General features: G+C 59.0%; 107 protein-coding genes and 1 pseudogene (1 of these 108 only partly in view). 20 read left to right on the top strand and 88 right to left on the bottom strand.

Annotated elements, in window-relative coordinates:
• A protein-coding gene (locus HMPREF2878_RS10920) for a homoserine O-acetyltransferase MetX (RefSeq protein WP_048731552.1) crosses the window boundary here: on the top strand, positions 1-109 show its 3' end. The gene continues 1,028 nt to the left of window position 1, outside the view; 109 of the gene's 1,137 nt are visible here — the last part of the coding sequence; the start codon falls outside the window, past its left edge; the stop codon is at positions 107-109.
• 6 nt (positions 110-115) lie between these two features.
• Here HMPREF2878_RS10920 and HMPREF2878_RS10915 read toward each other — a convergent pair whose 3' ends face one another.
• The 5 genes from HMPREF2878_RS10915 to HMPREF2878_RS10895 form a co-directional block, all read right to left on the bottom strand.
• Positions 116-484, bottom strand: a complete 369-nt coding sequence (locus tag HMPREF2878_RS10915; protein WP_005510063.1) for a DUF3017 domain-containing protein — start codon at positions 482-484, stop codon at positions 116-118.
• 20 nt (positions 485-504) lie between these two features.
• Positions 505-1,362, bottom strand: coding sequence for a bifunctional methylenetetrahydrofolate dehydrogenase/methenyltetrahydrofolate cyclohydrolase (locus HMPREF2878_RS10910; protein WP_070429823.1), 858 nt, complete (start codon positions 1,360-1,362; stop codon positions 505-507).
• Positions 1,363-1,429: 67 nt separating this feature from the next.
• Complete coding sequence (locus HMPREF2878_RS10905) at positions 1,430-1,969, bottom strand: tRNA (cytidine(34)-2'-O)-methyltransferase (RefSeq protein ID WP_016422134.1); 540 nt, start codon at positions 1,967-1,969, stop codon at positions 1,430-1,432.
• Between the two features lie 31 nt (positions 1,970-2,000).
• The gene (locus HMPREF2878_RS10900; protein WP_070653472.1) at positions 2,001-3,965 is read right to left on the bottom strand and encodes an alpha/beta hydrolase family protein; all 1,965 of its coding nucleotides are present in this window, start codon (positions 3,963-3,965) and stop codon (positions 2,001-2,003) included.
• Positions 3,966-3,983: 18 nt separating this feature from the next.
• The gene (locus HMPREF2878_RS10895; RefSeq protein ID WP_070595979.1) at positions 3,984-7,223 is read right to left on the bottom strand and encodes an error-prone DNA polymerase; all 3,240 of its coding nucleotides are present in this window, start codon (positions 7,221-7,223) and stop codon (positions 3,984-3,986) included.
• 247 nt (positions 7,224-7,470) lie between these two features.
• Between HMPREF2878_RS10895 and HMPREF2878_RS10890 the strand changes: the two genes are divergently transcribed.
• The 3 genes from HMPREF2878_RS10890 (at position 7,471) to HMPREF2878_RS10880 (ending at position 10,149) form a co-directional block, all read left to right on the top strand.
• Complete coding sequence (locus HMPREF2878_RS10890; protein WP_016422131.1) at positions 7,471-8,337, top strand: MetQ/NlpA family ABC transporter substrate-binding protein; 867 nt, start codon at positions 7,471-7,473, stop codon at positions 8,335-8,337.
• 64 nt (positions 8,338-8,401) lie between these two features.
• A complete protein-coding gene (locus HMPREF2878_RS10885; protein ID WP_070595945.1) occupies positions 8,402-9,451 on the top strand; it encodes a methionine ABC transporter ATP-binding protein in 1,050 nt (349 codons plus the stop codon).
• A 65-nt stretch (positions 9,452-9,516) separates the two neighbouring features.
• Positions 9,517-10,149: a methionine ABC transporter permease gene (locus HMPREF2878_RS10880; protein WP_224433327.1), complete on the top strand. Its 633-nt coding sequence runs from the start codon at positions 9,517-9,519 to the stop codon at positions 10,147-10,149.
• Positions 10,150-10,173: 24 nt separating this feature from the next.
• Here HMPREF2878_RS10880 and HMPREF2878_RS10875 read toward each other — a convergent pair whose 3' ends face one another.
• Positions 10,174-11,085 (bottom strand): sucrase ferredoxin, encoded by a 912-nt coding sequence (locus HMPREF2878_RS10875; RefSeq protein WP_070595944.1) that lies wholly within the window; start codon positions 11,083-11,085, stop codon positions 10,174-10,176.
• Positions 11,086-11,248: 163 nt separating this feature from the next.
• Here HMPREF2878_RS10875 and HMPREF2878_RS10870 point away from each other — a divergent pair, with 163 nt between their 5' ends.
• Positions 11,249-11,929 (top strand): AMIN-like domain-containing (lipo)protein, encoded by a 681-nt coding sequence (locus HMPREF2878_RS10870; protein ID WP_049190345.1) that lies wholly within the window; start codon positions 11,249-11,251, stop codon positions 11,927-11,929.
• A 39-nt stretch (positions 11,930-11,968) separates the two neighbouring features.
• Here HMPREF2878_RS10870 and HMPREF2878_RS10865 read toward each other — a convergent pair whose 3' ends face one another.
• From HMPREF2878_RS10865 to HMPREF2878_RS10855, 3 genes are all read right to left on the bottom strand, one after another.
• Positions 11,969-13,633 (bottom strand): Y-family DNA polymerase, encoded by a 1,665-nt coding sequence (locus HMPREF2878_RS10865; RefSeq protein WP_070595943.1) that lies wholly within the window; start codon positions 13,631-13,633, stop codon positions 11,969-11,971.
• Positions 13,633-14,328 carry a hypothetical protein gene (locus tag HMPREF2878_RS10860; protein WP_070595978.1) on the bottom strand — a complete coding sequence of 232 codons (696 nt, stop codon included), beginning with the start codon at positions 14,326-14,328 and terminating at the stop codon, positions 13,633-13,635. Before HMPREF2878_RS10860 ends, HMPREF2878_RS10865 begins: the two co-directional genes overlap by 1 nt.
• A gap of 182 nt (positions 14,329-14,510) precedes the next feature.
• A complete protein-coding gene (locus HMPREF2878_RS10855; RefSeq protein ID WP_038629377.1) occupies positions 14,511-14,816 on the bottom strand; it encodes an antibiotic biosynthesis monooxygenase family protein in 306 nt (101 codons plus the stop codon).
• Positions 14,817-14,881: 65 nt separating this feature from the next.
• Between HMPREF2878_RS10855 and HMPREF2878_RS10850 the strand changes: the two genes are divergently transcribed.
• A complete protein-coding gene (locus HMPREF2878_RS10850; RefSeq protein ID WP_070595942.1) occupies positions 14,882-15,643 on the top strand; it encodes a hypothetical protein in 762 nt (253 codons plus the stop codon).
• A 4-nt stretch (positions 15,644-15,647) separates the two neighbouring features.
• On the opposite strand, the gene guaA is transcribed toward HMPREF2878_RS10850, so the two are convergent.
• The 4 genes from guaA to guaB all read right to left on the bottom strand — a co-directional run bounded on the left by guaA (position 15,648) and on the right by guaB (position 21,832).
• Positions 15,648-17,222: a glutamine-hydrolyzing GMP synthase gene (gene guaA / locus HMPREF2878_RS10845; protein WP_070595941.1), complete on the bottom strand. Its 1,575-nt coding sequence runs from the start codon at positions 17,220-17,222 to the stop codon at positions 15,648-15,650.
• Between the two features lie 13 nt (positions 17,223-17,235).
• Positions 17,236-18,984: an FAD-dependent oxidoreductase gene (locus HMPREF2878_RS10840; RefSeq protein WP_049169947.1), complete on the bottom strand. Its 1,749-nt coding sequence runs from the start codon at positions 18,982-18,984 to the stop codon at positions 17,236-17,238.
• Positions 18,985-19,103: 119 nt separating this feature from the next.
• Positions 19,104-20,252, bottom strand: coding sequence for a GuaB3 family IMP dehydrogenase-related protein (locus HMPREF2878_RS10835; RefSeq protein ID WP_016422120.1), 1,149 nt, complete (start codon positions 20,250-20,252; stop codon positions 19,104-19,106).
• A gap of 50 nt (positions 20,253-20,302) precedes the next feature.
• Positions 20,303-21,832, bottom strand: coding sequence for an IMP dehydrogenase (gene guaB / locus HMPREF2878_RS10830; protein ID WP_016422119.1), 1,530 nt, complete (start codon positions 21,830-21,832; stop codon positions 20,303-20,305).
• Between the two features lie 263 nt (positions 21,833-22,095).
• Here guaB and HMPREF2878_RS10825 point away from each other — a divergent pair, with 263 nt between their 5' ends.
• Together HMPREF2878_RS10825 and HMPREF2878_RS10820 are read left to right on the top strand one after the other, a co-directional pair.
• Entirely contained in the window at positions 22,096-22,464 is a 369-nt protein-coding gene (locus HMPREF2878_RS10825; protein WP_038629374.1) for a DUF5319 domain-containing protein, read from the top strand.
• A gap of 137 nt (positions 22,465-22,601) precedes the next feature.
• Positions 22,602-22,925, top strand: a complete 324-nt coding sequence (locus HMPREF2878_RS10820; RefSeq protein WP_016422117.1) for a WhiB family transcriptional regulator — start codon at positions 22,602-22,604, stop codon at positions 22,923-22,925.
• Positions 22,926-23,044: 119 nt separating this feature from the next.
• Here HMPREF2878_RS10820 and groL read toward each other — a convergent pair whose 3' ends face one another.
• The 10 genes from groL to HMPREF2878_RS10770 form a co-directional block, all read right to left on the bottom strand.
• Positions 23,045-24,649, bottom strand: coding sequence for a chaperonin GroEL (gene groL, locus HMPREF2878_RS10815; RefSeq protein WP_016422116.1), 1,605 nt, complete (start codon positions 24,647-24,649; stop codon positions 23,045-23,047).
• A 19-nt stretch (positions 24,650-24,668) separates the two neighbouring features.
• On the bottom strand, positions 24,669-24,968 hold the full coding sequence (gene groES / locus HMPREF2878_RS10810; RefSeq protein ID WP_005510054.1) for a co-chaperone GroES: 300 nt from the start codon (positions 24,966-24,968) through the stop codon (positions 24,669-24,671).
• Positions 24,969-25,124: 156 nt separating this feature from the next.
• A complete protein-coding gene (locus HMPREF2878_RS10805; RefSeq protein ID WP_049169953.1) occupies positions 25,125-25,766 on the bottom strand; it encodes a hypothetical protein in 642 nt (213 codons plus the stop codon).
• A gap of 103 nt (positions 25,767-25,869) precedes the next feature.
• The gene (tsaD, locus tag HMPREF2878_RS10800) at positions 25,870-26,949 is read right to left on the bottom strand and encodes a tRNA (adenosine(37)-N6)-threonylcarbamoyltransferase complex transferase subunit TsaD (RefSeq protein WP_049170057.1); all 1,080 of its coding nucleotides are present in this window, start codon (positions 26,947-26,949) and stop codon (positions 25,870-25,872) included.
• A 58-nt stretch (positions 26,950-27,007) separates the two neighbouring features.
• On the bottom strand, positions 27,008-27,436 hold the full coding sequence (locus HMPREF2878_RS10795; protein ID WP_042388422.1) for a hypothetical protein: 429 nt from the start codon (positions 27,434-27,436) through the stop codon (positions 27,008-27,010).
• A gap of 55 nt (positions 27,437-27,491) precedes the next feature.
• Positions 27,492-29,228: a pyruvate dehydrogenase gene (locus HMPREF2878_RS10790; RefSeq protein WP_016422112.1), complete on the bottom strand. Its 1,737-nt coding sequence runs from the start codon at positions 29,226-29,228 to the stop codon at positions 27,492-27,494.
• Positions 29,229-29,266: 38 nt separating this feature from the next.
• The gene (gene rimI / locus HMPREF2878_RS10785; RefSeq protein ID WP_016422111.1) at positions 29,267-29,746 is read right to left on the bottom strand and encodes a ribosomal protein S18-alanine N-acetyltransferase; all 480 of its coding nucleotides are present in this window, start codon (positions 29,744-29,746) and stop codon (positions 29,267-29,269) included.
• Positions 29,743-30,393, bottom strand: coding sequence for a tRNA (adenosine(37)-N6)-threonylcarbamoyltransferase complex dimerization subunit type 1 TsaB (tsaB, locus tag HMPREF2878_RS10780; RefSeq protein ID WP_070653471.1), 651 nt, complete (start codon positions 30,391-30,393; stop codon positions 29,743-29,745). Before tsaB ends, rimI begins: the two co-directional genes overlap by 4 nt.
• Before the next feature lie 30 nt (positions 30,394-30,423).
• Complete coding sequence (alr, locus tag HMPREF2878_RS10775) at positions 30,424-32,037, bottom strand: alanine racemase (protein WP_070653470.1); 1,614 nt, start codon at positions 32,035-32,037, stop codon at positions 30,424-30,426.
• Entirely contained in the window at positions 32,034-33,704 is a 1,671-nt protein-coding gene (locus tag HMPREF2878_RS10770) for an NAD(P)H-hydrate dehydratase (RefSeq protein WP_070653469.1), read from the bottom strand. Before HMPREF2878_RS10770 ends, alr begins: the two co-directional genes overlap by 4 nt.
• Before the next feature lie 24 nt (positions 33,705-33,728).
• Here HMPREF2878_RS10770 and HMPREF2878_RS10765 point away from each other — a divergent pair, with 24 nt between their 5' ends.
• Both HMPREF2878_RS10765 and HMPREF2878_RS10760 read left to right on the top strand, forming a co-directional pair.
• On the top strand, positions 33,729-34,790 hold the full coding sequence (locus HMPREF2878_RS10765; protein ID WP_070653468.1) for an esterase/lipase family protein: 1,062 nt from the start codon (positions 33,729-33,731) through the stop codon (positions 34,788-34,790).
• A 219-nt stretch (positions 34,791-35,009) separates the two neighbouring features.
• A complete protein-coding gene (locus HMPREF2878_RS10760) occupies positions 35,010-36,362 on the top strand; it encodes an HNH endonuclease signature motif containing protein (RefSeq protein ID WP_070653467.1) in 1,353 nt (450 codons plus the stop codon).
• Here the strand turns inward: HMPREF2878_RS10760 and glmS are convergent.
• Positions 36,345-38,219 carry a glutamine--fructose-6-phosphate transaminase (isomerizing) gene (glmS, locus tag HMPREF2878_RS10755; RefSeq protein ID WP_049190374.1) on the bottom strand — a complete coding sequence of 625 codons (1,875 nt, stop codon included), beginning with the start codon at positions 38,217-38,219 and terminating at the stop codon, positions 36,345-36,347. The genes HMPREF2878_RS10760 and glmS overlap by 18 nt on opposite strands.
• Before the next feature lie 84 nt (positions 38,220-38,303).
• Between glmS and HMPREF2878_RS10750 the strand changes: the two genes are divergently transcribed.
• The gene (locus HMPREF2878_RS10750) at positions 38,304-39,182 is read left to right on the top strand and encodes a dienelactone hydrolase family protein (RefSeq protein WP_070549713.1); all 879 of its coding nucleotides are present in this window, start codon (positions 38,304-38,306) and stop codon (positions 39,180-39,182) included.
• A gap of 15 nt (positions 39,183-39,197) precedes the next feature.
• Here the strand turns inward: HMPREF2878_RS10750 and HMPREF2878_RS10745 are convergent, their stop codons facing one another.
• The 18 genes from HMPREF2878_RS10745 to eccCa all read right to left on the bottom strand — a co-directional run bounded on the left by HMPREF2878_RS10745 (position 39,198) and on the right by eccCa (position 60,268).
• Positions 39,198-39,479 carry a hypothetical protein gene (locus tag HMPREF2878_RS10745; protein ID WP_049190377.1) on the bottom strand — a complete coding sequence of 94 codons (282 nt, stop codon included), beginning with the start codon at positions 39,477-39,479 and terminating at the stop codon, positions 39,198-39,200.
• Positions 39,479-40,741 (bottom strand): procyclic acidic repetitive family protein, encoded by a 1,263-nt coding sequence (locus tag HMPREF2878_RS10740; RefSeq protein WP_246821970.1) that lies wholly within the window; start codon positions 40,739-40,741, stop codon positions 39,479-39,481. Before HMPREF2878_RS10740 ends, HMPREF2878_RS10745 begins: the two co-directional genes overlap by 1 nt.
• Positions 40,742-40,773: 32 nt before the next feature.
• Entirely contained in the window at positions 40,774-41,109 is a 336-nt protein-coding gene (locus tag HMPREF2878_RS10735) for a hypothetical protein (RefSeq protein ID WP_049169972.1), read from the bottom strand.
• 100 nt (positions 41,110-41,209) lie between these two features.
• Positions 41,210-42,400 carry a hydroxymethylglutaryl-CoA synthase gene (locus tag HMPREF2878_RS10730; RefSeq protein ID WP_070429831.1) on the bottom strand — a complete coding sequence of 397 codons (1,191 nt, stop codon included), beginning with the start codon at positions 42,398-42,400 and terminating at the stop codon, positions 41,210-41,212.
• Positions 42,401-42,597: 197 nt separating this feature from the next.
• Complete coding sequence (locus HMPREF2878_RS10725; RefSeq protein ID WP_016422099.1) at positions 42,598-43,653, bottom strand: hydroxymethylglutaryl-CoA reductase (NADPH); 1,056 nt, start codon at positions 43,651-43,653, stop codon at positions 42,598-42,600.
• Positions 43,654-43,746: 93 nt separating this feature from the next.
• Entirely contained in the window at positions 43,747-44,832 is a 1,086-nt protein-coding gene (locus HMPREF2878_RS10720; protein ID WP_070653465.1) for a phosphomevalonate kinase, read from the bottom strand.
• Between the two features lie 12 nt (positions 44,833-44,844).
• Positions 44,845-45,822 carry a diphosphomevalonate decarboxylase gene (mvaD, locus tag HMPREF2878_RS10715; RefSeq protein ID WP_070429834.1) on the bottom strand — a complete coding sequence of 326 codons (978 nt, stop codon included), beginning with the start codon at positions 45,820-45,822 and terminating at the stop codon, positions 44,845-44,847.
• Positions 45,819-46,844: a mevalonate kinase gene (gene mvk, locus HMPREF2878_RS10710; RefSeq protein ID WP_101687816.1), complete on the bottom strand. Its 1,026-nt coding sequence runs from the start codon at positions 46,842-46,844 to the stop codon at positions 45,819-45,821. The genes mvaD and mvk overlap by 4 nt, the downstream gene beginning before the upstream one ends.
• A gap of 4 nt (positions 46,845-46,848) precedes the next feature.
• A complete protein-coding gene (gene idi / locus HMPREF2878_RS10705; RefSeq protein WP_016422095.1) occupies positions 46,849-47,505 on the bottom strand; it encodes an isopentenyl-diphosphate Delta-isomerase in 657 nt (218 codons plus the stop codon).
• 16 nt (positions 47,506-47,521) lie between these two features.
• On the bottom strand, positions 47,522-48,865 hold the full coding sequence (glmM, locus tag HMPREF2878_RS10700; RefSeq protein ID WP_016422094.1) for a phosphoglucosamine mutase: 1,344 nt from the start codon (positions 48,863-48,865) through the stop codon (positions 47,522-47,524).
• Between the two features lie 102 nt (positions 48,866-48,967).
• Entirely contained in the window at positions 48,968-50,656 is a 1,689-nt protein-coding gene (locus HMPREF2878_RS10695; RefSeq protein WP_049193322.1) for a VanW family protein, read from the bottom strand.
• 43 nt (positions 50,657-50,699) lie between these two features.
• Positions 50,700-52,622: an acyltransferase family protein gene (locus HMPREF2878_RS10690; protein ID WP_049169981.1), complete on the bottom strand. Its 1,923-nt coding sequence runs from the start codon at positions 52,620-52,622 to the stop codon at positions 50,700-50,702.
• A 219-nt stretch (positions 52,623-52,841) separates the two neighbouring features.
• On the bottom strand, positions 52,842-53,402 hold the full coding sequence (gene rpsI, locus HMPREF2878_RS10685) for a 30S ribosomal protein S9 (protein WP_016422091.1): 561 nt from the start codon (positions 53,400-53,402) through the stop codon (positions 52,842-52,844).
• Positions 53,399-53,842 carry a 50S ribosomal protein L13 gene (rplM, locus tag HMPREF2878_RS10680; protein ID WP_005509852.1) on the bottom strand — a complete coding sequence of 148 codons (444 nt, stop codon included), beginning with the start codon at positions 53,840-53,842 and terminating at the stop codon, positions 53,399-53,401. Before rplM ends, rpsI begins: the two co-directional genes overlap by 4 nt.
• A gap of 320 nt (positions 53,843-54,162) precedes the next feature.
• Positions 54,163-54,450 (bottom strand): WXG100 family type VII secretion target, encoded by a 288-nt coding sequence (locus tag HMPREF2878_RS10675; RefSeq protein WP_016422090.1) that lies wholly within the window; start codon positions 54,448-54,450, stop codon positions 54,163-54,165.
• Positions 54,451-54,523: 73 nt separating this feature from the next.
• On the bottom strand, positions 54,524-54,850 hold the full coding sequence (locus tag HMPREF2878_RS10670) for a WXG100 family type VII secretion target (protein ID WP_005510029.1): 327 nt from the start codon (positions 54,848-54,850) through the stop codon (positions 54,524-54,526).
• 202 nt (positions 54,851-55,052) lie between these two features.
• A complete protein-coding gene (locus tag HMPREF2878_RS10665) occupies positions 55,053-56,441 on the bottom strand; it encodes a type VII secretion-associated protein (RefSeq protein ID WP_070653464.1) in 1,389 nt (462 codons plus the stop codon).
• Complete coding sequence (gene eccCa, locus HMPREF2878_RS10660) at positions 56,441-60,268, bottom strand: type VII secretion protein EccCa (RefSeq protein WP_141753137.1); 3,828 nt, start codon at positions 60,266-60,268, stop codon at positions 56,441-56,443. The genes HMPREF2878_RS10665 and eccCa overlap by 1 nt, the downstream gene beginning before the upstream one ends.
• Positions 60,269-60,461: 193 nt before the next feature.
• Between eccCa and eccD the strand changes: the two genes are divergently transcribed.
• Together eccD and mycP are read left to right on the top strand one after the other, a co-directional pair.
• Entirely contained in the window at positions 60,462-61,877 is a 1,416-nt protein-coding gene (gene eccD / locus HMPREF2878_RS10655) for a type VII secretion integral membrane protein EccD (RefSeq protein WP_246821968.1), read from the top strand.
• Positions 61,878-61,891: 14 nt separating this feature from the next.
• Positions 61,892-63,130, top strand: coding sequence for a type VII secretion-associated serine protease mycosin (mycP, locus tag HMPREF2878_RS10650; protein ID WP_222867607.1), 1,239 nt, complete (start codon positions 61,892-61,894; stop codon positions 63,128-63,130).
• Here mycP and eccB read toward each other — a convergent pair.
• Complete coding sequence (gene eccB, locus HMPREF2878_RS10645) at positions 63,089-64,531, bottom strand: type VII secretion protein EccB (RefSeq protein ID WP_070653461.1); 1,443 nt, start codon at positions 64,529-64,531, stop codon at positions 63,089-63,091. The two genes, mycP and eccB, sit on opposite strands and share 42 nt — an antisense overlap.
• Before the next feature lie 114 nt (positions 64,532-64,645).
• Here eccB and HMPREF2878_RS11070 point away from each other — a divergent pair, with 114 nt between their 5' ends.
• Entirely contained in the window at positions 64,646-65,797 is a 1,152-nt protein-coding gene (locus HMPREF2878_RS11070; RefSeq protein WP_083310850.1) for a hypothetical protein, read from the top strand.
• Positions 65,798-66,386: 589 nt separating this feature from the next.
• Here HMPREF2878_RS11070 and HMPREF2878_RS10630 read toward each other — a convergent pair.
• From HMPREF2878_RS10630 to map, 9 genes are all read right to left on the bottom strand, one after another.
• Positions 66,387-68,528, bottom strand: a complete 2,142-nt coding sequence (locus HMPREF2878_RS10630) for a DUF6541 family protein (RefSeq protein WP_070566115.1) — start codon at positions 68,526-68,528, stop codon at positions 66,387-66,389.
• A 59-nt stretch (positions 68,529-68,587) separates the two neighbouring features.
• The gene (locus HMPREF2878_RS10625; RefSeq protein ID WP_048731480.1) at positions 68,588-69,478 is read right to left on the bottom strand and encodes a tRNA pseudouridine synthase A; all 891 of its coding nucleotides are present in this window, start codon (positions 69,476-69,478) and stop codon (positions 68,588-68,590) included.
• Positions 69,479-69,771: 293 nt separating this feature from the next.
• The gene (gene rplQ / locus HMPREF2878_RS10620; RefSeq protein WP_016422080.1) at positions 69,772-70,242 is read right to left on the bottom strand and encodes a 50S ribosomal protein L17; all 471 of its coding nucleotides are present in this window, start codon (positions 70,240-70,242) and stop codon (positions 69,772-69,774) included.
• Between the two features lie 37 nt (positions 70,243-70,279).
• Complete coding sequence (locus HMPREF2878_RS10615) at positions 70,280-71,305, bottom strand: DNA-directed RNA polymerase subunit alpha (protein WP_016422079.1); 1,026 nt, start codon at positions 71,303-71,305, stop codon at positions 70,280-70,282.
• 73 nt (positions 71,306-71,378) lie between these two features.
• On the bottom strand, positions 71,379-71,984 hold the full coding sequence (gene rpsD / locus HMPREF2878_RS10610; protein ID WP_005509964.1) for a 30S ribosomal protein S4: 606 nt from the start codon (positions 71,982-71,984) through the stop codon (positions 71,379-71,381).
• A 24-nt stretch (positions 71,985-72,008) separates the two neighbouring features.
• Positions 72,009-72,413 carry a 30S ribosomal protein S11 gene (gene rpsK, locus HMPREF2878_RS10605; RefSeq protein WP_016422078.1) on the bottom strand — a complete coding sequence of 135 codons (405 nt, stop codon included), beginning with the start codon at positions 72,411-72,413 and terminating at the stop codon, positions 72,009-72,011.
• A 3-nt stretch (positions 72,414-72,416) separates the two neighbouring features.
• Positions 72,417-72,785, bottom strand: coding sequence for a 30S ribosomal protein S13 (gene rpsM, locus HMPREF2878_RS10600; protein WP_005509836.1), 369 nt, complete (start codon positions 72,783-72,785; stop codon positions 72,417-72,419).
• A 296-nt stretch (positions 72,786-73,081) separates the two neighbouring features.
• Positions 73,082-73,303, bottom strand: coding sequence for a translation initiation factor IF-1 (gene infA / locus HMPREF2878_RS10595; RefSeq protein ID WP_016422077.1), 222 nt, complete (start codon positions 73,301-73,303; stop codon positions 73,082-73,084).
• Positions 73,304-73,589: 286 nt separating this feature from the next.
• Complete coding sequence (map, locus tag HMPREF2878_RS10590) at positions 73,590-74,387, bottom strand: type I methionyl aminopeptidase (protein WP_070653460.1); 798 nt, start codon at positions 74,385-74,387, stop codon at positions 73,590-73,592.
• Positions 74,388-74,613: 226 nt separating this feature from the next.
• Between map and HMPREF2878_RS10585 the strand changes: the two genes are divergently transcribed.
• A complete protein-coding gene (locus HMPREF2878_RS10585) occupies positions 74,614-75,195 on the top strand; it encodes a hypothetical protein (protein ID WP_070653459.1) in 582 nt (193 codons plus the stop codon).
• Between the two features lie 150 nt (positions 75,196-75,345).
• Here the strand turns inward: HMPREF2878_RS10585 and HMPREF2878_RS10580 are convergent, their stop codons facing one another.
• The 3 genes from HMPREF2878_RS10580 to secY form a co-directional block, all read right to left on the bottom strand.
• Entirely contained in the window at positions 75,346-76,770 is a 1,425-nt protein-coding gene (locus tag HMPREF2878_RS10580) for an HNH endonuclease signature motif containing protein (protein ID WP_246821832.1), read from the bottom strand.
• A 454-nt stretch (positions 76,771-77,224) separates the two neighbouring features.
• Positions 77,225-77,776, bottom strand: a complete 552-nt coding sequence (locus HMPREF2878_RS10575) for an adenylate kinase (RefSeq protein ID WP_005509947.1) — start codon at positions 77,774-77,776, stop codon at positions 77,225-77,227.
• Positions 77,776-79,113 (bottom strand): preprotein translocase subunit SecY, encoded by a 1,338-nt coding sequence (gene secY, locus HMPREF2878_RS10570; RefSeq protein WP_042388411.1) that lies wholly within the window; start codon positions 79,111-79,113, stop codon positions 77,776-77,778. Before secY ends, HMPREF2878_RS10575 begins: the two co-directional genes overlap by 1 nt.
• 347 nt (positions 79,114-79,460) lie before the next feature.
• On the opposite strand from secY, the pseudogene HMPREF2878_RS11650 reads away from it, so the two are divergent.
• A pseudogene (locus HMPREF2878_RS11650) lies at positions 79,461-80,123 on the top strand (6-carboxyhexanoate--CoA ligase); the annotation flags it as partial.
• A 9-nt stretch (positions 80,124-80,132) separates the two neighbouring features.
• The gene (locus HMPREF2878_RS11645) at positions 80,133-81,320 is read left to right on the top strand and encodes an aminotransferase class I/II-fold pyridoxal phosphate-dependent enzyme (protein WP_370551063.1); all 1,188 of its coding nucleotides are present in this window, start codon (positions 80,133-80,135) and stop codon (positions 81,318-81,320) included.
• Positions 81,321-81,423: 103 nt separating this feature from the next.
• Here HMPREF2878_RS11645 and rplO read toward each other — a convergent pair whose 3' ends face one another.
• From rplO to rplN, 10 genes are all read right to left on the bottom strand, one after another.
• A complete protein-coding gene (gene rplO / locus HMPREF2878_RS10560; RefSeq protein ID WP_005509936.1) occupies positions 81,424-81,870 on the bottom strand; it encodes a 50S ribosomal protein L15 in 447 nt (148 codons plus the stop codon).
• 7 nt (positions 81,871-81,877) lie between these two features.
• Positions 81,878-82,063: a 50S ribosomal protein L30 gene (gene rpmD, locus HMPREF2878_RS10555; RefSeq protein ID WP_005509843.1), complete on the bottom strand. Its 186-nt coding sequence runs from the start codon at positions 82,061-82,063 to the stop codon at positions 81,878-81,880.
• Between the two features lie 5 nt (positions 82,064-82,068).
• A complete protein-coding gene (gene rpsE, locus HMPREF2878_RS10550) occupies positions 82,069-82,686 on the bottom strand; it encodes a 30S ribosomal protein S5 (protein ID WP_005510059.1) in 618 nt (205 codons plus the stop codon).
• Positions 82,687-82,720: 34 nt separating this feature from the next.
• Entirely contained in the window at positions 82,721-83,119 is a 399-nt protein-coding gene (gene rplR, locus HMPREF2878_RS10545; protein ID WP_005510009.1) for a 50S ribosomal protein L18, read from the bottom strand.
• Entirely contained in the window at positions 83,119-83,655 is a 537-nt protein-coding gene (rplF, locus tag HMPREF2878_RS10540) for a 50S ribosomal protein L6 (RefSeq protein ID WP_005509895.1), read from the bottom strand. Before rplF ends, rplR begins: the two co-directional genes overlap by 1 nt.
• Before the next feature lie 15 nt (positions 83,656-83,670).
• Positions 83,671-84,069 (bottom strand): 30S ribosomal protein S8, encoded by a 399-nt coding sequence (rpsH, locus tag HMPREF2878_RS10535; RefSeq protein WP_005509822.1) that lies wholly within the window; start codon positions 84,067-84,069, stop codon positions 83,671-83,673.
• 403 nt (positions 84,070-84,472) lie between these two features.
• A complete protein-coding gene (locus HMPREF2878_RS10530) occupies positions 84,473-85,369 on the bottom strand; it encodes a GDSL-type esterase/lipase family protein (RefSeq protein ID WP_070653457.1) in 897 nt (298 codons plus the stop codon).
• A 382-nt stretch (positions 85,370-85,751) separates the two neighbouring features.
• A complete protein-coding gene (rplE, locus tag HMPREF2878_RS10525) occupies positions 85,752-86,306 on the bottom strand; it encodes a 50S ribosomal protein L5 (protein WP_005509901.1) in 555 nt (184 codons plus the stop codon).
• A 2-nt stretch (positions 86,307-86,308) separates the two neighbouring features.
• Positions 86,309-86,623 (bottom strand): 50S ribosomal protein L24, encoded by a 315-nt coding sequence (rplX, locus tag HMPREF2878_RS10520; protein ID WP_005509963.1) that lies wholly within the window; start codon positions 86,621-86,623, stop codon positions 86,309-86,311.
• Positions 86,624-86,992 carry a 50S ribosomal protein L14 gene (gene rplN / locus HMPREF2878_RS10515; RefSeq protein WP_070653456.1) on the bottom strand — a complete coding sequence of 123 codons (369 nt, stop codon included), beginning with the start codon at positions 86,990-86,992 and terminating at the stop codon, positions 86,624-86,626. It abuts the gene before it with no gap.
• A gap of 296 nt (positions 86,993-87,288) precedes the next feature.
• Here rplN and HMPREF2878_RS10510 point away from each other — a divergent pair, with 296 nt between their 5' ends.
• Positions 87,289-88,530, top strand: coding sequence for a multidrug effflux MFS transporter (locus HMPREF2878_RS10510; RefSeq protein ID WP_242458703.1), 1,242 nt, complete (start codon positions 87,289-87,291; stop codon positions 88,528-88,530).
• Positions 88,531-88,659: 129 nt separating this feature from the next.
• On the top strand, positions 88,660-89,376 hold the full coding sequence (locus tag HMPREF2878_RS10505; protein WP_070653455.1) for a VIT1/CCC1 transporter family protein: 717 nt from the start codon (positions 88,660-88,662) through the stop codon (positions 89,374-89,376).
• A 45-nt stretch (positions 89,377-89,421) separates the two neighbouring features.
• Here the strand turns inward: HMPREF2878_RS10505 and HMPREF2878_RS10500 are convergent, their stop codons facing one another.
• The 18 genes from HMPREF2878_RS10500 to rpsL all read right to left on the bottom strand — a co-directional run bounded on the left by HMPREF2878_RS10500 (position 89,422) and on the right by rpsL (position 103,361).
• Positions 89,422-90,204: a formate/nitrite transporter family protein gene (locus tag HMPREF2878_RS10500; protein ID WP_070653454.1), complete on the bottom strand. Its 783-nt coding sequence runs from the start codon at positions 90,202-90,204 to the stop codon at positions 89,422-89,424.
• A 103-nt stretch (positions 90,205-90,307) separates the two neighbouring features.
• On the bottom strand, positions 90,308-90,964 hold the full coding sequence (locus tag HMPREF2878_RS10495; protein WP_070653453.1) for a class I SAM-dependent methyltransferase: 657 nt from the start codon (positions 90,962-90,964) through the stop codon (positions 90,308-90,310).
• Between the two features lie 53 nt (positions 90,965-91,017).
• Complete coding sequence (mgtE, locus tag HMPREF2878_RS10490) at positions 91,018-92,367, bottom strand: magnesium transporter (protein WP_049170011.1); 1,350 nt, start codon at positions 92,365-92,367, stop codon at positions 91,018-91,020.
• Between the two features lie 200 nt (positions 92,368-92,567).
• Positions 92,568-92,846 carry a 30S ribosomal protein S17 gene (gene rpsQ, locus HMPREF2878_RS10485; RefSeq protein ID WP_048760623.1) on the bottom strand — a complete coding sequence of 93 codons (279 nt, stop codon included), beginning with the start codon at positions 92,844-92,846 and terminating at the stop codon, positions 92,568-92,570.
• Entirely contained in the window at positions 92,843-93,079 is a 237-nt protein-coding gene (gene rpmC / locus HMPREF2878_RS10480) for a 50S ribosomal protein L29 (protein ID WP_005509851.1), read from the bottom strand. Before rpmC ends, rpsQ begins: the two co-directional genes overlap by 4 nt.
• Positions 93,079-93,495 carry a 50S ribosomal protein L16 gene (gene rplP, locus HMPREF2878_RS10475; RefSeq protein ID WP_070653452.1) on the bottom strand — a complete coding sequence of 139 codons (417 nt, stop codon included), beginning with the start codon at positions 93,493-93,495 and terminating at the stop codon, positions 93,079-93,081. Before rplP ends, rpmC begins: the two co-directional genes overlap by 1 nt.
• A gap of 3 nt (positions 93,496-93,498) precedes the next feature.
• Positions 93,499-94,239 carry a 30S ribosomal protein S3 gene (gene rpsC / locus HMPREF2878_RS10470; protein ID WP_016422058.1) on the bottom strand — a complete coding sequence of 247 codons (741 nt, stop codon included), beginning with the start codon at positions 94,237-94,239 and terminating at the stop codon, positions 93,499-93,501.
• Complete coding sequence (gene rplV / locus HMPREF2878_RS10465) at positions 94,239-94,601, bottom strand: 50S ribosomal protein L22 (protein ID WP_005509775.1); 363 nt, start codon at positions 94,599-94,601, stop codon at positions 94,239-94,241. The genes rpsC and rplV overlap by 1 nt, the downstream gene beginning before the upstream one ends.
• Before the next feature lie 3 nt (positions 94,602-94,604).
• Complete coding sequence (gene rpsS, locus HMPREF2878_RS10460) at positions 94,605-94,883, bottom strand: 30S ribosomal protein S19 (protein ID WP_005509882.1); 279 nt, start codon at positions 94,881-94,883, stop codon at positions 94,605-94,607.
• A 14-nt stretch (positions 94,884-94,897) separates the two neighbouring features.
• The gene (rplB, locus tag HMPREF2878_RS10455) at positions 94,898-95,740 is read right to left on the bottom strand and encodes a 50S ribosomal protein L2 (protein ID WP_016422056.1); all 843 of its coding nucleotides are present in this window, start codon (positions 95,738-95,740) and stop codon (positions 94,898-94,900) included.
• 37 nt (positions 95,741-95,777) lie between these two features.
• Positions 95,778-96,083: a 50S ribosomal protein L23 gene (rplW, locus tag HMPREF2878_RS10450; RefSeq protein ID WP_005509869.1), complete on the bottom strand. Its 306-nt coding sequence runs from the start codon at positions 96,081-96,083 to the stop codon at positions 95,778-95,780.
• Positions 96,083-96,730 carry a 50S ribosomal protein L4 gene (rplD, locus tag HMPREF2878_RS10445; RefSeq protein ID WP_016422055.1) on the bottom strand — a complete coding sequence of 216 codons (648 nt, stop codon included), beginning with the start codon at positions 96,728-96,730 and terminating at the stop codon, positions 96,083-96,085. The genes rplW and rplD overlap by 1 nt, the downstream gene beginning before the upstream one ends.
• Entirely contained in the window at positions 96,727-97,383 is a 657-nt protein-coding gene (rplC, locus tag HMPREF2878_RS10440; protein ID WP_005509762.1) for a 50S ribosomal protein L3, read from the bottom strand. Before rplC ends, rplD begins: the two co-directional genes overlap by 4 nt.
• Before the next feature lie 31 nt (positions 97,384-97,414).
• The gene (rpsJ, locus tag HMPREF2878_RS10435) at positions 97,415-97,720 is read right to left on the bottom strand and encodes a 30S ribosomal protein S10 (RefSeq protein ID WP_003938093.1); all 306 of its coding nucleotides are present in this window, start codon (positions 97,718-97,720) and stop codon (positions 97,415-97,417) included.
• Positions 97,721-98,390: 670 nt separating this feature from the next.
• Positions 98,391-99,581, bottom strand: coding sequence for an elongation factor Tu (tuf, locus tag HMPREF2878_RS10430; RefSeq protein ID WP_049170037.1), 1,191 nt, complete (start codon positions 99,579-99,581; stop codon positions 98,391-98,393).
• Between the two features lie 502 nt (positions 99,582-100,083).
• Entirely contained in the window at positions 100,084-102,216 is a 2,133-nt protein-coding gene (gene fusA / locus HMPREF2878_RS10425; RefSeq protein WP_016422053.1) for an elongation factor G, read from the bottom strand.
• 299 nt (positions 102,217-102,515) lie between these two features.
• Positions 102,516-102,986 (bottom strand): 30S ribosomal protein S7, encoded by a 471-nt coding sequence (gene rpsG / locus HMPREF2878_RS10420; protein WP_016422052.1) that lies wholly within the window; start codon positions 102,984-102,986, stop codon positions 102,516-102,518.
• A 3-nt stretch (positions 102,987-102,989) separates the two neighbouring features.
• The gene (gene rpsL / locus HMPREF2878_RS10415; protein ID WP_005509887.1) at positions 102,990-103,361 is read right to left on the bottom strand and encodes a 30S ribosomal protein S12; all 372 of its coding nucleotides are present in this window, start codon (positions 103,359-103,361) and stop codon (positions 102,990-102,992) included.
• A gap of 540 nt (positions 103,362-103,901) precedes the next feature.
• On the opposite strand from rpsL, the gene HMPREF2878_RS10410 reads away from it, so the two are divergent.
• Positions 103,902-104,549: an SDR family oxidoreductase gene (locus HMPREF2878_RS10410; RefSeq protein ID WP_070653451.1), complete on the top strand. Its 648-nt coding sequence runs from the start codon at positions 103,902-103,904 to the stop codon at positions 104,547-104,549.
• A 305-nt stretch (positions 104,550-104,854) separates the two neighbouring features.
• Here HMPREF2878_RS10410 and HMPREF2878_RS10405 read toward each other — a convergent pair whose 3' ends face one another.
• The 5 genes from HMPREF2878_RS10405 to rplJ all read right to left on the bottom strand — a co-directional run bounded on the left by HMPREF2878_RS10405 (position 104,855) and on the right by rplJ (position 115,105).
• Positions 104,855-108,826: a DNA-directed RNA polymerase subunit beta' gene (locus HMPREF2878_RS10405; protein WP_016422050.1), complete on the bottom strand. Its 3,972-nt coding sequence runs from the start codon at positions 108,824-108,826 to the stop codon at positions 104,855-104,857.
• A 148-nt stretch (positions 108,827-108,974) separates the two neighbouring features.
• Entirely contained in the window at positions 108,975-112,463 is a 3,489-nt protein-coding gene (locus HMPREF2878_RS10400) for a DNA-directed RNA polymerase subunit beta (RefSeq protein ID WP_042388391.1), read from the bottom strand.
• A gap of 432 nt (positions 112,464-112,895) precedes the next feature.
• Positions 112,896-113,861, bottom strand: coding sequence for a cell envelope lipid trafficking protein PgfA (locus tag HMPREF2878_RS10395; protein ID WP_049170045.1), 966 nt, complete (start codon positions 113,859-113,861; stop codon positions 112,896-112,898).
• Between the two features lie 223 nt (positions 113,862-114,084).
• Entirely contained in the window at positions 114,085-114,468 is a 384-nt protein-coding gene (gene rplL, locus HMPREF2878_RS10390) for a 50S ribosomal protein L7/L12 (protein ID WP_016422047.1), read from the bottom strand.
• A 124-nt stretch (positions 114,469-114,592) separates the two neighbouring features.
• Entirely contained in the window at positions 114,593-115,105 is a 513-nt protein-coding gene (rplJ, locus tag HMPREF2878_RS10385) for a 50S ribosomal protein L10 (RefSeq protein ID WP_016422046.1), read from the bottom strand.
• Between the last annotated feature and the right edge of the window lie 238 nt (positions 115,106-115,343).

The raw sequence follows: 115,343 nt of genomic DNA, 5'->3' as shown, positions 1-115,343 counted from the left end.
CTTGGGGCTGGAAAAGATTGAATCCGCCGTGGGTCACGACGGATTCTTGACGGAGTTCGAGCGAGTGGATTCGATTGTGCGTAGTTTCCTCGCTCGCGATGTCAGTTAATGTCAGCTAGCTTCCCAGCGCATCCACGCTGACTGCGAGGAATACGATTCCCATCCCGATTATGGAGCAAAACCATAGGTCAAAGGCCCGGGATCGTACGGAGAACACACCTAAAATGCTGTCAGGCAGGTACTGCCTAGCCACGCCGAGCAGCATCATTGTGCTTCCCAGCATGAATGTGGCGCGTCGCCACCGCTCCAGCCCCAGGAACACAACGAAGGCGGACATGCCGAAAAAGAGCGCGCCGTAAATCGTATACTGCACCCACATTGGCCACGATGCCCCCGGCGGCGGGGTCTTTGGGCTGTGCGGGTTCAGCATTGGATCCGGCAGATCTTCCCGCCGGGCACGCTGCGCAATTTCCCTTTTCGACACGAGTTGTTCCTCCTGGCTGACTAGGCCAGGCCAGCGAGCTTTTCAGCGCGCTCGACGACATTGCGTACGAGGAAAGCGCGAGTCAGTGGGCCGACACCACCTGGGTTCGGGGATACGTAACCGGCAATGTCCCAGACGTCATCAGCAACGTCACCGGCCAGCTTGCCGTCGACACGCGAAACTCCCACGTCGAGCACAGCGGCGCCAGGCTTGACCATGTCTGCAGTAAGCATATGAGCGACACCAGCAGCGGCGATGATGACATCAGCCTGACGGGTTTCAGCGACCAAGTCCTTGGTGCCGGTGTGACATAGTGTCACGGTAGAGTTCTCGCTGCGGCGAGTGAGCATCAGGCCGATTGGACGACCAACGGTGACACCGCGGCCGATAACAACAACCTTGGCACCGTTGAGCTCGACGCCGAAGCGTCGCAGCAGGTGGATACAGCCGTTTGGGGTACACGGCAGTGGTGCTGGCTCGTTGAGGACCAGCTTGCCCAGGTTTACCGGGTGGAGGCCATCGGCGTCCTTCTCCGGGTCGATGAGCCCCAGAATACGGTTTTCATCCAAGTGCTTCGGCAGTGGCAACTGAACAATGTAGCCTGTGCACTCCGGGCTTTCGTTCAGCTCGTTAATTACTGCCTCGAGTTCTTCCTGCGTGGTATCAGCAGGAAGGTCACGGCGGATAGAGGCGATACCAATCTGCTCACAGTCACGATGCTTCATCTTGACGTAAGAGTGGCTGCCTGGATCATCACCAACCAACACGGTGGCCAGCCCCGGGGTGTAGCCGGCTTCCTTTAAACGCTCAACGCGCTTTTCCAGGTCTTCAAAGATTTCGTCTCGGTAGAGTTTGCCATCAAGCTTTGTCGCTGCCATGGCATTTATCTTAGGCACAGGAGCGAATAATGCCCAGAAACGCCTCGTAGCCGCTCTCGCCTTGCCCCTATTTACCGCCCATAAAGCCCTGCTGACGCCAGACTTCATAAGCAGCCACTGCTGCGGCGTTGGAAAGATTCATGCTGCGACGAGCTGGCAGCATCGGAATTCGGATTAATTGTGTAATTCGCGGATCATCGAGCACTGACTGTTCCAACCCGGTTGGCTCTGGACCAAAGAGCAGTACATCGGTGTTCGTGTACTCAATATCTGTGTGCCACGTGTCAGCGTGTGCGGTAAAGGCAAAGATGCGGCACCCTTGGCTGGCAAAGGCCTCCAACGCTTGATCGATGGAATCGTGAATACGCACATCGGCCAGGTCATGGTAATCCAGCCCGGCGCGACGCAGATTCTTGTCATCGAAGTTGAACCCCAATGGCTTGGCCAGATGCAGCATAGCTCCAGAGCCCGCACACATGCGGATAGCGTTTCCGGTGTTCGGCGGGATGACAGGCCGGTCAAAAAGCACGTGGCAGGTGTGGCTCGTAATCCAGTCTGTGGAGTTCGTTGGCTCGGAGTTCGTTGGCTCGGTCGTGGCGCTATTCATTTCTTCCGTCAGTTCTTTTCCGCTGTTTCTTTTACTGCTCGTTGTTGGTTTCTGCTGCCGCTGTCGTGGCAGGCGCCGCATCGCACACACCGTGCTCGGTGAAAAACGCGATGATGGTCTCACCGATTAGCGCTCGGCTCCTCGGCTTCGAGAACTTATGGCCCTCTCCCTCGACCACTAGAAAATCGGTGGCCACGCCGTATGCGTCCATGGCGTTGCGCATCTGACCGGACTCTCGCGGAGGCACGTTGGTATCCCACTCGCCGTGGATAAAGAGCGTTGGAACCTTCATTTCCTCCGCACGGTGCAGCGGCGAGATATCGCGCAGAAGCTCAGCATCCTGGTACGGGTAGCCGTATCGAGGGAACGCGGCCTGCGCCAACCAGGGCTCGGTGGATTGGTAGTAGGTTTCAAAACTTGTCATTCCGCAGGCATCGACGATGGCCGCAAACTGATCCGGGTACCATGCCGAGGCCAACAGCGACATGAAGCCACCGTAGGATCGCCCGCCCAGAGCAATGCGTTCTGGGTCCGCCAACCCGGCATCAACGAGGAAGGAACGCGCCGCTGCGATATCCGCAATAGCGGCAAAGCGCCCATAGCGGTCGCCCGCGTGCTCGAATGACCTACCGGACCCTGAGGAACCGCGCACATTAGGAGTGAACACCACGAAGCCCGCCTCCACAATGCTGGCTAGAACATCGTGGTGGATGGGTTTCGCCTGCAGTTCTGGTCCGCCGTGGATGTGGATGAAAGCCGGCGGTAGTGCGCTTCCGGAAACGTCATTAGAACTATTGCGCACCGACTCCGGAAGGTAGAGCCAACCAGACAGTTCCAACCCATCGCGGGAGACAAAGTAGACCAGCTCTGGAGCCGGCATGGTCTCCAGATTCTTCTCTTCCAGAGCCAAAATCCGTTCGGTGCGTTCCATATCCAATGGCTCAATGACACCACCGATATTGCGCAGAATCTCCACCGTTGGCGCAAGGCCTGGCCCTTCTACTGTCAGGGAGATCAGCTCACCGTCCCCGGAGATTGACAGCTCGCGCGCAACCATGCCCGGCAATTCCACATTGCGGCGCACCATCACCCGCATGTCGTCAGTCTGCGGGTGAAGGCCAAGGGTTAGCACCTCGAGCGTGCTGACCCCACCGCTATTCCACAGCACAGCCGCGGTGGAGGAATCCTCACTAATGACGAATTCTTCGACGTCTTGATCCGGATTGCCAATGAACTCCTCGACATCAACTTCGATGCCAATCTTCATATCCAAAATCTCCGCTGCGGTCGATTCCGCTGTACGCGGCTCCGTGGTGCTGATACCGCTGTCGGGAGTAATACCCAGGCGCAGGATGCGACGCTGTTCCGCGCCATGATCTGAGAGCACGAATGCGGTCAGCTTCTCCTGCCCCGGATGCGCCAATAAGACACCGACATCCGTGGTAGAGCCAGGATCGGATGGCAACAGCGGCTGCCACTGCTGCCCCGGCCCGACTAGTAGTAACTCCCGGTGGCCTCGCGGTCCCACCCGCACGAGGCCAAACCCACCTTCAGCCGCTACCAGCTGGCTGTCAGTGCGTTTATCAATGACCTCATACTTTGAGTCCGTCGGGTTGACCAAACGCGCATAGTTAATACCCTGGGCATCGACCGCGTTCATCGCTAGGAGATCGTTATCCCATTCCACCAGTGTGGCGCGCATATCCGCATCCATACGCAGGGGGCGGGCACCGTCGACCTCCGGATCGGTGGATACCAGCCAGGTCTGCAAACGCTCCGTACCGTACGGAGAGACCTCGCAGGCAATCCACTTTCCATCCGGAGAGTGCAGCACCCTGGTAACCGGGCCTTCCACCGGCAGTTTCACGGGGCGCTCCGCCCCTAGCCCCTCCGGAGTAATCTCCTGCTGTACCGCACGCGGGTAGCCGCTATCGCGGACAATAAAGGCGATTGCACTCCCATCCGGTGCTAACGAGGATTCATAGGTCTGGCGCATGACAATCCATTCTAGTAGTCAGCGAAAATCTCTACTTCGACCTGCCACCACCGGCTGCCCCAGAGCCTCGGACATATCCACCAGACGATCGGCCACGATTGTCACCGCACCAGAGGCTGTCTGCGCGATACCGCGCACCACCATCGCCCGCGAATTCACCGCTACCGGCCGAAAACGATTCCACAGCCCCGGTGTACACAGCACATTCACCAGCCCAGTTTCGTCCTCCATTCCCAAAAATGTCACTCCGCCAGCTGTCCCTGGACGTTGCCTATGTGTCACGACTCCCGCCACTTCTACTCGTGTTCCGTCGGGCACTGCTTTCAGTTCTGCCGCAGGCACCACTCCACGTTCCTGCAGGTCTGCCCGCAACGCGGCCACCGGGTACTGCCCCGGGGTCACTCCCGTTGCCATCAAATCGGCAGCTGCCAGCTCAAACTCCGTCATGCCGGGCAACGCCGGTGCGTCGGCAAGCGTGAGCCCCGGCAGCATGCCCTCACTTTCCGTCGCCGCCACGCCCGCCGCCCACAGTGCTTGACGACGGTCAATCCCCAGCGACCCAAGTGCTCCTGCGCGCGCCAGTGCTTCCATGTGCCCAACACCCAGCCGAGCTCTGCGGGCGACATCTGCTGCGTTGACAAATGGCCGCGCTGCGACGATACGTTCCGCCACGTCATTGCCCACACCGGCAATGGCACCGATCCCCAAACGAATACGACCATCGATGACGCTGGCTTCCACGCCTGAAACTGCGATATCCGGACCATCGCAGCCGATACCGTGCCGGCGGGCATCGGCAATCAACGACTGCGGAGAGTAAAACCCCATGGGCTGAGCACGGAGCAACGCTACACAGAACTCCGCCGGATAGTGGTACTTAAACCAGGCCGAGAAATACACCAAGGAGGCAAACGACTGCGCGTGTGATTCAGGGAAACCGTAGGCGGCAAAGGCCACTATCTTGTTCCACAGTTGTTCCCCAATATCCGCATCAATGCCACTGGTGCGCTCCAGCCCAGCCAGAAAACGGGCATGGAGCGCTTCCATTTTGGCCACTGAGCGCTTCGACCCCATAGCGCGGCGCAGCGAGTCCGCTTCCGCCCCGCTGAAATCCGCCGCATCGACGGCCATTTGCATCAGCTGCTCTTGAAATAGCGGAATGCCCAGTGTCTTCCCGAGAGACTTCTCCAACACCGGATGCTCATAGGTCACCGGTTCGAGTCCATTTCGGCGGCGAATGTAGGGGTGCACGCTACCGCCTTGAATGGGGCCTGGGCGAATGAGTGCCACCTCCACCACCAGATCAAAGAACTCCCTCGGCTTCAGTCGGGGCAAGGTGGCCAGCTGCGCGCGCGATTCCACCTGAAACACGCCCACCGCGTCCGCGCGTGCCAACATCTCGTAAACCTCCGGTTCAGCGACATCTATTTCCCACAGGTTCACTCGGCGCCCATGCTGTTCATAGACCAAGTCAATGCAATGGTGGATGGCCTCCAGCATTCCGAGGCCAAGCAGGTCGAACTTCACCAGTCCCGCTGCCGCACAGTCATCCTTATCCCACTGCACTACTGAGCGCCCCTCCATGCGTGCCCATTCCACTGGCACGACATCCGCAATCGGCCGATCACAAATCACCATTCCGCCAGAGTGAATGCCTAAATGACGAGGCTGCCCACGAAGCTGCTCCGCCAGTTTTCGCACCGGCTCCGGCGGACACGCTTCCCGGTCTCTGACCCACGCATCGATAACGCCCGGCGAGTATCCCAACACCCGCGCCGCATCGCGCAATGCGCCGCGCCGCCGGTAGGTAATGACATTGGCTACCTGCGCGGCATTGTCACGACCATACTTTTCATAGACGTATTGGATAACCTCTTCCCTACGACCAGACTCGATGTCTACATCAATATCCGGCGGACCATCCCGTTCTGGCGACAAAAACCTCTCGAACAACAGCCCGGCACTAATGGGGTCAACATTGGTGATCCCCAGCGCAAAACACACCACCGAGTTAGCGGCCGAACCGCGCCCCTGCGCCAGAATTCCCGCCCGGCGACAGAACTCACAGATGTCGTGCACGATGAGGAAGTAGCCCGGAAAGCCCAACTCTCGAATCACAGTCAGCTCATGTTCTAACTGCGCCCACGCCCGCGCTTGCACGGAGCCGTCCCCAGCTCCATCGACCGGACCATACCGCCGCCGTGCCCCCGCACGGGCAATTTCCCGCAGCCAGGAGTCCTCATCGTGGCCCTCTGGCACTTCCCAGCGAGGCAACTCAGGCGCAATGAGGTCAAGCGTAAAAGCACACTCACCTGCAATGTCCTGTGTTGACCGCAGCACCTGCACCCCCAGATACCGTGTTGCCGCCGCTAGCTCCTCCCACGAACGCAACCAAGCTCCGCCTGCCGGCTCCAGTCGTGACTCGAACCCGCCTAAGTCCTCTCTCACAGCAAGAGCCTGTTTAGCCCCAGCCAACCGGCTTGTCGCAGGCGAAGCTGACGTCGCAGCAGAGGAAACCACCTCCCGCAGGCCATACTTCACAGCTGCGGCTGAAATAGCTTCCGCGTCATCGGCCGCCTGCGCGGTGGGGCTCACGCGGTGTTCGAGTGCCACATTCTCCGCACCGAAGGCCGCAATGAGCTCTTCCAAGTCGCCGACCCAGCTGACGTCGGCAAGCACCTGCCAGAAACCACCTGCGGCCTCCCCTAACTCTGGCAGCGAGGGATAGCGGACGACGGACTTCTCCCCTGCCGACATATGCGCATCACACAGCGTGTGGCTCAGGCGCCGATAGCCCTCGGGCCCCCGCCCCAGCACTGTGAGGGGCCGCTGCGGAAGCCCCAGCTCCGCGCCGATGATTGTGGCGATACCAGCCTCCGCTGCAGCCTCGGCAAAACGAGCGATTCCATAGAAACCATCGCGATCTGCGAGCCCCAACACGTTTAACCCCAAACGCGCAGCCTCGGACACCAATTCTTCCGGATCCGATGCGCCATGCAGGAATGAATAGCTCGAACGACAGTGCAATTCCGCCTTAATATCCGCAGGCGAAAATGACACGCCACCTCCGCCACTAACACCGCTTTCCGGAGCTTCAAAAGCCCCAACGATGGAATCTGACAGCTGCCCCCGCCAGCCATTGAAGCTGCCATTAGGCTGTAGTTTTCCTGAAAATTTACCCGATAGAATACGCTCAATCCGCGACCAGCTCAGTGGCCGACCGGACTGCTCCGACTGTCCGTCCGAGATGTTTTCCATGCCATGAACATTAACCCACCCTACGGACTGCATTCAAACGTATTTTCGATTAGTATGTGCATTAAGCGCCACCCCCGGGACGCATCCGTAAGTCACACCTCAGCCACGTTCGACTGTTTAGGCTGAAGTTGAATTTTCAGCACTACCTGGGCAAGTGCTAGCCTTAACCCCAGAATTAAAGACAGCTTGGTCTAGTTCTGCCTTAAAACTTCAGCTAACAAATCCCATTAAATAAGGAGACCCCTCGATGAACCTCAAGCGTTTTTCCGCCGGTGTACTTACTGTCGCGTTCGCCGCAACCGGCCTTACCGCCTGTGGCAGCTCGGATGACGCCATTCGTATCGGCACCACGGATGCCGGCAAGAAGGCCTGGACCGTTTTCGAGCAGAAGGCTTCTGAACAGGGCATCGATCTGGATGTTCAGCCCTTCTCCGACTACCAGACCCCGAACCGTGCACTCGATGAGGGCCAGCTCGACGTCAATCTCTTCCAGCACATCAAGTTCTTGGCTGAGTACAACGTCGGCGCTAAGTCGGACCTGACTCCGATTGGCTCGAGCGAAATTGTCCCGCTGGCTCTGTTCTGGAAGGACCACAAGTCGGTTGATGAGCTGGAGAAGGGCACCGAGGTCGTCATCCCGAACGACCCGTCCAACCAGGGCCGCGCTATTAACGTGCTGGTTCAGGCTGGCCTGCTGAAGCTGAAGCAGGATGACCTGCTGACCCCGTCCCCTGCTGACATCGATAAGGAAGCTTCCAAGGTCACGGTTCTGCCGGTGGATGCCGCTCAGACTCCGGCCGCCTACGGTGAGGGCAAGCCTGCCATTATCAATAACTCCTTCCTGGACCGCGCTGGCATCGACCCGAACACCGCCATCTTCCAGGATGACCCGAACTCCACGGAGGCAGAGCCGTACATCAACGTCTTTGTCACCAAGGCTGAAAATGCTGACAACCCGAAGTACGCGGAGCTCTCCAAGATCTGGCACTCCAAGGAGGTCCAGGACGCAGTCGCTGAGGACTCCAAGGGCACCTCGGTTCCGGTTGACCGTTCGGCTAAGGAGCTGCAGGACATTCTGGATCGCGTCGAAGAGCAGCAGCGCGAGCAGAACTAACGCCACTGCCACCTAAGCACCGCCCAACACCAGGGAACACAGACCAAGGGGCACTGATTCACTCGTGACCAACAAGGGAACGAAGCTCGAATTCCGCGAGCTGAACAAGCAATTCGGCGACGTCACCGCGCTCGCCGACATCAACCTAACCGTTGAACCCGGCGAAATCCTCGGCGTCATCGGTTATTCCGGCGCTGGTAAATCAACGCTCATCCGTATGATTAACGGCCTGGAAAAGCCAACCTCCGGGCAGGTTTTGCTAGATGACACCGACATCGTCGGCATCTCCGAGCGCCAGCTACGGGGTCTGCGCCGCAATATCGGCATGATCTTCCAGCACTTCAACCTCTTCCATTCGCGCAACGCGATTCGCAACGTTGAATACCCGCTGGAACTGGCCGGGATGCCGAAGGCCAAGCGCCGCGCTCGCGCCCAGGAGCTGTTGGAGTTTGTCGGCCTCGGCGACAAAGCGGAGTCCTTCCCAGAGCAGCTCTCGGGTGGACAGAAGCAGCGTGTCGGCATCGCCCGTGCGCTCGCCACCGAACCGACGCTCCTGCTTGCCGACGAAGCCACCTCGGCACTCGACCCGGAAACTACTTCCGGTGTCCTGGATCTGCTGCGTCGCATCAATCGCGAAATGGGCGTCACTATCGTGCTGATTACCCATGACATGTCGGTTGTACGCGGTATCGCTGACCGCATGGCCATCATGGAAAATGGTCACATCGTCGAAACCGGTACGGTCCACGAGGTCTTCGCCAATCCCAAGACTGAGGTTGGCCGCCGCTTCGCCACCACCGCACTGCGCGATGTTCCAATTGGCCGTGAACGCGATTCGGTGAATCAGTCTGCCGAGAGCGCAGCGGCTCGCCTGATCACCATCACTATCAATGACGGTGTTGACCTCGGTGCTCTAGCACAGGCCACTAGTGCCCACGGTGTCGCCGCCTCGGTGGCACACGGTGCAGTCGCCAATGTGCAGGCGAAGTCCTACGGTCGCCTTACTTTGCGGTTGACTCCGCTGACAGGTGATTCCGCCTCGGATTCCTCTGATTTCGATGCCGCCATTGCTGCCATTTCCGAACTGACACAGGTAGAGGAGCTTGCATCATGATCGGTCTCTTAAACTCTCTGCCATCGGTGAGTGGCAAGGACACCAACTGGGAGAGCCTCGGCCCAATGCTGGGCGAGGCATTCGGCCAGACGCTCTACATGGTCTGTGTCGCCATGCTGATTGGTGGTGTTGCAGGTCTGGCAATCGGCGTGCTGCTCTACACCACCCGCGACGGTGGCGTGTTGCGCAACAAGTTTGTCTACCAGGTCCTCAATGTCCTGATTAACTTTGTTCGCCCAATCCCGTTCATCATCTTGGTTACGGCCATCGGCCCACTGACAAAGAACGTGGTCGGCACCACGATCGGCACCGAAGCCGCGGTGTTCGTCATGTCGATTGCCGCCACATTCGCCATCGCGCGACTGGTGGAGCAGAACTTGATGTCCATCGACCCCGGCGTGATTGAGGCCGCCCGTGCGATGGGCGCAAGTCCGTGGCGCATCATCCGTACGGTCGTCGTGCCGGAGGCACTGGGCCCACTGGTACTTGGCTACACCTTCGCATTCATCGCCGTGGTCGACATGTCGGCTATGGCCGGCTACATCGGCGGCGGCGGACTGGGCAACTTCGCAATCACCTACGGCTACCAGGCATTCGACTGGAACGTCACTCTGGTGACAACCCTGGTCATCATCTTCATCGTCCAGTTGGCGCAGATCTTCGGCAACTGGCTCTCCAAGAAGATTATGCGCAGGTAGCCGCACACATTAGCTAGCCATTAGCTAGCGGCGGGTTACTTCGACCGCAGCCCAGCCCTTCTTTGGCCCTGGAGCATCACCGCAGGAAGACACAACACCTTCTGTGGTGATTTTCTCCAGGGCCACTTCGTATTCCACGACCTTGTCGCGGTCGCTGGGGCCGTCGTAAAGCACGACGACCGCAGTCGTACCGTCGACGTCAACGCGTGCGACGTCGTCTACGCCCCACGTATCTGCTTGACGACGCACAGCCAACTCGGCTGCCTGCCCCTGCGGGGTGTAGATACCACGGCCGCGGCAGCCCTCTGCATGCACGATGCCCCGCTGAGCGTCTTCGATAACCCCCTTGGCGTCCACCGCACTCAGACGTCCAAAGCTGTAATTCCATGGCAGCAGTACGCTAGCCGGCGCAAAGCGGTGCCCCTTAGAGTGGGAAGTTTCCCACACGACCTCTGGGTAGAGGTTGTGCATCGCCGCAGCGAGCGGGCGACCTTTAATCGCACAGCAACGATCGCGCTTACCGTGCGTACAGATGAGAAACAGTGGATGGTCTAGACGAGTGGCCCCCTCGGTGGGCTGTCCAAGCCGGATATCCAGAGTCATCAGGCCTTTAACATCGGCAACCATGCGATGTTCGAGGAAAACCTCAGAGCCATCCGCTGACTCGCAATGCGCGATATAGACGTTAACGCCATCACACGGCTGCTGGCCGATTCGGCCTGGTTTGCGAATTAGCTGCAACGCGCCACCGCGCTCAGATAACCAGGCTTCTACCTGACCGATGATCTCTGCTCCCCATACCCCGCCGTCAAAAATATCGTGAGACCAACCGAGTTGGTGCTCCAACGCAATAAAGAGCTTTCCGGCTTTTGCAGTACCGGGAAGCGGCTCAGCCATCTGAGCGGAACAGGTGGTATCAAATTTGGCCTGGCTCATACACCTAAGCGTAATTGAGTGCCTCTGCGATTGGGTCTTAGGTCGCAGCGTTCACCCCTGTTTTATTACTATTGTGCAACACTTTGACAACAAATAACTTTGACCTCGACTTTTGCAGTTCAACTTGTTGAAATTCCGCAACTGCGCACATACCGTCGGACGTATGAATACGAAATCGCTGGATGCTTCGCGCACTCGTACCCGTATCGCGGCATCCCTGTGCCTCGCATTGGGTCTAGCTCTCGGTGCCTGCTCCTCTGACTCCTCCTCAGACTCGGCTGCTGCACTGTCTATGAAAACTGACTCAACCGCTGGCACCTCCGATTTGTCGAGCAGCTCTAGCAGCTCCACTAGCTCGTCTGCGGCGGCGCAGACCACCATGGATGACGATGCTGCTCCGGAGGGCGATTTCAATAGCTCTTCTGCAGAAGCTGCTCCTTCCGATGGCGCTTACTTGGGTATTCAAGATGTCCGCGTCGGTTCCCACGACGGTTATGACCGTATTGTCTTTGAACTCACCGGCGAGGGCACACCGGGATACTTCGTCCGTTACGAGGATGTCCCAACCCAGCAGGGCTCCGGCAAGCCGATTTCTGTCGACGGCACAGCCAAGCTGGTAATCGACTTGCGGGGCATGGGCTACCCCTTTGATTTCCAGATGGAGGACTTCCCCTCTGACTCGGTCAAGCCGACATCGACGTCCGTTATTAAGGAAGTCGTCGGTGCCGGAACCTTCGAGGGGCAGACTCAGTATGTCGTCGGGCTCAAGGGAGATAAGACCCCGTTCAAGGTTTTCTCGTTGAGCAATCCGAACCGCCTGGTTATTGACTTCCAATCGAAGTAATCGGTTTGCCCACCGACGCACTCCTCCTCCACTGCGTCTCTACGCGTAAGCACCCTCGATTCTCCATGCGCCGGCATGCCCTATGAGCAACCAGGCGGCGATGGTACCGTCATTCGCTACCGCACGGATTTGTATTCTTGCCGCTCGGCGAGCCTCATCGGGTACCCACCAGCGCTCATCAATCGGCCAGGGCCCAGCCCACGATGACACGCGATATGTTGTTACTCCATGTCGCACCAGGAACGGTTCCGCCGTCATGGTCGCTCGCCCAGTTACGCCCACGGTGTGCCCATCGGCGTCGAGCACTTCCACCTCTGCATTCGCAGTCGCAGGAATAATTGCCGGATTGGGAGCAAGAACAGCTCCCGGCCATGGCTGATTAATTTCCGCGGTTTTTGTGTTTTTGGGGTTTTCTCCGAAAGCGACAAATCCCACTCTTTCGCCTGGGCCACGCCCGCCTTGCATGACTGGTTGCTGTACTGCCTCTGGCCCCAGTAACCCCTGCACACGCTCTGCAGCCCGGCGCGCTTTAGCTCGCGCATCATCACTACCGTGCCACAAATCCTGCTTTACAGTCCCGGCGGCGACCACATCCAGTGGCTCTAACTGCAGCTCTACGATTCCGCGGCTATCATCTCCGTCATTTTCCTCAGCGCAGCCAACAACTCCAGCACCAGTGTCGCTGTTCCCTCGTGGCTGCTGCCGATTCCTGTTATTCAGCCAGCCATCGAGCTGCCACCGAACTCTGTCAGCCGTAGTCTGTTCTGCCAGTGGCTCAGTGCAGCGCCATACTCTGCGCACCTCTGAGCCGTCACTAAACTGCGCCACCACCGCTAAGCGGTAACACGAATACCCATGGTTAAAAAGCTGTTCATGCAGTTGCCCAGCTAGAAAACGCGCCACGAATGAGGCCTCGTCCACTCTCCGGAGTGGACTCTCCCAAGACTGGTAGCTCGCAGCCAATCCTGGTGGCAAAGATCGCGGCGCTACCAACCGCACTTCCCCCCGACAGGCCAAATCATGCCATCTAGCCCCCTGCGCCCCAAACCTGTTGGCTATATCCCGCTTCGGCAACGCAGCGACATCTCCCAATGTGCGCAGACCGAGTTCCTGCCACGACTTCGCAAGCTCTGCGGGCATCTCCAGTGCACTTTCCGCCCTCAGCTCCACCAGAGAGATTCCCTGCCGAAATCTTTGGCCTTCATCCTCCCCGGGAGCTACCAGCACTCCCCTGCGCGCTGCCAAAATAGCCGTCACAATATCGTCTGCGAGTCCCAAGCTGCAGTCCACGCCCGGTACCGCAGCGGCATCAAGCAGCTTTTCCAAGGCCACATCCTGTCCGCCGTAATAACGCATTACCCCTCGCGCTGCCACAACCGCCAAGCCTGGCCGTAGAGCTTCGACACCAGCTGCCACCGCCTCCAACCGTTGCAGCACGGATTCGAATTCCGCAGCGTCGCGCACCGCACTTTCCTCGACAACCTCCAGTTCCGGGCACAACGCTTCCGCATGGCGACGACTTTGCCCGCGCCGCACCCCTGCACGGCGCGCACTTGGAGAACAAGCAGCGACTCCGCTATCACCCACAATTGCAACTGGACTGAGCGGATTAGCCTGCGACGTCACAGATGCTAGATGCGCTGCCTGCACTGGCCAATCAGGAAGCCATAGCGCCACCACACGGCTCGATTCCGCCGCTGCCATTAGGACCTCCTCTGTGCGGGAAAGGCGACCACATTGTTCTGTTCCACCTGTTCCCCCACCCGCCAACGGCACTGCCTCCGCGGAAACCGCGTCCCCGACACACTGACGTGGTAATCCACTGCCCGAATCCGGCCATAACCAGTACCAATCCCGGAAACACCAGCAACAGAGCTGGAAATTTCCGACTCAGCGCCCGGCCACTGCTGCCCGACAAAAACCAGAGCACAACCACTCGTGCGCAGTCGTGCCTGCAGCGGACGTGCCTGCGACGGCGGCGGAGTGCGTGCCAACGAAGCCACCACCAAGTCAACGCCGTCCGCCAACAGCCCAATTACTTCAAGTGGCTGCATTCCAGGATCTGGCACACAGACAATGTTCGATAGCTTCCCGCCCAACTCCACCACGGAGAGCAACCCCTGCTCGGAGAGCCCAACTAGCGCAACATGACCTGTCTTCGTAACTTCCGCGATTAGGCCTGCCAATACCGCACCGGGCTGTTCAATGACACTGACAGCCCCTTTTCGCACTGCTCCCGCCAACGTATTTTCCAACGCCACCGGCACCGGCAGCGCCTCACCGAGCCCAAAGGTTGCACCAGTTGCAGTCCCACCAGACTGGGCTGCCATCGCCTGCCGCAATGCCGCAATAGTCTGCTCCCTAGACTGCCCCGCAGCAATATTGACCGCCGTTGTCACTTCTTGTTCCACCTCATCTCACTGCCATGCTCACCACGAACCCTGCTCGAATATTCTTTCCCAACAAGCGGATTAAACACTACCTTAAATAGCACGTACGTTCGATATTAATGTGCGAAGAAAAGCGCCGCACACCACCGCGCGACGCTCTAACCTCAGCCGAACACTACATTGCGTAATGCTTACGCCTTCACATCCAGGACTACATCGAATTCGAGCAAATCAGCCGACGACGACACCGGCTTGCGCTTTTCGCCCTCATGCGATGCCTTGAACGCACGGCCCTCACGCCACCCCTGGTAGGCCTCCTCGCTCTCCCACTCAGTGAAGACGAAGTAGCGGCTCTCCCCTGCGGTTGGACGCAGCAGCTGGAAACCAATAAAACCCGGGACATCGGTCATTTTCGAAGAGTTAGCGGAAAAGCGACGTTCGAGCTCTTCTCCCGCACCCTCAGGAACGGTAATAGCGTTAATTTTTACAATGCTCATGGTCATAACACTAGCCACACGACTCTCAACAATCTATAGTTCCACCGCTACTAAACTTAAGAAGTATGACTGAATGCAGCCGACGCCAACACTCTTCAGGGCCTTACCAAGACGCAACTCAACGCACGACAAAATTTATCAATAACCCCGTGCGGCTGGGGACGGCGATTGGCGTCATCACCGCAGTGATTACGCTGCTCGCGCTGCTTAACGCCCATATCATCGGCGCCATTGGCTGGTGGATCCTGATTGCGCTTCTACTCGCACTCATTGGCATCACCATTTTCCCGCGCCACGCAAAAACACCCACCAAAGAAACTCGGCCCTCCTACTTCGCAGAGCCAATGCGTGAGTCACCAAACGACATCTCGTGGAATAGCAGTATAAGCGTGCTGCTCATCTTCCCCGGAGCATGGATCATTGCCGCCGTCGCCGAACGAATCTCCTCTACACCGGTCGCTTGCATCGTGACCCTAGTTCTGGCCGTCATCACCGCTACCTGCGCAATCCTGCCGCGGCAATTCGGATTCCTCCCCCTCGCTGCACACCTTCCTGACAATTTCGCCCAGCGTTGCCCCTACCCTGCCGACTCACCAGAGGCCCGCATCCTCGCAGTCCTCTTCATCGCGCGTCTACGCGACGGCTACGTCTTCTTCACCGACCAGCTCCCCTATTTCGCCATGCTTGACGACGATGCCGTGAGCGCAGCCCTCCACACCCTAACCACCGATAAGCGCATCACCATCACCAAGAACAATTCGGCCCTGACGGAAAAGGGCCGTGCCCGCGAGTTTGCACAACTCACAGACACGGCCCTCGCCAACTAGTGGCTTACTCCCACTCAATGGTTCCCGGTGGTTTGGAGGTCACATCCAGGACCACTCGGTTGACCTCTGGCACCTCGTTGGTAATACGGGTGGAGATTTTCTCCAGCGTATCGTAGGGAACACGAGTCCAGTCAGCGGTCATCGCATCCTCAGAGGAAACCGGGCGCAGCACGATTGGGTGGCCATAAGTACGACCATCACCCTGGACACCAACCGAGCGGACGTCGGCAAGCAGGACGACCGGGCACTGCCAGACAACCTCGTCCATACCTGCGGCCGTCATTTCCTCGCGTGCAATGGCGTCGGCGCGACGGAGGGTATCCAGACGCTCCTCATCGACAGCGCCGATGATGCGGATACCAAGACCCGGGCCCGGGAACGGCTGGCGAGCGACGATTTCTTCCGGCAGCCCCAGTTCGCGGCCGACCGCACGGACCTCGTCCTTGAACAGCAGGCGCAGCGGCTCAACGAGGGTGAACTCAACGTCATCCGGCAGACCGCCGACGTTGTGGTGGCTCTTAATGTTGGCGGTACCAGAACCGCCACCGGACTCAACCACATCCGGGTACAGGGTGCCCTGGACCAGGAAGTCCACGGTCTCGCCCTCCGGAGCGCCCTCCAGCGCCTGTGCGACAGCGCGCTCGAAGGAGCGGATGAACTCACGGCCGATGGTCTTACGTTTGGTCTCCGGATCGGTGATATCAGCCAGAGCATCCAGGAAGACCCTGGAATCGTCGACGGTAATCAGCTTCGCACCAGTTGCGGCAACGAAATCCTTCTCAACCTGCTCGCGCTCGCCCTGGCGCAGCAGCCCATGGTCGACGAAGACACAGGTCAGACGGTCACCAATAGCGCGTTGCACAAGTGCGGCGGCAACTGCGGAGTCAACGCCGCCAGACAGACCGCAAATTGCGCGACCGGTCTCACCGACCTGATTACGGACCTGCTCAATCAGCTCTTCCGCGATGTTAGCGGCAGTCCAGTCCGGCTCCAGGCCAGCAATCTCATACAGGAACTTCTCCAGAACCTGCTGACCATACGGCGAGTGGTTGACCTCCGGGTGGTACTGCACACCGGCCATGCGCTTTTCCAAGCACTCGAAAGCCGCTACCGGAGCACCCTTGGTGGACGCCGTAACGGTGAAGCCCTCCGGTGCCTTAGACACCGCGTCACCGTGGCTCATCCACACCTCGTGTGTCTCCGGCACACAAGTGTGAGCGACACCGCCACCATCGACGACGTTCAGCTGCGTGCGGCCGTACTCACGGTCACCGGTAGCAGCAATCGTGCCGCCGAGCACCTCAGTCATCGCCTGGAAGCCGTAGCAAATACCAAACACCGGAATGCCCAGCTCAAGCCACTCTGGGTTGAGCTTCGGGGCACCTTCGGCGTAGGCACTGGACGGGCCGCCGGACAGCACCAGCGCGGCCGGGTTCTTGGCCTTAATTTCTTCGGTCGTCGCATCATGCGAGACCACTTCGGAATAAATTTTTGCCTCGCGCACACGTCGCGCGATGAGCTGCGCATACTGCGCACCGAAGTCCACGACGAGGACGGGCTTAGTCACCTGTTCAGACACGCCCTAAAGCTTATCAAGACTTACGGACTGCGGGCATACCCAGGTTCAGTGCAGCCGGAGCATCTTCCGGCACAGCCGGGTTCACCGGAGCAATCGGATCCAGGCGCACGTAGGACTCACCCTGCGCCGGACGCTGATCTTCCTCACCCTTATTCGGCCACAGCGACGTTGCACGCTCCGCATTCGCGGAAATCGACAGTGACGGGTTCACTCCCGGGTTGGCTGCCATCGCCGAACCGTCGTGAATCGAGAGCGTCGGGTAACCCCACACACGCAAGTACGGATCAACAACGCCGTTTTCGGGTGAATCCGAAATCGTTGCGCCGCCAATGAAGTGAGCTGTCAAAGGAATGTTTGCCAACTCACCGATAGTGCCCCCAGCCAGCACACGACCATTCCGACCACGTGCACTGAGCTTGTCCGCCGCACGTTGCGTAGCTTCGTTACCCGACGGAATCCACGTCGGATTCGGCTCCCCCTCGCCCTGCTTACTCATCAGGAAACGCACCGGCCCGATCTTTTGCAGGTACGTCGTAATCGAGTTGTCGCGATTCTGCATCACCAGAGAAATCACGGTGCGCTGCGACCACTTACGCAGATTCACGAGCTGCGTCAGGTAGTTAGGATGCTTTACGACGGTTCCCACAGCCTGCAACCATCGCGGAGTCCGACGACCTCCTTCGGTCATAATCATCTGCAGCATTGCGATGGCATTAGAGCCCTTACCGTAGCGCACTGGCTCGATATGGGTGTCCTCGTCTGGGAAGAATGACGAAGTGATGGCTACACCGTTAGAGAAGTCATTTTCCGGGTCCACCTTCGTACCCATCGCGCCCAAAATAGCCTCGGAGTTGGTGCGGGTCAGCTTGCCCAAAGACTTCGGCAGCAGCGGCAAGTGCCCATCGGCCTGCTGGCGGTGCAGCAAATTCTGGGTGCCCCAGGCACCGGCGGCGAGAATGACGCGCTTAGCGCTAAACTGCTGCTTGCCCTTAGCTACCCAACGGCCAGTGCGCTCAGTGTCAATAACCCAGGAGCCATCAGCCTGAGGATGCAGGCCAGTAACGGTAGTGCGGTCAAAGACCTGCGCACCGAACTTCTCCGCCAAGTAGAGGTAGTTTTTAACCAGGGTGTTCTTGGCATTGTGACGGCAACCAGTCATGCACTCACCACATTCCGTACAAGCAGTACGGTCCGGGCCAATCCCCCCGAAGTAAGGATCGGAAACTGTTTGCCCTGGCGCACCCTGTCCACCTGTCTTGGCTCCGAAGAACACACCCACCGGAGTCGAGCGGAAAGTATGGCCCACTCCCATATCTTCGGCTACCTCACGCATGACGACGTCGGCAGGCGTGTCGGATGGGTTGGTGACCACCCCGAGCATGCGAGATGCATTGTCATAGTGCGGAGTGAGTTCTGACTCCCAGTCGGTAATGTGCCCCCACTGACGGTGCTGGAAGTATTCAGTGCCCGGCTTATACAGAGTGTTTGCGTAGTTAAGAGAACCACCGCCGACGCCGGCACCAGCGAGAATCATGACATCTTTCAACATGTGCACGCGCTGGACGCCAAAGAGTCCCAGCTTGGGAGCCCACAGGTACTTGTGAAGCCGCCAGCTGGTCTTGGCAAAGTCTTTATCTTCGAACCGTCGACCAGCTTCGAGAACTGCCACTCGGTAGCCCTTTTCGGTCAACCGCAAAGCAGAAACAGAACCACCAAAACCGGAACCGACGATTACAACATCGAAATCACGTTGTTTACTCATGGGAAAAGCCACCTTCTCTAAGGGCGTAACGCTAATGCGCGGAACTCATGTTCCTAACCCTAAGCGGAGGTGGCTTTTCAGTAAGGTAGTTTTGCGAAAAAACTATCCGATTACTTTAATTAAAAACCCTTCGGACGTACCGACAGCTCAACGCGGTGGAAGGACTTCAAGTTGGTAAAGCCGCACTTTGCCATTGCGCGACGCAGGCCACCGGCGAGATTGCGGTCACCGAACGGCGAAGCGGAAGGGCCAAACAGAGCCTCTTCCAGGCTGACCAATTCCTTCTCATCGTCGACGACCGGCCACACCGCACCGCGCGGGTACTTCGGGTGTGCCGCAACAGACGGCCAGGCGTAGCCCTGCCCCGGAGCTTCGTGGACGGTTGCCAGCACACTGGACAGTGCCACAGCATCCGCACCGCAGGCGATTGCCTTGGCAATGTCACCGACGGTATCAATGCCGCCATCGGCAATGATGTGGACGTAGCGCCCCTCGGTCTCATCGAGGTAGTCCTTACGAGCAGCTGCAGCATCCGCAATAGCGGTAGCCATTGGCACATCGATACCGAGCGCATCCGGGGACGTCGTAAAGCCCGTACCGACAATCACACCAGCGGCACCTGAACGCATCAGATGCAGCGCAGTCTGGTAGTCGACAACGCCACCGGCGATAACTGGAACGTCCAGGCTGCCGATGAAGTCCTTGAGGTTTAACGGTTCACCCTGAGCCGTGACATGCTCTGCGGAAATCAGCGTGCCCTGGATAACCAACAAGTCGATGCCGGCCTTGATAGCCAGCGGAGCCAGCTCACGGGCATGCTGCGGGGAGACACGAACTGCAGTAATCGCGCCGGTTGCGCGAATCTCCTTGATGCGCTCAACCAACAGGTCAGTATCAATTGGAGCAGAGTGCAGTTCCTGCAGCTTGCGGTTCACTGCCTCGGATTCACGCTTGGTGGCGGCATTCTTTGCCAACTCCACCAGCTCGGCGATCTTGTCCTGCGCATCGGCGTGACGGGCCCAGATACCCTCGGCGTTCAGAACCGCCAAACCGCCCAGGCGAGCAAACTCAGCGACGGATTCCGGGCTGGCGATGGCATCTGTCGGATGCATCATCATCGGGAGTTCGAAATCGTAGGCGTCAATTCGCCAGGAGGTATCGACGTCCTTGGACGACCGGGTACGCCGAGTGGGAACGAGTGCAATATCGTCCAACTCGTAGGTCCGGCGTGCCTCGCGGCCAATACCGATTTCAACGATGTCGCGCATGAGCTTTCCTCACATGCCCTTTCCGTGGAATTTAACTCGACTAAGCCAGTTTAGCGCTGGTAGTAGTTCGGCGCTTCGACAGTCATCTGGATATCGTGCGGGTGCGACTCGCGCAGGCCTGCAGCGGTGATCTGGACGAACTGTGCGTCGTGCAGCTGCTCGACGGTAGCGGAACCGGTGTAGCCCATAGCTGCGCGCAGACCACCGACCAGCTGGTGAACGATGGAGTCGATACTGCCGCGGAACGGAACACGCCCCTCAATGCCTTCCGGAACCAGCTTCTCTTCGCTCTTGACATCAGCCTGGAAGTAGCGGTCCTTGGAGTAGGAGCGCTTCTCACCGGTCAGGCCGCGGCCCTGCATAGCACCCAGCGAGCCCATGCCACGGTACATCTTGTACTGCTTGCCGTTGACGAAGGTGACCTCACCCGGAGCCTCAGCGGTACCGGCCAGCATCGAACCGAGCATGACGGAGGATGCACCGGCTGCCAGAGCCTTGGCGATGTCGCCGGAGAACTGCATACCGCCATCGGCGATAATCGGAACGCCAGCCTTCTTAGCTGCGACAGAGGCTTCCATGATGGCGGTGATCTGCGGGGCGCCCACACCTGCGACAACGCGAGTGGTGCAAATCGAGCCTGGGCCGATACCGACCTTGATGGCATCTGCACCCGCGTCAATCATGGCCTGTGCAGCGCCACGGGTAGCCAGGTTGCCGCCGATAATCTGGATGTTCTCGCCGAATTCCTTCTTAACGCGGGAGACCATCTCAAGTACACCTGAGTTGTGGGCGTGAGCGGTATCAACAACGAGCACGTCTACGCCTGCGTCAGCCAATGCGTGCGCGCGCTTCCAGGAGTCCTCGCCGGTACCGATACCAGCACCGACCAGCAGACGGCCGGAACCATCCTTGGAAGCATTCGGGTACTGATCCTTCTTGACGAAGTCCTTGACGGTAATCAGACCAGTCAGGCGACCTTCGCCATCGACGATCGGCAGCTTCTCCACCTTGTGAGCGCGCAGCAGGTTCAGCGCCGCATCGCCAGACACACCCTGCTCAGCCACGACCAGCGGCATCGGGGTCATGATTTCGGAAACCTTGCGGTTCAGGTCTGCCTCAAAACGCATGTCGCGGTTGGTGCAGATACCGACCAGCTTGCCGTCCTTGTCGACGACCGGCAGGCCCGAGATGCGGTAACGAGCGCACTTGGCATCTACTTCGGCGATGGTGTCATCCGGGGAACAGGTCACCGGGTCGGACACCATGCCAGCCTCAGAGCGCTTCACAATCTCGACCTGCTGCGCCTGCTCCTCAATGGACAGGTTGCGGTGCAGGATACCCATACCGCCCTGGCGGGCCATAGCAACAGCCATGCGGGCCTCGGTGACGGTGTCCATAGCAGCGGACACAACCGGAATGTTCAGACGCAGCTCACGAGTGAGCTGCGTCGAAGTATCAACGCCGGAGGGGATAACGTCCGAAGCATCCGGCAGCAGCAGGACGTCATCGAATGTAAGGCCGACTAGTGGAATCTTGTTGGGATTGTCTCCGCCGAGGCTAATTCCCGTGGGGTTGGTCATGGACTCCTCCTGCTCCACCCTTGCCGACATCCGGCCAGGGGCGCTATCGCTTCGTGGTTGCCAAACGTTATATACAGGGTAGTCCTTCAGTGATGAAACGCGACAATTAGGCGGAGCGACAGGTGCCCGACAAGGGTTAGCCGAAAGCTAGCTGAGGGTTATTCCAAGGTGAACTAAACCCCAACTAAGTGCATCGCCAATCGACAGGATTGCCGTACAGAGCTGTTACGGTAGTGGTTGTGAACCACAACTTTTTCTCATCCATGCCGCGGGATCCGTTCGAAGGAGATCCCAATGACCCGGCAAGCTTTCTCGAGCCGGATGAGCCGTTTGCTCCACTGACAGACCAGGAACGTCGAGAGGTTCTTGAAGATCTGGCCGCAGTTCGCCTATTCCGCACCGCTTTGAGCCCAGAGGGATTACTGGGCGTCTGCATGTTGTGTGAGGACTGCGGTGACGAGCACTTTTATAACTGGGAGGTTTTGGAAAACCACTACCTGATGCTCCTGTCTGGACAGGCATCTCCGGTTCACGAGCCACAATTCGATCCAGACCCCTCCCGTTACGCCCCATGGGACTACTGCGCAGGCTTTGTCGACGGTCTGCGTTCTCGACGACCTGGCCGTTTCTAAAAATTTGGTAAGAGTTTGACGGAATTGTTTGCGTAGTATCCCGGCTGGCCTCCTTAGGTTTACCAACCGTTCATTGTTGGCCTCCACACTTGAGCTCACTGCTTCAAGAAAGCTCAATGAAGGAGACATCAATTCCGATGACGTACATCGACCACTTGCCCGGGCCCAATGCGGATTTGTGGGATTGGCAGCTGCACGGCTCTTGCCGCGGGCAGGACTCCGCGACCTTCTTCCACCCGGAAGGCGAGCGCGGACGCGCACGCAGCCTGCGTGAAGCCCGTGCGAAGGCTATCTGCCGTTCTTGCCCTGTTCTTATGCAGTGCCGTAGTCACGCACTCAAGGTTGGTGAGCCATACGGTGTCTGGGGCGGTCTCAGCGAATCTGAACGAAATGAAATCCTTCGAGCTAAGCCGGCCGCACGTGAACGCGAACTTGAACGCGTTCTAGTTACTGCCATGTAGTCCCTCTCCTCTCTCGGACTCCAGCCAGTTCACATAAAAACCAAAATGCTCCCCACCCTCAGATTGAAAGGTGGGGAGCATTTTACGTGCCAAAGGCCAGGGCACTAGCTCACTGGCAGTTAGTGAGCGTGGTCGTGCTGTGGCTCTTCTTCCGGCTTGTCCACAACAGAAGCCTCGGTGGTCAGCAGCATGCGAGCCACGGAGGTTGCGTTGACGACTGCGGAGTGAGTGACCTTGACCGGGTCAATGACGCCGGACTCAATCAGGTTCTCGTAAGTGTCAGTAGCAGCGTTGTAGCCGTTGCCGTTCTCCAGCTCACCAATGTGGTAGACAACGACAGCACCGTCCTTACCAGCATTCTCAGCAATCCAGAAAGCCGGACGGGTCAGAGCCTTGGCAACTGCACGGACACCGACTGCCTCGTCGCCCTCGAACTCGTCAGCGAATGCCTCGAGTTCACGGGAGATCTGCACCAGTACGGAACCGCCACCGGCGATGACGCCTTCCTGAGCTGCCGCACGAGCAGCGTTAATGGCATCCTCGACACGCAGCTTGCGCTCGTTGACCTCGGTCTCGGTAGCAGCGCCGACCTTAATGACAGCCACGCCGCCAGAGAGCTTCGCCAGACGCTCTTCCAGCTTCTCGCGATCCCAGTCAGAGTCAGTGCGCTCAATCTCGGCACGGATCTGGTTACGACGCTCTTCCACAGCCTCAGCGGTGCCAGCACCGTCAACTAGGACGGTCTCGTCCTTGGTAATGGTGATGCGGCGTGCGTTACCCAGCACCTCAAGTCCAACGTCCTTCAGCTGCATGCCAGTGTCAGCCGTAACGACGGTTGCACCGGTGACAACTGCCAGGTCATCCATGAACGCCTTACGACGGTCACCGAAGTACGGTGCCTTCACTGCGGCAACCTTCAAGGTCTTGCGCATAGCGTTGATGACCAGCGCGGACAGAGCCTCGCCCTCGATATCCTCAGCCATGATCAGAGTCGGCTTGCCGGACTCGGCAATCTTCTCCAGAATCGGCAGGAACTCCGGCAGGGAGGAAATCTTCTCGCGGACCAGCAGCACCTGTGCACCGTCGAGAATTGCCTGCTGAGCCTCAACGTCGGTAATGAAGTACGGCGAGAGGAAGCCCTTGTTGAAAGACACGCCCTCGGTCACGGACAGCTCGGTGGCAATCGACTGCGACTCCTCCACAGAGACGACGCCGTCCTTGCCAACCTTGTCCATGGCACCTGCAACCAGGTCACCAATTTCAGTGTCGCGCGAGGAAACGGTTGCCACCTGTGCGATGGCAGCAGAGCTGCTGACCGAGGTGGCGCGCTGCTTCAGCAGCTCAACCGCCTTGTCGGATGCAGCGTGAATACCACGGTTCAGCGAAATCGGGTTTGCGCCGGCTGCAACGTTGCGCAGCCCCTCGTGGACCAGCGCCTGTGCCAGCAGCGTTGCGGTAGTAGTACCGTCACCGGCAACGTCATTGGTCTTGACCGCAACGGACTTAACCAACTGCGCGCCGAGGTTCTCAAACGGATCCTCAACGTCGATGTCGCGGGCGATGGTCACACCATCATTGGTGACCAGCGGACCGCCGAAGGCCTTGTCCAGGACAACGTTGCGACCCTTCGGGCCAAGCGTGACCTTGACTGCGTCGGCAAGCGTGTCCACACCGCGCTTGAGGCCTTCGCGAGCCTCTTCGTTAAAAGCAATAAGCTTCGCCATGTGTGGGTACGTCCTCCCTTTAGTTCTCGATAACAGCCAGGATGTCGCGCTGCGACAGCAGCAGGTACTCTTCGCCCTGGTACTTCAGCTCAGTGCCGCCGTACTTGGAGAAGATGACGATGTCACCCTCCTTGACGTCCATAGGAATGCGGTCATCGTCATCGGCCCAACGACCCGGACCAACTGCGATAACGGTAGCTTCCTGCGGCTTCTCCTTAGCGGAGTCCGGGATAACCAGGCCAGAAGCCGTGGTGGTCTCTGCTTCGTTGATCTGGACGAGGACGCGGTCCTCCAGCGGCTTGATGTTGACGTTCGCCACGATGAATTCCTCCATACATGCGGTGATGTGATGTTCTTGTGCCGGTTGGTCTGCCGTGCACAGCCGTCGTCGCGGGTGAACAACTGTGTGTCAAACAACCTTCGTTAGCACTCTACCCCTGCAAGTGCTAACACTCAACAATAGTGAGCGCTAATGCTAATTGGTCAGCTTGTCGGGGTTACACGCCATACGACCGAACACAGTAACCGTCATTCCGTGTTCCTTGATGTACTCATCGCTAAAGCACGGGCCACCAGAACCGGTTGTGTAACGACTGTCTGGCTCCCTCCTTTGCCAGGCACCTTCGTCCCATTGGTAGACCGCCAGTCCACCACTGTTTGCGCGCCCACCCAGCGCCCACCATCCGTCACAGGCGACAATCGTAAAGTTTTCCTCCGTAGTCGGGAACGCCGATGCCTCGCAATCCCCACTAATCGGATAATCGGGCGTAGCCGTACTCGTAGTTTCCTTCTTGGCTTTCTCCGGCGACTTCACCTTCACGGTCTCCGTCGCAGTCGCAGTAACAGTGAGCTTCGGCGTTACTTCATCCTTGGCACCTGCACCAAACCATTGCTCACCTCGACCACTCACAACTAGGTAAAGCACCGCCGCTACAGCGACAATCACCACAAGCAGCAGCGCGATGACTGCCCATAGCACTCCCCGAGCACGACCGCGCTGATGTTCAACTTGCGGTGCTTGCGTTGTTTGCAGTTCACCCTGCGGCGCAAACAGCTCAGTCTGATTATGCGAATTATCGGATGGCTGAAGTTCCCACTCGCTGTAGTCTTTACTCATTTTTGGGCAAGCGCTTTCCTGTAATTGTCCTGCGATCCATGGCAGAGAAACAAGTCAAAGTCAGTTAACGAAATTTAACATGGATCCGAGGGGCAATCACTGCTTATTGCATTACAGGATCTTCCACAGGCATGGAGGGGTCGGTCGGGCAGGCGTAGCCAGAGGGCTTGACCCCCGCGGCAATGAGGTAGGCGGCAGCTGCGCCAATCATGACACCGTTGTCGGTGCACAGCTTAATCGGTGGCACGTGCAGCGTAATTCCTGCCGAGGTAGCTCGCGCCGCTGCGAGTTCACGCAACCTCGAGTTCGCAGCCACACCACCACCGAGCAGCAGCGTAGTGGCCCCCACATCCTGAGCTGCGCGAACGGCCTTCTTGGTCAATACATCGCAGACCGCCTCCTGGAAGGAAGCACAGACGTCCTCTACGGAGTATTCACGACCTTCCTTCTCTGCCGCTTCGACATAGCGGGCCACGGCGGTTTTCAAGCCGGAGAAGGAGAAGTCATGGCGCGCATCCTGCTGGCGCATCATGGCGCGAGGAAACGCGATGGCCTTGCGATTTCCCTGCTTAGCCAACTTATCGATAATCGGGCCGCCCGGGTAACCCAACCCAAGCAACCTCGAAACCTTGTCGTATGCCTCTCCGGCTGCGTCGTCAAGCGTCGATCCGAGCTCCTCCATCGGACGACCAACCCCCTGCACGCGCAGCAGCTGCGTGTGCCCGCCGGAAACCAAGAGCGCCACTGCGTTGGATAGATCCGCGCCGTCGAGAGCTCCGACAGCAACGTGGCCACCAAGGTGATTAATGCCGTAGAAAGGCACACCCCAGGCGGCGGCATAAGCCTTCGCGCCTGCCGAACCGACCAGCAGCGCACCGGCGAGACCGGGTCCCACGGTAGCGGCGACGGCATCTGGGATAAAAGTATCGATACCGAGCTTGGCAGCTGCTTGCGCGCGCGCCTCGGAGACTACTGGCTGCAGGGCTTCCAAATGAGCGCGGGAAGCAATCTCCGGGACCACACCACCGAAGCGGGCGTGCTGTTCCATGGAGGATGCGACGACGTCGGCAAGCACTTCCACCTCGGGAATGGCGGGGGCGCTGGTGTCGGTGTCGTCGTAGCGCACACGCATCACTGCAGCGCCAGTCTCATCGCAGGAACTCTCGATTGCCAGCAGGGTCAACTCGGTCATAGCAGTCATGGTACTAGCGCACCACCGGGTCACTTACCAGCGACCGAGTTTAAATTTCGAGGCGACCGAGGTTCCGCACAGCGGCACGCCAGAGAGCGTATTCCTCTGGGTAGTCATCGCGGTAGTGACGCACGGCGCGCATACCGTGCTTAATACGCTCGATTTCCTCGTCGCCGATATCCTTGCCCTCGGCGTCGACAAATACGACCGTTCCGCAAATTGCGGTGGTGGGGTCGGTAAAGAAAGCCGAGTTGCCCGTAGCAGCCTCATTGCGGCCGAGGGACGCGACCGGATTCGGTTCAGCGCCCTCAGCCTTGGCCGTCGGGTTGTAGAGAGCGGCGTAATCGGCGCCGTCTTCCTGAAACGCCACCGAAACACGGTCGGAGGAAACTCCGCCGAGGAATGTAGCAGCGGCCTCCAACTCAAATTCGACGATGCGATGCGTCAGGTCAGGGTTCACCAGAAAACCTTTAATCATGGAAACAGAGGTACCGCACCGCACCCGCTCCCGCATCTCGAGAGCGCTACCCCCACTATGGCCGCGGGATGTTGCGGAGGTTCGACCGTGCCATGTTGATCATCTGACCAACGCCGCCGCCGAAGACGGTGCGAGTAGCGGCCTTGGAGAATCCCATCAGCATGTCCCAGGTGATGTTTGCCGGGATGGACAGGGCATTCGGGTCGGTGATCATATCCACCAGCACCGGACCGTCGTATGCCAGCGCCTCTTGAATCAGGCGAGGCGCATCGGCCGGATCTTCAATTCGGATGGCCTTGATACCCAACGACTCTGCGACTCCGGCGTAGTCCACTGCGTCGTGGTCGGTCTCGTGCTCCGGCAGCCCCTGAACCAGCATTTCCAGCTTGACCATGCCGAGCGAGGAGTTGTTGAACACAAACATCTTGATGGGCAGCTGCTCCTGCTTCACGGTGATGAGCTCACCGAGCAGCATTGACAGGCCACCGTCACCGTTGAAGGTAATGACCTGACGGTCCCGGTCAGCAGCCTGCACACCAATGGCCTGCGACAGTGCATTGGCCATAGTGCCGTGACGGAAAGAACCAATCTGCTCTCGCTTGCCATTCGGCGTGACGTAGCGTGCAGCCCAGACATTGCCCATGCCGGTATCCACGGTGAAGACGGCATCGTCATCGGCGTACTTATCAATCAGGTCGGCCACATACTCCGGGTGAATCGGTCGCATGTTCTCAACGTCGTGGGTGTATGCCTCGATGACGTGGCTGAGCAGGCGCTCGTGGTTCCGCAGCTGCTTGTCCAGGAAGGAACGGTCAGTCTTTTCATCCAGGTGCGGCAGGATGGTTTCAATCGTGGCAGCCACATCGCCGACGACTGGGTACTTCACCGTGGTACGACGACCGATGGCACGACCATCGATATCGACCTGGGCGACGTTCTTGGTCGGCAGGAAGTCGTTGTACGGGAAGTCAGTACCGAGCAGAATCAACAGATCAGCATCGTTGGAGGCATCGTGGCAGGCGCCGTAGCCCAGCAGGCCGGACATGCCGACGTCATAGGGGTTGTCGTACTGGATGTACATCTTGCCACCCAGCGCATGTCCCACCGGCGACTTAATCTTCTCCGCAAGCTTGAGCACCTGTTCGCGGGCGTCCTTCACACCTGCGCCACAGAAAAGCGTGACGGTTTTAGCCTCGTTGATTGCGTCGGCAAGCGCGGCGGCCTGGCCGGCGTCAGGGAATACGACTGGGCGACCGCTGCTGATAGTGGAGGTGACGAACTCATCATTTTCCACTTCATGCGTTGTAATGTCGCCCGGCAGAACCAGCACGGAAACACCGTGGCCAGTCATGGTCGACTGGATAGCGTGATGCAAAACGACGCCACCCTGCTCAGCGGAGTTGACCATCTCGCAGTAACCGGAGCACTCGTTGAAGATGAACTCCGGATGGGTCTCCTGGAAGAAGTTCGAGCCAATCTGGCGGGAAGGAATGTGCGATGCCAGCGCCAGCACCTTTGCGCCGTTGCGGTGGGAGTCATACAGGCCCTGAATGAGGTGGGTATTACCCGGGCCACAGGAGGCCGCACACACTGCTAATTCGCCGGTGACCAGGGACTCCGCGCCGGCGGCGAAGGCGGCAGCCTCTTCGTTGCGAACGTGCACCCACTCAATGGAGGACTCGCGCACAGCGTCGACAATGGGGTTCAAACTATCTCCAACGAGTCCGAAGATTCGCTTGACACCCTGCTTCTCTAGGGTTTCTACGAGCTGTTTTGCAAAGGTTTTAGCCATGTGCCTGGTTTAACGCAGATTAGTCAATACGTCAACATCTAGCTGGCCAACTCAGGCCGACACATCGTGTACGCATCCGCCCCAGAGCCCGGATAATAGTTCTTTCGCAGCCCCATATTTTCGAAGCCATAGCGCCGATACATGGCGATTGCGGGTTCGTTATCTGTGCGAACTTCCAAAAACACCGGGCCCGAATCCTCCGCCACAGCTGCCATCAGCGCGTCCATCAGCTGCGTCCCAAAGCCCCGGCGCTGCCACTTCTTCCCCACCCCGATGGTGTGAATCTCGTACTCGGCGGCACCCGCAGGCCCCAGCTTGGTAATCCCCGCATAGCCGCACAGTTCTTCGTCCTCGTCTACATCTGCAATCAGCCCGACGTAGAAATTGTTCGGCGCGGCCAGCTCGGCCATAAAGGCCGATTCCGACCAGGGATCGTCGCCGGCAAATAGCTCCGCCTCAATCGCCGCACACGCCTTGGCCGCAGGAGGCCCGAGACGCACTAGCTTGACGACGCTCATCTCATAGCCTTCGGGACAACGGCATCCGGACGGCGCAAGTACAGCGGCACCAGTGGGCCCGGCGCGGAGTCAAAGTCGACCGCTTCAACCATGGCTGTCGGAGTGGGAAAGACTTGTTCGGCAGCAACCTCAAGCCCGGTAATTTGCTCGATGTGGCTGAGGCTGCCGCGGGCCTGGCTCGGCGCGAAGTCGGCGGCTTCTGCTGCAAGTTCTTCCTTGAGCAGCTCCATGACGTCGGCTGGCTTGGCCACTCCCGGGCCGAAAACTCGCTGGCCATCGCGGTAGGCGGCGAAGTACATCTCGCGGCGGCGGGCATCGGTGACGACCAGTTCATCGCCAACGCCACCCGCGAGCGCATCCAGGCTGCAGATGCCGTAGCAGGGAATTCCCAGAGCGTCGGCGAAGGAGGCTGCGGTGGCCATACCAACGCGCAAGCCCGTAAACGGCCCCGGCCCACAGCCGACAACCACGGCATCTAGCTCGGTTGCCGCCACCCCACTGTCAGTGAGGCACTGCTGAATCAGCGGCACCAGCACCTCGTTGTGCGCACGGGCATCCAGGTGCAGCTTTTCGGCCACGGTTTCACCATCGCGGACAATTCCCGCGGTGACCTGTGGAGTCGATGTGTCAACGGCCAAAATGTTCATACTCAGTAACCTACTTGAACCGACTTGGAGCTACTTGCTCCACTTCCAGGTGACGACGCGGGCATCGTCGTCACGCGAACGATCGATACTCACCTGTAGATAGCGCTCGGAGAGCACCTCGGCGAGCCCCATTCCCCACTCGGCGACCACGACGCTGTCCTCGAGGTCGGTATCCAAATCGAGCGAGTCCAGCGCATCGAAGGCCTCGCCATCGGAGCCGGGGCCCTCTTCGCCAAAGAGTCGATAGGCGTCGACGTGGATGAGGGTGACGCCGTCGGTTGCAAGCGGACGGTGCTCGCGGGCGATTGTGAACGTCGGCGACGTCACGCGACCGCGCACGTTCATGCCACGGGCGATGCCCTGCGTGAGGGTCGTTTTGCCCGCGCCGAGTGGGCCATCGAGAATCACCAGATCCCCAGCTGCCAACTCCCGGCCAATCTCCTCGCCGAGGTCACGCATGTCCTCTGCGGTTGGCGCGAGCCGGCTGCGCACCCACTTTCGCTCGCTACGCCCCTTCGGTGCGGTGAGGATTTCGTAGTTAATGGTGCCGGATGCCTCCGCGAGGTCATCGAGACCGGGCTCCCCCAGTGTGGGATCACCGACGATAACCGCAGTGTCGCCGGCCTCGACTTCGGTGTCGGGCCCCAGGTCGACGACGAATTGATCCATACACACGCGCCCTACCTGCGGATAGCGCGTGCCATTGATGCTGACCTCGAAATGCCCGGAGGCCGAGCGCATCATACCGTCGGCGTAGCCACAGGGCACGATGCCGATGGTGGTATCGCGGTCAGCTGTCCACGTCTGTCCGTAGGACACCGACTGCCCCGCCGGCAGCTTCTTGACCAATATGACCGACGCTTCCCACCTCATCGCCGGACGCAATCCATGGGTGATCCCCACAATTGGCTCGCCACCATAAATCGCCAGCCCTGGACGCACCATATCGAAGGCCAGGTCAGGACGTGACAACGATGCCGGCGAATTCGCCGCATGGTTAATCAGCTCGTCCAGCCCCGCCTCACGCAGTGCCGCAATCGCAGCACGGAAATTCTGCGCCTGCTTATCGACGCTCTCGTGGCCCGGCTCATCCGCGCACGCAAAGTGCGTGAAAGTACCGGTGACGTTCAGAGCACCGGTCTTGTGCAGCTCGACCAGCTGAGCGACCGCATGCTCAAAGTCCCCATTGGCCATAGAGAATCCCGAGCGGCCCAAACCCGTATCGACCATCACCGTCACACGTGGTGTCACCGACAGCGCCCGCCCGGCATTGGCCACGGCCAGCGCATGAGCCATCGACGGCAGACCGAGGTCAATATCTGCAGCCACAGCTCGCTGCACCAATGAGGTGGCCGCTGCGTCCCAGATCCAGGCGAGGATGGGGATGGCGTGGCCGTCGTCAAGCGTGGCGCGGAGTTCCTCGCGGAGGGAGAGCGCCTCGTCGATTGTTGCGACACCGAGCTGCGTTGCCCCGCCGGCCAGCGCGGCACGCGCGGTCTGCAGCGCACCCTGCGAGTAGCCGTCCGCCTTGACGACGGCCATGAATTCCGACACCCCTGCGATGGCCTTGACGGTCTTCACATTGTGGGTGATCGCGTCGAGATTAACAGTATGGGTCAGGATGGCTGGTGCCGAGGAAGTCATAGCCGTATTTTGCCACTGCTGCCTTCGTTGGTGAACCATGCGGTGGCATCTCGGATGGATTCGGCGATGTCCTGGGCGCTGCAGGGTGCTGGTCCGAACTCTGTCTGCGCGGCCAAAAATGCGGCGCGCGCATGAATAATTGCTGGTAGATAGAGGGATTCGCCACGCGCTACCCAGGCGCCGAGGAGCCCGGACAGTACATCGCCGGAGCCCGGCGTGGCTGCCCAGGAGCTACCCGCGTCAACCACGACTGTGCGCTGCGTTGTCGGATTGACCATCACAGTGCGGCGTCCCTTGAGCAACACTTCGGAGGAGAACTGCTCGGCAAGTTCACGCGCATCTGCGATGGGGTTAGTGACCTCGTGCCCGGTCAGGCGCTCGAATTCACCGGCGTGCGGCGTGAGAACAGTGCGCAGGTTGCGCTCCTGGCCGCGCTCACGAACGAGCTGTCGGATGTCCTCATGCTTCGACAGCAGTGTCAGTGCGTCAGCGTCGATGACCACTGGTTTGTCAGTGGCCAGAATGTCTCGCAGTTCCTCGGCGGCTTTCTCATCAGTGCCCCGACCGGGACCGACGACCCAGGCATCGACGCGTACCTCTTTGCGATCCACCGAGTCCTGCTGCGCAATGACCGTCGGCAAGGCTGCGGTGATGCGGTTGCGTGCGGCCGCGTCGCCGACATAGATGACCGCGGGACTGGTCGCATGCACGGCAGCGGTGGCGCACAGCTGACCTGCGCCGGGATACGCCTCGCTACCGGCGGCGATTCCTGTAACTCCAGTGGAGTACTTGTGGTCTGCAGCACCGGGTTCGAGCGGGGTCATCGCGCCAAGTGGTGCCGGAAAGCTCCCGCCTAGGGCTTCGTAGAACTCCACGGTCGGAGTCTGGTGGTGGACGGCATTGTAGGTACCGTTTTCATAGAGCGTCTGCCCCAGTCCTGGAAGTTCGAGGGAGAAGGAGTCGAGGGAAATTTCATGTAATTCGACGGTGCCACAGGATTCGGACAGCGAGTGCGCGTAGCGCAGACCGCCGAAAGTCACCGTTGTCGTGGCCTCGACGTGGGATGGCAGGTACGGGTTCTGTCTCTCCTCCAAATCAGGGTCTGGATTGATGGTCTGGGCAGGCGGGTCAAAAGTACGCCCAGTATCGGCTTCTACGCCGCTCGGCACATCAACCGCGAGAATGGGAACTTTGCCCAACCGCGCTTCGCGCACCAACCACGCGGCCTCTTCACGCAGCGCGCCGTGACCTCCGAGCCCCACGATGCCGTCGATGATCAGTGCGTAGTCTTCACTAATCGACCACAGAATCTTCGATAAATCCGTCTCCCGGTCACACCCCAACGGCAGCACCCGCCCGCCTGCGAGCTCAAAAGCTTCCAGTGCCCGCTCGTGTGGCTTCGAGCCCAGCAAAACCGCATCCACGCCATGCCCATCCGAGGACAAGTTTCGGCCAGCATAGAGTGCATCGCCACCATTGCCTCCCGATCCAACCAACAGCAGCACACGACCGCGACCAGGCTCCGGAGATGCCTCTGAGAGCATCCGCTCCGCCACCTCCGACACAGCGGCGGCTGCGTGGCGCATGAGTTCGTCGTCACGCGTTTGTGCGTCCAGATAGGGCTGTTCCGCGGCGCGAATCTCGGCAGCTGTGTAGCAGTACGTCATAACCCCAGCCTACGATTAGCCCCTATGGATGACTACTCCCCGAGCACGCGAGTTTTCGGCCCTCTACTGCGCGCCTTTCCGCAGGCATACCTGCGCTCGTTGCATCATCCCGAATGGATCCCCCACGGCGTGCAGGACGTTCGCGAAATCCTCGACGGCAAAGTCACTCCTGAACTGGACAGATACAACGGTCGCACACCAATTGTCCTGGTTCACGGCACCTGGATGAACTCGTTCAACTCCTTCGCCATGTTGGGGCCGTTCCTCGCCCGGAATCGCCCCGTATTCTCACTCGATTACGGCTCCGACCCCGCCGCGCTGGTCAGCCGTCTCCGTAGCGTCAAAGCCACCACCGATTTGAGCGATGCGCTCGCTGAAGTCACCGACCTTCTCGACCGCTTCCGTGCCCACCTCTCCCTACCCCGCATCGACCTCATCGGTCATTCCCAGGGCGGTCTACACTGCCGCAGCTACGCCAACGCGAGCATCGATTCGCTTTACGACGAAGCTCTGAACCGTGGCCTCAACGAAGAAGCAGCCGAGCAGTACGCCTCCGACAACAGCCCCGTGCGGGCAGTCATCTCTCTTGCGGGAAACCACCGAGGCACTACTGCGTGGGGCATGCGCCGAAGGCTCAGTGCCCTTGAGCGATGCGGCCTACCGATGCACAAACTCGTCGACCGCCTTGTCGGCCGTGCCTGCATTCAACAGCTGCTGGACTCTGACTACATTGCGACTCTGAACCGCGCAGCGCGTGGCATTACCCGACGTGGTCCGCACTACCTGAATATCGGCACCCCTTTTGACACCGTGGTTCGCCCGTGGACCGGCGCCTTTTTGCCCGAACAAGAGGGTCACCACATTACGAACGTCAACAATGCCACTGGCGGTGGCGACTGGTCTGATCACCTCGCACTGCTCTACTCCCCCAATACGCTCGAACGCATTCACGAGTTCTTGGAGGAACTGGATGGCGCTGAAGCTGGTAATGTCCCGCATCATCCGCGACAGCGAGTCCTGCCTATGTACGGCGCCCTGCCGAGGGGCCTCGGACGGAGGAGGCTCGGACGGAGGGACCGGATCTAATTCAGCACAGAATTTTAGAACGTATTTCCAGAATTCTATTGACAGTTTTTCAAACAGGTGTACGATTTGGGTTGTAGGGAAAATTTGTAAGCAAAAGTTCTTTGGCCGGTGCACAGAGGTTGGCGGGACTGGTTGAAACAGCCTCCACCACGCTTCTCTCCACCACAGAACACAATCTTCAATTCTCCGGCGGACACGTAGTAATCAGGGGGATAACCAATGTCATCGCCGCCCACAGAACTTCCAGCACCAGGTCAAAAGCCCTCATGGGCCAACCAGCAATCCGACGACCCGATTAGCCTCGCGGCCCGTGCCATCAACGCCGCAGACCTTCAACTCATCGATATCTGCGCTCCCGGTGACGAGGTCGATGTCAATCACCATCTTGCCCGCATAAGCATTCGAACCGGCCTTAGCCGCGGCAAGTGTTCTACGCTGTGCGAAATTGCGCTGATGTTCGAACGCCTACCAAAAGTCCGGGCTCTCATCGAATCCACCTTCTGTTTCTCGTTAGCCCATCTCCGCGCCATCGCCAATGGCGTTGCCGGGCTGTCACCAGATCAGTTCGACACGGTAGAGCCCCATCTTTTGGAAATGCTCACTCCGACGCGACCTCGACAAGCAATGGTTGGTGTCTACACGCTGTCTCGTCTAATCGGCGACTTGGTTTCTGAGTACAACGACTGCGCCCGCAACGACGGCACCCAACGGGTTCCAGAAGGCGAAGCGGTCGCACTCGCCGACACGGGCGATGGCAAGCACAAAAAGGTCACAGCAATCCTTGAAAACGACCGCGCGACCGAGCTCATGGCAAGAATCCAGGGGATTCGCAACACCGCAATCAATCGCGGTGAACAGTGCACGCAGGCGGAAGCGCTACTACAGCTGGCACAGAATTCGACCAATGCCGAGATTGTCATCAATGTCTACCGCGAGGTCGGCGGTGGGCCAGCATGGATTGATGGCGTCGGCTGGTTGAGCGAGGTAGCCACCGAAGAATGGATTGCTCGCGCAACTCACATCCGTATCTCCGCCGATAGCAAGGTGGATGGTTACCGCCCCACCGAGAGCCAGGTGGCTCGCGTCCGTGGGCGTGACGGTACCTGCCGCTTCCCCGGCTGCGACGTCCCGGCAGCCAAGTGCGACCTGGACCATATTCAGCCGTATAACTACGACAATCCCAAGCAGGGCGGGCCGACTGACACGGAGAATCTGCACTGTCTCTGCCGCCGACACCACAATCTAAAAACGCACGAGGGCTGGGATATCGACAGATACCCCGACGGAACAGAAGTGTGGACTTCCCGTAATGGGGACACCGCGACTAGCGTTCCGGTTGGGCCGCTAAAGAACGTCGGCAAGCAAACTTTTCATCAGCGTGTGACACGGAAGATGAAGACGATTCAGAAACGCAACCTCGATTGGATGTTGTCATTTTGCGACGTACCTGACGAGGTCTGGGACCTATCCGAGGAAGAAGCAAAACGCATCGAGTCCCTCACGGATGAAGAACTCGATGCGGAGATTGAGCAGTACCGACGAAAGCAGGACGAACTACTCGACGGTGACTGACTTAGCCAGGTTGCGCGGCTTATCGATGTCCTCGTTACCGCACTGGCGAGCGATCTCAGCTGCCAGGAACTGCATTGGAATCGTAGACAACAGCGGCTGGAGCAGCGTGGACGTCTCCGGGATTTCAATCAGGTAGTTCGCAAAAGGAACCACCGACTGATCCCCTTCTTCGGCAATCACGATGGTCTTGGCACCTCGGGCTCGAATCTCCTGGATGTTGGAGACAATCTTGGAGTGCAGCACGGCGCGCCCCTTCGGCGATGGCACTACGACGACGACCGGAAGATCATCCTCGATGAGTGCAATTGGGCCATGCTTGAGCTCGCCTGCCGGGAACCCCTCTGCGTGAATGTAGGCAAGCTCCTTGAGCTTCAGCGCACCCTCAAGTGCGACTGGGAAACCAACGTGACGGCCGAGGAAGAGCATCGTCGGAATAGCACCGATTTCCTTGGCCATGTCGATGAACTCATCGCCCTTAGCGACGACCTTGTCAATCAGTGCCGGGATGGTCTCCAGCTCTTCAAACTCGCGAGTGACCTCATCCGGGTACTTAGTGCCGCGTGCCTGGGCAAGAGCCAATCCGACCAGGTAGTTTGCGGCTACCTGCGCCAGGAACGACTTGGTTGCAGCAACACCAATCTCCGGGCCGGCGTGCGTATAGAGCACGGCGTCAGACTCACGTGGAATCTGTGCACCGTTGGTGTTACAGACAGCCAGCACGCGGGCGCCCTGGCTCTTTGCGTGTCGCACGGCCTCAAGGGTGTCAGCAGTCTCGCCCGACTGCGAAATAGCGACCACCAGCGTCTGGCGGTCCAGCACCGGATCGCGGTAGCGGAACTCGGACGCGACCTCAATCTCGACCGGGATACGAACCCAGTGCTCAATGGCGTACTTGGCCAACAAACCGGAGTGGTATGCGGTACCACAGGCGACGACGAAGACCTTCTCGATGTCACGCAGATCTTGGTCACTCAGGCGGGACTCGTCGAGAACGATGCGGCCGTCAACGAGGTGACCGGCCAACGTATCGCGGACGGCGGCAGCCTGCTCGTGGATTTCCTTCATCATGAAGGAGTCATAGCCACCCTTTTCGGCTGCGGCGAGATCCCAGTCGATGGTGAATGGTCGACCCTGCTGCTCGTTGCCGGCGAAATCCAGGATGCGGTAATCATCTGCGGTGATGATGACGACGTTGTCCTGGCCCAGCTCCACGGCCTCGCGGGTGTGCGCGATGAAAGCCGCAACATCGGAGCCGAGGAACATTTCGTTTTCGCCCACACCGACAATCAGCGGAGTGGAGCGACGAGCAGCGATGATGCGATCCGGGTGGTCTGCATGAGTAAACAGCAGCGTAAAAGCACCCTCGAGGCGGTTGAGCACGGACAGCGCAGAGGCCTCGAAATCACCAGCGGTAGATCCGCCGTCGGAACCGTCCAGGGCACGGGCGAGCATGTGCGCGGCGACCTCGGAGTCGGTTTCGGACTTCAGCTCAATGCCGGCATCCTCCAGCTCCTGACGTAGCGGAGCAAAGTTCTCGATAATGCCGTTGTGGACGATAGCCACCTTGCCGTCATAGGACTGGTGTGGGTGGGCATTCTCATCAATTGGGCGACCGTGGGTAGCCCAGCGGGTGTGCCCAATTCCGGTGGTTCCAGTGATTTTGTCGCGCCCATCCGCATCAAGGGCAGCCTCGAGGTTGGCGAGTTTACCGGCCTTCTTCTCTACAGTGATATGCCCCTGATCGTCGACAATGGCAACACCCGCGGAGTCATAGCCACGGTATTCCATGCGTCGTAGCGCATCGACAGCAATATCCAGGGCGGGCTGATGGCCCACATATCCAACGATTCCACACATGCCCTACAGAATAACCCGCGAAGCGGAAAATCGTCATAACGAAATAGACATTCTCGCTCATCCTGGCACTTTTTCAGCAAAGGTATGCACCTTATAGTTAAGCTATTCACTGTGGCTGACAACTTGAAGACTCTGACATCTAATCTTTCCAAGCGTGGACCGCACCGCGTCATGGTCGGTGATCTCGCTTTTACTGGCCTGCCGGGAAAGGTCTACACGCCTGCCGAGGGCAATGGCATCCCCGGTATCGCCTTCGCACACGATTGGCGCACACCGATTGAGGAGTACCACGCCACGCTGCGTCACCTAGCTTCGTGGGGCATCGCGGTCGCTGCTCCGGACACCGAAAATGGCATCGTGGCAGACCACCGTGGTCTCGCCAACGATTTGGAGACAGCGCTCCAGATTCTCGCTGGTGTCCGCCTCGGAGAGGGCAAGGTCGTCGTCCACCCGAAGAAACTCGGCGTTGCCGGCCACGGCATGGGCGCAGGTGTAGCCGTCCTCGCCGCTGCTGGTCACGACCTCATCTCCGGCGTTGGCTGCGTCTTCCCCGCAACTACCGCGCCTTCCTCCAGCGCCGCTGCAACTAATGTCTCGGCCCCGGGCCTCGTCCTGGCTCCTGGCGAGGATCAGTGGCTCGATCGCGGTAACCCAGCTCGCCTGGCTGTTCAGTGGAAGGGCGATGTCGTTTACCGCGAAGTAGACAAGGCCGACCAGGGCAGCTTCTCGGAAACAACTCTTCTCCGTCGTCTAGCGGGCTTCTCTTCCTCCAAGGTGAAGTACCAGGAGGTTGCACGCGCCGCGCTCACAGGCTTCCTGCTGGCCACGGTCGGTGACGACAAGAAGTACTCGGATTTCGCAGACCCGACCGCCATTATCAAGGGCACAACTAACCGCGACATGGAGTGGCTCATCAAGGAGCTGCCGGAAAACCCGGAGCACTCGCTGATTCCCGGCAAGTAGTCACTAGGCCACGCTTCAGGACACGCCCCGAATCGACTTCACCGTCGGCGTCCCTTTCCCCGCCCGCCCGAACAACCGCGTAACGGTTCCCTTCGGTCGGGCGGTTTTTTGTTGCTTTTCGACGCCCGCCGCCACCTCCCTCTCCTTAATTTCGCGTGCTTTACGACGCTCCTCCAAACCCTGCAATTCTTTCTGTGCCCTCTGTACCGCCGTATCGAACTCCTGCCTAGTCATTGCAGCAGCGTCGTAATAGGCCTGCCCAATCCGGTCATATTTCGCGGCATGCTTACTCCCCATTACCACTCACCTGCCGTTGGCGAATTGACCGCGCCCACAAGCTCCTGGGCGTTGGGCTGCTCAGGGGGCTCGGGCACAGCTGAAGCAGATTCCTGCACTGATGCTGCCGAATCCTGGGCTGGTGCTGGCTGCGGCTCTGCTTGTGGTTCTGGCTGCGGTTCCGCTCGCTGTTCTGCTTGCGTCTCCTGTGGCAGCTCGATTCCCAAGTGCTTTAGTTTCTCAGCTGGAGGAGGCGGTTCAGGAACATTTTCAGGTTCGGGCTCGGGTTCAGGTTCGGGCTTGGGTTCAGGTTCGGGCTTGGGTTCTGGTTCGGGTTCCGGCACACAGTCCTCCGGCGCAGGAGCTGGTGCTGGTGCTGGTGCTGGCGCAGGTGCCTGTTCGCACACTGGCTCTTCCGTCTCCGTGCACATGTCTAAGTTGATTAGTGAGGACGCGACACTGCCTGCAACCCCGACAGCTCCCGCAATTCCAGCGATACTGGCCGCCCCGGCAGCGCCAATGGCACCTCCAACGGATATTCCAGCAGCAACGCCTGCCTCTATCCCAATATCAACGTTGGCAACGACCCCAATTCCACCAGCGGTAGCACCGTTGCCACCGGTTACAGTAGCTCCTTCGCCACTCCCAGACTCAGCCACCTCTGCACAGGCCGCCGAGGTAGCACCCGAACTGGCTGGAACAGTAGGAGGCTGCGGCGGGGTGGCGACCACCGCGGCCTCAGTGTCACACGCTGCCTGCTCAAGACACTGCTCGATGCAACTATTACGCGCATCGTAGAGCTGACCAGTGGAGTCGACGAGACTGTTACACACCTGCTGGGCCACTTGTGCGGCTTCGGCGCCGACCTCCGGATCGTCGACAAGCGCTTCGCACTGAGAGAGGATGCCGTCGGTTTGCTCAGCCATATCTTCGGCCTGCTTCTCGCAATCCTCAAGGACCTCGTCGACTTTCTTGCCGCACTCGCCGACGCTCTGCGCGCCATTGGCGGACTGCTCATCCTGATTCGCACAGTCCTGCGCAGCTTTATCGCAGCGCTCCTTGGCGGCGTCGGCGGCATCGCCTTTCAAACCGCCCCAATCGAAAGCCATAGCAATAGTTATCGCGGAGGCTATCAACCCCACGGAGTTAGAGAACTTGGACAGGGCGCTGCCCTTCCAGCCGTCAGCGCGTCGCACCTTATCCAAGACTTTGGGCAGATTCTTGCCGATGCCGCCAACCCCGCGCTTGGCTCCAATACGGCTTCCACGGCCAATAACACGCACCAATATCGGAAGAATTCGAGCAACCCATGGCATCAGTCCACTACCTCAATTCCACCGAGGTCGGCGCTCCCGGCGCTGTCACAGCCTGCAAAGACACGCCACTGTTCCCGCACTGCCGGAGCATGATTGCCAAGTCCCGCGTACATCGATTGCCCGTGCTCACGCAGCCTCGCTGCCGCCTGCTGCAGACGGCGCCCCTGGGCGGCAAAACCCTGGCCACAATCTGCTGCGGAAATATCAGGAGCGCTTCCCCACCGCTCATGGCCTTCACGGCCGCGCTGCTCGATCTCTCGGGCAGCCGCTGTCACTGCATCTTCCGAAAAGTGCAGCAAGCCTCCGCCACTGCCTCCAGTAAAACGTGCGGACACGAAAAATCCCCTTCCCCGCGAAAAACAGTTCTTATTACTGTTAGGCGCGAAAAAAGAGGATTCGGTTCCGTCTAAGTACTAGCGCGGGTGCCCCCGGGGGCTAACGAGCGCGGTAGATGCGCTTACACCCCTCAACACCGGTGAAGCTGAATGGGCCGGTGCCAATCAGGGCGTCGTCTCCCAGGTTGGAGTACTCACCCGGATCTTCATGCGTCACCTGAGCGTGGCGGTAGTAGGTCGGATCATCGAGCTTCACGCGTTCAGCCAGTTCACGCGCATTATCTGCGGCGCGTAACTGGGACTCGTAGCCCTCGACCACATTGCCGGTGAGGAACTCAGCAACCGAGCCGGAACCGTAGGAGACAACAGCGACCTTCTTACCAGCCAGGTCCTTCTCGGTGTCCAGCAGCGAGAGCAGGCCGAAGTAGGCCGATGCTGTGTAGGAGTTACCGATGATGCGGTTGTACTCAGTGGTTGGGCCGAGCTGGCGGGCCTCGTCCTCCGCGGTGAGCTCCACACCGTTATTGGCCGAAAGCTGCCGGTGCGCCTTGTAGGCCATCTTGGTAAACGGCTGGTGGTAGCTGAAGTAGTCAATCTCGCTGAAGTCCACGCCGCCGCGGGCACGGTAGTCCTCGTAAGCACCCTGAACAGCGTCGATGTAAGCACTAATAGAGAGCTTGCCCTCCACCAACGCCTGGCTGCGGTGGTTCGGACGCCAGAAGTCCATAACTTCGCGGGTGAAGACGCCCGAAGCGGCATCGATAGCCAGGATGCGCGGATTAGCGGTCACCAGCATGGCTACAGCACCTGCGCCCTGGGTCGGCTCCGCAGCGGAGTCCAGGTCATAGCGGGCAATGTCGGAGGCGACAACGATGACCTTCTCCTCCGGATTGCGGGCCACCAAAGCGCACGCGAACTGCAGCGCCGCGGTACCGGAGTAGCAAGCCTGCTTCAGCTCGACAGATCGCGCGTGCGGGTCAAGACCGACCAGCTCGTGGACATAGACAGCAGCGGCCTTCGACTGGTCGATACCGGTCTCAGTGGCGAACATGATGGTGCGCACGCCGTCGATACCGTGGCGGTCAACGATCTTCTTCACCGCGGCCGCGGCCATCGTCACCGGATCTTCATCAGAGGCAACCACGCTGGAGCGTTCCTGCCCCAGGCCCTTGTGGTACTTTGCCGGTTCCGCTCCGAGTCGGGGCGCAATATCGGCGAGGTCAATGCAGTACGAACCCGTCGCAAAGGCGATGTCATCAATACCGATCGGGGTCACATTGCTTGTTGTCATCAAAACCGTGCCTTCACTACCTCTACAGATTTTTAAGAAATAACGGGCAACGAAACATCCCCCATGTCATCAGAGCGACCATCAGAGCAGTCATCAGACCACGGGAGATTTTGCCCACAAAATGTTAATTGCCTACTACAGAAATCTAGCGCGTTTACCTGAGATTTGTCTTAGGTTTTGCGAATTGTTGCAAAGCACTACTTCGCACGCTCGATAGAAACGTGCGCCTCCATCAGCTCCCCCGGGTTCGTCTGTGCCGCGAGCAGGGAAAGCTCACCACACCAGACGATTGCCGCGCAGCACGCTGCTAGACGACGGGCATTCTCGCCCGGCTCACGGTCCTCCTTGCAGCCCAGCGCTGTGAGATTCTTCTCCACGAAGTCCAAGCCCTTGCCGTTGCCCACGGAACCGACGATCAAATGTGGCAGGGTGCAGCTAAAGCGCACGGAGCCGTCGTCAAGCGCCTCTACCTGCGTCAGCCCCTGCGAGCCTTCGACGATATTCGCAGCGTCCTGACCGGTAGCGAGGTAAAAGCCCAGCAGCATATTGGCGTAGTGCGCATTACCGCTGCGCAGTGAGCCCGCCATGATGGAGCCGACGAGGTTCTTGCGTTCGTTGAGCTCAGCCAGGCGCTTGGCGGTAGTGCGCAGACGCTCGCGGACAACCGGCTCCGGAATGACGGCCTCGGCGATCACGTACTTACCGCGGCCCAGAATGCCATTGACGGCGGAGGTCTTCTTATCGGTGCAGTAGTTGCCCGAGATGGAGCCATAGCCCAACTCTGGCATCTGCTCCATCAGGTAGGACATCAAACGCTCAGACGCCAGCGTGGCCATGTTGTGGCCCGAGGCATCACCGGAGAAGAAGTCAAAGCGGACAAAGAGAAGACGCGATGCGATCTGGAAGTGAATATCTACCAGCTTGGCAAAACGCGAGGAGGACTCCACGACCTTCTTCAGCTCGTCATAACGAGACAGGATGTTGTCGCGCGCAATGACGGCATCCGCTGCCGAGTCGAGAGTGAAAATCACCGATCGGGTCATCTTCTCACCGACGAAAGTGCAGGTAATGCCACCTTCGATCATGCGGGAGACCTTCGCACCGCGACCACACGACGGCCACAGCGGGGTCTCGTAAGTCGCCAGCGGAATCTTCACCTCGTCATTCATGACGTTGCCACTAATGCGCACCGGACCAATCCAGCTCAGCGGTACGTGTGCATATTCCAGGTCGTGCGAGCTCTTTTCAGCCATTGTCCTAAGCGACCCTTTCTAGCTGCATGCAGCTTCGGTTCCCAGCTTCTGTAAATTTCAGCTGTCTTAAATTCTACGGTCAAAAAACTGTGGTCAAAGTTGAGCGACCAGCTTCAGCGGCAACGGCCGGATGCCAGCGGCTTGCCAGCGCGCGGTGATGTCCGCGGCAGTCTCCTCGGCATCGGCATCTTTTGAGACTCCCACCAGCGCGATTCCACAGTCACCACCACCGGAGCCACTGCTCTTGCCCGCAGACCCCGCGCCATCGGCGATGTCGGCTAGCGCTTTCAGTTTCTCCGTCTCGATGCACACAGCACGCTCACGCTCATAGTCCTGCAGCAGCGTCCGATTCTCGCGCAGGCAGGCAAACGCCGCTGTGTGGTCGCCGTCGGCAAGCGCCTGCCAGAGTTTTTCGCTTATCGACGAGACCTCGCGCACAAAATCACGGTCTGCGCCACCGGCCTTCTTCAACTGCGAGTCCGTCTTCACCGGACTGCCCGTCCAGCCGACCAACAGTTGTAGCCCACCGAGGTCGGCGCGGGCGTCGATGCGAAGATTCGGCCACGGTGCCGCCACGGCAGCGACAGGATCAGCCGCCACGAGCTCTGCGAGCGCCGTCGGATTCGGCCGGCGATAGAGCACCACCCCGCCGTGCGCGGAGCACGCGATATCGCCGCCGGAACCAGCTGCACCAGCCAGAAGCGTGGCCACCATCGCAATCTTGTACACGTCCAGTGAATCCAGCTCCAGACCCAGGTGCGTCCCCAGCGCACGAGTTACAGCCACAGCGACAGCCCCGGAGGATCCCAGGCCATACTTCGCACCGCTGGCGGAGTCATCGAGGTCCGATTCGATAACGATATTGATGGGGCTCTCTGGGGTGTTTTCCAGCTCGCCCGCGGCAATGCGATAGACCAGCGAAATCGTATGGGTAGCGATGTCATCTGGCGCATCCACGTCAATGACGCGCCCCTGCGGGCCGTAATAGCTGGAGTACACGCGAGAGACCGGCTGCGATGGGTCGGCACCGTGGCACCGAACCGTCACATAGCGGTTGACTCCTGCGATGACGGCCAGACCCTCGACATCCATCACCGCATACTCACCAGTGAGGTACAGCTTGCCGCAGCCACGGCCGATGGACTCGCCTTCGATAGGTCCGCCTTTAGCGTTGCTCAACTACTCCCCCAGCTACACCAGGTATGCGCCAGGGCCTGAGCCGGAAACCAGCACGTCAATATCCTCGAACTCTGCGCGGAAACGATCCGCGATGGTCTCGGCATCGCCGCTGCGGCACAGCACCTTCACGTTCGGCCCGGCATCCATGGTGGCGTAGCACTCGGTGCCCTCGTCACGCAGCGTAGCGACGAGATTGAGAGCCGCCACTGAATCCGGATTCCAGTAACGCACCGGAGGAAGAGCCCCCAGCATAGTGGCGTGCATGCGCATGGCATTGGCCTCGGCAAGCTCGCCGACCGCAGTGAAGTCCGCAGCGGCGATGGCGGCCTTCATGTCCTCGATATCGCGGGGCACCTGCTCCACCCAGGCCGGGAAGAACGGTGATGTCTCGACCGTGCGACGCATGGCGGCACGGCTGTCAATCTTCTTGCGCCCCGGGGCCAAAACCGCCACGACCAGGGAGAGGTCCAGGCCGGAATCCGGCAGAGCCACTGCGTGGCTGGAAGCATCGTCATCGCCGGGCAGCCACTCAACGAGGCCGCCGAAAATAGAGCGACAGGCCGAGCCCGAACCGCGACGGGCCAGAGCCGAGAGCTGTTCCGGGGTGTAGTCCAGGCCGTAGGCCTTCGCCGCGGCCAGCGCGAGCGCGCCAAAACCCGACGCGGACGAAGCCAGACCCGCACCCGTCGGAATCTCGTTGGTGCTGGTCACCTCTGCGAAGCTAGTGCTGCCCGCACGCTCGCGGACCAAATCCAAAAACTTCTGGACACGGGAGAGGTCCTTACCCACCATCTCCTGGCCGTTCAGAGTGCCCGAGTCGGCGGTGACGCTGGGATCGTCGATAAGCGACACCGTGGTCGTCGTCGGAGCGATGCCCAGAGTAAGGGACAGCGAACCTGTGGCCGGTAGCTGCACGGCCTCATCGCGCTTGCCCCAGTATTTAATCAGGGCGATGTTGGGATGAGCGACGGCGGTAGCGGTCGTGGTCACGAGGGATTTACCTCCACAGTCCAAGTAGCAACGGCATTGGCGCCCATCATGGCATGGCTAATCAGTTCCGCGTGATCGGCGGACTCTGCCAGCGCCATCACACAGCCACCGCAACCGGCACCAGTGAGCTTTGCCCCGTGGGCACCTGCCAGTCGGGCGGCAGTGACGAGATCGGTGATGGACTCATGCCCAACACCTAGTTCTTCTAGCGCTTCCTGCGCCGAGTCCATGCGATGTCCCAGACGGGCAAAATCGCCCTTGGCCAGGTTGTGCACCGCGCCATCGGCCAGCTGCCCCAAGTGGTCCAACAACTCTTGGCCGTGGACTCGGTGGGAATCGACGAAACCACGCACGCGGGCAACGGCCAGCGACGTCGAACCACGCACACCGGTATCCCCCAGCACCAGCCACATCTTCTTGGCCACCTTCAGCGGATGGAACTCACCCTGCTTGAAGTAAACCGGACGCGATGCGCGGGCAACCGTGGCATCCAGGCCAGAGGGGTTACCGTGCGCCAGACGCTCAGCTTCCTGCACCAGGTCAAAGCGCTGACGCTCGGTCAGAGTGCCATCGGCGAGGTCACGCACTGCGTCGATAAGCGCATGTGCCACTGCGGCAGAACCACCCAGCCCTGCAGCGGGTGGGATACCGGAGCGGAGACGAACCAGCAGGTCGCGTTCGGGAATACCGAAGGTGCGCAGGCCAGCGCGGAGTGCAGCGGCGATGGAGGCAAAGCGCTCCGGCAGCTCGTCGATGTCGATGACCTCGCCGTCCATGGAAAACAGGACGGGAGAATCCTCCACGCGGTCAATCCACGCCATCGTGCGCAGCGACGTCACCGGCAGCGCAATAGCCGGCTTGCCGTAGACGACAGAGTGCTCACCCAACAAAATCGACTTGGCATGGCCTTCACCGAATGCGGCACCCTGTTCATTGGCCAGGGCATAGAACTCCCCGGTCTCCAATTCCTCGGACTTGTCGAGGCCGAAGTCGTCGACGCTGGCGTTTTCTACGCTGGTCACGAAGCTACACATCCTTTTCCGAAACCGACTGCGCGGCAGCCTGCGCCTCCGCTGGGCCATGGATACCCGGCACACCCGCAATGTCGAAACCGTACTTGGAGAACTTCTCCGCCCCGACACCCCAGACGTGGTTAAACCACTCCGTCATCGGTTCGTTCGCACGACGTTCTGCGAGCTCCTGCGGGGTCACGTACACCACTTCATCGACCTCATCGGGGTTGATATCCACCGACTTCGGATCGACGATGCCGGCGTACACGTGGTTGTACTCGTGCTCCGCCAATCCCGAACGATCATCGATGACCTGGTAGATAACAATGCCGATTTCCTCCAACTGAGAGACATCCGCACCGAGCTCTTCCTTCGCACGACGCTCAACGGCATCGGCCACCGGCTCCCCCGGCAGTGGGTGCGAGCAGGTCGCATTCGTCAGTAGCAGTGGTGAGTGATACTTCGACTCCGCACGGCGCTGCAGCAGCATGCGTCCCTGCTCATCGAAGAGGAAAAGAGAAAAAGCACGGTGCAAAATTCCCGGTGGAACGTGTGCTTCAAGCTTGCCGACGGTACCGAGAACCCGACCGTCACGATCGACCACCTCTACCTGGATGTCGGCTTCACCCGGGGCAAAGCGGGCTTTAATGTCCTCTGGCGCGTCATTCATTTCCACACTCCTGACTCTAGACTGCGGCCACAACCGCAGCTAACTCCCCGGCAATCTTGCGGGCCGATTCCGCATCGGCGGCCTCCACCATGACGCGGAAGAGCTCCTCGGTGCCGGACGGGCGCAACAGCACGCGACCGGTGGAACCCAGCTTCTCCTCGGCTGCATCGATGGCGGCCTTGACCTCATCAGACTCCAGAATTGCGGCCTTGTTGGACACCGGCACGTTGATAAGAGTCTGCGGCAGCACCTTCATTACGGAGGCCAGCTCAGCCAGAGACTTACCGGTGCGTGCCATCCGCGCCATGAGGTACAGACCCGTGAGGGTGCCGTCACCAGTGGTCGCATGATCCGGAATGACCACGTGTCCCGACTGCTCACCGCCGAGCGAGTAACCGCCAGCGTTCAAATCAGCCAGCACATAGCGGTCGCCGACCTTGGTGGTACGCAGGGCGATATCGTTTTCCTCCATCGCCAGCTTGAGGCCGAGGTTACTCATCACAGTGGCCACCAGCGTGTTGTGGTGCAGTAGCCCCTCTTCCTTCATGGCGACGGCCAGGATGGCCATGATTTGGTCACCATCGACGATGTTGCCCTGCGAGTCCACAGCCAGGCAGCGGTCGGCATCGCCATCGTGAGCCAGCCCCAGATCCGCGCCGTGCTCCAGCACTGCCGCGCGCAAAACCTCAATGTGGGTGGAACCGCAGTTGTCGTTGATGTTGTAGGAGTTCGGCTTGTCATGAATAGCGACGACGTCGGCACCGGCGGCCGCGTACGCCATGGGGGCGGCCTGCGAAGCAGCACCATTTGCACAATCCACCACGACACGAATGCCGTCGAGCTTGGTGCTGACCGCACGGGAGAGGTGGAACAGGTAGCGGTCGAGCCCGTCTGGGGCCTCCTCGATGACACGCCCCACTCCGGTGCCCGTGGGTCCGGTCTCCGGCAAGTTGTGGAGAGCGTGTTCGATTTCCTTCTCCACCGCGTCGTCAAGCTTGGTGCCGCCCGCGGCGAAGAACTTGATGCCGTTGTCCGGCATGGGGTTGTGAGAAGCCGAAATCATCACACCCATGTCGGCACCGTAGTCGTCGGTGAGGAAAGCGACAGCCGGAGTGGGCAGCACGCCGACACGCAAAACGTCGACGCCCTGGGAAGCCATGCCGGCAGACAGCGCTGCGGCGAGCATCTCACCGGAGACACGCGGATCGCGGCCAACAATGGCCAGGGGACGACGCCCCGACGGATTCGTGCCGCTAGTCAGCACAGTGGCCGCAGCAGCGCCCAGCCGCATTGCCAGCGGTGCGGTCAGAGTCTTATTCGCCAAACCGCGGACGCCATCAGTTCCGAAAAGACGTGCCATTGTTGCTAGACCACTCCTTGGGGGTTTTATGAGTTTTGGTATCGCGGACTATTGCATTGTCAATGCTGTATTACTTTAGCCGGTCGCGCAGGCGAATCCAGACTAGCCACAGGACACAATTGGCTGCGGGTCATAAACCGTAGTCTGAGTTTCACGCGAGATTTCCGCGCCCGAGAGGTCCCGAATGACGCGTGTGTCGGAAGTGGTAAAGCCCTGCGCACCCGACGACGGCTGGCAAGAGCTGCCACTGACCTGCATACGCTGCGGTTGCGTGTATGCCCAACGGCCACCATTGATGGACTCGACGTTGACCTTCTTCACACCCTTGATGCGCACAGTGACGTCGGAGCCAGTAGTAACGGCTTCGATGAGAATCGGAGTGTCGGAACTGTTCTTAAACGCTAGGTCGATTGCGCCCTCGTACACCGTCGCCTCACGGCCGGCCGGGTAACGCGAAATGTAGTAGCTGTGCGGGGTGTGCGCGACATCCTCCATGCCCGCAAAGTACGAAGCATTGTACAAAGTGGTGGCGAACTGGCTAATGCCACCGCCGACAGCCTTATCCGCATGGCCGTTGAGGATGATGCCCGACTCGACAAAACCCTGCGCAGTACCGCGCGGCCCCGTGTAGCCGTTCAGGCTGAATGTATCGCCCGGCGCCACGAATGCGCCGTTGACCATCTGCGACACCAGGGCAATGTTTGTTCCCGATGCCGAGCTGAAGCCACCGGTGGTGAACTCACCAATGACATCATCGAAGGTGGCACTTTCCGCTTGTTCGGTGGTGTAGGTGGCGGGCTTGTCCTCGTAGACCGCATCGAACTCGCGCTTATCCGTCGAAGTCACACGCTCGGCGAAGTCCTTCATAGTTTCATCCCACTTCACGGCTACGCCATCAACCGAGGGGACCACTTCACGCGCACCACCGCTAAAGCGTATCGACGCATTGCGCTTATCAACCTCGGAAGCAGCCAGCCCCTCCTCGAGGATCTCGCGTGCGCGGTCGACATTGATATCGGCGGCCAATCCACCGTCGCGCGGCACAAAGCTGATGATTTCAGCCATGCGCTCCGGCGGAATTACACCATCTTTGCCATCGCGGCCCTTGGCAACAATGGGGCCCGACACCGCATCGGCGGCCTCTCCTTCAGCTGCCTCACGGACCTGATCCTCACCGATAGCCGGGTCGTGCGCGGTGGTCTCTACATCGATGCCCTCCGGCGACAACCACTTGGCGGCCAAATCCCCGCTGACCGCATTGCGGTCGACATCTTGGCCGATGACCGGTGGAGTTGTTTCCACGCGGCCGTCGACAAGCTTGACCTCGCCATCGACGGGAGCAATAGTCAGTTCGCCGACGAGACGGTCGACCTGCGGCTCGAACTTAGAGCTATCGATATCGCTGACCAAATCCAGCTCACGGGTAGTAAAGAAACTGCGCACCCAGGTAACTGGGTTCGCCGTCTGCTTACCCGCCTGCGCGACCGTCTTCTCCCAGTCGATGCTCAGCCCCGCCTCCTCGGGCAGAACCTCCGCCGTGCGTTCGCCGGCACGAAACGCCACTGGATGAGTGGAAAGATCACCGAGCTGCTCTTCGAGCTTCGCCTCAGCGTGATTCGCGCTCAGCGTGCTGATGTCAATACCCGCGACGGTAGACCCGCGCGGGACATGGTCCTTGTTCAGCACGTAATCGACAGCGTAAAACACACCGAAGAGTGCGAAGATACCGAGGACGATGCCGAGGAAAATCTTTAATCCACGGTGACTGGAGGAAGACTTTTGTTTGGCCACAGCCACTTACTTTACCGTGGAAACACTACTAACTAGATTTTTATTAGATTCCGCAGGTGTCCGGAATGCGTTTCTTGTTCTTCGCATACTGCTGGAAAGCATCGACCACGGCATTGGCATAGACCTCGGCGCCATCCGGGGTCGGGTGGATAAGGTCCGCGCGCAGCTTGGACAAATCATCACGCACACCATGACACCAGTCAGACACATAGACATTGTCGCGCTTCTTTGCCGCGTCGAGGACTTCCCTCTCCGACTGCGGCATCCACACACGATCACCGTACGGGTTGATGAGGACAATGATGCGGTCTTCACCCAGCGAATCGAGGATCTCATCCAACAGGTGTTCGTCCGATGCCGCAGCCGACTGATTGATACCAAGACCCAGCACGACGAATGGATCGAGCGTACCCGCCGCCTTCATACTGGCGATAATCTCTGGCGCAGCCGGATAACCACGAGAAACAGCCGCATCGATATAGATACCGGGCAGCTTCTCTTCCAACGCGGACGCCGAGGCGAGCATCACAGAGTCGCCGATAGCGGTGATCTGGTCACCACGCGGCATAACGCGCTTGGCCAACTCGGCTTCCTCCGCCTTTTGTGCCTGTGCACGGCGCTCAGCTGCCTCCTGTAGCTGTGCCTCCAAACGCGTCATCTTCGGCGCCGTGGCCATTCCCACAACTGCACCAACCACGACGACCAGCGCCAGCCCTGCTGCAACGCGCGGCTTCCAGGAACCGGCAAACTGCGTGCCCGAAAACTGCGACATCCAACGGCGGTAACCCATCCGGCGAATTGGCGATTCCACATTCTTGTACGACCAGTTCGCCAAAAGCAGCGATAGCGCGATGCCTGCGAAGGCAGCGAGGTTCTCATACTGCATGGCCTCATTGCGCTCCAGCAGTTCGCGGATGAGCACGATGACCGGCCAGTGCCACAGGTACAGCGAGAAGGAAATCTTTCCCAGCCAGCACAGTGGCTTGAACTCAAAAATCTGACGCACGGGTGAGACACCGCGAACGACAAGATAGAGAATCGCCACCGACAGCAACGAGGCGAACACCAACCCACCGCGGTAAGTCGCCGACGCAGTATCCGACATCATCAGCAGAACCAACGAAAGGAAGATCAGAGGCAGCGAGGCCACTACGAAAGCTTGGGCAGAACTGCCAAAGAAGTCCCGCAGCAGGGGTTCTGTGCGTGGCCAGGAGTCCGCCTCTGCGCGTGACGACGTCGATGTCAACCACAATGCGAGGGCCGCGCCAAACAGGAGTCCAAAGGCGTGAGTATCGGTACCGTAGTAGACCCTCGTGGGGTCGACCTTCGGATCGTAGAGCGAGACCATCCACACGAAAGAAGCAACCGCCCCAATGCCCGCCACTGCTGCCAGCTTGCGAGATGCCAGCTTCAGGGCGAGAAGAGCCACAAAGATCAATGGCCAGAGCAAGTAGAACTGCTCCTCCACCGACAGTGACCAGTAGTGCGCTAACAGCTGCACTCCGGAATCCGCGAAATAGGACTGAGAACCCGCAATCTGCGTCCAGTTATTGACGAAAAAGACCGTGCCGAGAAACTGCGTCGACAAGCCAACAGCGGGATCCCCGCCGACCAGACCTGCGACGGCGATGGAAATAAACAACACGAACATCGCAGCCGGAGCGATGCGGCGCAGTCGACGGAGCCAGAAGTCCTTTAGATCGATGCGCCCAGTGACCGCGCGTTCGCGCACCAGAAGCGAGGTGATAAGAAATCCGGAGAGCACGAAGAAGATATCCACACCGATGTAGCCACCGGGCAGCACATTATCGAAGTAGTGGTAGATCACCACTGTGGCAACGGCCAGACCGCGCAGCCCATCAATGCCTGGTACGCGTCGAATGCGGAAGGGATGCTTCGCCACCGACGACGAGCTAGAGGAGCTCTTCGCGTCGGAGGTCTTGGTGGCTGTGGTGCTCACCGCCATACGGTTTCCTTCTTCCCATCGCACTGCAATCGCACTTTCATCGCACTGCAATCGCACCGCGATAAACGATTCTCGCGGCAGTTTTTAACGGATAAAAGTCTAACGTACGGGGCTTGTCCCAAAAATGCAGCCATGCCTGGTCACTGCGGACTTTAACCAAAAAAGCACCTCGGCTTGCGTGTAATACGCAAACTGAGGTGCTTTTCGAAGCAGTAAAGCTTAACGCTTGGAGTACTGCGGTGCGCGACGGGCCTTGTGCAGACCAGCCTTCTTGCGCTCGACAGCACGAGCGTCGCGGGTGAGGAAGCCAGCCTTCTTGAGAACGCTGCGCTCCTCCGGGTTGAACTCGTTCAGGGCACGAGCAATAGCCAGGCGCAGAGCACCGGCCTGACCGGACGGGCCACCACCGTTGATGTTGGCCTTGATGTCGAACTGGCTCTCGCGCTCGACCAGGACCAGCGGATCCTTGATCTCCTGCTGGTGCAGCTTGTTCGGGAAGTAATCCTCGAGCTCGCGGCCGTTGCAGACAATCTTGCCGGAACCAGCGGTCAGAACGACGCGGGCGACAGCGCGCTTACGACGACCGACAGTCTGAATCGGACGATCCAGGGTCAGCGGTGCAGCCGGAGCAGCCTCAGCCTCGGTCTCGGTAGCAACTGCGTCGCCGATGGAAGAGGTGAACTCTTCAGTGGCAGCAGCAGCGGCAGCCTGAACATCATCGTAGGAAGCCTCGGTGGCCTCTACGTTCTGGTTCTCATTGACGTCCTGTGGGTTGGTCACTGTGCCACCGCCTTGATCTCGTAGTTTTCAGGCTTCTGACCGGCGAACGGGTGCTCGGAACCGGCGAAGACGTGCAGCTTCTTGATGGACGCACGCGAAAGCTTGTTGTGCGGCATCATGCCCTCAATAGCCTCAGCGATAACACGCTCCGGGTGAACCTCGAGGGAACGACCCAGGGTCATCGACTTCAGGCCACCCGGGAAGCCCGAGTGGCGGTAGCGCATCTCACGTTCCCGCTTGTTCGAGGAGACGTGCACCTTATCGGCGTTGATGATGATGACGTGGTCACCGCAGTCGACGTTAGGGGCGAAGTAAGCCTTGCCCTTACCGCGCAGCAAGTCTGCGGCGTGAGTAGCCAGACGGCCGAGAACAACGTCGGTAGCGTCGATGACGTACCACTTGCGCTCGATGTCACCGTCCTTCGGATGGAAAGTAGACAACATGACTCCTTTTAGGGTCCGTGTAGATTTGCCAGCCACCGTGCACACTGTTGTTATTCCCCGGCGGCCGGTGGAGACCCGAGGCAACATTCACGTGTGCGCACACAGTTTGACTACTCTACCTTGAGATGGCACTAGAACAAAAAATGCCAAAGCCAGTCTCAGCCGCAAACTGCTGAGACTGGCCTTTCCCCCCCCCTGGAGTGCTGCTAGCAAGAATACTTCAAAGGCAGATACCTAACTGAAGATCTCAATTGAGCAATGTCCTCCCCTCCCCCGGTTACATAGCTCAATCAAAAGTGCCTCAAGCAGGAACCAAGCTATCCCCAGCTAGCTGCCGCGCGGCGGTTAATATCCGCCATTCGCTGGCTACCTGCGCTGACCGTATCCGCGATAGTCGTGAGAATCATATTGAGCTCCTCCGCTGCTGTGTCCCATTCACGCTGAGCCTCCTGGTAAGAATCCGAAGAGTCACCCTCCCACGTAGAGACCATCGGCGCGATGCGCTTCTTCAAATCTCCGAGCAGCCCGTTGATGGTGCCAGAAGTGGACCGAATGTCATCGGCAGCACCGTCGATGCCGCCAAAACTGTACCTAATTGGTTGCATTAAGAACCCTTTCCCCAAAAGGTGATGTGTGTTGTGTGATTCAGTGTTGTGGTTGTGCGATTCGATAAAACGTTTAGAGGTTCAGCAACGACGCACCCGCTGCTGCCACCTGCTTGAACGACGACGCCCCCTCGTCCTCGCCCGCATCGAAGCTGCTGGAATTTGCGCGGATGTTATCCGCGATATCCGTCAGCGCATTGGATAGACGCATAGCTGCGTCATCCCAACGAAGCATCAGATCATCGAAGCTGTCTTTAGCCTGGCCCTTCCATTCCCCCGCCAGACCGTCCACGACGCCTCGAATGCGACCCAGCTCGCCCTGTACTTCCGAGTTGACGCCATCGACGTCCCCCGCGGTAGTGGTCATTTGATCTGATTCGGCTGCAAATAGGTTTGCCACTGTTTCCCCCTTATTCGTGTTGAGTGACTGATTAACGACGGCATTTTTACCTCCCCGCGCGAGCCAGCCAGCTTCCCGCGTTAAAAACCCGTCATATTGTTTGGCGCGAAAAACCCCGATTCGGTTCCATTTTGGTTTTCCAACCTTTACCCCTGCCTACCCCCGCCCATCCCCCAGTCACTTTCTCTACGCCCCTCGCGTATTACGGCACCGGCCGAGCGCTTACTACTGCCTGGTCGCATACGGGCCGTACCGGCGCAATAGTCCTTCCTCTGAACTGGCACCCCACACTGACTTGAGTTCCGTACATCACTTTGTGATGCCAGAGCACTATCGAATTACCTGACGGCAGCCGCTCCTCTACGACTACGACATCGGTGCCCAGTACTTGTCTGCGTTCCGGCGCGGACTTTGTCTCATCCCCGGCAACGGAGCTGCTCAAAGCGGCGGCTAGATGTTCAAGCGCCATGTCCTGCGAAAGCGGGCTAGCGAGCACCAAGACGCGCATATCTCCGCCATCCACCGCAATCAGACGGTCTAACGGACTTGCCGAGTCAAGCTCCCACCCGCCGGGAAACCGAGCTTCCACGCCCGCATTGGTCAGTTTGACTATTGGAGCAGAATCGGGAACTGGTTTCGATGTGGATGGAGGCGTCGTTACAGGAGGCGTAGTTACAGGAGGAGCCTGTGCGTGCGATGTCTCACGCTGCTTCTGTCTCCCTTCGTTCTCCCTAACTATGCCGCCACTAAAGAGCCATGCAGCAATCCCAACAATCAGAACCACCACCGTCAACAAACCAACGGCAGCTACTGACACAACTGTGCTTTGATTCGACGCTGAGCTGACTTCTGCCCTGGCTGCAGGACGCCGCCCCGCGAAATCCTCCGACGGCTCCACTTCACCGGCTTCAGCGTCGCCGATGTTTTTCAACCAGGCCGGATTTACGCACTCCCCGAGCCGCGATGCTGGGCAGTCGAAGACTAAAAATCCACGGTCGCGCAGACGATCGACTAGTAGAGCTCGCCGCGAGTTCGCTAGCCCGGGTGGAACTTCGCCGACGATGAACTCAATATCCTCCTGCCAGCGGGGCGGATACTCAGTGATACCGCGCCCACCACTAACTTCCACATCATCGGGTATCCCCTGGGGCGCATCCGGATACATGGTCAGCTGATAAGCCAGCGCAATGACTGTTTCCACCAATGGTGCGCTGTCGTTCGCTCCGACCAAATGTGTCATCCGACTGGCAATGTGGCCCCCGCTCAGACGAGTGACACAGACACGCGTTTCCTCTACTTCCACCAACACGCTATGAGACACAGTTGCCTCATCGAGTTCCACAACGGCGTCGGCAAGCGTCAGGATGTACGGATTGAGTTCAGCAGCCAATAGCGCGGAGGCCAACCGGCACTGTCGCACAGCACCCCAATAGCTGGGCACAATGACTGTTTGCATGCTCTCGAGAAGCGGTCTAGGGCCATGCACCGCCGGTTCTGCGGTGTCTGCAGGTGCCGCGAGTCCCCACAGGTGCCAGGTGCCGTGGCGCAGCGTCGGGGTCTGGGTGGTGGAGGAAGATTCGACCCGAATCATCAACTGTCCTCCTGGTCACCAGCGGTATCCAACCACCCCAACTGCACAACCTGCGGACTCTGGCCGTGCGCCACCCAATAGCCACGGCCCGGCGGCTGCTCGCAAGGCTTTACGCCGAGGATGGGGCCGTCGTCGCGTGTGCCGTCCATAACAAAGACGCTGGCACCCTGGTCCTTAACCGCACCCATGACCGGGTCGTGGAGGGATCGCAACGCCCCGCTGATTCGACGGGCAAAAAAGATATTGAGCCCAATGTCGGCGGCGTGAGCGATGACTTCTGCCAGCGGCTGCAAGGGGTTACCCCGCGAGCCGGCCACGAGGTCATAGTCGTCCACGATGACATTGATGGTTGGACCACTCCACCAATTTCGGGCCTTCAACTGCGCTGGGGTGATATCCGGTTGCGGGAGACGGGCCTTCAGTACCTCTGCCAGCTCTGCCAGCATGGGTGTCGCCACCGCAGCCGAGCCCGCATAGCCGGCCAGCCGCTCTTGGGGCACGGCCTCCATTAGCCCACGGCGGTAGTCAATTACGACGAATTTCGAGGACGACTGCGAGTACCGCAACTGGTGAACGATGCCCCTCAGCGCGGCGGTTCTGCCGCTGCCTGCCGAACCGAATATCAGTAGGTGACGATCCTTTTCTGGGTGGAATATCACCGCGCCCAGACCGGCTTCTTCGAGCCCCACTGCAATCGCACCTCTCGTCGCGGCCGCTGGTCGTGGCAAACGCGCAATATCAATCCGCCGCGGCAACAACTGGAGCTTTGGTGCCTGCTCACCGTGCGGCGCTGTCTCTGCAATCCGCTTAGCGTCTGCAACGCCGGTGAGAGCTACCAGCATCGCAAACCCGCCCGGCGCGACTCCGCGTCCTGGGCTCTCCGGCACCAGCTCTGCTGCCTTACGGTCAATCATTGAATCCATCGACTCCGCCTGCCGCAGCTCAATCCGCGTACCAATCAGGTCGCGAACGGCAGGTCTCATGTCCGTCCAGCGATAGGCCGTGAGCAGGACATGAATTCCCACCGCCAATCCATCTGCAACCAGCGCCTGCACATCGTCGCTCAGCGCCGGAAACTCCGTTTTGAACGCACCCCAGCCGTCAATGACCAACACCGAATCCGGCTGTCCTGCCGCCCGTGCTGCTTCCGGAGAGAGCCATCCATTAGTGCGAAAGAGCTGTTCCCGACGACTTACCTCACGACGCAAAAAACCAATCGTACGGCGAATAAGCTCCTCGTCTCCGCGGTGTGCAACCGACGCGACATGCGGCAACTCAGCCAGGTCGCTCAGGCCGCCCGCACCACAATCGACGATATAAAAATGCAGGTCACGAGCGCTGATACCGTCGGCTAGCGCGAGGATCGCTGTGCGTGCGGCAGTGGTCTTTCCTGACCGCGGCGCTCCGACGATTGCCACGTGCCCACCGGTCGTGCGCAGGTCAATACGCAGTGGGTCCTGACGCTGAAACAGCGGCTTGTCCACCAGCCCAATCACACCGGTCAATCGCTGTCGCGGCAGCTGCTCGTCGGGCTGAAGCTCGATGGCCTCCGGCAATGGTGGCAGCCACACCCGATGCGCACGTGTCGATACGTGCGACACCGCTGCCACCACGGCACCGAGCACCGTCTGCTCCGATGTCTGCGCAGGCGGATCGGCCATTCCACCATCGCTTGACGACGCACCGAAAGCCTCCCGCGTCCAATTTTCAGCGGTAAATTCAGCGACAGCTACGGCCTGGCCCTGCAGCCCCTGCTCTGCCCCAGCCGTCGCACCGTCAATAGGCTGCGGACGGACCACCGGGCCGGAAACATACGCCGACCGAAACCGCACCGGCTCGGCGGCAGCAGATTTGATATATCCAATGCCCGGGATGGCCGGCAGATGATAGGCGTCCGGAACGCCCAGCACGCTGCGGGACTCCGCGACGGAAAAGGTCTTCAACCCAATACGATAGGAAAGATGGCTTTCCAACCCGCGCAAGCGGCCTTCCTCCAGACGCTGACTGGCCAGCAGCAAATGCATGTGCAAACTGCGCCCCAACCGACCAATCGCAACGAAGAGCTCAGCAAACTCCGGGCGTGCGGAGAGCAGCTCTGAAAACTCATCCACCACAATCAGCAACGCGGGCATGGGTGGCGCATCTATCTGCCCAGCGCGCCGGGCTTGCTCATAATCGCTGACACCGGCGAAATTCCCTGCAGCGCGCAGCTGCTCTTGGCGCCGCGTCATCTCACCGCGCAGTGCGTCTTCCATGCGGTTGACCAGGATAAGCTCCTGCTCCAAGTTGGTAATCACCGCCGAGACATGAGGCAATTGATCCAGTCCCAGAAACGTCGCCCCGCCTTTGAAGTCCACCAGCACAAAGTTCAACTGATCCGGGCTGTGCGTAGCTGCGAGCCCTACCACGGTCGTTCGGAGGAATTCCGACTTACCCGACCCTGTGGCACCAACGCACAGACCGTGTGGCCCCATGCCGCCCTCAGCACTCTCCTTAAAATCCAGATAGACCGGAGCACCACCGTCATCAGCTCCAACAGGAATGCGCAGACGAGCACTGCCGTAGCGCGGTCGGTAGCGCAGAGTTGTCGGAGGCGGGTACAGCCCGAGCTCCTCCATGACCGGGTCTTCCGAGGTCTTAACAGAATCATCTGCGCTTGTTGGCACTTCAAAACGCGCCAAGCTCCGCCCAAGCACCTCCGCTTCTGCTGGACTCAGCTGATCAGGTACGCCAATCTCCTCCCGTCCGGACGCAGTTTCCGCATGCACAGCAGTAGCGGAAACAACCAGCGCGATGCCATGGTTAACCGCTGCCTCCCACAACGTTGACTGCGCTTCCACGACGGTCAGCAAAACTACCGAGGTCTCCGACCCCGCCGCGTCAAAAATCGGTGTCAGTTCAGTGACATCTAGCTGTCCGTTCGAATCCGTCAGCACAATCAGCACAGCAGCTGGCAGTGTGTCGATAGCCGTGAGCAGCTCAGTCAGCTGCACACACGTCGCCGCCCGCAACCGCGCTGGGCCACAGGCATCAGTAACTGCGGGGTGTCCGTGGTGTGGCGTCCATTTCAGCCATTCCCACTCATCTCCCACAACTGCAATCAGGCAATCCTCCGGATGATGCAGCGCAGCAGCTTGGGCGACCATCGCTCGAGCCAGCCCCTGCGCCGCGGTATCTCCAGTGAGCGCGATAATCTCAAAGGCCGACACATCTATGGCAAAGGGCACTCCCTCAACCTGACGAGCCGATCGAATAACTTCCCGCAGTGCTACGGCGGAAACCGGATCCAGTTTCTCGGGCGCCGGAATTGCCGGTGGTGTTACAGGCGTTGCGGGCTGCTGCGTTGCCACCCCGATGCGCAGCTGCAAGAAATCCGAGTCCCCCTTTCGACGCTCGCACGCCCGCCCCATCGCCCCCAGCTGCCACAGAGTTCCAGGCCGAGGGTGGATAAACTGCGCCGATTCACGCTGCATCCTCGCTGCTTTCGCCACCGCGCGGCGAATACTGGACAAATGCCTCTGATAGTCCTTCCGCGCCGGTGCCATGTCCTTATTTCCCGCCCCGCCCGACACCATCATGCCCACAGTGGAAAACACCATCATCAGCGGAAACATAAACGACATCGGGTTACGTCCCATCCCAGAGACAAACATCAACACCACCATGCCGACCACCGCCACGACCATGATTAACGGCATGAGTGCACGCATCAGCGGCACCGGCTGTGGCTCCGGCGCTTCTGGAGGCGCATCCGGCGCGATTGTGCCTGTCATAGGCTGCGGCCCCGCTTTTCGGGTAGCCGAAATCTCCGCCTGTGCACTAGTCACAAAAATCCCCCCGCTATGTGTCGCCCCTTGTGTTCACTCGACGGCCAATCCCCCGACCAATCGGTGTACGCATAGCTTAAATCACACTCCGGATTCTCGCAGCGCATGACCGAAACTGATAGCGGGGGCACGCGCAGTTACTACTCCGAGTAGCGCTCTAGCGAGTTGTACGACACTCTAGAGGGACTAAAGCATGCAGAATTCATGGGGGAAATACATGCTGGGGGAACTCATTCGCGTGCGCATTGATGCCGCACACATGCCCGAAGACACCAACCGAGCACACGCAGACCTTGCGTTACCGACCAACGTCGCAATCGCCGCACTTGTACCGGATATCCTGCAAATTTTCGATATCGACATTGCGGACTTCCCGCTGGCACAGTGGCAGCTACGGACCGCCGCTGGCACGATTTTGCTTGCCGACGACACCCTGAACGATGCCGGTATTGCACCAGGCGAACGCCTGGTTGTTATCAACGACCCAGGTCCCGTGCCCAAACCTCGACTCTTCGATGCCGCCGATGCTATTACCGACACCACCTATACCGACGGTATCGGGACGGCTGATTTGGTTGTTGGCTGTACCGCCGCCCTCGTGGCCACGGCTTCAATCGCAGCTGCCTCACTGAGCTTGAGCAGTACCGATTCCACACTGGCCGCGGCAATCAGCTTCATCGCGCTGCTGGCAGTAGCCGGTGGACTGCGCCTGGCGCTGTTGCGTAGCGCAAAACCGGCGATTGTCATGTCCCTGGAGCTGCAAGTGCTCATTCTGGGCACCGCTTCGGGACTCTGCTTCGTTGGCCTCGACCTACACCGCATACTCACCGACTGGCCGCCGACTGCTGCGATTAGTGTCGCGCTTGCCGTCATCGGTTTGATTTTTCTCATTTCCAACACCGGCGACGGCGACAACCGCATCACCGTTACCCTGGGCGCGGCGAGTCTCAGTGCTGCAGTTACCTTCGGTATTTACGCTGCGGCTGTCGCACTTTTCCACAACTCGGTTCAATCAGGAGCGCTCACCGCTGCTAGTGCAGTCATCCTGATACTGCTGGCACCTTCCATCGCTATCAAGGCTGCCGGTATTCGCGTACCCAAAGTCCCTGCCGCCGGCGAGAGCTTCGATGACAGCGAAACTCCCGAAATATCCCACAACGCACCTAAGCGAGCGGGGTGGATTCTCGATGGCATCCTCTGCAGTGGCACCGGAAGTCTCAGCATCTTCACCCTGGTGGTACTTTTCTCCGGAGCCTATGGGAACAGGTGGTGGCCTCTGGGCATGGCTGCTGCTGTCATAGTCTTTTGTGCAATTCATTCCCGTGGCCAAGCCCGGAAAGTAGCTTCCACCTGCACTGCTTTAGCTGGTCTTGCCGTCATTGTGGCCGTCGCTTTTCAACAGTGGTTCGAGGGTAATTGGCCAGTCTCCGCTGGCCTTGTCGCCCCAATGCTTGCAGCCACCGCCTTAGCCGCATTTCCCGCGTCACGCATCTCACCTACAACGCGCCGCATAGCTGAGCTAACCGAGGCCTGCAGTATCGCCGTTATTTTGCCCATTGCGGCCATCATTGCCGAATTCCCTGAGTTCGTAAGTGGGTTCTTCCAGTGAAAAACCCACTTTTCATGAATGCCATAAAAACTCGTCTCACCGCCACGGCCGCACTTTCCACAGTGCTTATCTCGACGTTGACGGCGGCCACCGCAGTAGCACCGTCGGGCATCGCACCAATAGCGGCTGCCCAGAACAGCCAGGACTGCGTGGCCACGATGCTGTCGTCGGAAAGCGCACTGCATGAACCGACGGTGATCGAAAAAGCGCTTCGGTTTCGCCAAGCATGGCAACTGACGACGGGTGCGGGGATTACGGTGGCGGTAATCGATACCGGGGTCTCACCCAATGAGCGCCTAGGCGAGGTTCTCGACGGTGGCGATTTTGTCGACGGCAACAGCGGGTTCGTAGACTGCGACGGTCACGGAACTCTAGTAGCTGGCATTATTGCAGGCCGGCCCGGTGCCGATGGTTTCGCCGGACTGGCGCCCGACGCGCACGTGTTGTCGATAAGACAAACAGCCGATGGCGAAGGCAATTTGGAGTCGCTGGCACAAGCTATCGACAGGGCCGTCGCGGAGGGCGCGCGGGTCATCAATATCTCGCTCACATCGTGTGCCCCGGCAGGCGTAATGCCCCAAGGTGCAACAGATGTTGCTGAGAGCGTCGCACGCGCGGAAGTCTCAGGCGCAGTAGTGGTCGCAGCGGCAGGCAATAAGGGCGATAGCTGTCAGGACGGATCCGTAGCGTGGCCCGCAGTTCTGCCGGAGGTAATCGCAGTATCAGCAGTACAGTTCGACGATGCCGGCCAAGCACAACCCGCGGAGTATGCAATCACGGGACAATGGGTCAATGTCTCCGCTCCCGGCGGCCCCGTACTCGGCCCCGATCCGCGCACCCCCACCGGTCTCATAGACCGCCACGTGCTCGGGTCCGGGGATAACACCCGAGATCAACAGATTGCCGGCACCAGCTTTGCCACGCCAACCGTGTCGGGCACAGCTGCCCTACTGCTGGCACGAAACCCAGAGCTTTCCCCAGCACAGGTTCGCGACATCATCCTTAATTCCGCGAGCCCAATTAGTTCCGGGCTCGGCCTTGGTCGCGGCATCATTGCACCTTATGACGCTCTGATTTGGACCACCGTAGACACCGCTGCGCAGCACGCAGCCAACCCCGCTGCCGCACCGGCTCCGCCGGATCTGCTTTCTTCGCAGGAGCGCAATGCACCGCTCCGGGCGACTGGTTTGCTCCTGATATGCGCGCTGGGCCTAGGTGCCTGGCTGCTCTCGCGTCCCAGACAGCGGCCCTAGCGCCGCCTGCTTACTCAGCTCAGGGCCTCCACGCAGCGCGGCCAGCACTTCCCAGTCCACTGGTCGCGTGCCACCGCTATCGGCATTGGTTGATGCATTAAACCCGAGGGCAGCCAACGTCGTGCGATCGTGCACAGCAAAGCGCATCCCCTCTGGCGAAATGACGTGTACAGCCCCATTTACGCTTACTGCGATCGAGCTGCGCTCACGGCTGCGACCATCCACGAAACCGTCGACGGCCACACCCGAACCGTCGGCATGCGGGTAATCCACGTGCCGCCCCTCCGGAGCATGCTGCGACCACTGCACGAGAGCTTGCGGCCGTCCTGCTATCCGGCCGGTACACAGCCAGCCATCAGCATCGGCAAACGTCAACGGCTTTTCAGGTAGTCCCGGGACTACTGGCGCATTCGCAACGGGAACTGCCGCCAGCTGCCCTTCACTGGCCTGCAGAACTGGACTATGCGCAGCTAATAGCTCTCCTAGCACCGGGGAGAGAATCGCGGCACCGTCGTCAAGCACGATAACGCGCCGCTGCCCGATCTCGACCACATTGCCGACTGTGTCGAATGGGGCGGCGAAGTGTGTGGGTGCGCCGCGGTTTGGAATTGCTGGCGCGGCCAGAATCGGAACCTCCGGAATCGTTCTGAGCAATGCAGGGGTGACAGGCCGGACTGCGGAGCGCTCCAACCCCAGCGCTCGAGAAACAGCGGCGTGCTCCGGGTGGTTGATATCCAACCGCGAGCGGTAGCCCTGCGTAATCAGCCAGAGGTTTTGGCCATCGGCAACAACGGCACTGTCCGAGTGGGTCCGGGTAAGCTGCTGCGGTTCCCCACGTACTTCCTCAAGACGCGCAAGTGACTCTGCAACAATCCACGGTTGCCCGAGGTCTTGCACCGTCCGCTCGCATAAAGACAGTGCCAGCTCCGGCGCACCTGCGCTGCCCTTCTTGGCAGCTCCCGAGGCCCCAGAGCCTGCCGGCGCGGCCGGAACTGCTGGTGCGCCCTCAATCCCGACAGCAAAACTGATGTCCTCTTTGTCCAACTCGCTACTGCGCACCCGTTTCGGCTCAGCAGGATTGCCCAAAATTAACCGCGCCGATGCGAGATTCGCGACTGGATGCAATCGACCATTGACACGTACATGTAGGCCCTCCGACCCCGACACGACAATCAGCTGCTCATTGGAGCTAGAACCGCCCTGCGGCCGCACCAACGACAGCACCGCAGTGCCGGCGGCCAGTAAAACCACCAGCGCACAGCTGATAAACAGTGCTCGCGTTCGCGTGCGCAGAGGGTCGTGCAGCATTCGCGAATCCGCACGCACAAGCGCGTGCTCAATCCGACGAATCAAGAATCGATGACCGCTGACCTGGCTAGGCGTAGTCGGCGTACGTGGCATGAGTTTCCCCCAAAACTATTCCCCCAAATAATCTCTACCCTGCAGAGTAAGCCAGGCCGCGCTACTGTGCGACCAGGGGAATTTTAGTGGGGAACATATTGGGGGGATTTTCACATGCCATTGTCATTGTGGCTGCTCATTACAGCAATAACCATCACTGCAGGCGCGCATGTCTCTGTGCGCGGCCGCAGCCTTCGCGACCGCCTGCGACGCACCGAACCAGGACAACTCATCGGGCTACGTCTCACGCCAGGCCTGCGCAACCAGCTAAGCGCTGCAGATATCGTCTCGCTTGCCGACGACAGCCCAGTGACCCTGGATGCGCTGTGCTTTTATCACATTGCGCCGGAAGTCCGCGGAGAGCATGCACACCGCTACTTCCGAGCAGCCGAGCGCTCCGACACGAGCCCTGAGCCCTGGACACATCTGGTGGCAACTCTTCCGGTGGAAGCCTCCGCTGACAAAGCCCTACGCTTCCTCATCCACCGGCTGGGAACCCTTGGTATTCGCGCACGGCGATTAACGGCACAGGAGTGTGCTCTGACTGAGAGCTCTGCGGAGGTAGTGCAGCTGCGCCGCACTGGACGCTCTCATCATGTGGCGGCGTTGGGGCGCAAACCGCACCTGTGGTTAAGCCGACAACGCGACATCGCTATCACTAATGGTCCGGCGCAGGTCATAGGAGCCGGGAGCAGCGGACAAACCATCACAATGTGTCCCGCGAAACTCCCCCGATTGGAGGTCGACTGCGGCAATCAGGACATTTGTGAGCTGCTCATCGGAATGCTCTCCCTCGGCTATCGAGTAGGAATTCGCACGGCCCGACCACATTTCTATACTGTGGCCCTTGATCTGGGCGCAGTACTTCTCGCGCGAGCTGGAGACGACACCGTCGATGTGGTTGTTGTCGAAGAGTATGAGCCCGACCTGTGTACTGGAATCGCGAGAATCATCGAGGTCAGTCGTACAGGTTCGCCCACGGCAGCAGCGGAAATGCCAGCTTCGTGCCCTCGACTGGCGATGGGCGAATTCACCTGGACGCTATCTACCGCCCGCACTACCGATGAATTGCAGCCACTAGCTATGCGGGCAACTAGCGGTTCAGTCCCGGAATCAACGCACCCAAATCTGGCAGACCGCCCGGCGCCTGGGAGCCGTCAGGCTCACCCTGCTGCGCCGGGTCATTCGGAGCGCCATTTTCTTGGCCACCCGGCTGACCGCCTGCTGCAGGAGGCACATCCTCCTTCGGCATCTGTGCACCGGTGACATTGCCATTGTCGATAGTGGCAGCGCCCGCTGGTCCCGAGCACTCCAGAGTAGACGGGCCATAGGCCGCGCAGTTGTAACCGAATGCGCTCAACTGAGAATTCGCTGGCAGCGTCTTCATCTCACCCGCCGGCGGGAACGTAAGGACCTCGTAAGTAACTCCCCCCGGGTTCCAGGACACAGCATTGGCGGGAACCTTGTTTCCCGTGCCGTCATCGACCATCGGAGGATTGGCAAGATTCACCTGGCAGGCCAAGTAGGCGTCACCGCTCAGATCGTTGAGGAAGCAACGTGTCGTGCCATCCTCCAACTGAAAGAGTCGAGTATTTGGGCCGTCCGCCGGGGTGTAGTCCGCATCATTGACCTGGGTGATTGCAGGAGTTTCCGTCGGCGTCTCTGATTTTGTCGGTGTCGTCGACTCCTCAGTCGATTTCGGCGGAGTCGAGGATTTGGTCTTTGCGGAAGAACTGACGGAGCGATTCGAGACTTCCGGCTTAGCCGGCTCGTCGTCTCCACATCCGGCCAGCGCGAAAGTCATCATCACACCGGCTGCGATCGTTGCCATAAATTTATTCATCCGCATGGTGTCCTAACCTACCCGACCATCGCTCCATCCCCTAGTAGCCGAGGGAGGAATTACTTCCGGAGAACTAGCTCGCATCTCGTCGATGCGTTCTGGCGTAATCACGTCATTGAAGGCGAAGATAGTTACTTCCCTATCTCGATAAACAGGGGTTACCCCTGGAGCTACCCAGAGCCCTTCACCAGGAAACTCTAAATCCTCCTTGGAATCCCAAATACCCGGGGGTGACAAATAGATGAATCCCACGTTCAGCTTTCGGGCTGAGCGATCGACATCGTTCACCCCATCCGGCCGGTCGGGGTCTGGAAAACCGAGGTAATCAGCGTGCCAATACAGCATTGAGGTGGCAGTCCACTTATTCGCCACTGGCCAGTCATAGTGCGGGAACACTACTGGCAAGTCATTGCGAGCGTACATCCAGCTGGACCCCTCCGGCGGATTGGTAAACGTGCGGTACTTATGTGCCTCCGGCTGCTTGGCCAACCAATCAAATGCCTTCAAGTCAGCCTTGGAAATGATTTGCCATTCCCTAGGGCTCTTGTAGGCGAAATCCGCAGCGCTAGCATTAGACGCCACTCCATAGACCACAAGTACAGCAGAGCTCACCGTCGCTAAGCTCAACCCCAGAACCCGCCCCGTCGATGGCACCTTTGACTCACTAATTCGAGCCGCCCACGCGCAGCCCCACGCAACGGCGATACCCGCAAACGCGGAATACAGGTACGCGGTGACCATCACCAACCGGTGAGGCGTCGAATAGTGAAGATCCGTATACAGCGCGAGAATATCGCCCGGCACGCCACCAAAATGATTGAGCGCGTGGGTCGTCATCAACACCGAAACAAACCAGGCCGGTACTACCCACACCCGTCGGCGCGAAGTACCTGCGAAAACCAAAAACGCCATCCCGATGAAACCAAGGATGATAATTGGCCAGAACGGCCGGAATTCCTCAGTGTGGCGTGTCAACATCGTGGCGCCTCGATACCACGCATCGAAACGATCGAGGTCGTCTACTTCAGCACTAACCGCGCGCACATCCTCGGTCTGAGAAGTTCCCGTAAGCCACTGCGGCAGGAGAACCGCCACTGCTGGCACGAAGGCGGCTGCAATCACCGCGACGTCGTAAAGCCTGGCGCGAACCGCACCCAGTTCAGGATGCGCGGGACGCGGCAGGCGGTAGCACAACCACCAGATTGCACCGAGCATAACGACTGTAGGTACCGATGCCGGATGGAGCTCTCCGATACCGATTATCGAAAGCGCGGCGCTCAAGATGCGCTGAGGTGCGTGTGGGAGCGACGTAACAAAGGCAAAAACGGTAATCGCTAGCGCAATCGAGACCTGGTACGGCCAGGCCCCCACGAAGACCCCGACGGGCATCAATACCGGAAGCGCTGCGGAAACAAGCGCTGCAACCCCTGCAGCAACGGCAGTGGACAGCTTTCGGCGATCAATAATTCTCCAGGTGAGCGCCGCAGCCGCCGTGGGTATGGTCACGGCCGGAATGATAATGCCGAGGTAATTGACTGCCTCGGTGATTGGTAGACGGACAATCAATACCCAAAGCGCACCGAACGCATGCCATGCGGCGGGATAGTAGGACACCGCCTGAGTTTCCACATTCTGGATCTCGCCCATCCTAGTGGCCGAGGCCATGCCGTCTTCCGTAATCGAACGGAGCACACTTGCATGCCAGAGTGTGTCCCAGCCTTGCTGGATGGTCGCCATCCCCTCGGACATTGAAGCGATGCGGCCGATAGCGGTCCACGTGAGAACCGCCGCTGCGATGATGACCCCGATACTTGCGATTAGCCCATAGCCCAACTCGCGCCATCGACTTGCGGCGGGCGGCTGCGTCTCGGCCGACACTGAGCGATCGACACTACCGCGCCGCCGCCGAATCAAAGCGCTGCCGCCACTCCAGCAAAGCGCGAGAAGTAGTGTCACGGCCCAGCAGATAGACGCACTGACCAAGGTGAAGCGCACATCGATAGCGCCGAGCGCCCACCCTGCGGTGCCTGCGATACCAAACGTCACCGCAGGACCGAGGGCCAGAGCCCACGGAGTACGAACGCCGCTGGCTCGCACTACAACAGCGCCGGGGATTACGAGCAGCGCAACCAAGCTAACAATTGCCCACACCACTACCGAACACTCCTCCTACGGTCACTTTCTTCAGGGAATATTACCGAGAGCTTGTACATTTAAGCCTCGTCCACATCTGTCCGGGCATCACGACGCTCGCGGGTCTGCTCCGCCCTGGCCGCCAAATCAGCATCGCCGGGGTAATCAACACCTACCAGGCTGAGCCCACGCGCCTCTGCCACCGGGACCAACGGGGAACGCTTCTCTTCACTCAACAACTGTTCAGTGAATCCAACCGCACGTCGCCCCTCACCGACACTAAGGCAGGCCCCAACCAGTGAGCGCACCATAGACCAGCAGAACGCGTCGGCAGTCACATGGGCCTCGTACAGCTCTGGTTCTTCCCGCGTAGATACGTCGAACCACTGGAACTGCTGTAAATCTCTAGTGGTCGTCGCATGCGGCTTGTGTCGGCAAAAAGCGGCAAAGTCATTGAGCCCCAGTAGGGCATCAGCCGCCACCTGCATGCGGTTGATGTCCACTGACCGCCGCCAGTGGGCCGTATCGCGAGCACGGGTAGGAAGCGGGCCACTGACGCAACTAGTGACACGGTAGACATAGTGCCGACGTAACGCGGAAAAACGGGCATCGAAACCCGGGGGCGCAAACGAGGTGCCCCGAAGCGTCACGTCCGCGGGCAATAGTCGCGCTACACGACGAACCAAATTACCCGGATCCCCTGCGATAGAACGTGTGTCTAAACAGGAGACAGGAACATCTGCGTGAGCCACCTGCCCGGAGGCATGGACACCAGCATCTGTACGACCGGCCACAGTCAGTTGCACTGGAGTGCGCAACACCTTCTCCAGAGTGGATTCCAACGTCGCCTGCACAGTCCGCACCGGTTCTCCCGTGGGCTTATCGCGCTGAGCAGCCCAACCGTGGAAATCTGTCCCGTCATAAGCAATGTCAAAACGCAACCGAACCAGGTCGGAGTCGGTGCTCCCCATAGCGGCACGATCGGGAGAATCGCACGGGGCATCCGGAGTCGTTGGAGTAAGTGATGTCACGGTTAACAGATTGTAGCCGGGACCCCGGATTAGAGAATCAGCAGTTTCCACCGCAGGGTCTCCGTATAGCTCTCAATGTTGGTGCGTAATCCGTCGGTGTAACCGGAGGCAGAACTGGGGACGGGCGCTATGCACCGTCGTTAAGCACAAAGAACCCCCGGGAGAGCGTTCAGATATGAACTGCTCAACGGGGGTTCAAAGCTGTGAAGGCCAGAAGCCGTCGGCGAGGGGAATTACTCCTCCTCTGCAGCCTCAGCCTCAGTAGCCTCAGCCTCTTCGGCCTTTGCCTCTTCAGCCTGCTTGGAAGCAGCGGCGCGAGTTGCGCGAGTTGCCTCAGCAGTTGCGGTCTCTTCCTCAACCAGAGCGATCAGAGAGATCGGGGCATTGTCGCCCTTGCGGTTACCCAGCTTGATGATGCGGGTGTAGCCGCCGTCGCGATCAGCGAACTGCGGACCGATCTCGTCGAACAGCTTCTTAACTGCGTAGTTGTCGTTAAGCAGCTTTGCAACGTTGCGGCGATCTGCGAGAGTGCCGCGCTTTGCCTTGGTGATCAGCTTCTCAACGTACGGACGCAGCAGCTTGGCCTTGGTGTCGGTGGTCTTAATCTTGCCGTGCTCGATGAGCTGCTTCGCGAGGTTGGCCAGAATCTTCTTCTGGTGCGAAGCGGAGCCGCCGAGACGGGAACCCTGCTTAGGGGTAGGCATAGGTATCTCCTCGTTTTAATGAAGTCGCGTCGGTGAACTACTCGTCGTAGCCAGCGCTTGCGCCATCAGTCCAGTCAGCGTCATCGCCCGAGGCAGCGTCCAAATCAGCGACAGCAGCCGGGTCGAAGTTGTTCGGGGAATCCTTCAGAGCGAGGCCAAGCTCAGCGAGCTTCTCCTTGACCTCATTGATGGACTTGTCACCGAAGTTGCGGATATCCAGCAGATCCGACTCGGTACGAGCAGCGAGCTCACCGACAGTGTGGATCTCCTCACGCTTGAGGCAGTTGTAGGAGCGCATAGAGAAGTCCAGATCCTCAATCGGAGTCTGGTACGCAGCGACATCCTCAGCCTCGCGCGGGCTCGGGCCAATCTCGATGCCCTCAGCAGCCTCGTTCAGCTCACGTGCCAGACCGAACAGCTCAACCAGAGTCTTGCCTGCCGACGCCATTGCGTCGCGGGCGGTGATCGAGTTCTTGGTCTCGACATCGATGATCAGCTTGTCAAAGTCGGTGCGCTGCTCAACACGAGTAGCCTCCACCTTGTAGCTGACCTTCAGAACTGGCGAGTAAATCTGGTCCATCGGAATGCGGCCGATTTCGCCACCGGAGTTCGGGGTCGCCGGCACGTAGCCACGACCACGCTCAACGATCATCTCAATATCCAAGCGACCGGAATCATTGAGAGTAGCGATGTGGTGGTCCGGGTTATGAATCTCCACACCTGCTGGGCACTCAATGTCTGCAGCGGTCACCGCGCCTGCACCTTCGCGACGCAGGTAAACGGTAGCCGGCTCATCGAACTCGCTCGAGAGCACCAGACCCTTGATGTTCAGGATGATGTCGGAGACATCTTCCTTCACGCCCGGGATAGTGGTGAACTCGTGCAGCACACCGTCAATGCGGATGCTGGTGACTGCAGCGCCCGGAATGGACGACAGCAACGTACGACGAAGAGAGTTACCGAGGGTGTAACCGAAACCCGGCTCCAGCGGCTCAATGACGAACCGGGAGCGAGAGGAATCAATGTAGTCCTCAGTCAGCGTTGGGCGCTGGGAAATGAGCATTTTCGAAAATCCTCCAGGTGGCGACCGCTATATGACGCCATAGGGAATGAATGGATGCAAGCGAAGTTGGTTATTACTTCGAGTAGAACTCGACGATCAGCTGTTCCTGAAGCGGAATGTCGATCTGTGCGCGTTCCGGGGTCTGGTGCACGAGGATGCGCAGGGACTCAGGAACAACCTGAAGCCATGCCGGGACGACAGCGTCGACCAGGTTCTCCTGTGCCTCTTCGAACCAAATCATCTTCTGCGACTTCGGGCGCACGTCGATGATGTCGTACTGGCTTACCTGGAAGGACGGCACGTTGATCTTCTTACCGTTAACGGTGAAGTGGCCGTGGGAAACCAGCTGACGAGCCTGGCGACGGGTACGAGCCAGACCAGCGCGGTAGACAACGTTGTCGAGACGCGACTCCAGCAGGACGACGAGGTTATCGCCTGTCTTGCCCGGACGACGGTGAGCCTCGGCGTAGTAGCGACGGAACTGCTTCTCCATCACGCCATAGGTGAAACGTGCCTTCTGCTTTTCCTGGAGCTGGAGCAGGTACTCCGACTCCTTGATACGAGCGCGGCCAGCCTGCCCCGGAGGGTAGGGACGACGCTCAAAGTTCATGTCGCCACCGACGAGGTCGACGCGGAGACGACGGGACTTACGGGTTGCGGGACCGGTATAACGGGCCATTTCTGTTCTCTCCTTACCCTATTCCTAGACGCGACGACGCTTCGGCGGACGGCAGCCGTTGTGCGGCTGAGGGGTCACATCCGAGATCGAGGACACCTCAAGGCCAGCGGCCTGGAGGGAACGGATGGCGGTTTCGCGGCCCGAACCCGGACCCTTAACGAAAACGTCAACCTTCTTCATACCGTGCTCCATGGCCTTACGAGCAGCGTTCTCGGCGGCCATCTGAGCAGCGAACGGAGTGGACTTACGAGAGCCCTTGAAACCGACGTGACCAGAGGAGGCCCACGAGATAACAGCGCCCTTCGGGTCCGTGATGGACACGATGGTGTTGTTGAAGGTGGACTTGATGTATGCGTGGCCCTGAGCCACGTTCTTCTTTACAACGCGACGGCCGGTACGACGGCCGCGTGCGGACTTCGGAGCTGCCATGTTTTACTTCTTCTTTCCGGCGATCGTCTTCTTCGGACCCTTACGCGTACGTGCGTTGGTCTTGGTGCGCTGACCACGGACCGGCAGGCCACGACGGTGGCGCAGACCCTGGTAGGAACCAATCTCAATCTTGCGGCGGATATCAGCCTGAACCTGGCGGCGGAGATCACCCTCGACCTTCCAGGTAGCTTCAATCACGTCACGCAGCGCAGCAACCTGCTCATCAGTGAGAGCGTCGGTGCGCAGATCCGGAGAGATGCCGGTCTTCTCCAGCAGCTCATTAGCACGGGCGGGGCCGATGCCATAGATGTAGGTAAGAGCGACCTCCATACGCTTGTTGCGTGGCAGGTCAACTCCAGCAAGGCGTGCCATACGGCAATTTCCTTCCGGTTGATGCGGTGGTTTACTCCACTGCCATCCTTTCCAGACCCGGCTTACTCGGTCGGACGCCGAGTCGCGTAGGTGTTATAGAAAGGCTCCAGCCACCGTTGCCGGAGGTATTCTCGCTTACTTCTGTGGAAAAGCTTTCTTAAAGAACCGCCGCGCCGAACTGCTGAGGCACCAGGCCTCAACATCACGCGGCCGTCACCAGAAGCAGCTAGGACGGTGGAGTTTCTGTCTAGTTAGTAAATGAGCCCATAACCACTACCAACAGTGGTCAGGTCGATTTACTTGTAGCGGTAGACGATTCGCCCACGCTCGAGATCGTACGGAGAAAGCTCCACTACGACTCGGTCTTCCGGGAGAATACGGATGTAGTGCTGGCGCATCTTGCCACTGATATGGGCGAGCACCTTGTGCCCGTTGTCCAGCTCCACTCGGAACATCGCGTTCGGCAAGGGCTCGACGACGCGACCCTCAACCTCAATTGCGCCTTCCTTTTTAGCCATGTCCTCCACGTCTCTCTGGCGGATACCCGGGACAATCCCGGCACCAGTTGGGAAATCTCTACTCTGCCTGGTGTTTTAGCAGTTCCGTGCAGGGATAATCATCACTGCAGCGACACTGCGCCCACACCATCGCCCAACTTTACACGCGACCTGCGTTTTTACCAAATACGACCACTATGGGACCGGTTGCAAGCGACGGCAGGCGGATTCGCTCCACGCGCTCAGAATTCATCGCAGCCTTTATGGCAACATTCTGACCTTTCGCGTGGCCCTCACGCACTAGTTATTAATATCGAGAAGTCAAAATACGGGGGCCGTCCGCCGTGGCGGCAACTGTGTGCTCCCAATGGGAGGCCGGCATTCTATCGGCGCTGACGACCGTCCAGCCGTCGTCAAGCTCATCACTACCCCACTCGCCGCCGAGAATGAGCATCGGTTCAATGGCCAATACGGAGCCTTCGACGATGCGGGGCCCCTTTCCTGCTTTGCCTTCGTTGGGAAGGAAGGGATCCATGTGCATCTCGCGCCCAATGCCGTGCCCGCCGTATCCATCGACGATGCCGAGTTCAATATCGTGGCGCAGTTCAGCCTCACGGGTGGCCATTTCAAGCGCATACGAAATATCGGTGAGGCGAGCGCCCGGCACCATGGCCTTAATACCTTCGGCGAGGACCTCTGATGTCGCGATGTTTAGTTTTTCGACATCTTCACTCAGCTTTCCGACACCGAAAGTCAGTGCCGAATCGCCGTGCCAACCGTCCAAAACTGCGCCACAGTCAATCGAGACCAGGTCACCTTCGGATAGAACTGTGGCCGAGGACGGAATGCCATGGACGATAACTTCATTCACGGATGCACAGATAGATGCCGGGAAACCTTCATAACCAAGGAAAGATGGCGTTGCACCCGCATCGGTAATGACCTGATGCGCAATCTCATTGAGATCCGCCGTGGTCACCCCTGGCTTAGCGGCATCTCGGCAGGCTAGCAATGCACGACCGACGATCTCGCCGGCCGCTTGCATCGCATCCAGCTCTCCCTCGGTGCGGGCAGGAACTACTTTACGGCGGCGTCGAAAACTCATCACGCTGGTTGAGTCTACTCTGACTCAGAAAATAGCCACCGGCTAGCCGCATCCCACCACCTACGAAGGCACCGCTACCTCAGCCAGCACTTTGCTTCATGCATTTTTGCATCGCGTTGCATGGGAATTTTTATGGATGTTCATTGGTGACAGTTGATCCGCAATCGACTTGCTTCAATTTTCGCGCAGTTTACTCCCAAAGATGAGCTGCCTTACGATAACTGGCATGCATTCACTGTTGAAGTCCACGCAGATTGCTGGCGTTGTTATTGCTGCCAGCTCGCTTTTCCTGATTGGCGCATGCTCAAGCAACCCCGAACCGGCGCCAGCGCCGACTGTCCCTTCCACTTCCCCTGCTGCGGAATCGCCGGAGACCCCTGGAAGCACCGCGGGTTTCATGGGCACCTCTGCACTGCCTGAGTCAATCCAGAATTTCACTCCTGATGCTGTTAAGGAAGCGGTTGGCAGCTGCGTCGAGTCGGATGACTCTAAACCCGTCATTTTTGGCAGCGAGAGCGTACATGGCTTCACCTGCGTAATGACTGTTGGCGACGGCGGCACTGCGATGCTCAGTACGGCCGAGGACCCGGCCACTGTCAGCCGGATTAATGAAAAGGCTGAGTCCGTCGAGAACTACGTGCCATACGAGCTACCCGGCAAGCACGCATTTAGCGGCGTCAACAAGGGCTCCCCTTTCGTTATGGTCATCGACGAGGATAACCGCATCTACCAGGAGTTTGTTTTCGCGAATATTGGTGCCGAGGCCGCACAGCCCCTTATCGACGAAATCATTCAGGACTTCCAGTAGCCCCAACCTGCAGTTCAATCCAGGGAACTCACCCAGCATCAACTCTCCGCTGCCGTAACGCTCTGATTTCGCTACGGTCGGAGCACTTCTGCTGTACTCCCCCCCCCCAGAAGAGTCTTCACCTCCCGCCAGCGTTACCCCTACGCCTCACTATCGCCCGCCCCCTTCGTCATCCACGTCCGCACCGCACCCGCCCGCACCGTTGGGGTCAGTGTCATCCTTATCGCCTTGGTTACGCTTCGCCCCGTTTTGCCGAAGTATTCGCCGCAACCAACGTCCTGGGTTATCAAAAGCGTTTGAATCTTGATTCGAGTTCCTGTTGTCCTCTTCCGATGAATCATTCGTCTTTCGGTCTTTTCCTGGCTCAATCCACACCACCCGTTCCGTTTCGACAGGCTCCCCTTCACACTCATCCGGCCGCAACGTCCACCAGGATTTGTCATTCGACCGATTGTCATCAATCTTTCGATGCGTACCAGGGTCAACAAATGTCAGATTTGAAATGTCCGTTGCCCCGCCCCTCACCCAGGACTCAATATGATGCATATCGCACATAGCCGGTGGCGTAGCTTTGCCCGGCGCGGAAGATCCGCCCTCCTCACCGCACAGCGCAAGGTACTGGGCCATCGTCCCTAGTCTCTGCGATCGGCCAAGAAACAGACTCTGCCCCTTGTCTCCCAAAACCTGCAAGAACGAATTTCCGGCCACAACCCTCTCGATCGCCTCAGCGATTGACATTCGCACGCCACCATCGCTGATTGCTTTCCCCGCCCCCGGCAGCTTCCAACCATCCGTGCCTTGCAGCTTTACGCCCGCGATTTTCGCGATATCCGAAATATGGGCCACAGTGACAACCGACGTGGTGCCCCGCACCGGCTTTAAGGTCGCACCTATCCCAAAACCGGCATCGACCGCAGCCTCAAGTGCATCATGAAACCGCTGCTCTGGAGCGCGCTCATCCTTAGCGCCTTCCTCCAAGAGTCCACCCGGCCGGCCGTAGTCAGCCTGCAACCTCTTCAGCATCGCCGCGAAGTGCGGCGTAATCAGCCCCGTCAACCGACTCATACCGTCGGCTCGCTGCGGTCCGATCTTCACTCCCCGCAGCCGCTGCCTGTCCTCATCCGTATATGGATCATCCAATCCCAACATCGCCCGCAGTCGATGTGACAGCGCACCCAAGTCGTCGACACGCACCTGTGTCACAACCTCACTGGCATGCTCATCCAAGGCCTGCGCCACCCGCGCATGTTCTGATTTCGGGAGACCTTTGACAGCTTTATCAATCTTTTGAACCGCATCCGCCCCTACGACCCCTTCGGATACCTTGTCCCGCAGAGCAGGCATTCTTTCATCATCGCTTTTCGACGAAAAAGGCTCCGCTTCCTTCCGGAGCCGCCCTAAACAACTAATTCGCTGACGAGCCTCCGCACGGGAAATATGAGACTCTTCCGCCAGCCAAGCAACTTTCCGATGATTCGATGAAGGTATCTCCGGCGCAAGCGCCGCCAAGTACTCCGCGTCAACTATGGCTAGGCGCTTCCGAGCCCTCTCAATCAATGCATAGGCATCTCGCATATGAACTGGTGATAAATCACCGAAGCTCTCCACAACTAACCGAGACAGAGCTTCGAATTGAGTTATCAAGTCTAATATCTGCGACACCGACAGTGCTTGATTCAGCCCCCTTGACGGCTCCTGACCTTGCGGTTGATTAGGTCGCATCATTCCCCTCCCCTCGAATCCCCTAGAAATCGCTTTCGCTTTTACTTCCCTAACTATCCCCTACTGCATACAAATATCGCACACCCATTCGGGTACGTCAATACTCTTTTTCGTATTTCTTTTCCCTTTTAGCTCCACACCATTCAAGCCAACTAGGCCCCTTCCCGAGCCCACTCAACACAAAAACCGCCCTTCCAAACCTCAACGGTTCGAAAGGGCGGCTTCAATAACCATCTACTACAGGTCAAACCCATCGGCCCGACCAACGCAAAGTTGCCAGAGCACCAAATACCGGCACGCCAGGAGCCTAGTTCAGCTTCTCCAGCTCAGCCATCGTGCGCTCGTTAATCTCCTCAACGGATCCCTCAGCGGCAATCTTGATGATCTTCTCCGAGTAGTAATCCAGCAAAGGAGCGGTCTCATTGGTGTACACATGCATGCGGTTGCGGATGACCTCTTCAGTGTCGTCTGCGCGACCACGGGCCAGCATGCGCTCGACGACGACATCCTCAGAAACGTCGAACTGTACGACCGCATCCAGCTCAGTGCCGAGGTTGGACAGCAGACGCTTCAGCTCTTCTGCCTGACCAACAGTGCGTGGGAAGCCATCCAACAGGAACCCCTTGGCAGCGTCGTCCTCATTCAGACGGGACTCGACCATACGCACAGTCACGTCGTCCGGAACAAGGTTGCCGGCGTCGATGTAGGACTTCGCCTCAATGCCGAGCGGAGTGCCTTCACCGATGTTTGCGCGAAACAGGTCACCGGTGGAGATGTGCGGGACACCGAGCTTCTCCGAGAGGATAGCTGCCTGAGTGCCCTTGCCTGCACCGGGAGGACCTACAAGTACGAGTCGCATTACTTCAAGAACCCTTCGTAGTTACGTTGCATCATTTGGCTTTCAACCTGCTTGACCGTCGTCAGCGCAACACTGACCAGAATCAGCAGGGCTGTACCTCCAAACATACCGCCTGTACCGGAGTTCGCGTCGCCAAGCCCCATATCAAGAGCGACATTTGGCAGAACAGCAATCAGCGCCAGGTACAGCGAGCCGACAGTCAGCAGGCGAATCAGGACGTAGGACAGGTATTCAGCAGTCGGACGTCCCGGGCGGAAGCCCGGAATGAATCCACCGTATTTCTTCATGTTCTCCGCCTGCTCGTGCGGGTCGTACTGCACGGAGGTGTAGAAGAAGGAGAAGAAGATGATCATCAGGAAGAACAGCAGAATGTACTGCCAACTGGACGGCGCCAGCAGGTACTGAATGACATTGCGCTGCCACCAGTTGTCCATGTTCGGATTCGACTGACCGGACTGAACAATCTGGGTAATCAGAACCGGCACGTAAATCAGAGAGGACGCGAAGATGACAGGGATAACACCGGCCTGGTTCACCTTCAGCGGCAGGTAGGTGGAAGATCCGCCGTACTGGCGACGACCAACCATGCGCTTTGCGTACTGCACCGGAATACGGCGCTGTCCCTGCTCAATGAAAATAACGCCGATGATGAGAATCAGCACGGCAACAATCACGGTGGCGAACACGACACCGGTGGTGGAGCGCAGAATGTTCGCTCCCTGCGCCGGCATACCAGCGGCGATACCGGAGAAAATCAGCAGCGACATACCGTTGCCGACGCCTCGGTCAGTGATGAGCTCACCCATCCACATGACCAGCACGGCACCGGAGGTCATCACAACGACCATCACCACGAGGTCAAAGACACCCGCATCCTTAACCAGCAGCGACTGCGAGCCACCCAGCAGGGCACCTCGGTCTGCCATGGCCACAATGCCTGCAGACTGCAGCAACGCCAACGCTACTGTGAGGTAGCGGGTGTACTGGGTCATCTTTGTCTGACCCGACTGCCCTTCCTTCTTCAACTGCTCGAAGTGTGGAATCACCACCGTGAGCAGCTGGACGATAATCGAGGCCGTAATGTACGGCATAATGCCGATGCCGAAAATCGCCATCTGCAGCAGAGCGCCACCTGAGAACAGGTTAATCAGCGAGTAAACGCTGGACTGATCTTTCGAAATCTGCTCGAGCTGCGCGTTGACCAACTGGTAGTCGATACCAGGGCTTGGAATCTGCGAGCCGATTCGGTACAGAATGATCATCGTCAGAGTGAAGAAGATCTTCTTACGCAAATCGGGATCGCGCAACGCCGCAATGAGACCGGAAGCCACGTGCATCCTCCCGAGGTCAAGAAATCCGCTTCTCCCACGCTTTTCCCGAAAGACTTACCCGCTTGTCCGCCAGCAGTCTTCCGTTTTAGTTAAGCAACGCGGATGACGTATTCCTCAAACCTTTAATTGACAGTATTTGACGTAGTGAGTCTACCAGCGTTTCTCCATATCGTCGCAATACGCCTCTATATCACCGTTAGTACAGCGCCCCGTCAATCACCTCTTTTCGCTTGACGACGATTCCAGCGCTCATCCCCTCTGAGCCCCCGCCCTCTCATGTGCTCCACCCAACCTTCTCAAACAAAACTTGAACAGTGTTAAAGTTTTGCTCTGTGAGTACCTACAGCATTCGCATGCGCTCCAGCGCCGATGGCTGCCATATCTCTGGCGCTGAGCGTCTTGCACCGGCCACCGAACTACCTCAGCTGGCTTCTGCTATGACTAACCGTGCACTTCACCACGACAAGGGTCGTCCCGACACAATTCACATCACTGTGGACAAGATCGAAGAGTCGACCATCAGCACCGTGCCGGCGTTAGTGCCCTTTCTAGAGTCGAACCCCAGCCCTGAGGACGCACGCAAGCTCATTACTCAACGCCTACACGCTGCAGGCATACAAGCAGCCGACATCGCCGTCGAAATGGCCTATTCACTCACAGGTCTCCGCGGTGCCGCTCTCATCGATGCCTCCTCCGGTGAACGGCTCGACCCAAATCCTGCCCGCGGTGTACGGGTTTCCACTTTTGATGCCATCTCACACCCCAGCAAGGACTGCACCAAGGATCATTTTCACGAGGCGCTCATCCTCGCATCCAAGGTTCACAGCGCCCCGGGCATCGTCGCAGAAATCTGCCTCTCCGATGACCCCTTTTACACGCGGGGATATCTGGCGCTGGACGGAATCTTCCACCGTATCCCCAATATCAAGGACCACGGCAGCACTCTTGGTACTCGCATCTTCATCGTTGAACCCGGCACCGATATCCCCGAGCTAATCGATTACCTGGAGAACACGCCGGTCTATATCGAGCTCCCAGCTGACGCCAGTTTCTCGACGGACACTACCGGCCTCAGCAGCGACCTCGCAGCAATCGCCGCCCAAAGAAACACGGCCTGGGCCGGTGCAGGACTTGCCCGCACACTGCGCACTTTCGAAACCGCACAACTACCGCATAGCCGAATTGACGGAGCCGACTATCTATTGTTTTCTTCTTCGGACTACCTCGGCCTGTCCACGCACCCTGAACTCGTCTCAGCTGCCACCGAGGCAATTGGGCATTTCGGCACCGGGTCCGGCGGGTCTCGCCTGACCACCGGCACTAGCATCCACAGCGCACTTGAAAGCGAACTCGCGCAGTTCTTCGGTTTCGACGATGCCGTTCTCTTTGCGACGGGCTACCAGGCGAACCACTCAACCATCGCAGCCATCGCCACCGCCGACGTTGAAATCTTCTCCGACGCCGCCAACCATGCTTCCATCATTGACGGATGCCGCAATGCCCGGGCTAAAGTCACGGTCTTTCCGCACGCTGACTATCAGACGCTCGACCGTCTCCTCGCAACATCCAGCGCCCGCCACAAACTTGTCATCTCCGACTCCGTGTTCTCTATGTCAGGCGAGGTCATCGACGGCCCGGCACTCGAGCGCACCTGTCGCCGTCGCAACGCATGGCTGATGCTTGACGACGCCCACGGCGTCGGCGTTATCGGAGAACAAGGTCGTGGCACTGCAGCGCACCTGGGCATCCGCCCGGACATTGTGGTCGGCACCGCGAGCAAGGCTCTCGGTGTCGAAGGAGGATACGTTCTCTGCTCGGCACCAGTTGGCGAACTACTACGCAATCAAGCCCGTAGCTTCGTGTACTCAACGTCCATGAACGCTGGTTCTGTCGCAGCTATCCGCGCAGCGTTGAAGCAGTTGGAGGTTGGGGACGTCGTCAAGCGATTGCAACGTAATATTGCGCGCGTCCGCTCCCTGGTTGGCGCGCAGTCAGACCCCGCATCTGCAATCATCCCGCTGCCCGTCGGGGACGAGACCGTAGCGATGGACACCTCAGCACAGTTAGCGGAGCTAGGCGTGTTCATACCTGCAATTCGCTATCCGACGGTTCCCCGTGGTGAGGCAATGTTGCGATTGACCATTACCGCACTCCATACGGACGCTGACATCGACCAACTGGAGCGGGCTCTGCACAACACCGGCCTGCTGTAAGCGGGCGGTTTGCGCTGCCCTCCCCTCCCCTTTCCTCCCTTTCAATACAAAAAGAGCTCTTAACCACTTGGGTTAAGAGCTCTTTTGTTAAAGCTTAAATGCTTTAGGCCTCAGTGACAGAGCCGCCTGCAGCCTCGATCTTGGACTTTGCGGAGCCCGAGAACTTGGTTGCGGTGACGTTGACGGAGACGTTAATGTCGCCGTCGCCGAGGACCTTCACCGGCTGGTTAGCGCGGACAGCGCCCTTTGCAACCAGGTCGGCGATGGTGATGTCGCCACCGTTCGGGAACAGACGCTCCAGATCCGAAACGTTGACCACCTGGAAGGTGACCTTCGCCGGGTTCTTGAAGCCCTTCAACTTCGGCAGACGCATGTGAAGTGGCATCTGGCCACCCTCGAATGCTGCCGAAACCTGCTTGCGGGCCTTGGTGCCCTTGGTGCCGCGACCAGCGGTCTTACCCTTGGAAGCCTCACCACGGCCGACGCGAGTCTTCTTCTTCTTAGCTCCCGGAGCCGGGGCCAAGTCGTGGAGCTTAATTGGTTCGCTCATGGTTTACCTACTCCCCCGCTACTTCTTCAACCTCGACCAGGTGACGCACAACGTTCACGAGACCGCGCACAGCCGGAGTATCCGGGCGAACGGCGGAATCGTTGATGCGCTTCAGGCCGAGGGTGCGCAGCGAATCCTTCTGGTTCTGCTTGGTACCAGCGGTACCACGGACCTGGGTAATCTTCAGTGCCATGGAAATCACGCTCCCTGACCTGCGCGTGCGCGCAGCATACGTGCTGGGGTGACCTCTTCGAGGGACTTGCCACGACGTGCGGCGACCTCTTCAGGGCGAACCAGCTGCTTGAGAGCATCAACGGTTGCGTGAACAACGTTGATGGAGTTGTTGGTACCCAGCGACTTGGACAGAACATCCTGAACGCCGGCGCACTCGAGAACCGGGCGGACAGCGCCGCCGGCAATCAGACCGGTACCCGGAGCAGCCGGGCGCAGCAGCACGATGCCAGCAGCGGTCTCACCCTGAACCGGGTGGGTGATGGTGCCAGCAATCATCGGGACGCGGAAGAAGTTCTTACGAGCCTCTTCAGCACCCTTCTGGATAGCTGCCGGTACTTCCTTGGCCTTGCCGTAGCCGACGCCGACCATGCCCTCGCCGTCACCGACGATGACCAGAGCGGTGAAGCTGAAGCGACGACCACCCTTGACGACCTTGGAAACTCGGTTGATAGTTACTACGCGCTCGATGTACTGCGAACGCTCGTCCTGCTGGCGACGGTCGTTACCGCGGCCACCACGACGGTTGTTGTTCTTGTTGTCAGCGGAGTTACGTCCGCCTTCGCGCTTATCGCGTTCCGACATCACGCATTCCTTCCGTTGGACTTGTAAGTGCGCATTAGAACTTCAGACCACCTTCACGGGCAGCCTCGGCCAGAGCAGCAACACGGCCGTGGTACTGGTAGCCACCGCGGTCGAAAACGACCTTCTCGATGCCAGCATCCTTAGCGCGAGCAGCAATCAACTCGCCGACCTTGGCGCTCTTGGCCTTCTTGTCGCCCTCGAAGCCACGGAGATCTGCGTCCAGAGTGGAAGCAGCTGCCAGGGTACGACCGATAGAATCGTCGATAACCTGAGCGGTGATGTGGCGGGAAGAGCGGTGCACGACGAGGCGCGGTGCCTCGGAGGTGCCGCGGACGTTCTTGCGCAAGCGTGCGTGACGGCGGGCGCGGGCGACACGACGACGAGTCGAGATGTCCTTGCCTACCGGGAGGCGCTTTTCGTTGGTGTTGCTCATTACTTACCCGTCTTTCCGATCTTGCGACGGATCTGCTCGCCATCGTAACGAATGCCCTTGCCCTTGTAAGGATCATCCTTACGCAGACGACGGATGTTAGCTGCGAGCTGTCCGACCTGCTGCTTATCAATACCTGTGATCGACAGCTTGGTGGTGCCGTCGACATCGAAGGTGATACCTTCCGGTGCTTCGATCAGGACTGGGTGCGAGTAGCCCAGGGAGAACTCGAGGTCCTTGCCCTTCTTCGCGACACGGTAACCGACACCGAAGATTTCCATCTTGATGGTGTAGCCCTCGGTCACACCGACAACCATATTGTTAATCAGCGAACGGGACAGGCCGTGCAGGGAGCGGCTCTTGCGGTGGTCATCCGGGCGGTTGACCACAATCTCATTGTCCTTCAGCTCAACGGTAATTGGAGCCGGGATAGAGACAGACAGCTCGCCCTTCGGGCCCTTGACGGAAACGTCCTGGCCGTTGACCTGTGCAGTAACATTTGCCGGGACAACGACAGGGTTCTTACCAATACGAGACATTGTGTAGTTCCCCCTTTACCAGACGTAAGCGAGGACTTCCCCGCCAACCTTCTTCTCGTAAGCCTGACGGTCAGTCAGCAGGCCCTGAGACGTGGAGATGATAGCCACGCCCAGGCCACCGAGGACCTTCGGCAGGTTAGTGGACTTTGCGTAAACACGCAGACCCGGCTTGGAGACGCGACGCACGCCAGCGATCGAACGCTCGCGGGACGGGCCGTACTTCAGGTTCAGGGTCAGGGTCTTGCCGACCTTGGCATCCTCGACTGCGTAGTCCGCAATGTAACCCTCAGACTTGAGGATCTCGGCGATGTTAGCCTTCAGCTTGGACGACGGCATCGAGACAGAGTCGTGGTACGCGTTGTTAGCGTTGCGCACGCGCGACAGCATGTCGGCGATTGGGTCAGTCATGGTCATGGTTAGTGACCGCTTCCTTTCTCGCTGCGGTTCCTTCCCACCTCGTGGCTAACTCCAATGACCGCACAAACAGCAACTGTCACACGGCAAAAGCTTAAGATGGAGCGACTACCAATATCGTGATTCCGGCGATTTAAGAGCTACTGTTCGCCAACTCGGTTCAATAGCCGAGTCAGCTCGCCACCCAGGTGACGCCAGAGACGATGCGAGGCGAGGGGCCTACAGCAAAGTTCTTACATTTTTACTGCCGCACCTCTTATAGAGGGCAGACCTGGTGATACTAACAAATACCGACCGAAATGCAAAAACGCCGCAGACGGACATTAGTCCGCTCGCGGCGTGAAGCCCTACCAATTAGCAGTGGAACTCAATTCCTAGCCGACATGGTGCCGACTGGAGAAAATTAGTAGAGCTGGTCGGCGATGATGTTACCCATAGCCTTTTCGCCAGCCACCGTCGGGTGATTGGTCATCGGGCCCATCACCGGATCTGCGAAACCGGCGACGAAGCGCTCATCCGGGTTCGGGTTGCAGGTACCGTGGCCGAGGGTTGCCTCATAGACGTCAATGAAGCCGGCACCTACGTGCTGAGATGCGGAGCGAATGCTGTCACGGAATGCACCCTGAACCTCGCTGGCACCCGGTGCCGGGATCGGGAAGGTCTGGTTCGGGGTGTTCACCAGGCACAGCTGGTCATCAGTGGCGTACTCAGGGTACGAAGCCAGGACAACCTGAGCACCCGGAGCAACCTGGTGGACGCGGTCAGTGAACTGACGCAGCGTCTGCTTAAACAGCGACGGAGCCTTGGGGTCCGGCTTTGCGACAAGCTCGCCTGCCACGTCAACCCACTGGACCCAGTCCATGCCGCCGTACATCAGGACAACCTTCTCAGTGCCCTCTCCGATGTCGCCGTACTGGATGGAAGCTTCCAGGTATGCGAGGAGCTGACCTGGGAAGCCACCAAGACCGTTACAGGACCAGTCACCCAGGGACTTGTTCAGCTTCGAGGCTGCAATCTTCGGCCAGTTTTCCATGTCGGTGGCACAGTTAGCGACCAGCACGTTCTGCCCCGGCGCCAGGCCACGCGGGCCACCCTTACCGGCATTAGCGGTGAAGGAGTCACCGAAGGTGACAATCTGCTTGACGCCCTTCGGGCCGGTGTCGCCGATACCCGGAATCGGAATGTTCGGCATTTCCGGCAGTGCCGGCTGTGCGTTGGCAGCACCGGCGCCCAAGCTCAGACCCAGAGCCGCAACAGTTGCAATAGCAGCCGAGCGGACGGCCACGGAGAAGTTCTTCATGTAGTTAATCCCTTTGCGTTTTAACTTAAGGACCGCTCTGTGTAGAACCACTGGCTCAACCACACAGAAGCTGAAGTCACTTAAATCTTGCCCAAATTGATAACGACCACAATGCATTTTGGCGGCCGTCACTATGACGAATGGCAGTTTACAACGAAATCATCACGAACGCCTAACTTTCATCTAAGAAAGCTTGTGACTTTACTAATTTTCAACCCCCAAAAAGGGTCAACTTTCACACCGGCAACACTGGTAACTTTTACGCAGGCCCCGCACAGTGACCTCACTCCCCCACGAACATAAGCAGTTAACAGAGCAGCAAAAAGCCCCGGACGCCAAGCGGCATCCGGGGCTTCAGATAGAAGCTACCGAAGAGGCAAAACTACTTCTTAAACGGGAAGCCCAGCTCGCGCAGCAGCGCGCGGCCTTCTTCATTGTTGGTAGCGGTGGTCACGACGGTGATGTCCATACCGCGCGGGCGGTCGATCTTGTCAACGTCGATCTCGTAGAACATGGTCTGCTCAGACAGGCCGAAGGTGTAGTTACCGTGACCATCGAACTGCTGATCAGACAGACCGCGGAAGTCGCGGATTCGCGGCAGAGCCACGGTCAGCAGACGATCCAGGAACTCCCACATACGGTCGCCACGCAGGGTGACGCGAGCGCCGATGGCGTCGCCTTCACGAAGCTTGAAGTTAGCAATCGACTTGCGAGCACGACGGGTCTCCGGCTTCTGGCCGGTAATCAGAGTCAGGTCGTTGATAGCACCGTTGATCTGCTTCTTGTCCTGAGCAGCAGCGCCGACGCCCATGTTGACGACGACCTTGGTGACGCCCGGAATCTGCATGACGTTCTCGTAGGAGAACTCTTCCTGCATCTTGCCGCGAATTTCATCGCGGTAACGGGCCTTCAGACGAGGGGTGTAGTTTTCGCTCATGCTTAGATGTCCTTCCCGGTACGGCGGGAGATGCGAACCTTCTTGCCGTCCTCATCGAAGCGGTAACCGACGCGAGTCGGGGTACCATCTTCGTCGACCAGCATGACGTTCGACACGTGAATCGGAGCTTCCTGAGTGACAATGCCACCCGAGGATGCGCCGCGTTCCGCAGCGGAGTTTGCAACGTGCTTCTTGATACGGTTAACGCCCTCGACCAGGACCTTGTCGCGCTTCGGGTAGGCCTCGATGACCTTGCCCTGAGCACCCTTGTCCGGACCAGAGATAACCAGCACGGTATCGCCCTTACGGATCTTCACTTAAATCACCTCCGGTGCGAGCGAGACAATCTTCATGAACTTCTTGTCACGCAGCTCACGCGCGACCGGACCGAAAATACGGGTGCCCTTTGGCTCACCGTCGGCCTTGATGATGACAGCTGCATTCTCGTCGAACGAGATGTAGGAGCCGTCCGGACGACGGGTCTCCTTCTTCGCACGGACGATGACTGCCTTAACAATTTCGCCTGCCTTGACGTTGCCACCCGGAGCAGCTTCCTTGACAGTTGCGACAATGGTGTCGCCAATGCCAGCGAAGCGTCGGGTCGAGCCGCCGAGAACGCGGATGCACTGGATTTCACGTGCACCAGTGTTGTCGGCAACGCGCAGACGGGATTCCTGCTGAATCACTGCGTTTCTCCTGACCTGGTTGCATTGTGCGTCAGATTTCCGTCCTAAACGCACGCGGTCTTTATGTCTTGTGTTTACGCTTTACGACGAAAGCACCTGCTAGAGGCAGCTTCCATATCGCTTTGACCTCGTGCTAACTACGGCCATAGACCGTTGAGAGCAGCACGCAGCCACTTCGCGCAACCTGTGTATTATGGCACGTTCGTGCGGGACAACAAAATCCCTTAGTTTCATGCCCCAACATGGCTTATGTCCTCCGCAGCAACCCTATTCCGCGGCAACCCTATACTGAGACAGTGACAAATCAACATTCCGAGAGCGCTCAGACACAGCCAGCACAGACGCTGCCGCTATCGCTTATTGCTGGGTTAGCCTTATTATCCGCCGCCGCCCCGTTCGGCGCAGATACATACCTGGCCTCCTTCGTGGAGATAGCCAAGGAGTTCTCCACGACCGAGTCAATGGTTCAGCTCACGCTGACGACCTTCATGATTGGCATGGCTGCAGGGCAGCTCGTCATTGGCGCGCTCTCCGATAGTTTGGGCCGTAGAAAGTTGCTTCTCATTGCGGCTTTGGTGTTCTTGGGCTCGTCAATCCTCTGTGCAATAGCACCGAATATTGGCACGCTTATTGCAATGCGCCTGTTCCAGGGGTTAGCTGGTGGCTCCACAGTGGTTCTGGCTCGTGCTGTAGTCCCAGACCTCTTGACGGGCAAGGCATCAGCGAGAGCTTTCTCCACGCTGATGGGCATTTCCTCCATCGCCCCGGCAATCGCTCCCCTTGTGGGTGGCTTTCTGGGCCCCGCCTTCGGCTGGCGCAGCGTGTTCTGGTTTCTCGCAGCCATCAACGTCGCGATGGTCGCGATTGTGATTCTGATGGTTCCGGAAACTCTGCCGCCAGAGCGACGCTCCACAGGCTCTCTGCGCAATCTCCTGCCCAATATCGGCAGGCTGCTACAGCGGCCCGTATTTGTCGGCTACTTGTTAGCTTTCGCTGGTGGCTTCTCGGTGATGTTCTCCTATATCGCTGCGTCACCTTTTATCTTCCAGGAGCTGCTGGGGCTCACCCCTACTCAGTTCTCTCTCGTGTTCGCATCCAATGCAGCGATGTTGACATTTGTGTCAATCCTCAACGGCAAGATGATCAACCGGCTTCATCCCCGCAAGGGCATTTTAGTTGCTCTTACGGTCATGCTCGTGACGTCGGTAGGCCTGATTATTAATGCCATCGTCGGGGTTACCTTCTTCACTACCTGGCTGTTGCTGTTCATTACGGTGCCGATGATGCCGCTAATTTTCGCCAATGCCACGGCGCTCGGAATTGAGGAGGTTCGAGATATCGGAATTGGCTCAGGTTCCGGTCTCATGGGCTTCACACAATTCCTCGCGGCCGCCACAGTTTCCCCGTTGGTGGGGCTTGGTTCCAATCTGCCCTTATCAATGGCTATATCAATGTTGACCTGCGCGCTGATTGCGCTAATCGCGGTATTGACATTGACGCGCGACGGCCTCCGCAAACACCCACATAAGCTGGCATAAAACTACATACGAGAGGACTGCCCTCGTTTCACTTCGCTGGTTGAGAATGTGCCCGAATCGGCATTAAATCGATGGTGAGGCCTCGTACCACCCGTAGGCGTGAGGCTGACATGGGAGAAAGGTCCTGCCATGACCACGTACGCGCATCCTCATGAACCGCATAAGTCTTCTGAGACGTCGAAGCTCAACTGGCTTCGCGCTGGTGTCCTCGGAGCCAACGACGGTATCGTCTCCACTGCTCTGATCTTGCTCAGCGTGATTGCAGCAGGTTCCTCTCGCGAAGCCATTCTGACTGCTGGTGCCGCGGCCGTTATCGCTGGTGCTATCTCGATGGCTCTGGGTGAATACGTCTCGGTTTCAACCCAGCGCGATACTGAGCGAGCGCTGATTGCCAAAGAAAAGGCCGAGCTCAAGGACTTTCCAGATGAAGAGCATAATGAGCTCGTGGGGATTCTCTCTGGCTACGGCATCCCAAAACATATCGCCGAAGATGCTGCCCACGGCATCGCGCAAAATGATCCGCTGGCAGCTCACCTAAAGCTGGAATTGGGCATTGACGGCGAGGAACTTACCAACCCCTGGGCGGCTGCTGGTTCTTCGGCACTGTCGTTCCTACTCGGCGCCATCCTGCCGATGATTGCGGCCCTGGTGTTCACCGGCCCCACCTCCGGCGCGATTGCGGTCACCGTTGTCACCATCGTGACGTTGGCCTTGACCGGCTACATCAGCGCTAAGCTCAGCTCCACGCACTCCGGCAAGGCTGCGCTACGTCTGGTCATCGGTGGCGCGCTCGGTTTGATTGTGTCCTACTTCGTCGGCCTGCTCTTCGGGCAGGCCGTCGGATAGCCCTTTGAGATAGGCCGTCGGATAGGCGCCGGCAAAGCTCAAAAGCTAATCAACATAGCTGGTCTTCGTCTGGTTCAACCAGGCGTAGAGCGCGCCAATTCCCAGGCCACCGCCTACGAAGTTGCCCAACCACACTGCCACCCAGTTGCCTGTAATGTGCAGGCCATCGAAGCCGGCAGGACGCGGATCGGCGAAAAAGGCCAAGGAAAACAGCGAGAAGTTCGCAATCACGTGCTCAAGCCCGAGCCCAACGAACACCGCAATAATCGGCAGAATCACAGCGAACTTTGAAATGATTTCCTTGGCTTGTAGCGCGCCTAAAACAGCCATATTGACCACGAAGTTCGCGCCCATCGCCTCTACGAAAGCACCGAAGAACGGCTTGGCCAGCTTCCCCTCGGTCAAGGTGGAAATCAGATGTGTGTCATCAATCCCACCGAGTTTGGCGCTCTGGCTTAGCACCAGCGCCACAATCGCGGCACCGATGAAGTTGTAGAACGTGGCGACGGCCACCATCCGAAGGGCCACTCCCCACGACATGCGACCGCGTGCAGCGGACCAGGACACAAACATCATGCTGCCAGTCGCCAGCTCTGCACCGAGCACCACAATGGCGAACAGTCCAAGCCCGAACAGGCACGCAAAGACCAGTCCCCCAGTGCCCGGAGCAATACCTTCGGCCACTTGGCCAGCTACCGCTGCAAAGGCCGTTCCCAACGTCAGATACATGCCCGCCAGGACCGCTCGAACCGCAAAACGTCCGTAGTCCTGCGTCATCAGTTCCTGTTTTTTGTCACCAGCCGTATCCAGCGTTTCGTATAGCGTCACCGCCGAAGCCTTTCCCTGCGTGCCGTTAATTGCAGTTATTCGCATAAAAGAATAACGACAGTCCGGCACGGAATCGCAACCGCTTTACGACGATCACAGCTCCCTACCCCCGTTCAAGCACTGCAACCAGGAACTGAGACTCATCCTCAAACGGACGAAGATCCCACGTCGAATAACGCTGAATCACGGTGAGCCCCGCCTCCTGCGCAATGGTTTCAAAATCCGCAAAGTCCCATCCACGGCCGGCACCGAAGCCGATGATGGCACGACCGCCCTCCGGATTCAGTGCCGCTGCGAAGACCTGCAGTACCTTCGTGCGGTCTTCTGGCGCTACGAAGGTCAGGACATTGCCGGGGCAAATGATGACATCGAAGGCGGATGCCGTGTCACCGTGGGGTGTGTTCTCTAGGCCGTCGTCAAGCACGTGGGGCAATTGCGCCAAGTCCCCTACCAACCACGTCGCGTCCGGGAACTGGCGCTTTGCCTCATCGATGAGATAGGGGTCGACGTCGACACCAACGACCTGGTGTCCAGCCTTCGCCAAGTAACCGCCCACGCGTCCTTGACCACAACCGGCATCTAGAATTCGAGCGTGGCGTGGCGCCATCGCATCCACCAGCCGCGCCTCACCATCGATATCGCGGCCCTCGCGAACGAACCCCCGCCACCGGTTGGCGTAGCGCCGGGAATGCTGCGGATCGGCAGCGATAATTTCTTTCCAAGTGCGGTGATTGTGGGTGCCATTGCTCATGGCCACCATTATGGCGCAGCTGGACACTTTTTATGTATCGGTGCAGCTGCGCACCGTGGGGTCTAAATCCCCAGTACCGACTTAGCAATCAGGAAGTAGATGATCAGACCGGAGGCGTCGACAAGCGTCGTAATGAACGGGTTAGCGAAGACTGCTGGGTCAATGCCAAACTTCTTACCAATCAGCGGCATAATGCCACCGACGGTTGCCGCGAGAGTACAAATACCCAGCAGCGTAAGGCCAATCACTAGGCCGATGTCCCAACCGTAAACCAAGCCAGCTAGCAGCAGGCCGAGAGTGCCAAGCAATAGACCGAGGAACGCGCCGACCCTCACCTCTCGGAGAATGACTTTGAATATATCGCGGGGTTGGACATCCCCCAGCGCCAACGCACGCGTAATCGTAGTTGCAGCCTGGTTACCGGTATTGCCACCTGTACCAATCAGCAGCGGCACGAACACCGAAAGAACCACCATCTGAGACAGCGTCTCTTCGAAGGTTTCCAGGACTTGCACAGTCAATGTCGCACCGATTGCCAGCACGAGCAACCAGACCACACGAGAGCGAACAATCTCAAAGATTGGCGTAGCAAGGTACGGCAAGCGCAGAGGCTCAGAACCGGAAATACGAGCTTGGTCCTCGGAGTCTGCCTCCTCCAGAATCCGGAGTGCGTCGTCCACCGTGAGCAGACCGATAACACGCTGCTCGCTGTCGACAATCGGCAGAGCTAGGCGCTTACGATCAGCGCACATGCGAGCCACCTTCTCTTCAGACTCGGTGGCCTCTGCGTAGTCTGCCTTCCGCAAAATCGCCGCAACATGGATATCACTGCTGGCGCGCATCAAATCACGAAGGCTGACCACGCCCACCAGGCGGCGATTCCGGTTCGACACCGGCAGGGTGTAGATGGATTCGGCATCATCCAGATGCTTGTAGACGGTCTCCAGAGCCTCCCCCACCGTCATATCGTCGTGAAGCGACACCAGCTCCGGGCTCATTCGACGCCCAATGGAACCATCGGCGTAACCGAGAACAATGTTGGTCAGCTCTCGCTCATCATCCGGTAGATCGGCGAGCAGTTTTGAAGCAACCGAGGCTGGTAACTCATCGAGCAACTCAGCTCGGTCGTCCGGTTCCATCTCCGCAAAGACTGCGGTGACTTCAGGATCGCGGAGGCTATCAATCAGGTGCGCCTGCAGAGCGGAGTCCAGCTCATCGAAGGTCTCAACCGCGGTGTCTTTCGGTAGCGTGCGGTAGAACAGCGCACGGTCCTCATGGCTGAGGCGGCGCATCTTTCGAGCGGCAGCCTTGGGCTCAATATCAGCTAAAAGCCGCGACAATGTCGCCACGTCGTGTGAGCGAAGTGAGGACTCCAGGTCTCGATCATCAATCCTGGTCACGTCAGTAGTCACCGAACTTCTCCCCTCACACAGCATAAATCCTCGCCAATGCTATCAGAGATACAAACCCAGCAAACTTGCACTGAGGGGAATAGAAACACGAAGAAACATGGCTTGCCAAAAACAAAACCCCCGCCACAGAAAACACTTGCGTGTTTCCCGCGGCGGGGTTCTCGTCGTAAAGCCCTGGCTGATTGCTCAGCTATCGGGTCTTACTTAGCCTTCTCGACGATCTCGAGCAGGCGGTAGTGCTTGTCCTTGGAGAGCGGACGGCACTCTTCGATGCGGACGCGGTCGCCCACGCCAGCCTCTTCGTTCTCGTCGTGCGCCTTGACCTTAGAGTTCGTGCGCATGATCTTGCCGTACAGGGCGTGCTGCTTGCGGTCCTCGAGCTCGACGACGATGGTCTTCTGCATCTTGTCGGACACGACGTAACCGGTGCGCACCTTGCGTGCGCCAGCCTCGGTGGTGTTCATGTTTTCCTCACTCATGCTGCATCACCATCGGTTGGTGCAGCAGACAGGCCGAGCTCGCGCTCACGCATAACGGTGTAAATGCGAGCAATATCCTTGCGGACAGTGCGGAGACGGCGGTTGTTGGTCAGCTGACCGGTAGCGCTCTGGAAACGGAGGTTGAACAGCTCCTCCTTAGACTCCTTGAGCTTGGCAACCAGGTCATCGTTATCCAGCGAGCGAAGCTCGTGGGCGGGAATGCCGTTCGACATCAGTACTGATCCTCCTTCCGAACGATTCGGGTCTTAATCGGCAGCTTAGCGCTTGCGCGCTTCAGTGCCTCGACAGCAGTTGCCTCGTCCGGGTAGGACATCTCGAACATGATGCGACCCGGCTTGACGTTTGCAATCCACTTCTCGACCGGGCCCTTACCGGAACCCATACGAACACCCAGTGGCTTCTGGGTCAGCGGACGGTCCGGGAAAATCTGGATCCAGACCTTACCACCACGCTTGACGTGGCGGTTGATGGCAATACGCGCTGCCTCAATCTGACGGTTGGTGATGTAGGCCGGCTCGAGAGCCTGGAGACCGTAGTCACCGAAAGTCACCTTGTTGCCGCCCTTGGACATACCAGAACGGGTCGGGCGGTGCTGGCGACGGAACTTAACGCGCTTCGGGATGAGCATGAATTAGCCCTCCTTCTTCTCAGATGCACGCTGACGACGCTTGCCACCACGACGCGGACGGTCGTTGCCGCGACGCTGGCGGTCGTTGCCGGCGTTGATCTCGGACTCGCGACGGCCACCGATCACGTCACCCTTGTAGATCCACACCTTGACGCCAATGCGGCCGAAGGTGGTGTGAGCCTCGTGGGTGCCGTAGTCGATCTCCGCACGCAGGGTGTGCAGCGGAACGCGACCCTCGTGGTAGCGCTCGGTGCGGCCCATCTCGGCACCGCCGAGACGACCGGAGCAGACAACCTTGATGCCCTTGACGTGCGGCTGACGCATTGCAGACTGGATAGCCTTGCGCATTGCACGACGGAAAGCGACACGGTTGGCGAGCTGCTCAGCGATGGACTGAGCGACCAGCTTCGCATCCGCGTCAATGTTCTTGACCTCGAGGATGTTCAGCTGAACCTGCTTGCCGGTGAGCTTCTCGAGCTGGCCGCGGATGCGGTCAGCCTCGGAGCCACGACGACCGATAACAATGCCCGGGCGTGCGGTGTGGATGTCCACACGCACGCGGTCACGGGTGCGCTCGATAACGACATCGGAGATGCCGGCGCGCTCAAGACCGGTGGACAGCAGATCGCGGATCTTGATGTCCTCGGCCAGGTAGTCAGCGTACTGCTTGTCGGCGTACCAGCGGGACTTCCAGTCGCTGGAAATACCGAGGCGAAGACCGTGTGGATGGATCTTCTGTCCCACTATCGGTCACCTTCCTTCTGGCTCTCGACGACCACGGTGATGTGGCTGGTGCGCTTGCGGACGTGGAAAGCACGGCCCTGCGCACGCGGGCGGAAGCGCTTCATGGTCGGTCCCTCGTTGGCGTAAGCCTCGGAGATGACCAGAGTACGACGGTCCAGGCCGAAGTTGTTCTCAGCGTTTGCAGCTGCAGACGCAACAACCTTGGCGACCGGATCAGCAGCACCCTGCGGAGCGTACTCCAGGATGTTCAGTGCCTCGTCGACGGACTTACCGCGAACGGTGTCCAGGACGCGACGTGCCTTCATCGGAGTAACGCGGACGAAGCGCGCAGTTGCGCGTGCAGAAGTAATGTCGTTGCTCATGGCTTATCGACGTCCCTTCTTGTCATCCTTGACGTGACCCTTGAAGGTCTTGGTCGGGGCGAATTCGCCCAGCTTGTGGCCGACCATAGAGTCATCCACGAACACCGGCACGTGCTTGCGACCGTCGTGAACGGCGAAGGTGTGGCCGATGAAATCGGGGAGAATCGTGGAGCGGCGAGACCAGGTCTTAATGACCTGCTTGGTGCCCTTCTCGTTCTGTGCATCGACCTTCGCGAGGAGGTGCTCATCGACGAACGGGCCCTTCTTAAGGCTGCGTGGCATTCTCAGTTCCCTCCTTAGCGCTTCTTATTCTTGTTGGTACGACGGCGACGAACGATCAGCTGGTCGCTCGGACGGTTCGGCTTACGGGTGCGGCCTTCCTTCTGGCCCCACGGGGAAACCGGGTGGCGACCACCGGAGGTCTTACCCTCACCACCACCGTGCGGGTGGTCGACCGGGTTCATGACAACACCGCGGACAGTCGGGCGCCAGCCCTTCCAGCGCATACGGCCGGCCTTGCCCCAACGGATGTTGATCTGATCCTGGTTTCCGACCTCACCGACGGTTGCACGGCAACGTGCGTCGACGCGACGGATCTCAGAGGACGGCATACGCAGAACTGCGTACTTGCCTTCCTTACCGAGAAGCTGAATAGAAGCACCAGCAGAACGTGCCAGCTGTGCACCAGCACCCGGCTTGAGCTCCACGCAGTGAATAGTGGAACCGGTCGGGATGTTGCGCAGCGGAAGGTTGTTACCAACCTTGATGTCGGCATTAGCGCCGGACTCAACGATGGCACCCTGCTTCAGGTTCTTCGGAGCGATGATGTAGCGCTTCTCACCGTCTGCATAGTGCAGCAGTGCGATGTTGGCGGTACGGTTCGGGTCGTACTCGATGTGAGCGACCTTTGCCGGAATGCCGTCCTTGTCATTACGACGGAAGTCGATGACACGGTACTGGCGCTTGTGTCCGCCACCCTTGTGGCGAGTGGTGATGTGACCGTGAACGTTACGGCCACCAGTCTTCGACAGCGGGCGCAGCAGAGACTTCTCAGGAGTCGAGCGAGTAATCTCGCTGAACTCGGAGACGGAGCTCTGGCGGCGACCCGGCGTAGTCGGCTTGTACTTACGAATAGCCATACTTTTGCTCTTCCTTAACTTCCTCGTCGGCTAGCGGCTAAGCTGCCGAACCGCCGAAGATGTCGATGGGATCGCTGCCGGCCGCGAGAGTCACGTAGGCGCGCTTGGTGTTCTTGCGCTTGCCGTAGCCGGTGCGGGAACGCTTGCGCTTGCCCTCACGGTTGAGGGTGTTGACGGAAGCGACCTTGGCACCGAAAATCTCCTGGACCGCGATCTTGATCTGGGTCTTGTTAGCGTCGGTGTGGACCAGGAACGTGTAAACGCCCTGCTCCATGAGTCCGTAGGACTTCTCAGACACTACCGGTGCAACAATGATGTCGCGGGGATCTGCGATGGTAGCCATTACTTCTCCTCCTTACCGGCGGTGCGAGTGATGAAGTCATTGAGTGCCTGAACGGCGAAGATGACGTCATCGGCCTTCAGAACATCGTAGGTGTTCAGCTGATCCTCAGACAGGATGTGGACACCTGGCAGGTTACGAACCGACTTCCACGAGTTGACGTCCTCGCGCGGCAGAACGACGAGCACGTTGCGGCGCTCAGTCAGACGCTCGACGAAAGTACGAGCTGCCTTGGTGGACGGGGTCTGGCCTGGGACCAGTTCCTCGACAACGTGGATGCGGTCGTGGCGAGCACGGTCAGAGAGTGCGCCGCGCAGAGCAGCTGCAATCATCTTCTTCGGGGTGCGCTGGCTGTAATCGCGCGGCACCGGGCCGTGGACAACGCCACCGCCGGTCCAGTGCGGAGCACGGATCGAACCCTGACGAGCGCGACCGGTACCCTTCTGGCGCCACGGCTTGCGGCCACCGCCGCGAACCTCACCGCGGGTCTTGACCTTGTGGGTGCCCTGGCGAGCTGCTGCACGCTGCGCGACAACAACCTGGTGCATCAGGGCGATGGACACCTCCGCGTCGAACACGGAAGCAGGAAGCTCAACCGAACCGTTCACGCCGCCTTCAGCGGTGTGTACGTCTAGCTTGAGGTTGGTCATGCGTGAGCACCACCCTTCGTGGCAGTCTTAACAACCAGCAGGCCGCCGCGTGCACCCGGAACTGCGCCCTTGATGAGCAGCAGGTTCGCGTCAGCGTCAACCTTCTGGATCTTCAGGTTCTGGGTCGTGACCCGGTCGTTACCCATGCGGCCTGCCATGCGCTTGCCCTTGAAGACGCGTCCTGGCGTGGCGCAAGCGCCAATGCCACCAACACGACGGTGAGCAGCCTGGTTACCGTGAGCGGCACCCTGGCCAGCAAAGCCGTGGCGCTTCATACCACCGGCGAAGCCGTGGCCCTTAGAGGTACCAGTGACGTCGACGTACTCAATTTCGCCGAAGATGTCGACACCAACGGACTGGCCGACCTCGTAAGAGGAAGCGTCCGGGGTGCGAATCTCAACGCTGTGGCGACGCGGGGTCACACCGGCCTTCTTGAAGTGGCCGGCCTCCGGCTTGTTGACCTTTCGCGGGTCAATTTCGCCGTATGCAATCTGGACGGCGTCGTAGCCGTCGGTTTCCTTAGTGCGCACCTGAGTCACTACGCACGGCCCAGCCTCAACGACGGTAACCGGAACAACGCGGTTCTCCTCGTCGAAGATCTGAGTCATACCGAGCTTCGTGCCCAGGATGCCCTTGATCTCGTTTTCACTCATTTATCTTGTCTCCGCTACCAAAAGTCCAGGATCACTGAATGTTCACATCGACACTTGCCGGAAGGTCAATGCGCATAAGTGCATCGACTGTCTTCGGCGTTGGATCGAGAATGTCGATCAGACGCTTGTGAGTGCGCATCTCGAAGTGCTCGCGCGAGTCCTTGTACTTGTGCGGCGAACGGATAACGCAGTAAACGTTCTTTTCGGTTGGCAACGGCACCGGGCCAACGACGCGTGCACCCGTACGGGTAACGGTCTCCACGATCTTTCGCGCAGAAGCGTCGATAGCCTCGTGGTCGTAGGCCTTGAGCCTGATGCGGATCTTCTGTCCGGCCACGCTTGTCCTCTCCTCGGTCGGCGCGCCCCAATTAAAGGGGCGTCGACCCTGTCAATGTTTCTCGACGCCGTCAGCAACTATGGCCAGCGCCAGAAATTAAAACTGGGTTGTGCATTACTTCAAAGCGATTTCGTCTTCGATCGTCATGGCAAATTAACTTTTGGCCATGACCCGAGCGGACGAATAACGCCTTGCACTCAAATCCCAGTGGAAAACAAGTCCCCCTCGTGGGGCTCTTCATTTTGCCTACTGCCGCTGTTAATTTGCCATGCCACCTCCGACCCCCGCGGTCGGGCGTGTCGCCCGTTTTCTCCGTGAGGCACGATTGGGAAGAAACTTCCCTACGTGGTCATGCTCGCCTTACCATAGGCGCTAAATCCAATTTCGTACTGGTTCCCAGCTGGGCCTGATACAACAATTGGCGCGAACGCCTTTGTTAAAGCAACCTCCGTATTAAAGCACGTCCGGGCTACGAATGTAAAATCACGATTCCAAAGTGCAACGTACATCACACCCATTACGGCACAGTCTGCTTGACGACGGCTATTGCGCCGCCCCGCCCGGTCTAGTGTCGGCTATGTACAGATACAAAAAATCCCGACTTCCGCTTACGCGGAGTCGGGATTCTTCTAAGACTTAAGTTAAAGCATTTCCCCTATGGGGAAAAGACTTACTTAACGATCTTGGTAACGCGGCCAGCGCCGACGGTGCGGCCACCCTCGCGGATAGCGAAGCGCAGGCCCTCGTCCATTGCGACCGGCTGGATCAGCTTGACAGACATGTCAACGTTGTCGCCCGGCATGACCATCTCGACACCTTCCGGCAGGGAAACGACGCCGGTGACGTCGGTGGTGCGGAAGTAGAACTGCGGACGGTAGTTGTCGAAGAACGGGGTGTGACGGCCGCCCTCATCCTTGGACAGGATGTAGACGGAACCCTCGAACTCGGTGTGCGGGGTGTAAGCGCCCGGCTTAGCAACGATCTGACCGCGCTCGATGTCCTCACGCTTGGTACCGCGGAGCAGCAGACCACAGTTGTCGCCAGCCTCAGCGGAATCCAGCAGCTTGCGGAACATCTCGATACCGGTAACGGTGGTCTTCTGGGACTTCTCCTTGATGCCCAGAATCTCGACCTCGTCGTTAACGTTCAGAACGCCGCGCTCAACACGACCGGTAGCAACGGTGCCGCGACCGGTAATGGTGAAGATGTCCTCAATCGGCATCAGGAACGGCTTGTCGGTCTCGCGAACCGGATCCGGGATGTTCTCGTCGCAAGCTTCCATCAGCTCGAGGATGGAGTTGACCCACTTCTCTTCGCCCTCAAGAGCCTTCAGAGCGGAGATGTGGACGATCGGAGCTTCCTCGTCGTAGTCCTGCTCAGCCAGCAGCTCGCGGACCTCCATCTCGACGAGCTCGATGATCTCTTCGTCGTCGACCATGTCGCACTTGTTCAGTGCAACGAGGATGTACGGAACGCCAACCTGGCGAGCCAGCAGAACGTGCTCGCGGGTCTGCGGCATCGGGCCGTCAGTAGCAGCGACAACCAGGATTGCGCCGTCCATCTGAGCAGCACCGGTAATCATGTTCTTGATGTAGTCGGCGTGGCCCGGGGCATCGACGTGAGCGTAGTGGCGCTTCTCCGTCTGGTACTCAACGTGGGAAACGTTGATGGTAATGCCACGTTCCTTCTCTTCCGGTGCCTTATCGATGGCATCGTAAGCGAACGACTCGTTCAGGTCCGGGAACTTGTCAGCCAGAACCTTGGTGATAGCGGCGGTAGTGGTGGTCTTACCGTGGTCAACGTGACCAATGGTACCGATGTTGACGTGCGGCTTCGTACGCTCGAACTTCGCCTTTGCCACTTTTAGTCCTCCTGGAGGTCTAGGTGGCCACGACTCTCGCAGCCACAATTTTGTGGTCACTCAATCCGCCTTCACAAGCATCAGAAGCCTTGAAGCTGTTCGCTTCCGACTTCGGAACGTGCGCGCGCAAAAGAGCACTATTCTTTCACTGTGCCAGTTACTCGATACTAGGGCAGGATACTGGAGTTTTCCAAACCAGACCAACCCCCTAGTTAAGGGTGGGTAACGGCCAGCAACTCACATCGTCATTTACCTGCATAAATGCTAGATATTTGAGCTGCGATCTAAAATCGGCCAACGATATGAATTGCGAGCAGCTACCCCCTAGAGCTTGCCTGTGCTAACACACGCCAACAGTCTGACGATGTCTCAGCACAGTCAAAGCTAGAGGGAATCTACTAAAGCTGCAGACCCTCGCACTGCGTTCTCTAAAAGAGTGACAGTGCAGTGCGTGCAGGGATGGGGTCAACTCTGATTGAGTGCCCCACCCTACCGGCGTGATTTAAGCGCCGGTACGAGCTGCAATGATCTCCTCGGCCACGGAGGACGGAACCTCAGCGTAGGAGTCGAAGATCATGGTGTAGTTAGCGCGACCCTGGGTCTTGGAACGCAGGTCACCAACGTAGCCGAACATCTCGGACAGCGGAACCAGAGCCTTGACAGCCTTGACGCCGGTGCGGTCTTCCATGGAGTTGACCTGGCCACGACGGGAGTTGATGTCACCGATGACCTCACCCATGTACTCTTCCGGAGTAATGACCTCAACGGCCATCATCGGCTCGAGCAGGACCGGCTTAGCCTTCTGAACAGCTTCCTTCAGAGCCTGCTGACCAGCGATCTTGAAGGCCATTTCGGAGGAGTCAACCTCGTGGTAAGCACCGTCGAGCAGGGTTGCCTTGATGTTCACCAGCGGGTAGCCGGCGAGGGTACCGTACTGCATTGCATCCTGGATACCAGCGTCGACAGACGGGATGTACTCCTTCGGAACGCGGCCACCGGTGACCTCGTTTGCGAAGAGGTAAGTTGTGGACTCGCCTTCTTCCACCTCTTCAGCGGACGGGGAGTACGGCTCCAGAGCAATGATGACGCGGGCGAACTGACCCGAACCACCGGTCTGCTTCTTGTGGGTGTACTCGAACTTCTCGACCGGCTTGCGGATGGTCTCGCGGTAAGCAACCTGCGGGTTACCGATGTTTGCTTCGACCTTGAACTCGCGCTTCATACGGTCAACCAGGACGTCGAGGTGGAGCTCGCCCATACCGCCGATAACGGTCTGGCCGGTTTCCTCATCCAGGTGAACGGTGAAGGTCGGGTCCTCTTCAGCCAGACGCTGAATAGCGGTACCCAGCTTCTCCTGGTCAGCCTTGGACTTTGGCTCAATAGCAACGGAGATAACCGGATCCGGGAAGGACATGGACTCCAGAACGATCGGAGCATCCTGTGCACACAGGGTGTCACCGGTGGTGGTGTCCTTCAGACCAATGAAGGCGTAGATGTTACCTGCCACTGCCTCGTCAACAGGGTTCTCCTTGTTGGCGTGCATCTGGAACAGCTTACCGACGCGCTCCTTCTTGTCCTTGGTGGAGTTCAGGACCTGCTGGCCAGGCTCCACACGACCGGAGTAAACGCGGACGAAGGTCAGCTTGCCGAAGAACGGGTGAGCAGCAATCTTGAATGCGAGAGCGGAGAACGGCTCATCCTTAGACGGCTTACGGACCATATCGACGTCCTCGTCGCCCATCTGGTGGCCGTGAACCTCACCGATGTCCAGCGGATTCGGCAGGAAGTCAATGACAGCGTCGAGCAGCGGCTCAACACCCTTGTTCTTGTACGCGGTACCACAGTAGACCGGGTAGACCTCAGAGTTGATAACCATCTTGCGGATGGCGCCCTTGATCTCGTCCATGGTCAGCTCTTCGCCACCGAAGTACTTCTCCATGAGCTCCTCGTCGGACTCAGCGACGGTCTCAATGAGCTTCTCACGGTACTCGTTAGCCTTGTCGACCATGTCCGCCGGAATCTCCTCGACCTGCGCAGGAGTACCGATCTCAACCTTGCCCGGCCACATGAGGGCCTTCATCTCCAGCAGGTCAACAACGCCGTCGAAGTCATCCTCAGCGCCAATCGGCAGCTGCATAACCAACGGCTTAGCACCGAGGCGGTCAACGATGGTGCCAACGGTGTAGTAGAAGTCAGCGCCCAGCTTGTCCATCTTGTTGACGAAGCAAATACGCGGGACATCGTACTTCTGAGCCTGACGCCAAACCTGCTCAGACTGCGGCTCGACACCTTCCTTACCGTCGAAGACTGCGACGGCACCGTCGAGCACACGCAGGGAACGCTCAACCTCAACGGTGAAGTCGACGTGGCCCGGGGTATCGATGATGTTGATCTGGTTGTCGTTCCAGAAACAGGTCACAGCAGCGGAGGTAATGGTGATACCGCGCTCCTTCTCCTGCTCCATCCAGTCGGTGGTAGCGCCACCATCGTGAGTCTCGCCGACCTTGCGGTTAATACCCGTGTAGTACAGGATGCGCTCAGTCGTAGTCGTCTTACCAGCATCGATGTGCGCCATGATGCCGATGTTGCGGACCTTGTGGAGGTCCTTCTTAACGGGAAGTGCACCTTCAGCCACTTGATTCCCCACTCGTTTCAAATCGGTTTGGCGGTGAGACTCAATTACGGGATTGCAATTGGCCGTCAAATCCGCCGTCGGTCGGGTTTGCTTTATCTATAATGCCACCGTCTTGGCGCGAAGTCGCGCCGTGACGTACACCTATTGCGTAAATTCTACGCAAGACATCGGGTGTAAGCGCCGGGCTGGCCCCTATTGAGTGACCCTTAAAGATCTGTGGACCGCGACCGACGCGCGCCGTTGACATACCGGCAGCTGCTCTACGACGGTGACCACTCGCGGCCTCCGTCGATAAGCGATTACCAGCGGTAGTGAGCGAATGCGCGGTTTGCTTCCGCCATCTTGTGAGTGTCCTCACGACGCTTGACGGATGCACCCAGGCCGTTGGATGCATCGAGAATCTCGTTAGCGAGACGCTCGGTCATGGTGTTCTCACGGCGCTGACGGGAGAACATCAGCAGCCAGCGCAGTGCCAGCGTGGTGCCACGGCCCGGACGAACCTCGACCGGGACCTGGTAGGTGGCGCCACCAACACGGCGGGAACGAACCTCAAGAGCCGGCTTGACGTTCTCGATTGCGCGCTTCAGAGTCAGCACCGGATCAGTACCGGTCTTCTCTTCGCACAGCTCAAGTGCACCGTAGACGATGCGCTCTGCAGTCGACTTCTTACCGTCGATCAGAACCTTGTTGACCAGCTGCGACACCAGAGGGGAGCCGTAGACCGGGTCGTTGACGACAGGACGCTTCTGTACTGGGCCCTTACGTGGCATGGCTTACTTCTCCTTCTTTGCGCCGTAGCGGGAACGAGCCTGCTTGCGGTCCTTGACACCCTGGGTGTCGAGGGAACCACGGACGATCTTGTAGCGGACACCCGGGAGGTCCTTAACACGACCACCGCGAACGAGCACCATGGAGTGCTCCTGCAGGTTGTGGCCCTCACCCGGAATGTAAGCCGAAACCTCGATACCAGAGGTCAGACGAACACGAGCGACCTTACGAAGAGCCGAGTTCGGCTTCTTCGGGGTGGTGGTGTAAACACGGGTGCAAACGCCGCGGCGCTGAGGGGAACCCTTCAGAGCTGCGGTTGCAACCTTAGCCTTCTTGTCATGGCGGCCCTTGCGGACCAGCTGCTGAATAGTGGGCATGAAGCCTCTTTCTGTTTTCAATCCTCGCTGGACATTCTCACGACCGATGCCAACCGCAGCGGAGTAACCACCTTCCGTGTGAATGCATCACAAGAAAAGTTATTACTCATCCAGTGGTGAGCCCATCGGTTGAACGCAAGAAATGGAGGGATTTTGAACGTGCGAAACCCAGTCAGCCGCTCTCGCTGGCCTACTGGGTAATGTCTCAAGTTCCCAATTCTTTTCTGGGATCGTTGTATAACAGTACGCGAGCTGCGGGTTTAGTCCAAACACCCTGGTAATGGCCTATAAATTTCAAGCACTTTGAGCGCTTGTGGGCTTGGTGATCAAATTTTTGAGTGTTAAGCGCGGCGCGCCTCGCCCAAAACACGCTGACGATACTATGCCGGTTTGAAGCGATAACCCGGTCAATTCTGCCGCTCGCTCGGTTTGCTCACTTTAGTGTCTTGCGCCAGTACTGGAGAAACTAAGTCGTCATGTTCACTGCGGGCGGATGCTGATTCATTGCCTACACCCCAGTGTCGGCGTATAGGTGGGGACATGTCTAAGAAGGTTATTGTCATTGGCGGCCACGGCAAGGTGGCCCAAATCGCTACTCCCCTACTTATCGACGATGGCTGCGAGGTCACCTCTGTTATTCGCAACCCCGACCAGGTCCCGGATATCGAGGCTCTCGGGGCCACACCAGCCGTTTACGACATCACCAGTCTCTCGACGGAGCAGTTTGCGGACCTTCTCAGCGGGCATGATGCCGTGGTTTGGTCCGCCGGTGCTGGTGGAGGTTCACCAGAACGGACTTACGCAATCGACCGCGACACAGCTATTACCTCGATTGCCGCGGCCGAGCAGGCTGGCGTTAAGCGCTACGTCATGGTCTCCTACTTTGGTGCGGGTCACGACCATGGCGTTCCAGAGGATCACAGCTTCTTTGCCTATGCCGAGTCCAAGGCTGCAGCCGACGAAGCGCTGCGCGCTTCAAACCTTGAGTGGACCATTCTCGGCCCGAGTGCGCTCACGCTCGACAAGGGCCAGGATTCCATCGACACCACGGCGGACAAGGCAGGCGAGGTCGCTCGTGCGACCGTTGCCAATGTCATCGCGCAGACCGTGTTCAACGAGGCTACCGTTGGTCGCATGATTAACTTCAACGAGGGCCACACCCCGATTGCAGAGGCCCTCAAGGAGTAGAGGAAGGAAGCCGGGGACGGACCCCTAGCCCCCTCCCTCCCCTGCCCCTGCCTTTGTTCCTATCGCTTTTCTTCAATCTCCAGCTGAGTTTTCCAGTTGAGTTGCCTCGACAAAGAAAAATCCTCCGGCACGACCGTGACGAACTAGCAAGCTGCTAGTAGGCCACAACTGTGCCGGAGGATTTTTCCGGTTGCCACCTAACAGTTAGCGCACGAAGCCCCAACTGTCAGGCGAGGTGCTTTGCCAGACAGTGACCGAGGGAATTCTCCCGCTCCCCCCAGCCGCTGCCGCAAAGCTATTGATTTCTACTCGAAGGTTCCGATGTCATCCAGCGGAACTGCGGAACCGACCTGATCGATGCCGTAGGTGTCCTCGGCACCGTAGAAGCCCTCGCCGAAGGAAGCGAACGGGGCGGCTGCCTGGCGGGCAGCTTCCTCAGTCGGCTCAACCGTGATGTTGCGGTAGCGCGAGATACCCGTACCAGCCGGGATCAGCTTACCGATGATCACGTTCTCCTTCAGGCCGATGAGCTTATCCGAGCGCTTGTTGATAGCGGCGTCGGTAAGCACGCGCGTCGTCTCCTGGAAGGAGGCGGCGGACAGCCAGGACTCGGTGGCCAGCGATGCCTTGGTAATACCCATCAGCACGCGACGGCCTTCGATGACGCTGCCACCGGAGGCGACAATCTCGCGGTTCTTCGCCATGACCGTGGAGCGCTCGACCAGCGCACCTGGCAGCAGTTCGGAGTCACCTGGCTTAGACACAATCACGCGGCGCAGCATCTGGCTGACGATAACCTCGATGTGCTTGTCGTGAATGGCCACACCCTGATCACGGTAGACCGACTGGACTTCCTCGATGAGGTGGCGCTGGACGCCTCGGCGGCCCAGAACCTCGAGGACCTCGTGCGGATCGGCAGCGCCCTTGAGCAGCTGCTGACCCTTGACCACGTGGTCACCATCGCGGATGGCGCGACGACGGCCATCGACAGTGATTTCAGCCAGGCCCTGACGCTTGGACAGCTTGTCGTAGACGACCTCGTCCTCGCTGTTGGCATCCGGGATGAGGGTGAGCGTGTAGAAGTGCTCGTCCTCCTCCAGGCGCACGCGACCGTTTTCGCGGACCAGCGGAGCCTTGTTCTTCGGCACGCGGGCCTCAAACAGCTCCTGGACACGCGGCAGACCACCGGTAATGTCGCCACCGACACCACCCTGGTGGAACGTACGCATGGTCAGCTGGGTACCCGGCTCACCAATAGACTGCGCAGCGACAATACCGACAGCCTCTCCGATGTCGACCAGCTTGCCGGTTGCCATCGAGCGACCGTAGCACTTGGCACAGACACCGGTTGCGGTGGAACAGGTCAGAACCGAGCGGACCTTGACTTCCTTGACACCGTGGCTGAGAGCCAGGGTGATGTGGTCGTCGTTCAGGTCGGTGTCAGCCGCGATAAGGACATTGCCCTCAGCGTCGGTGACATCGGCTGCCAGCACACGAGCAATCGCGGCGGTCTCGACATACTTCGCACGACGGATCTCGCCGGTCGGGTTGCCGGCTGCGTCCAGAACATCCTCGCCGATCTCGACAATGACACCATCGTGGGTGCCACAGTCCTCTTCGCGAACGATGACGTCCTGCGCAACGTCGACCAGACGACGGGTCAGGTAACCCGAGTCAGCGGTACGAAGCGCGGTATCGGCCAGACCCTTACGGGAACCGTGCGAGTTGTTGAAGTACTCGAGAACCGACAGGCCTTCGCGGAAGGAGGTCTTAATCGGACGGGTGATGTATTCACCACGCGGGTTCGTAACCATGCCCTTCATGCCGGCCAGCGAGTGAATCTGGCCCATGTTACCGGCAGCACCCGACTTCACGATCATCGGAATCGGGTTGTCATCCGGGTACAGAGCCTCGACCTTTTCACCGACCTCAGCCGTCGCAGCCTTCCACAGGTTAACCAGCGACTCGTGACGCTCAGCAGCCGAGAGCTTACCGCGGCGGAACTTCTTCTCCACCGTGGCGGCCTTCTCTTCGTAGCCGTTCAGGATCTCACGCTTGTTCGGGAGAACCAGCACGTCAGACATAGCAATGGTGACACCAGAACGGGTAGCCCAGTAGAAACCAGCATCCTTGAGCTTGTCGACGGTCTGAGCGACCGTGATCATCGGGTACTTAGCAGCCAAGTCGTTGATAATCGCAGCCTGCGGCTTCTTAGCCATAACGCCTTCGACGTATGGGTAGTTCCACGGCAGCAGGTCGTTGAACATAACGCGACCCAGCGTGGTCGAAGCCAGCCAGGTATCGCCCTTGTTCCAACCGTCTGGGAACTGCTCGGCCTCAATCTCGGCCGGCGGACGCAGGTGGCTGATGCGAACCTTAATCGGGCTCTGCAGGCCAATTGCACCGCGGTCGTAAGCCATGATGGCCTCGGCCGGGCTGGTGTAAATACCCTGCTCCGGTGCATCCTCGGTGGCATCCTGGTGGCCACCCGGCAGCTCCGGCTTCTCCAGCGTCAGGAAGTACAGGCCAGTGACCATATCCAGACGCGGCATAGCCAGCGGCTTACCGGAAGCCGGCGACAGAATGTTGTTCGAGGACAGCATCAGGACACGAGCCTCGGCCTGTGCTTCAGCGGACAGCGGCAGGTGGACTGCCATCTGGTCACCGTCGAAGTCGGCGTTGAAAGCCTCACATGCCAGTGGGTGCAGCTGAATTGCCTTACCCTCAACCAGGACCGGCTCGAAAGCCTGAATACCCAGGCGGTGCAGCGTAGGTGCACGGTTCAGCAGGACCGGGTGTCCGGTAATGACATCTTCGAGGACGTCCCACACCTCTGGGCGCTGACGCTCAACCATGCGCTTCGCGCTCTTGATGTTCTGCGCGTAGCTCTTGGCCACGAGCTCCTTCATCACGAACGGCTTGAACAGCTCAAGTGCCATCAGCTTCGGCAGACCACACTGGTGCAGCTTCAGCTGCGGGCCGACGATAATAACCGAACGGCCGGAGTAGTCAACACGCTTACCCAGCAGGTTCTGACGGAAACGACCCTGCTTACCCTTGAGCAGGTCGCTCAGGGACTTCAGCGGGCGGTTACCCGGACCAGTGACCGGGCGGCCACGACGTCCGTTGTCGAACAGTGCGTCAACGGATTCCTGAAGCATGCGCTTCTCGTTGTTGACAATGATCTCCGGAGCGCCGAGGTCAATCATGCGCTTCAGGCGGTTGTTGCGGTTGATGACACGACGGTAGAGGTCGTTCAAGTCCGAGGTCGCAAAGCGGCCACCGTCGAGCTGCACCATCGGGCGCAGCTCCGGCGGAATCACCGGGATGCAGTCAAGCACCATAGCGGCCGGGTCGTTGCCGGACTGCAGGAATGCAGTGACAACCTTCAGGCGCTTGAGGGCGCGCATCTTCTTCTGACCCTTGCCGTCGCGAATAATCTCGCGCAGCTCCTCGGCCTCCTTGGCCAAGTCGAAGTTACGGATCAGGGTCTGAATAGCCTCAGCCCCCATACCACCGGTGAAGTAATCCTCGTAGCGGTCGACGAGCTCGGTGTAAATACCCTCGTCGATAATCATCTGCTTCGGCTCGAGCTTGATGAAGGTGTTCCAGATCTCGTCGAGACGATCCAGCTCGCGCTGGGCGCGCTCACGGATGTGGCGCATCTCGCGCTCGGCTGCAGACTGAACCTTCTTACGGGCGTCAGCCTTGGCACCGGCTGCCTCGAGCTCAGCCAGATCCTCTTCCAGGGTCTGGGCACGCTCGGCCAGCTCCTGGTCGCGGTCGTCCTCAACCAGCTTCTTGTCCACGAGCATGTCTGCTTCGAGGGTTTCCTGGTCGTTGTGGCGAGCCTCTTCATCCACAGAAGTGATGATGTTGGCAGCGAAGTAGATGATCTTTTCCAGATCCTTCGGAGCCAAATCGAGCAGGTAGCCGAGGCGAGACGGCACACCCTTGAAGTACCAGATGTGAGTGACCGGAGCGGCCAGCTCAATGTGGCCCATGCGCTCACGGCGAACCTTCGACTTGGTCACCTCAACGCCACAGCGTTCACAGATGATGCCCTTGAAGCGAACGCGCTTGTACTTACCACAAGCACACTCCCAGTCACGGGTCGGGCCGAAGATACGCTCACAGAAAAGGCCATCCTTTTCCGGCTTCAGCGTACGGTAGTTAATCGTCTCGGGCTTCTTGACCTCACCGCGAGACCAGCGGCGGATGTCGTCGGCGGTAGCGAGCCCAATCCGGAGCTCGTCAAAGTTGTTGACGTCGAGCACCTGTTTTCCCTTTCCCTCCGCATCGAAGTAATGCGGAAACCAAATTCTCTGCGGAGGTTTTTGTACGTTGTCGTCTGTGTTGGGTTATTCGCGAGTTAGGGCTTCCCGACCCTGATACTCACGCAATGTTTCGTCGTTAAGCGAGAAACTATGCGGAGTCAGCGTCAGAACGCTCGTCGCGGGACAGGTTAATGCCGAGGGAAGCGGTCGCGTGGTCGAGTTCCTCATCGTCGGAGGAGCCCAACTCAACCGGAACGCCGTCGGCCGAAAGGACCTCAACGTTCAGGCAGAGCGACTGCAGTTCCTTCAGAAGCACCTTGAACGACTCCGGAATACCCGGATCCGGAATGTTGTCGCCCTTCACGATTGCCTCGTAGACCTTGACGCGGCCAACCACGTCATCGGACTTGATGGTGAGCAGCTCCTGCAGGGTGTAGGCAGCGCCGTATGCCTGCATTGCCCACACCTCCATCTCACCGAAGCGCTGACCACCGAACTGGGCCTTACCACCCAGCGGCTGCTGGGTAATCATGGAGTACGGACCGGTGGAACGAGCGTGAATCTTCTCGTCGACCAGGTGGTGCAGCTTCAGCATGTACATGTAGCCCACCGAAACCGGGAACGGGAACTTCTCGCCAGAGCGGCCGTCGAACAGCGTGGCCTTACCGTCAGCGTTGACCAGCACCTCGCCGTCACGGTTCGGGCGGGACGACGCGAGCAGACCAGCGAGCTCCTCGTTCTCAGCACCGTCGAACACTGGGGTTGCGACCAGGGAGTCGGACGGAACGTCGTGCAGGTCTGCCGGAAGACGCTTAGCCCAATCCGGGTCGCCCTCAATGCTCCAGCCGGCCTTCGCCAGCCAGCCGAGGTGAACCTCGAGGACCTGGCCGATGTTCATACGACGCGGAACACCGTGGGTGTTCAGAATGATGTCGACCGGGGTGCCGTCCGGCAGGAACGGCATGTCCTCCTGCGGCAGGATCTTGCCAATAACACCCTTGTTACCGTGGCGACCTGCCATCTTGTCGCCGTCCTGGATCTTGCGCTTCTGCGCAACGTAGACGCGGACCATCTCGTTGACACCCGGTGCCAGGTCGTCATCGTCTTCACGGGAGAAGACGCGGACGCCGATGACCTTGCCGGACTCACCGTGCGGGACACGCATGGAGGTGTCACGGACCTCGCGGGACTTCTCGCCGAAGATAGCGCGCAGCAGGCGCTCCTCCGGAGTCAGCTCAGTCTCGCCCTTCGGCGTGGTCTTAGCGACCAGGATGTCACCGTCGCGAACGTCGGCACCGATGCGGACGATACCGCGGTCATCCAGATCCTTCAGCATCTCCTCGGATGCGTTCGGGATGTCACGGGTGATTTCCTCCGGACCCAGCTTGGTGTCGCGGGCATCAATCTCGTGCTCCTCGATGTGAATCGAGGTCAGGATGTCCTCCTCAACCATGCGCTGGTTCAGGATGATGGCGTCCTCGTAGTTGTGTCCTTCCCACGGCATGAATGCCACGAGCAGGTTCTTACCAAGTGCCATCTCACCGTTGTCGGTACCCGGACCGTCAGCGATGACCTGGCCGGCCTCAACACGCTGGCCTTCGTCAACCAGAGGCTTCTGGTTGTAGCAGGTGCCCTGGTTGGTGCGTTCAAACTTGCGCAGCAGGTAGGTGTGGCGCTGGCCCTCATCATCCATGATGGTGATGAAGTCTGCCGACACGGTCTCGACCACACCGGTGGCCGAAGCGACAATGACATCGCCGGCGTCGTAAGCAGCACGCTGCTCCATACCAGTACCGACGAACGGAGCCTCCGAACGCAGCAGCGGCACAGCCTGGCGCTGCATGTTCGCACCCATCAGGGCACGGTTAGCGTCGTCGTGCTCGAGGAACGGAATCATGGCGGTAGCCACGGAGACCATCTGACGCGGGGAAACATCGAGGTAGTCGACCTCATCGGCGCGGACGGACTCGACGTCACCACCCTTCTTACGAACAGACAGGGTCTCCTGAACGAAGTGGCCGTTCTCGTCGATCGGGGTGTTGGCCTGCGCGACGACGTAGCGGTCTTCCTCATCAGCGGTGAGGTAGTCGACCTCGTCGGTGATGACACCATCGCGGACGCGACGGTACGGAGTCTCAATGAAACCGAACGGGTTCACGCGTGCGTAGCAGGACAGCGAACCAATCAGGCCAATGTTCGGACCCTCTGGGGTCTCAATTGGACACATGCGACCGTAGTGGGACGGGTGAACGTCTCGAACCTCAAGGCCAGCACGGTCACGGGTCAGACCACCCGGGCCCAGTGCAGACAGACGACGCTTGTGGGTCAGACCCGACAGCGAGTTGTTCTGGTCCATGAACTGGGACAGCTGGGAAGTACCGAAGAACTCACGGATAGCCGCGGAAACCGGGCGCACGTTAATCAGGGTGGTCGGCTGGATCGACTCCACGTCCTGAGTGGTCATGCGCTCACGAACCACGCGTTCCATGCGGGACAGACCCACGCGGACCTGGTTCTGAATCAGCTCGCCTACGGTACGCAGACGACGGTTACCGAAGTGGTCGATATCGTCGGTCTCAACCGGGATCTCAACACCTTCCGGCGAGGTCATAACATTCTCGCCGTCGTGCAGGCGCACAAGGTATTCGATGGTGGTAGCAATATCCTGCTCGGTCAGAACCATCTCGCCGGAGGCATCAGCGCCCAGACCCAGCTTGCGGTTGACCTTGTAGCGACCGACCTTAGCCAGGTCGTAGCGCTTCGGCTTGAAGAAGTTGTTCTCCAGCAGAGCCAGCGCGGACTCGCGCGTCGGCGGCTCACCCGGGCGCTGCTTGCGGTAAATCTCCAGCAGAGCCTCGTCGGTGTTTGCAACACCGTCCTTCTCCAGGGTGGCCATCATGATCTCAGAGAAGCCGAAGCGCTCCTTGATCTCCTCGGTGGTCCAGCCGAAAGCCTTCAACAGAACCGTGACCGGCTGGCGACGCTTACGGTCAATACGAACGCCGACGGTGTCCCGCTTGTCGACGTCGAACTCCAGCCACGCACCGCGCGACGGAATAATCTTCACCGAGTGCAGCGGGCGCTCGGTGGACTTGTCGATGGTCTCATCGAAGTAGACGCCCGGAGAGCGCACCAGCTGAGAAACAACGACACGCTCAGTTCCGTTGACGATGAACGTACCCTTGTCCGTCATCATCGGGAAGTCACCGATGAAGACGGTCTGGCTCTTAATCTCACCGGTCTCGCGGTTGGTGAACTCCGCGGTGACGTAGAGGGGAGCCGAGTAGTTGATGTCCTTATCCTTGGACTCATCCACGGTGTTCTTGACGGAGTCGAACCATGGGTCCGACAGCGTCAGGGACATCTTCTGGGAGTAGTCCTCGATCGGAGAGAGCTCTTCTAGAATATCTTCGAGACCGCTGGTAACCCGAGCGTCTTCTCCGAGCTCCTCCTGGCGACGAGCACGCCACTCAGGCGTGCCAATGAGCCATGCGAAAGACTCACGCTGCAGGTCGAGCAGACCAGGAACCGCAATCGGCTCCTGAATCTTTGCAAACGAGTACCTCTTCGAAGCTCCGGGAATACCGGTTACTGCCTTGGTCTGGCGGGAGACTGCCAAGATGCGTCCTTCCAGCACCTCACGCGGTGGAGCACACCGGCAACCGGTGGTGCGCTCCGCCCGCTTGGTTTATACGCGATTCAAGTTGCAGGAATTATTTCTGTTGCGCACCGGGATACTTTGCGTCTAACCTTTGGTCACACACGAAAGTGATTCCCCCGCCACTTGGCCTCCAAGACCAGCCTTTAAAGGCGAGCCCCGAGCCCTAACGGCGGCGCCGCAGCAACTCCTTTAACAGCTAGATGCACGAAAAACGGTGCTACATAATAGCCCCGCGCTCCGAGCGCAAACTATAAAAGAGCTGGCGACAGATACACTAATTCCAGCGCAACGATTTAGCCTATATCAAAAACTGGCAGTTGTCTAGTACAACTTGACAAATCGGGCGTGTCGCATTCACCCGTTACCGATATAACGATGAGGCCTGGGCGCTATGGCCGTCGTAAAGCGTTACTCTGCTTTACGACGGGTCGAAGGACGCACGATGCCCACGATTGCGATGAATACCAGAATCGAACCGGACGCAATGAGGCCGATTGACCACGGCTCTAGAGCTGGGCGCTGGAAATTCTGTATTGCGCCAAAGAGAAGCTGATTGGAAAGGCCTTCGTCCATCTTGCCGTTGAAGCGCAGGTAGTCCATGATCGGCTCGCCGTCGCGGGTCTCCCACCAAAGGTGGATGTCCTCGGCCATATCGATGACCGAGCCAGACTTGGGCTCAACCCACAAATCACGGGTGCCCTGGTACTGGAGGAAGCCGGACTTGTCATCCTGGGTTAGCTGAGAGACGTAAGAACGGTACTTCTGGGCGAGATTCGTCTTCTCAATGTCCTGACGGAAATGCAGGACACGGTTACCACCGCGCTCCTCTTCCCCGACAAACTTTGCCGGCAAGGAATCGTGGAGGAGATCATCAAAGATCAGGTATTCCTTTTCCTCCGTGTCGGCCGGGAGCTTCACCCAGTTCCCCTCGAAAGCCACTGACCGTGGAACGCCCGCCATGCGGTCGACAAGCGTCGCAGGAGCCAGCGCCTCGCCGGTGAGTCGGTCGATGGTCACCGTCCAGATATTGGCCTCGATAAGCTCCGTCAGCGGGTCGGTGCCGATAACCTCAGGGGGAAGCTCACGCATTTCAGTCACGCCGACACGGAGCGAAACCTTGTCCGCATCCGCGGGTTCGATGAGCACGCCGTGAAGCTGTCGCTGCAGCGGCGAGTGCACTTCTTCCCGCTTGCCCTCTTCGTTAATCCTGGTGGATACGCCGTCTTCCGCCCGCAGGGTATACGACACCGGCGGCAGGTCAAGCGGCATTTTGGGATCAACATTGAGCACTTTGGGCAGCAAAATGCCAGCAGCAAGCAGTGCGGTGCCTAGACCCAACAGAAGGATAGACAGAATTCTCGGCCGTGAGAGCATGTTAGATACTTTACAGGCCAATAAGGGTAATCAAGACAATGAGTGGGCTGGTTTTTGCCTCAACTCCCTGTGACGGGTGAGATTAGTGAGGTTTTGCCCGGGTCAGGTGGGTTAGCAAAGGCCCCAGGAACAAAAGAACCGCCAACCCCGGGCACGAAGCCCAGAATTGGCGGTCAGAATTGGTAGCTTTAGGCCACTACCGGGGCCGAGGCAAGTAATTGAATTACTTGAGGGCAACCTTTGCGCCAGCCTCTTCCAGCTTAGCCTTAGCAGCCTCAGCGTCGTCCTTGGAAGCACCCTCCAGGATAGCCTTCGGAGCGGACTCAACCATCTCCTTAGCCTCCTTCAGGCCCAGGCCGGAGACGATCTCACGGACAGCCTTAATAACGCCGATCTTCTTAGCGCCAGCGTCCTCGAGGACGACGTCGAACTCGTCCTTCTCCTCAGCAGCAGCCTCGCCGCCAGCAGCGCCTGCAGCAGCAACTGCAACCGGAGCAGCAGCGGTGACGTCGAACTCTTCCTCGAAAGCCTTCTTGAACTCGGTGAGCTCAACGAGGGTCATTTCCTTGAAAGCCTCGAGCAGTTCCTCAGTGGTGTACTTAGCCATGGATATTCTCCTATGAGTGTGGTGCGGCCGCTCCCCTCAGAGATCCCTGGGGTCGAAGCCGTCAAAGTGATATTGAAAAGTTTTTCGCGTGATTTAGTTCGCGTAGATCGCGAGCCGCTCGGGATTACTTCTTTTCCTCGAGTGCCGCAGCAAGGCGGGCAACCGAGGAGGTCGGAGCGTCGAGCAGGCCAGCGACGTTCGCCAGAACGCCGTTGAAGGCACCAGCCAGCTTTGCCAGCGTGGTCTCACGGTTATCCATATCCGCAAGAGCCTCGAACTGTGCTGCATCCATTGCAGCACCGTCCATGTAGCCGCCCTTGATCACGAGGTTCTTGTTGTCACCGGCGAACTTCTTAATCGCCTTAGCCGCATCCACAGCCTCGCCCTTGATGAAGGCGACTGCAGTCGGGCCGTTCAGGTGCTCATCAAGACCCTCAATCCCTGCCTCGTCGGCAGCGATCTTGATCATGGTGTTCTTGGCGACGGAGTACTTAACATCAGCACCGAGGGCGCGACGCAGTTCCGTGATTTCCGCAACGGACAGGCCGCGGTACTCAGTCAGCACGATAGCGTTGGACTCTTCAACGTCCTGCTTCAGCGCTGCAACAGCTGCAATCTTCTCAGCATTTGCTGCCATGTGTACTCTCGCCTCCTTCCTGGTCTTTGCAATTTTCCGCTCGGCCAAGTGAAGGATTCTTTTGCGCAAATACAACAAACGCCCCAATCCTCGCACAAGGATGGGGCGCACAATTCTTGTGGCATGTTCCACTTCAACTCCGCCGACCGCAAGGACAACAGGTGAAGTCAAACTGCGCAAGCGCTTCCAAGTCCTCCTGCGTGGGCCGCTCACTGTATTCCTACAATGAAACCTTCAA

The sequence above is a fragment of the Corynebacterium sp. HMSC065H09 genome (assembly GCF_001812845.1).
GTDB classification, from domain to species: domain Bacteria; phylum Actinomycetota; class Actinomycetes; order Mycobacteriales; family Mycobacteriaceae; genus Corynebacterium; species Corynebacterium jeikeium_D.
The sequence above is the reverse complement of the archived record's forward strand: the minus strand, read 5'-3'. Positions and strand labels throughout refer to the sequence as shown.

Excerpts from the sequence above, each read along its gene's own strand:
- HMPREF2878_RS10750 (WP_070549713.1), top strand. The coding sequence starts at position 38,304 with ATGCACCTTATAGTTAAGCTATTCACTGTGGCTGACAACTTGAAGACT.
- HMPREF2878_RS10530 (WP_070653457.1), bottom strand. The coding sequence starts at position 85,369 with ATGAAGAACTTCTCCGTGGCCGTCCGCTCGGCTGCTATTGCAACTGTT.
- rplD (WP_016422055.1), bottom strand. The coding sequence starts at position 96,730 with ATGACCAACCTCAAGCTAGACGTACACACCGCTGAAGGCGGCGTGAAC.
- rplC (WP_005509762.1), bottom strand. The coding sequence starts at position 97,383 with ATGAGTGAAAACGAGATCAAGGGCATCCTGGGCACGAAGCTCGGTATG.
- tsaB (WP_070653471.1), bottom strand. The coding sequence starts at position 30,393 with ATGAACATTTTGGCCGTTGACACATCGACTCCACAGGTCACCGCGGGA.
- HMPREF2878_RS10770 (WP_070653469.1), bottom strand. The coding sequence starts at position 33,704 with ATGACGTACTGCTACACAGCTGCCGAGATTCGCGCCGCGGAACAGCCC.
- rpsK (WP_016422078.1), bottom strand. The coding sequence starts at position 72,413 with ATGGCAGCTCCGAAGTCCGCACGCGGCCGTCGTACCGGCCGTCGCGTT.
- rplP (WP_070653452.1), bottom strand. The coding sequence starts at position 93,495 with ATGCTCATCCCGAAGCGCGTTAAGTTCCGTCGCCAGCACCGCCCGACC.
- HMPREF2878_RS10835 (WP_016422120.1), bottom strand. The coding sequence starts at position 20,252 with ATGCGCGACATCGTTGAAATCGGTATTGGCCGCGAGGCACGCCGGACC.
- HMPREF2878_RS10910 (WP_070429823.1), bottom strand. The coding sequence starts at position 1,362 with ATGGCAGCGACAAAGCTTGATGGCAAACTCTACCGAGACGAAATCTTT.
- rplF (WP_005509895.1), bottom strand. The coding sequence starts at position 83,655 with ATGTCTCGTATTGGTAAGAACCCTGTCGTTGTCCCGGCAAATGTTACT.
- HMPREF2878_RS10905 (WP_016422134.1), bottom strand. The coding sequence starts at position 1,969 with ATGAATAGCGCCACGACCGAGCCAACGAACTCCGAGCCAACGAACTCC.
- HMPREF2878_RS10820 (WP_016422117.1), top strand. The coding sequence starts at position 22,602 with ATGACGTACATCGACCACTTGCCCGGGCCCAATGCGGATTTGTGGGAT.
- HMPREF2878_RS10870 (WP_049190345.1), top strand. The coding sequence starts at position 11,249 with ATGAATACGAAATCGCTGGATGCTTCGCGCACTCGTACCCGTATCGCG.
- eccB (WP_070653461.1), bottom strand. The coding sequence starts at position 64,531 with ATGCCACGTACGCCGACTACGCCTAGCCAGGTCAGCGGTCATCGATTC.
- HMPREF2878_RS10675 (WP_016422090.1), bottom strand. The coding sequence starts at position 54,450 with ATGCAACCAATTAGGTACAGTTTTGGCGGCATCGACGGTGCTGCCGAT.
- HMPREF2878_RS10805 (WP_049169953.1), bottom strand. The coding sequence starts at position 25,766 with ATGAGTAAAGACTACAGCGAGTGGGAACTTCAGCCATCCGATAATTCG.
- HMPREF2878_RS10840 (WP_049169947.1), bottom strand. The coding sequence starts at position 18,984 with ATGAGTAAACAACGTGATTTCGATGTTGTAATCGTCGGTTCCGGTTTT.
- rimI (WP_016422111.1), bottom strand. The coding sequence starts at position 29,746 with ATGAGCGTCGTCAAGCTAGTGCGTCTCGGGCCTCCTGCGGCCAAGGCG.
- rpmD (WP_005509843.1), bottom strand. The coding sequence starts at position 82,063 with ATGGCACTGAAGATTACCCAGGTCCGTGGTACCGCTGGTACCAAGCAG.
- HMPREF2878_RS10760 (WP_070653467.1), top strand. The coding sequence starts at position 35,010 with ATGTCATCGCCGCCCACAGAACTTCCAGCACCAGGTCAAAAGCCCTCA.
- HMPREF2878_RS10410 (WP_070653451.1), top strand. The coding sequence starts at position 103,902 with ATGTCTAAGAAGGTTATTGTCATTGGCGGCCACGGCAAGGTGGCCCAA.
- rpsG (WP_016422052.1), bottom strand. The coding sequence starts at position 102,986 with ATGCCACGTAAGGGCCCAGTACAGAAGCGTCCTGTCGTCAACGACCCG.
- HMPREF2878_RS10580 (WP_246821832.1), bottom strand. The coding sequence starts at position 76,770 with ATGCGAGATGCCTATGCATTGATTGAGAGGGCTCGGAAGCGCCTAGCC.
- HMPREF2878_RS11070 (WP_083310850.1), top strand. The coding sequence starts at position 64,646 with ATGCCATTGTCATTGTGGCTGCTCATTACAGCAATAACCATCACTGCA.
- glmM (WP_016422094.1), bottom strand. The coding sequence starts at position 48,865 with ATGGCACGTCTTTTCGGAACTGATGGCGTCCGCGGTTTGGCGAATAAG.
- infA (WP_016422077.1), bottom strand. The coding sequence starts at position 73,303 with ATGGCTAAAAAGGAAGGCGCAATTGAGGTTGAGGGTCGCGTCGTCGAG.
- HMPREF2878_RS10765 (WP_070653468.1), top strand. The coding sequence starts at position 33,729 with ATGGATGACTACTCCCCGAGCACGCGAGTTTTCGGCCCTCTACTGCGC.
- HMPREF2878_RS10725 (WP_016422099.1), bottom strand. The coding sequence starts at position 43,653 with ATGGCTGAAAAGAGCTCGCACGACCTGGAATATGCACACGTACCGCTG.
- HMPREF2878_RS10575 (WP_005509947.1), bottom strand. The coding sequence starts at position 77,776 with ATGCGACTCGTACTTGTAGGTCCTCCCGGTGCAGGCAAGGGCACTCAG.
- HMPREF2878_RS10395 (WP_049170045.1), bottom strand. The coding sequence starts at position 113,861 with ATGCTCTCACGGCCGAGAATTCTGTCTATCCTTCTGTTGGGTCTAGGC.
- rplR (WP_005510009.1), bottom strand. The coding sequence starts at position 83,119 with ATGAGCAACACCAACGAAAAGCGCCTCCCGGTAGGCAAGGACATCTCG.
- rplQ (WP_016422080.1), bottom strand. The coding sequence starts at position 70,242 with ATGCCTACCCCTAAGCAGGGTTCCCGTCTCGGCGGCTCCGCTTCGCAC.
- rplB (WP_016422056.1), bottom strand. The coding sequence starts at position 95,740 with ATGGCTATTCGTAAGTACAAGCCGACTACGCCGGGTCGCCGCCAGAGC.
- HMPREF2878_RS10665 (WP_070653464.1), bottom strand. The coding sequence starts at position 56,441 with ATGATTCGGGTCGAATCTTCCTCCACCACCCAGACCCCGACGCTGCGC.
- rpsE (WP_005510059.1), bottom strand. The coding sequence starts at position 82,686 with ATGTCGGAACGCGATAAGCGCGAAGGCGGACGTAACTCCGCTGACAAC.
- HMPREF2878_RS10625 (WP_048731480.1), bottom strand. The coding sequence starts at position 69,478 with ATGGGGAGCACCGACTCCGACCTGGTTCGGTTGCGTTTTGACATTGCT.
- rplL (WP_016422047.1), bottom strand. The coding sequence starts at position 114,468 with ATGGCTAAGTACACCACTGAGGAACTGCTCGAGGCTTTCAAGGAAATG.
- HMPREF2878_RS10795 (WP_042388422.1), bottom strand. The coding sequence starts at position 27,436 with ATGATTAAAGGTTTTCTGGTGAACCCTGACCTGACGCATCGCATCGTC.
- HMPREF2878_RS10895 (WP_070595979.1), bottom strand. The coding sequence starts at position 7,223 with ATGGAAAACATCTCGGACGGACAGTCGGAGCAGTCCGGTCGGCCACTG.
- HMPREF2878_RS10880 (WP_224433327.1), top strand. The coding sequence starts at position 9,517 with ATGCTGGGCGAGGCATTCGGCCAGACGCTCTACATGGTCTGTGTCGCC.
- HMPREF2878_RS10505 (WP_070653455.1), top strand. The coding sequence starts at position 88,660 with ATGACCACGTACGCGCATCCTCATGAACCGCATAAGTCTTCTGAGACG.
- HMPREF2878_RS10615 (WP_016422079.1), bottom strand. The coding sequence starts at position 71,305 with ATGCTCATTTCCCAGCGCCCAACGCTGACTGAGGACTACATTGATTCC.
- HMPREF2878_RS10865 (WP_070595943.1), bottom strand. The coding sequence starts at position 13,633 with ATGGCAGCGGCGGAATCGAGCCGTGTGGTGGCGCTATGGCTTCCTGAT.
- HMPREF2878_RS10900 (WP_070653472.1), bottom strand. The coding sequence starts at position 3,965 with ATGCGCCAGACCTATGAATCCTCGTTAGCACCGGATGGGAGTGCAATC.
- rpsL (WP_005509887.1), bottom strand. The coding sequence starts at position 103,361 with ATGCCCACTATTCAGCAGCTGGTCCGCAAGGGCCGCCATGACAAGAAG.
- rpsM (WP_005509836.1), bottom strand. The coding sequence starts at position 72,785 with ATGGCACGCCTTGCTGGAGTTGACCTGCCACGCAACAAGCGTATGGAG.
- idi (WP_016422095.1), bottom strand. The coding sequence starts at position 47,505 with ATGAATGACGCGCCAGAGGACATTAAAGCCCGCTTTGCCCCGGGTGAA.
- map (WP_070653460.1), bottom strand. The coding sequence starts at position 74,387 with ATGAGTTTTCGACGCCGCCGTAAAGTAGTTCCTGCCCGCACCGAGGGA.
- rplV (WP_005509775.1), bottom strand. The coding sequence starts at position 94,601 with ATGAGCAACGACATTACTTCTGCACGCGCAACTGCGCGCTTCGTCCGC.
- HMPREF2878_RS10790 (WP_016422112.1), bottom strand. The coding sequence starts at position 29,228 with ATGGCTAAAACCTTTGCAAAACAGCTCGTAGAAACCCTAGAGAAGCAG.
- guaB (WP_016422119.1), bottom strand. The coding sequence starts at position 21,832 with ATGACCAACCCCACGGGAATTAGCCTCGGCGGAGACAATCCCAACAAG.
- mycP (WP_222867607.1), top strand. The coding sequence starts at position 61,892 with ATGAATGCCATAAAAACTCGTCTCACCGCCACGGCCGCACTTTCCACA.
- rpsQ (WP_048760623.1), bottom strand. The coding sequence starts at position 92,846 with ATGAGTGAGGAAAACATGAACACCACCGAGGCTGGCGCACGCAAGGTG.
- HMPREF2878_RS10875 (WP_070595944.1), bottom strand. The coding sequence starts at position 11,085 with ATGAGCCAGGCCAAATTTGATACCACCTGTTCCGCTCAGATGGCTGAG.
- secY (WP_042388411.1), bottom strand. The coding sequence starts at position 79,113 with ATGCACGTGGCTTCCGGTCTCATTGCGGCGTTGCGCGATCCCGATTTG.
- HMPREF2878_RS10890 (WP_016422131.1), top strand. The coding sequence starts at position 7,471 with ATGAACCTCAAGCGTTTTTCCGCCGGTGTACTTACTGTCGCGTTCGCC.
- HMPREF2878_RS10690 (WP_049169981.1), bottom strand. The coding sequence starts at position 52,622 with ATGGCGGTGAGCACCACAGCCACCAAGACCTCCGACGCGAAGAGCTCC.
- alr (WP_070653470.1), bottom strand. The coding sequence starts at position 32,037 with ATGACTTCCTCGGCACCAGCCATCCTGACCCATACTGTTAATCTCGAC.
- rplO (WP_005509936.1), bottom strand. The coding sequence starts at position 81,870 with ATGAGCGAACCAATTAAGCTCCACGACTTGGCCCCGGCTCCGGGAGCT.
- groL (WP_016422116.1), bottom strand. The coding sequence starts at position 24,649 with ATGGCGAAGCTTATTGCTTTTAACGAAGAGGCTCGCGAAGGCCTCAAG.
- rpsH (WP_005509822.1), bottom strand. The coding sequence starts at position 84,069 with ATGACCATGACTGACCCAATCGCCGACATGCTGTCGCGCGTGCGCAAC.
- rplE (WP_005509901.1), bottom strand. The coding sequence starts at position 86,306 with ATGAGCGAAAACTACACCCCTCGTCTGAAGGCCCGTTACCGCGATGAA.
- HMPREF2878_RS10850 (WP_070595942.1), top strand. The coding sequence starts at position 14,882 with ATGACTGAATGCAGCCGACGCCAACACTCTTCAGGGCCTTACCAAGAC.
- rplW (WP_005509869.1), bottom strand. The coding sequence starts at position 96,083 with ATGGCTACCATCGCAGATCCCCGCGACATCATTGTTGCACCGGTAGTG.
- rpsD (WP_005509964.1), bottom strand. The coding sequence starts at position 71,984 with ATGGCCCGTTATACCGGTCCCGCAACCCGTAAGTCCCGTCGTCTCCGC.
- rpmC (WP_005509851.1), bottom strand. The coding sequence starts at position 93,079 with ATGTCGAACGGCATTCCCGCCCACGAGCTTCGCTCGCTGGATAACGAT.
- HMPREF2878_RS10825 (WP_038629374.1), top strand. The coding sequence starts at position 22,096 with ATGCCGCGGGATCCGTTCGAAGGAGATCCCAATGACCCGGCAAGCTTT.
- glmS (WP_049190374.1), bottom strand. The coding sequence starts at position 38,219 with ATGTGTGGAATCGTTGGATATGTGGGCCATCAGCCCGCCCTGGATATT.
- HMPREF2878_RS10495 (WP_070653453.1), bottom strand. The coding sequence starts at position 90,964 with ATGGTGGCCATGAGCAATGGCACCCACAATCACCGCACTTGGAAAGAA.
- rplJ (WP_016422046.1), bottom strand. The coding sequence starts at position 115,105 with ATGGCAGCAAATGCTGAGAAGATTGCAGCTGTTGCAGCGCTGAAGCAG.
- HMPREF2878_RS10730 (WP_070429831.1), bottom strand. The coding sequence starts at position 42,400 with ATGACAACAAGCAATGTGACCCCGATCGGTATTGATGACATCGCCTTT.
- HMPREF2878_RS10745 (WP_049190377.1), bottom strand. The coding sequence starts at position 39,479 with ATGGGGAGTAAGCATGCCGCGAAATATGACCGGATTGGGCAGGCCTAT.
- HMPREF2878_RS10585 (WP_070653459.1), top strand. The coding sequence starts at position 74,614 with ATGCATTCACTGTTGAAGTCCACGCAGATTGCTGGCGTTGTTATTGCT.
- HMPREF2878_RS10855 (WP_038629377.1), bottom strand. The coding sequence starts at position 14,816 with ATGAGCATTGTAAAAATTAACGCTATTACCGTTCCTGAGGGTGCGGGA.
- rpsS (WP_005509882.1), bottom strand. The coding sequence starts at position 94,883 with ATGCCACGCAGCCTTAAGAAGGGCCCGTTCGTCGATGAGCACCTCCTC.
- eccD (WP_246821968.1), top strand. The coding sequence starts at position 60,462 with ATGCAGAATTCATGGGGGAAATACATGCTGGGGGAACTCATTCGCGTG.